The 114,219-nt window shown below is 63.1% G+C and carries 108 protein-coding genes and 1 tRNA gene (1 of these 109 only partly in view); 77 read left to right on the top strand and 32 right to left on the bottom strand.

Going from position 1 to position 114,219, the window contains the following annotated elements; genetic code table 11:
- From treY to ACFVSI_RS07765, 4 genes are all read left to right on the top strand, one after another.
- Nucleotides 1-1,872, top strand: partial view of a malto-oligosyltrehalose synthase gene (treY, locus tag ACFVSI_RS07780; RefSeq protein WP_387821633.1) — the 3' portion only. 441 nt of this gene lie to the left of the window's left edge; the window shows 1,872 of its 2,313 coding nt (coding positions 442-2,313); its start codon lies off the left edge, out of view; the stop codon is at nt 1,870-1,872.
- Between the two features lie 52 nt (nt 1,873-1,924).
- Entirely contained in the window at nt 1,925-3,697 is a 1,773-nt protein-coding gene (gene treZ / locus ACFVSI_RS07775; protein WP_387821629.1) for a malto-oligosyltrehalose trehalohydrolase, read from the top strand.
- Between the two features lie 79 nt (nt 3,698-3,776).
- Entirely contained in the window at nt 3,777-4,814 is a 1,038-nt protein-coding gene (mgrA, locus tag ACFVSI_RS07770) for an L-glyceraldehyde 3-phosphate reductase (RefSeq protein ID WP_387821626.1), read from the top strand.
- A gap of 168 nt (nt 4,815-4,982) precedes the next feature.
- Nucleotides 4,983-6,068: an inositol-3-phosphate synthase gene (locus ACFVSI_RS07765; RefSeq protein ID WP_387821623.1), complete on the top strand. Its 1,086-nt coding sequence runs from the start codon at nt 4,983-4,985 to the stop codon at nt 6,066-6,068.
- Nucleotides 6,069-6,291: 223 nt separating this feature from the next.
- Here the strand turns inward: ACFVSI_RS07765 and ACFVSI_RS07760 are convergent, their stop codons facing one another.
- Both ACFVSI_RS07760 and mshA read right to left on the bottom strand, forming a co-directional pair.
- A complete protein-coding gene (locus tag ACFVSI_RS07760) occupies nt 6,292-7,980 on the bottom strand; it encodes a formate--tetrahydrofolate ligase (RefSeq protein WP_387821620.1) in 1,689 nt (562 codons plus the stop codon).
- Between the two features lie 101 nt (nt 7,981-8,081).
- Entirely contained in the window at nt 8,082-9,326 is a 1,245-nt protein-coding gene (gene mshA / locus ACFVSI_RS07755) for a D-inositol-3-phosphate glycosyltransferase (RefSeq protein WP_387821617.1), read from the bottom strand.
- 152 nt (nt 9,327-9,478) lie between these two features.
- On the opposite strand from mshA, the gene ACFVSI_RS07750 reads away from it, so the two are divergent.
- Complete coding sequence (locus ACFVSI_RS07750) at nt 9,479-9,988, top strand: GNAT family N-acetyltransferase (RefSeq protein WP_387821614.1); 510 nt, start codon at nt 9,479-9,481, stop codon at nt 9,986-9,988.
- A gap of 9 nt (nt 9,989-9,997) precedes the next feature.
- On the opposite strand, the gene ACFVSI_RS07745 is transcribed toward ACFVSI_RS07750, so the two are convergent.
- Nucleotides 9,998-11,371: a 6-phospho-beta-glucosidase gene (locus ACFVSI_RS07745; RefSeq protein ID WP_387821611.1), complete on the bottom strand. Its 1,374-nt coding sequence runs from the start codon at nt 11,369-11,371 to the stop codon at nt 9,998-10,000.
- 47 nt (nt 11,372-11,418) lie between these two features.
- Here ACFVSI_RS07745 and ACFVSI_RS07740 point away from each other — a divergent pair, with 47 nt between their 5' ends.
- The 6 genes from ACFVSI_RS07740 to tsaD are packed head-to-tail and all read left to right on the top strand — an operon-like array spanning nt 11,419 to nt 16,712.
- Nucleotides 11,419-12,513, top strand: a complete 1,095-nt coding sequence (locus ACFVSI_RS07740) for a carbohydrate kinase family protein (RefSeq protein WP_387821608.1) — start codon at nt 11,419-11,421, stop codon at nt 12,511-12,513.
- A gap of 58 nt (nt 12,514-12,571) precedes the next feature.
- A complete protein-coding gene (gene alr / locus ACFVSI_RS07735; RefSeq protein ID WP_387821605.1) occupies nt 12,572-13,825 on the top strand; it encodes an alanine racemase in 1,254 nt (417 codons plus the stop codon).
- The gene (gene tsaE, locus ACFVSI_RS07730; protein ID WP_387821602.1) at nt 13,822-14,391 is read left to right on the top strand and encodes a tRNA (adenosine(37)-N6)-threonylcarbamoyltransferase complex ATPase subunit type 1 TsaE; all 570 of its coding nucleotides are present in this window, start codon (nt 13,822-13,824) and stop codon (nt 14,389-14,391) included. The genes alr and tsaE overlap by 4 nt, the downstream gene beginning before the upstream one ends.
- Nucleotides 14,391-15,062: a tRNA (adenosine(37)-N6)-threonylcarbamoyltransferase complex dimerization subunit type 1 TsaB gene (tsaB, locus tag ACFVSI_RS07725; RefSeq protein WP_387821600.1), complete on the top strand. Its 672-nt coding sequence runs from the start codon at nt 14,391-14,393 to the stop codon at nt 15,060-15,062. Before tsaE ends, tsaB begins: the two co-directional genes overlap by 1 nt.
- A 13-nt stretch (nt 15,063-15,075) precedes the next feature.
- Complete coding sequence (gene rimI, locus ACFVSI_RS07720) at nt 15,076-15,579, top strand: ribosomal protein S18-alanine N-acetyltransferase (protein ID WP_387821597.1); 504 nt, start codon at nt 15,076-15,078, stop codon at nt 15,577-15,579.
- Complete coding sequence (gene tsaD, locus ACFVSI_RS07715) at nt 15,576-16,712, top strand: tRNA (adenosine(37)-N6)-threonylcarbamoyltransferase complex transferase subunit TsaD (protein WP_387821595.1); 1,137 nt, start codon at nt 15,576-15,578, stop codon at nt 16,710-16,712. The genes rimI and tsaD overlap by 4 nt, the downstream gene beginning before the upstream one ends.
- Nucleotides 16,713-16,788: 76 nt before the next feature.
- Here tsaD and ACFVSI_RS07710 read toward each other — a convergent pair whose 3' ends face one another.
- Nucleotides 16,789-17,940, bottom strand: coding sequence for a glutamate--cysteine ligase (locus tag ACFVSI_RS07710; RefSeq protein ID WP_387821593.1), 1,152 nt, complete (start codon nt 17,938-17,940; stop codon nt 16,789-16,791).
- Nucleotides 17,941-18,119: 179 nt separating this feature from the next.
- Here ACFVSI_RS07710 and ACFVSI_RS07705 point away from each other — a divergent pair, with 179 nt between their 5' ends.
- From ACFVSI_RS07705 to ACFVSI_RS07675, 7 genes are all read left to right on the top strand, one after another.
- Nucleotides 18,120-19,247, top strand: coding sequence for a GTP-binding protein (locus tag ACFVSI_RS07705; protein WP_387821591.1), 1,128 nt, complete (start codon nt 18,120-18,122; stop codon nt 19,245-19,247).
- A 42-nt stretch (nt 19,248-19,289) separates the two neighbouring features.
- Entirely contained in the window at nt 19,290-19,412 is a 123-nt protein-coding gene (ykgO, locus tag ACFVSI_RS07700; protein WP_011775528.1) for a type B 50S ribosomal protein L36, read from the top strand.
- Between the two features lie 30 nt (nt 19,413-19,442).
- Entirely contained in the window at nt 19,443-20,255 is an 813-nt protein-coding gene (locus ACFVSI_RS07695; protein ID WP_387821587.1) for a shikimate 5-dehydrogenase, read from the top strand.
- Between the two features lie 184 nt (nt 20,256-20,439).
- Entirely contained in the window at nt 20,440-20,799 is a 360-nt protein-coding gene (locus ACFVSI_RS07690) for a DUF6507 family protein (RefSeq protein ID WP_387821584.1), read from the top strand.
- A 7-nt stretch (nt 20,800-20,806) separates the two neighbouring features.
- Entirely contained in the window at nt 20,807-22,753 is a 1,947-nt protein-coding gene (locus ACFVSI_RS07685) for an alpha/beta hydrolase (RefSeq protein WP_387821582.1), read from the top strand.
- A complete protein-coding gene (locus ACFVSI_RS07680; protein ID WP_387821580.1) occupies nt 22,753-23,286 on the top strand; it encodes a hypothetical protein in 534 nt (177 codons plus the stop codon). Before ACFVSI_RS07685 ends, ACFVSI_RS07680 begins: the two co-directional genes overlap by 1 nt.
- Before the next feature lie 82 nt (nt 23,287-23,368).
- The gene (locus ACFVSI_RS07675; protein WP_387821578.1) at nt 23,369-23,854 is read left to right on the top strand and encodes a hypothetical protein; all 486 of its coding nucleotides are present in this window, start codon (nt 23,369-23,371) and stop codon (nt 23,852-23,854) included.
- A gap of 24 nt (nt 23,855-23,878) precedes the next feature.
- Here ACFVSI_RS07675 and ACFVSI_RS07670 read toward each other — a convergent pair whose 3' ends face one another.
- Entirely contained in the window at nt 23,879-25,108 is a 1,230-nt protein-coding gene (locus ACFVSI_RS07670; protein WP_387821575.1) for an SAM-dependent methyltransferase, read from the bottom strand.
- 67 nt (nt 25,109-25,175) lie between these two features.
- Here ACFVSI_RS07670 and ACFVSI_RS07665 point away from each other — a divergent pair, with 67 nt between their 5' ends.
- The 9 genes from ACFVSI_RS07665 (at nt 25,176) to ACFVSI_RS07625 (ending at nt 38,883) form a co-directional block, all read left to right on the top strand.
- Nucleotides 25,176-25,538, top strand: a complete 363-nt coding sequence (locus tag ACFVSI_RS07665) for a hypothetical protein (RefSeq protein WP_387821572.1) — start codon at nt 25,176-25,178, stop codon at nt 25,536-25,538.
- A gap of 192 nt (nt 25,539-25,730) precedes the next feature.
- A complete protein-coding gene (groES, locus tag ACFVSI_RS07660) occupies nt 25,731-26,027 on the top strand; it encodes a co-chaperone GroES (RefSeq protein ID WP_018776625.1) in 297 nt (98 codons plus the stop codon).
- Nucleotides 26,028-26,111: 84 nt separating this feature from the next.
- Nucleotides 26,112-27,725 (top strand): chaperonin GroEL, encoded by a 1,614-nt coding sequence (gene groL, locus ACFVSI_RS07655; protein ID WP_387821568.1) that lies wholly within the window; start codon nt 26,112-26,114, stop codon nt 27,723-27,725.
- A gap of 167 nt (nt 27,726-27,892) precedes the next feature.
- Entirely contained in the window at nt 27,893-29,527 is a 1,635-nt protein-coding gene (locus tag ACFVSI_RS07650) for a LuxR C-terminal-related transcriptional regulator (RefSeq protein ID WP_387821565.1), read from the top strand.
- A 177-nt stretch (nt 29,528-29,704) separates the two neighbouring features.
- Complete coding sequence (locus ACFVSI_RS07645) at nt 29,705-30,829, top strand: flavin-containing monooxygenase (protein ID WP_387821562.1); 1,125 nt, start codon at nt 29,705-29,707, stop codon at nt 30,827-30,829.
- A gap of 171 nt (nt 30,830-31,000) precedes the next feature.
- Entirely contained in the window at nt 31,001-33,112 is a 2,112-nt protein-coding gene (locus ACFVSI_RS07640) for an acyltransferase family protein (protein WP_387821559.1), read from the top strand.
- Nucleotides 33,112-35,181: an acyltransferase family protein gene (locus tag ACFVSI_RS07635; RefSeq protein WP_387821740.1), complete on the top strand. Its 2,070-nt coding sequence runs from the start codon at nt 33,112-33,114 to the stop codon at nt 35,179-35,181. The genes ACFVSI_RS07640 and ACFVSI_RS07635 overlap by 1 nt, the downstream gene beginning before the upstream one ends.
- Before the next feature lie 202 nt (nt 35,182-35,383).
- Nucleotides 35,384-36,895 (top strand): IMP dehydrogenase, encoded by a 1,512-nt coding sequence (gene guaB / locus ACFVSI_RS07630; protein WP_144659498.1) that lies wholly within the window; start codon nt 35,384-35,386, stop codon nt 36,893-36,895.
- Between the two features lie 89 nt (nt 36,896-36,984).
- Nucleotides 36,985-38,883 (top strand): ABC transporter ATP-binding protein, encoded by a 1,899-nt coding sequence (locus ACFVSI_RS07625; RefSeq protein ID WP_387821555.1) that lies wholly within the window; start codon nt 36,985-36,987, stop codon nt 38,881-38,883.
- Here the strand turns inward: ACFVSI_RS07625 and ACFVSI_RS07620 are convergent.
- Genes ACFVSI_RS07620 through ACFVSI_RS07610 form a run of 3 tightly spaced genes read right to left on the bottom strand, consistent with a single transcriptional unit; the run spans nt 38,880 to nt 41,114 of the window.
- Nucleotides 38,880-39,530, bottom strand: a complete 651-nt coding sequence (locus ACFVSI_RS07620; RefSeq protein ID WP_387821552.1) for a hypothetical protein — start codon at nt 39,528-39,530, stop codon at nt 38,880-38,882. The two genes, ACFVSI_RS07625 and ACFVSI_RS07620, sit on opposite strands and share 4 nt — an antisense overlap.
- A 5-nt stretch (nt 39,531-39,535) precedes the next feature.
- Nucleotides 39,536-40,165, bottom strand: coding sequence for a hypothetical protein (locus ACFVSI_RS07615; RefSeq protein WP_387821549.1), 630 nt, complete (start codon nt 40,163-40,165; stop codon nt 39,536-39,538).
- Between the two features lie 49 nt (nt 40,166-40,214).
- Nucleotides 40,215-41,114 (bottom strand): WXG100 family type VII secretion target, encoded by a 900-nt coding sequence (locus ACFVSI_RS07610; RefSeq protein WP_387821546.1) that lies wholly within the window; start codon nt 41,112-41,114, stop codon nt 40,215-40,217.
- Nucleotides 41,115-41,261: 147 nt separating this feature from the next.
- On the opposite strand from ACFVSI_RS07610, the gene ACFVSI_RS07605 reads away from it, so the two are divergent.
- The 7 genes from ACFVSI_RS07605 (at nt 41,262) to ACFVSI_RS07575 (ending at nt 52,246) form a co-directional block, all read left to right on the top strand.
- On the top strand, nt 41,262-42,395 hold the full coding sequence (locus ACFVSI_RS07605; RefSeq protein ID WP_387821544.1) for a GuaB3 family IMP dehydrogenase-related protein: 1,134 nt from the start codon (nt 41,262-41,264) through the stop codon (nt 42,393-42,395).
- A gap of 90 nt (nt 42,396-42,485) precedes the next feature.
- Complete coding sequence (locus ACFVSI_RS07600; protein ID WP_387821541.1) at nt 42,486-44,237, top strand: glycerol-3-phosphate dehydrogenase/oxidase; 1,752 nt, start codon at nt 42,486-42,488, stop codon at nt 44,235-44,237.
- Between the two features lie 47 nt (nt 44,238-44,284).
- On the top strand, nt 44,285-44,773 hold the full coding sequence (locus ACFVSI_RS07595) for a PTS sugar transporter subunit IIA (RefSeq protein ID WP_144659511.1): 489 nt from the start codon (nt 44,285-44,287) through the stop codon (nt 44,771-44,773).
- 81 nt (nt 44,774-44,854) lie between these two features.
- Entirely contained in the window at nt 44,855-45,730 is an 876-nt protein-coding gene (locus tag ACFVSI_RS07590; RefSeq protein WP_387821538.1) for an SURF1 family protein, read from the top strand.
- Nucleotides 45,727-46,227 carry a DUF3817 domain-containing protein gene (locus ACFVSI_RS07585; protein WP_144659516.1) on the top strand — a complete coding sequence of 167 codons (501 nt, stop codon included), beginning with the start codon at nt 45,727-45,729 and terminating at the stop codon, nt 46,225-46,227. The genes ACFVSI_RS07590 and ACFVSI_RS07585 overlap by 4 nt, the downstream gene beginning before the upstream one ends.
- 109 nt (nt 46,228-46,336) lie before the next feature.
- A complete protein-coding gene (gene guaA / locus ACFVSI_RS07580; RefSeq protein ID WP_144659519.1) occupies nt 46,337-47,926 on the top strand; it encodes a glutamine-hydrolyzing GMP synthase in 1,590 nt (529 codons plus the stop codon).
- 162 nt (nt 47,927-48,088) lie between these two features.
- A complete protein-coding gene (locus ACFVSI_RS07575) occupies nt 48,089-52,246 on the top strand; it encodes an AAA family ATPase (protein WP_387821533.1) in 4,158 nt (1,385 codons plus the stop codon).
- A 14-nt stretch (nt 52,247-52,260) separates the two neighbouring features.
- On the opposite strand, the gene ACFVSI_RS07570 is transcribed toward ACFVSI_RS07575, so the two are convergent.
- From ACFVSI_RS07570 to ACFVSI_RS07560, 3 genes are all read right to left on the bottom strand, one after another.
- Entirely contained in the window at nt 52,261-52,770 is a 510-nt protein-coding gene (locus tag ACFVSI_RS07570) for an RcpC/CpaB family pilus assembly protein (protein ID WP_387821530.1), read from the bottom strand.
- Nucleotides 52,771-53,131: 361 nt separating this feature from the next.
- Nucleotides 53,132-53,407, bottom strand: a complete 276-nt coding sequence (locus ACFVSI_RS07565; RefSeq protein WP_387821527.1) for an FmdB family zinc ribbon protein — start codon at nt 53,405-53,407, stop codon at nt 53,132-53,134.
- Between the two features lie 143 nt (nt 53,408-53,550).
- On the bottom strand, nt 53,551-54,165 hold the full coding sequence (locus tag ACFVSI_RS07560) for a 5-formyltetrahydrofolate cyclo-ligase (RefSeq protein ID WP_387821524.1): 615 nt from the start codon (nt 54,163-54,165) through the stop codon (nt 53,551-53,553).
- Nucleotides 54,166-54,263: 98 nt separating this feature from the next.
- On the opposite strand from ACFVSI_RS07560, the gene galU reads away from it, so the two are divergent.
- From galU to ACFVSI_RS07530, 6 genes are all read left to right on the top strand, one after another.
- Nucleotides 54,264-55,199 (top strand): UTP--glucose-1-phosphate uridylyltransferase GalU, encoded by a 936-nt coding sequence (gene galU, locus ACFVSI_RS07555; RefSeq protein ID WP_186313510.1) that lies wholly within the window; start codon nt 54,264-54,266, stop codon nt 55,197-55,199.
- Between the two features lie 5 nt (nt 55,200-55,204).
- Complete coding sequence (locus ACFVSI_RS07550; RefSeq protein WP_387821520.1) at nt 55,205-55,831, top strand: GNAT family N-acetyltransferase; 627 nt, start codon at nt 55,205-55,207, stop codon at nt 55,829-55,831.
- 130 nt (nt 55,832-55,961) lie between these two features.
- Nucleotides 55,962-56,843, top strand: coding sequence for a hypothetical protein (locus tag ACFVSI_RS07545; protein WP_387821737.1), 882 nt, complete (start codon nt 55,962-55,964; stop codon nt 56,841-56,843).
- Between the two features lie 6 nt (nt 56,844-56,849).
- Nucleotides 56,850-57,650, top strand: a complete 801-nt coding sequence (locus tag ACFVSI_RS07540) for an SDR family oxidoreductase (protein WP_387821517.1) — start codon at nt 56,850-56,852, stop codon at nt 57,648-57,650.
- Between the two features lie 36 nt (nt 57,651-57,686).
- Nucleotides 57,687-57,759 (top strand) — tRNA-Ala (locus ACFVSI_RS07535).
- A gap of 13 nt (nt 57,760-57,772) precedes the next feature.
- Nucleotides 57,773-58,012, top strand: a complete 240-nt coding sequence (locus ACFVSI_RS07530; protein ID WP_387821514.1) for a DUF3806 domain-containing protein — start codon at nt 57,773-57,775, stop codon at nt 58,010-58,012.
- Nucleotides 58,013-58,022: 10 nt separating this feature from the next.
- Here ACFVSI_RS07530 and ACFVSI_RS07525 read toward each other — a convergent pair whose 3' ends face one another.
- On the bottom strand, nt 58,023-58,913 hold the full coding sequence (locus ACFVSI_RS07525; RefSeq protein ID WP_387821511.1) for a helix-turn-helix transcriptional regulator: 891 nt from the start codon (nt 58,911-58,913) through the stop codon (nt 58,023-58,025).
- A gap of 211 nt (nt 58,914-59,124) precedes the next feature.
- On the opposite strand from ACFVSI_RS07525, the gene ACFVSI_RS07520 reads away from it, so the two are divergent.
- The gene (locus ACFVSI_RS07520) at nt 59,125-60,522 is read left to right on the top strand and encodes an MFS transporter (protein ID WP_387821734.1); all 1,398 of its coding nucleotides are present in this window, start codon (nt 59,125-59,127) and stop codon (nt 60,520-60,522) included.
- On the opposite strand, the gene ACFVSI_RS07515 is transcribed toward ACFVSI_RS07520, so the two are convergent.
- The gene (locus ACFVSI_RS07515) at nt 60,505-61,149 is read right to left on the bottom strand and encodes a DedA family protein (protein WP_387821731.1); all 645 of its coding nucleotides are present in this window, start codon (nt 61,147-61,149) and stop codon (nt 60,505-60,507) included. The two genes, ACFVSI_RS07520 and ACFVSI_RS07515, sit on opposite strands and share 18 nt — an antisense overlap.
- A 212-nt stretch (nt 61,150-61,361) precedes the next feature.
- Here ACFVSI_RS07515 and ACFVSI_RS07510 point away from each other — a divergent pair, with 212 nt between their 5' ends.
- From ACFVSI_RS07510 to ACFVSI_RS07485, 6 genes are read left to right on the top strand one after another with little or no spacing between them, the layout of a single operon-like run.
- Nucleotides 61,362-61,895: a PadR family transcriptional regulator gene (locus tag ACFVSI_RS07510; protein ID WP_260842340.1), complete on the top strand. Its 534-nt coding sequence runs from the start codon at nt 61,362-61,364 to the stop codon at nt 61,893-61,895.
- Nucleotides 61,896-61,898: 3 nt separating this feature from the next.
- Nucleotides 61,899-63,611, top strand: a complete 1,713-nt coding sequence (locus ACFVSI_RS07505) for an ABC1 kinase family protein (RefSeq protein ID WP_387821507.1) — start codon at nt 61,899-61,901, stop codon at nt 63,609-63,611.
- 39 nt (nt 63,612-63,650) lie between these two features.
- Complete coding sequence (locus ACFVSI_RS07500; RefSeq protein ID WP_387821504.1) at nt 63,651-64,175, top strand: universal stress protein; 525 nt, start codon at nt 63,651-63,653, stop codon at nt 64,173-64,175.
- The gene (locus tag ACFVSI_RS07495; RefSeq protein WP_387821501.1) at nt 64,162-64,605 is read left to right on the top strand and encodes a fluoride efflux transporter FluC; all 444 of its coding nucleotides are present in this window, start codon (nt 64,162-64,164) and stop codon (nt 64,603-64,605) included. The genes ACFVSI_RS07500 and ACFVSI_RS07495 overlap by 14 nt, the downstream gene beginning before the upstream one ends.
- Nucleotides 64,602-64,973, top strand: a complete 372-nt coding sequence (gene crcB, locus ACFVSI_RS07490) for a fluoride efflux transporter CrcB (RefSeq protein ID WP_387821498.1) — start codon at nt 64,602-64,604, stop codon at nt 64,971-64,973. Before ACFVSI_RS07495 ends, crcB begins: the two co-directional genes overlap by 4 nt.
- Before the next feature lie 54 nt (nt 64,974-65,027).
- Nucleotides 65,028-65,558 (top strand): ferritin, encoded by a 531-nt coding sequence (locus tag ACFVSI_RS07485; protein WP_144659557.1) that lies wholly within the window; start codon nt 65,028-65,030, stop codon nt 65,556-65,558.
- 42 nt (nt 65,559-65,600) lie between these two features.
- Here the strand turns inward: ACFVSI_RS07485 and zapE are convergent, their stop codons facing one another.
- From zapE to ACFVSI_RS07465, 4 genes are read right to left on the bottom strand one after another with little or no spacing between them, the layout of a single operon-like run.
- The gene (zapE, locus tag ACFVSI_RS07480; protein ID WP_387821494.1) at nt 65,601-66,752 is read right to left on the bottom strand and encodes a cell division protein ZapE; all 1,152 of its coding nucleotides are present in this window, start codon (nt 66,750-66,752) and stop codon (nt 65,601-65,603) included.
- Nucleotides 66,749-67,744, bottom strand: a complete 996-nt coding sequence (gene corA / locus ACFVSI_RS07475; protein WP_387821491.1) for a magnesium/cobalt transporter CorA — start codon at nt 67,742-67,744, stop codon at nt 66,749-66,751. Before corA ends, zapE begins: the two co-directional genes overlap by 4 nt.
- A 10-nt stretch (nt 67,745-67,754) precedes the next feature.
- A complete protein-coding gene (locus ACFVSI_RS07470) occupies nt 67,755-68,180 on the bottom strand; it encodes a DUF1761 domain-containing protein (RefSeq protein WP_387821488.1) in 426 nt (141 codons plus the stop codon).
- Nucleotides 68,181-68,199: 19 nt separating this feature from the next.
- Nucleotides 68,200-68,712: an Lrp/AsnC family transcriptional regulator gene (locus tag ACFVSI_RS07465; protein WP_387821485.1), complete on the bottom strand. Its 513-nt coding sequence runs from the start codon at nt 68,710-68,712 to the stop codon at nt 68,200-68,202.
- A 172-nt stretch (nt 68,713-68,884) separates the two neighbouring features.
- Here ACFVSI_RS07465 and ACFVSI_RS07460 point away from each other — a divergent pair, with 172 nt between their 5' ends.
- A complete protein-coding gene (locus ACFVSI_RS07460; RefSeq protein WP_387821729.1) occupies nt 68,885-70,120 on the top strand; it encodes an MFS transporter in 1,236 nt (411 codons plus the stop codon).
- A gap of 21 nt (nt 70,121-70,141) precedes the next feature.
- Here the strand turns inward: ACFVSI_RS07460 and ACFVSI_RS07455 are convergent, their stop codons facing one another.
- Genes ACFVSI_RS07455 through ACFVSI_RS07445 form a run of 3 tightly spaced genes read right to left on the bottom strand, consistent with a single transcriptional unit; the run spans nt 70,142 to nt 72,596 of the window.
- On the bottom strand, nt 70,142-70,648 hold the full coding sequence (locus ACFVSI_RS07455) for an Lrp/AsnC family transcriptional regulator (protein ID WP_387821482.1): 507 nt from the start codon (nt 70,646-70,648) through the stop codon (nt 70,142-70,144).
- A 54-nt stretch (nt 70,649-70,702) separates the two neighbouring features.
- A complete protein-coding gene (locus tag ACFVSI_RS07450) occupies nt 70,703-71,344 on the bottom strand; it encodes a TMEM175 family protein (RefSeq protein ID WP_387821479.1) in 642 nt (213 codons plus the stop codon).
- Between the two features lie 31 nt (nt 71,345-71,375).
- Nucleotides 71,376-72,596, bottom strand: coding sequence for an MFS transporter (locus ACFVSI_RS07445; protein ID WP_387821726.1), 1,221 nt, complete (start codon nt 72,594-72,596; stop codon nt 71,376-71,378).
- A 107-nt stretch (nt 72,597-72,703) separates the two neighbouring features.
- Here ACFVSI_RS07445 and ACFVSI_RS07440 point away from each other — a divergent pair, with 107 nt between their 5' ends.
- Nucleotides 72,704-73,678 carry a LysR substrate-binding domain-containing protein gene (locus tag ACFVSI_RS07440; RefSeq protein ID WP_387821477.1) on the top strand — a complete coding sequence of 325 codons (975 nt, stop codon included), beginning with the start codon at nt 72,704-72,706 and terminating at the stop codon, nt 73,676-73,678.
- Here ACFVSI_RS07440 and ACFVSI_RS07435 read toward each other — a convergent pair.
- A complete protein-coding gene (locus ACFVSI_RS07435) occupies nt 73,653-74,699 on the bottom strand; it encodes a nitronate monooxygenase (protein WP_387821474.1) in 1,047 nt (348 codons plus the stop codon). The two genes, ACFVSI_RS07440 and ACFVSI_RS07435, sit on opposite strands and share 26 nt — an antisense overlap.
- A gap of 41 nt (nt 74,700-74,740) precedes the next feature.
- Here ACFVSI_RS07435 and ACFVSI_RS07430 point away from each other — a divergent pair, with 41 nt between their 5' ends.
- Nucleotides 74,741-75,676: an N-acetylglucosamine kinase gene (locus ACFVSI_RS07430; RefSeq protein WP_387821471.1), complete on the top strand. Its 936-nt coding sequence runs from the start codon at nt 74,741-74,743 to the stop codon at nt 75,674-75,676.
- Nucleotides 75,677-75,739: 63 nt separating this feature from the next.
- On the opposite strand, the gene ACFVSI_RS07425 is transcribed toward ACFVSI_RS07430, so the two are convergent.
- Nucleotides 75,740-76,768, bottom strand: a complete 1,029-nt coding sequence (locus tag ACFVSI_RS07425) for a pirin family protein (RefSeq protein ID WP_387821469.1) — start codon at nt 76,766-76,768, stop codon at nt 75,740-75,742.
- 49 nt (nt 76,769-76,817) lie between these two features.
- On the opposite strand from ACFVSI_RS07425, the gene ACFVSI_RS07420 reads away from it, so the two are divergent.
- From ACFVSI_RS07420 to ACFVSI_RS07380, 9 genes are all read left to right on the top strand, one after another.
- Nucleotides 76,818-78,614 (top strand): beta-galactosidase family protein, encoded by a 1,797-nt coding sequence (locus ACFVSI_RS07420; protein ID WP_387821466.1) that lies wholly within the window; start codon nt 76,818-76,820, stop codon nt 78,612-78,614.
- Nucleotides 78,615-78,644: 30 nt separating this feature from the next.
- Nucleotides 78,645-79,106, top strand: coding sequence for an NUDIX hydrolase (locus ACFVSI_RS07415; protein WP_387821463.1), 462 nt, complete (start codon nt 78,645-78,647; stop codon nt 79,104-79,106).
- A gap of 199 nt (nt 79,107-79,305) precedes the next feature.
- A complete protein-coding gene (gene rsgA, locus ACFVSI_RS07410) occupies nt 79,306-80,475 on the top strand; it encodes a ribosome small subunit-dependent GTPase A (RefSeq protein WP_387821460.1) in 1,170 nt (389 codons plus the stop codon).
- A 155-nt stretch (nt 80,476-80,630) separates the two neighbouring features.
- Nucleotides 80,631-81,725, top strand: a complete 1,095-nt coding sequence (locus ACFVSI_RS07405) for an ABC transporter ATP-binding protein (protein WP_387821457.1) — start codon at nt 80,631-80,633, stop codon at nt 81,723-81,725.
- Nucleotides 81,725-82,465, top strand: a complete 741-nt coding sequence (locus ACFVSI_RS07400; RefSeq protein WP_144659590.1) for an ABC transporter permease — start codon at nt 81,725-81,727, stop codon at nt 82,463-82,465. Before ACFVSI_RS07405 ends, ACFVSI_RS07400 begins: the two co-directional genes overlap by 1 nt.
- Nucleotides 82,462-83,205, top strand: a complete 744-nt coding sequence (locus ACFVSI_RS07395; RefSeq protein ID WP_144659592.1) for an ABC transporter permease — start codon at nt 82,462-82,464, stop codon at nt 83,203-83,205. Before ACFVSI_RS07400 ends, ACFVSI_RS07395 begins: the two co-directional genes overlap by 4 nt.
- On the top strand, nt 83,202-84,158 hold the full coding sequence (locus tag ACFVSI_RS07390) for an ABC transporter substrate-binding protein (RefSeq protein ID WP_387821453.1): 957 nt from the start codon (nt 83,202-83,204) through the stop codon (nt 84,156-84,158). The genes ACFVSI_RS07395 and ACFVSI_RS07390 overlap by 4 nt, the downstream gene beginning before the upstream one ends.
- Before the next feature lie 120 nt (nt 84,159-84,278).
- Nucleotides 84,279-85,499: a pyridoxal phosphate-dependent aminotransferase gene (locus tag ACFVSI_RS07385; RefSeq protein ID WP_387821450.1), complete on the top strand. Its 1,221-nt coding sequence runs from the start codon at nt 84,279-84,281 to the stop codon at nt 85,497-85,499.
- Nucleotides 85,500-85,554: 55 nt separating this feature from the next.
- Nucleotides 85,555-86,409 (top strand): polyphosphate kinase 2 family protein, encoded by an 855-nt coding sequence (locus ACFVSI_RS07380; protein WP_387821447.1) that lies wholly within the window; start codon nt 85,555-85,557, stop codon nt 86,407-86,409.
- Between the two features lie 3 nt (nt 86,410-86,412).
- Here ACFVSI_RS07380 and ACFVSI_RS07375 read toward each other — a convergent pair whose 3' ends face one another.
- Both ACFVSI_RS07375 and xseA read right to left on the bottom strand, forming a co-directional pair.
- On the bottom strand, nt 86,413-86,676 hold the full coding sequence (locus ACFVSI_RS07375) for an exodeoxyribonuclease VII small subunit (protein WP_387821444.1): 264 nt from the start codon (nt 86,674-86,676) through the stop codon (nt 86,413-86,415).
- 28 nt (nt 86,677-86,704) lie between these two features.
- Nucleotides 86,705-87,982: an exodeoxyribonuclease VII large subunit gene (gene xseA, locus ACFVSI_RS07370; RefSeq protein ID WP_387821441.1), complete on the bottom strand. Its 1,278-nt coding sequence runs from the start codon at nt 87,980-87,982 to the stop codon at nt 86,705-86,707.
- A 181-nt stretch (nt 87,983-88,163) separates the two neighbouring features.
- Between xseA and ACFVSI_RS07365 the strand changes: the two genes are divergently transcribed.
- A complete protein-coding gene (locus ACFVSI_RS07365; protein ID WP_387821438.1) occupies nt 88,164-89,027 on the top strand; it encodes a hypothetical protein in 864 nt (287 codons plus the stop codon).
- A gap of 24 nt (nt 89,028-89,051) precedes the next feature.
- Nucleotides 89,052-90,137, top strand: coding sequence for a 4-hydroxy-3-methylbut-2-enyl diphosphate reductase (locus ACFVSI_RS07360; RefSeq protein WP_144659611.1), 1,086 nt, complete (start codon nt 89,052-89,054; stop codon nt 90,135-90,137).
- A gap of 101 nt (nt 90,138-90,238) precedes the next feature.
- On the opposite strand, the gene ACFVSI_RS07355 is transcribed toward ACFVSI_RS07360, so the two are convergent.
- Entirely contained in the window at nt 90,239-91,471 is a 1,233-nt protein-coding gene (locus ACFVSI_RS07355; protein WP_387821434.1) for a DNA recombination protein RmuC, read from the bottom strand.
- Nucleotides 91,472-91,582: 111 nt separating this feature from the next.
- On the opposite strand from ACFVSI_RS07355, the gene ychF reads away from it, so the two are divergent.
- On the top strand, nt 91,583-92,668 hold the full coding sequence (gene ychF, locus ACFVSI_RS07350; protein ID WP_387821431.1) for a redox-regulated ATPase YchF: 1,086 nt from the start codon (nt 91,583-91,585) through the stop codon (nt 92,666-92,668).
- Between the two features lie 118 nt (nt 92,669-92,786).
- Here the strand turns inward: ychF and ACFVSI_RS07345 are convergent, their stop codons facing one another.
- Nucleotides 92,787-92,915, bottom strand: a complete 129-nt coding sequence (locus tag ACFVSI_RS07345) for a hypothetical protein (protein WP_387821429.1) — start codon at nt 92,913-92,915, stop codon at nt 92,787-92,789.
- Between the two features lie 109 nt (nt 92,916-93,024).
- Between ACFVSI_RS07345 and ACFVSI_RS07340 the strand changes: the two genes are divergently transcribed.
- The 7 genes from ACFVSI_RS07340 to ACFVSI_RS07310 all read left to right on the top strand — a co-directional run bounded on the left by ACFVSI_RS07340 (nt 93,025) and on the right by ACFVSI_RS07310 (nt 100,072).
- Nucleotides 93,025-93,537 carry a DUF1877 family protein gene (locus tag ACFVSI_RS07340; RefSeq protein ID WP_387821426.1) on the top strand — a complete coding sequence of 171 codons (513 nt, stop codon included), beginning with the start codon at nt 93,025-93,027 and terminating at the stop codon, nt 93,535-93,537.
- A gap of 56 nt (nt 93,538-93,593) precedes the next feature.
- Nucleotides 93,594-94,037, top strand: coding sequence for a helix-turn-helix domain-containing protein (locus ACFVSI_RS07335; RefSeq protein ID WP_186313513.1), 444 nt, complete (start codon nt 93,594-93,596; stop codon nt 94,035-94,037).
- A complete protein-coding gene (locus ACFVSI_RS07330) occupies nt 94,034-94,366 on the top strand; it encodes a DUF86 domain-containing protein (protein ID WP_387821423.1) in 333 nt (110 codons plus the stop codon). Before ACFVSI_RS07335 ends, ACFVSI_RS07330 begins: the two co-directional genes overlap by 4 nt.
- Nucleotides 94,367-94,681: 315 nt before the next feature.
- Nucleotides 94,682-96,364: an ABC transporter substrate-binding protein gene (locus ACFVSI_RS07325; protein WP_387821420.1), complete on the top strand. Its 1,683-nt coding sequence runs from the start codon at nt 94,682-94,684 to the stop codon at nt 96,362-96,364.
- Between the two features lie 124 nt (nt 96,365-96,488).
- The gene (locus tag ACFVSI_RS07320) at nt 96,489-97,418 is read left to right on the top strand and encodes an ABC transporter permease (RefSeq protein ID WP_211711268.1); all 930 of its coding nucleotides are present in this window, start codon (nt 96,489-96,491) and stop codon (nt 97,416-97,418) included.
- On the top strand, nt 97,408-98,352 hold the full coding sequence (locus ACFVSI_RS07315; RefSeq protein ID WP_211711269.1) for an ABC transporter permease: 945 nt from the start codon (nt 97,408-97,410) through the stop codon (nt 98,350-98,352). The genes ACFVSI_RS07320 and ACFVSI_RS07315 overlap by 11 nt, the downstream gene beginning before the upstream one ends.
- A gap of 10 nt (nt 98,353-98,362) precedes the next feature.
- Entirely contained in the window at nt 98,363-100,072 is a 1,710-nt protein-coding gene (locus ACFVSI_RS07310) for a dipeptide ABC transporter ATP-binding protein (protein ID WP_387821416.1), read from the top strand.
- 82 nt (nt 100,073-100,154) lie between these two features.
- Here the strand turns inward: ACFVSI_RS07310 and ACFVSI_RS07305 are convergent, their stop codons facing one another.
- Nucleotides 100,155-100,991, bottom strand: coding sequence for an SGNH/GDSL hydrolase family protein (locus ACFVSI_RS07305; protein WP_387821413.1), 837 nt, complete (start codon nt 100,989-100,991; stop codon nt 100,155-100,157).
- Nucleotides 100,992-101,274: 283 nt separating this feature from the next.
- Here ACFVSI_RS07305 and typA point away from each other — a divergent pair, with 283 nt between their 5' ends.
- On the top strand, nt 101,275-103,191 hold the full coding sequence (gene typA / locus ACFVSI_RS07300; RefSeq protein WP_387821410.1) for a translational GTPase TypA: 1,917 nt from the start codon (nt 101,275-101,277) through the stop codon (nt 103,189-103,191).
- A 35-nt stretch (nt 103,192-103,226) separates the two neighbouring features.
- Entirely contained in the window at nt 103,227-103,643 is a 417-nt protein-coding gene (locus ACFVSI_RS07295; RefSeq protein ID WP_387821407.1) for a hypothetical protein, read from the top strand.
- Here the strand turns inward: ACFVSI_RS07295 and ACFVSI_RS07290 are convergent.
- Entirely contained in the window at nt 103,591-103,827 is a 237-nt protein-coding gene (locus tag ACFVSI_RS07290; RefSeq protein WP_387821405.1) for a hypothetical protein, read from the bottom strand. The genes ACFVSI_RS07295 and ACFVSI_RS07290 overlap by 53 nt on opposite strands.
- 134 nt (nt 103,828-103,961) lie before the next feature.
- Between ACFVSI_RS07290 and fdxA the strand changes: the two genes are divergently transcribed.
- The 3 genes from fdxA to ACFVSI_RS07275 all read left to right on the top strand — a co-directional run bounded on the left by fdxA (nt 103,962) and on the right by ACFVSI_RS07275 (nt 106,966).
- The gene (fdxA, locus tag ACFVSI_RS07285; RefSeq protein ID WP_018776555.1) at nt 103,962-104,288 is read left to right on the top strand and encodes a ferredoxin; all 327 of its coding nucleotides are present in this window, start codon (nt 103,962-103,964) and stop codon (nt 104,286-104,288) included.
- Between the two features lie 14 nt (nt 104,289-104,302).
- Nucleotides 104,303-105,451 (top strand): succinyldiaminopimelate transaminase, encoded by a 1,149-nt coding sequence (gene dapC / locus ACFVSI_RS07280; protein ID WP_387821402.1) that lies wholly within the window; start codon nt 104,303-104,305, stop codon nt 105,449-105,451.
- A 231-nt stretch (nt 105,452-105,682) separates the two neighbouring features.
- Nucleotides 105,683-106,966, top strand: coding sequence for a citrate synthase (locus ACFVSI_RS07275; protein ID WP_018776553.1), 1,284 nt, complete (start codon nt 105,683-105,685; stop codon nt 106,964-106,966).
- Between the two features lie 85 nt (nt 106,967-107,051).
- Here ACFVSI_RS07275 and ACFVSI_RS07270 read toward each other — a convergent pair whose 3' ends face one another.
- Together ACFVSI_RS07270 and galE are read right to left on the bottom strand one after the other, a co-directional pair.
- The gene (locus ACFVSI_RS07270) at nt 107,052-108,251 is read right to left on the bottom strand and encodes an IS30 family transposase (RefSeq protein ID WP_387821723.1); all 1,200 of its coding nucleotides are present in this window, start codon (nt 108,249-108,251) and stop codon (nt 107,052-107,054) included.
- Between the two features lie 386 nt (nt 108,252-108,637).
- Complete coding sequence (gene galE, locus ACFVSI_RS07265) at nt 108,638-109,654, bottom strand: UDP-glucose 4-epimerase GalE (RefSeq protein WP_387821397.1); 1,017 nt, start codon at nt 109,652-109,654, stop codon at nt 108,638-108,640.
- Between the two features lie 80 nt (nt 109,655-109,734).
- On the opposite strand from galE, the gene ACFVSI_RS07260 reads away from it, so the two are divergent.
- On the top strand, nt 109,735-110,358 hold the full coding sequence (locus tag ACFVSI_RS07260) for a TetR/AcrR family transcriptional regulator (protein ID WP_387821394.1): 624 nt from the start codon (nt 109,735-109,737) through the stop codon (nt 110,356-110,358).
- Between the two features lie 115 nt (nt 110,359-110,473).
- A complete protein-coding gene (locus tag ACFVSI_RS07255; RefSeq protein WP_306842735.1) occupies nt 110,474-111,085 on the top strand; it encodes a hypothetical protein in 612 nt (203 codons plus the stop codon).
- Nucleotide 111,086: 1 nt separating this feature from the next.
- Here the strand turns inward: ACFVSI_RS07255 and ACFVSI_RS07250 are convergent, their stop codons facing one another.
- Nucleotides 111,087-111,929 carry a hypothetical protein gene (locus ACFVSI_RS07250; RefSeq protein WP_387821390.1) on the bottom strand — a complete coding sequence of 281 codons (843 nt, stop codon included), beginning with the start codon at nt 111,927-111,929 and terminating at the stop codon, nt 111,087-111,089.
- A gap of 13 nt (nt 111,930-111,942) precedes the next feature.
- Nucleotides 111,943-112,968: a 2,3,4,5-tetrahydropyridine-2,6-dicarboxylate N-succinyltransferase gene (gene dapD, locus ACFVSI_RS07245; protein WP_387821387.1), complete on the bottom strand. Its 1,026-nt coding sequence runs from the start codon at nt 112,966-112,968 to the stop codon at nt 111,943-111,945.
- 85 nt (nt 112,969-113,053) lie between these two features.
- Between dapD and dapE the strand changes: the two genes are divergently transcribed.
- On the top strand, nt 113,054-114,184 hold the full coding sequence (gene dapE, locus ACFVSI_RS07240) for a succinyl-diaminopimelate desuccinylase (RefSeq protein WP_387821384.1): 1,131 nt from the start codon (nt 113,054-113,056) through the stop codon (nt 114,182-114,184).
- The last annotated feature ends 35 nt before the right edge of the window (nt 114,185-114,219 follow it).

Raw genomic sequence — 114,219 nt, 5'->3', positions numbered from 1 at the left:
GTGGACGGCGAACTGCACTACTACGATCACCGTTTCCCGTTGGCTGATGGAACGTACGGGGCTGGCGACAGCCCCAAGGATGTCCACTCACGCCAGAACTATGAGTTGATCGGTTGGCGCCGCGCAGACGCGGACCTGAACTACCGCCGGTTCTTCGCCGTGAATACTTTGGCGGGCATCCGGGTCGAGATCCCGTGGGTCTTCGACGAGTCCCACGCCGAAATTGTCCGCTGGTTCCGTGAGGGCCTGGTGGACGGCCTGCGCATAGACCACCCGGATGGGCTTGCCGATCCTGAAGGCTACCTTGCCAGGCTTCGCGAGGTCACCGGCGGCGCCTACTTGCTGGTGGAGAAGATCCTCGAACCGGGCGAGCAGCTGCCGGAGACCTTCAATTGCGAAGGCACCACCGGGTACGACGCCCTCGCGGACGTTGACCGCCTGTTTGTGGATCCCACGGCGGAGGAATACCTCAACTCGCTCGATGCGCGGCTGCGGAACTGGGAGAAGCCGGCCGATTACGCCGAGATGATCCATGGGACCAAGCGCCGCATCGCAGACGGCATCCTCCGCTCGGAGATCCTCCGGCTTGCGCGCCTGGTGCCGGCCACCTTGGAGCTGCCGTTTGCCAAGGTAGCCGACTCCCTGGCCGAGATCATCTGTTGGTTCCCCATCTACCGGACCTACCTGCCCCATGGCGCGAAGACGCTGGTGGAGGCGATCGAGAAGGCAGGTCGCCACCGCCCCGAACTCGAACCCGTCCTGGGCAAACTGCAACCACTCCTGTTGGATGCCGGCAACGCTCTGGCGCAACGGTTCCAGCAGACCTCGGGCATGGTGATGGCCAAGGGGGTGGAGGACACCGCGTTCTTCCGCTACACCCGGCTTGGCTCGCTCACCGAGGTCGGTGCGGATCCGACCGAGTTCTCCCTGCCTAACGGGGTCTTCCACGAGCGGATGGCCCGTCGCCAGCAGCTCCTGCCGCACTCCATGACCACCCTGAGCACGCACGACACCAAGCGAAGCGAGGATGCAAGGGCACGGATATCGGTCATTTCCGAGGCCGTGCCGGAGTGGGAACTGTTCCTGGGCACAGTGCAGCAGCTCGCACCGATCCCGGACGGCCCGTTGGCCGCCTTGGTGTGGCAGTCGATTGTGGGTGCTTGGCCTGCAGACCGCGGACGCCTTCAGTCCTATGCACTGAAGGCGGCACGCGAGGCCGGCAATTCGACCAACTGGACCGACCCGAACCCGGAGTTCGAACGGCAGCTGGCGGCCGCCGTCGACGCCGCGTTCGACGCTCCCGAGGTCGCGGCCGCGCTGACCAACTTCGTGGCCGAGCTGGAACCCTATGGAACGTCCAACTCACTGTCCGCCAAACTGATCCAGCTCACCATGCCAGGCGTCCCGGACGTTTACCAAGGCACGGAGTTCAGGGACGGCTCGCTGACTGACCCGGACAACCGGCGGCCGGTGGACTTCAAGGCCCGCCAGGCGGCACTGGCGAAGCTGGACCAGGGTGCCACGCCATCGTTCACGGAGGAATCGGCCAAGCTGCTGGTGGTTTCCCGTGCGCTGAGGCTGCGCAGGACCCGACCCGAACTATTTGAAGGGTACTTGCCTGTTGCAGCCCAGGGGACGGCTGCGGCCCATGTGGTGGCCTTCGACCGCGGTGCCGGTCGACGAGGCGCGTTGACTGTCGCCACGCGTCTTCCCAGGCGTCTCGCCCGGGAAGGCGGTTGGCGGGACACCAGCATCGAACTCACCGTGAACTGCAAGGACGAACTCACCGGAGCAAGCTACGGCCCCGGTCCCGTCCAGGTGGGGAAGTTGCTGGAACGGTACCCCGTGGCGCTGCTGGTACCCACTGACTGACGCCACCTGAAGTCACGGCAACGCACGCTTAAGGAACGTACAGGGGAACATCATGCTCAAGCACGCTGCTGGAAAAAATAGATTTGATGTGTGGGCGCCGAACGCCAAGACCGTTCGGCTGGTGGCCGGAGGCCGCGAATACGGCATGGAGCAATTCGACGACGCCGCCGCGCATGGTTGGTGGCACGCGCCGGCTGACGTTGTGGCACAGGAAGCCGACGGCGTGTCGTACGGCTATCTTGTGGATGGAGAAGGGCCGTTCCCTGACCCACGCTCACGGCGGCAGCCGGAGGGAGTCCATGGACTGTCCGCAACTTTCGACCCCTCCGTCCACGAGTGGAAGGACGGCGGGTGGAACGGGAAGGACCTCAAGGGCTCGGTCATCTACGAGCTGCACCTTGGGACATTCACCCCTGAGGGCACGCTGGATGCTGCCGCTGCGAAATTGGACTACCTGGTGGACCTGGGCATCGATTTCATCGAGCTCCTGCCGGTCAACGGGTTCAACGGTGTCCACAACTGGGGCTACGACGGCGTCCTTTGGTACGCCGTCCACGAGCCCTACGGTGGCCCGGCCGCCTACCAGCGCTTTGTTGATGCTGCGCATGCGGCGGGGCTTGGAGTCATCCAGGACGTTGTCTACAACCACCTCGGTCCCAGCGGGAACTACCTGCCAAAGTTCGGGCCCTACCTGAAATCGGGCGAGGGCAACACCTGGGGCGACTCAGTGAACCTTGACGGCCCAGGCTCCGACGATGTGCGGCGCTACATCCTGGAGAACGCCGCGATGTGGCTCCGGGACTACCACGTTGACGGACTCCGCCTCGATGCCGTGCACGCCCTCCGTGATGAGCGTGCCGTACATATCCTCGAGGACTTCGGGGCGCTGGGGGACCAGATCGAATCCGAAACGGGGATCCCACGGACCCTGATTGCGGAATCGGATCTGAACAACCCGCGCCTGATCTACCCCCGCAAGGACAACGGCTACGGACTGGAAGGCCAGTGGAGCGACGACTTCCACCATGCAGTCCACGTCAACCTCAGCGGGGAGACCACCGGCTATTACGCGGACTTCGACTCGTTGTCCGTGTTGGCCAAGGTCCTCGAGCACGGCTTCTTCCATGATGGTAGCTACTCGAGCTTCCGGGAACGCCACCACGGACGGCCCATCCGGCATGACCTCGCCCACCCCTCGGCTCTGGTGGTGTGCCTCCAAAACCACGACCAGATCGGCAACCGGGCAACCGGCGACAGGCTCACGGCGTCGTTGTCCTACGGGAAATTGGCCGTTGGGGCAGTCCTGACCATGACCTCTCCCTTCACTCCCATGTTGTTCATGGGAGAGGAGTTCGGGGCGTCAACACCATGGCAGTTCTTCACTTCCCACCCGGAACCGGATCTGGGCAAGGCTACAGCCGAGGGGCGGATCAAGGAGTTCGAACGGATGGGGTGGGATCCGGCCGTTGTTCCCGATCCCCAGGATCCGGAGACCTTCCAGCGCTCCAAGCTCAAGTGGGAGGAAGCCGGCGAAGGGGACCACGCACGGCTGCTGCAGCTGTACAAGGATTTAGCACAGTTGCGCCGGAACACGCCTGAACTCGTCGACGGAGGCTTTGGAGATACCTCCGTGGAGTTCGACGACGACGAGCACTGGCTGCAGTTCTCCCGCGGCAGTGTCCGCGTGGTGTGCAACCTGGGTGAGGACGCACTCTCGACCCCGCTCAGTGGATCCTTGTTGCTGGCCACCGACCCTGAAGCAGTCCTCGACGAGGACACGCTGACGCTTCCCGGCGGTAGCGCCGCCGTCGTACGCGTCAGCTGAAGCACCCCGGCCGGGGTGACGGCGCCCACATGGCGGACAACGCCGTCGCCCCGGTTTCTGCAGTGGCAGGATGGTGCGTATGACTTATTCGGCTGCGGAAAACCGCTACGAAACAATGCCCTACCGCCGAGTCGGACGCAGCGGACTCAAGCTGCCCGCCATCTCGTTGGGCCTTTGGCACAACTTCGGCGACGACAAGCGATTCGACGAGCAACGCGCCATCCTGCGACGCGCTTTCGACCTCGGCGTCAACCACTTCGACCTCGCCAACAACTACGGTCCGCCGGACGGATCTGCCGAAACGAACTTCGGGCGCCATTTGAAGGACGACTTCAAGCCCTACCGCGACGAGCTGGTCATCTCCACCAAAGCCGGCTACTACATGTGGCCTGGACCGTACGGAGAATGGGGCTCGCGCAAGTACCTGATTTCCAGCCTTGACCAGTCCCTGGAACGCATGGGCCTGGACTACGTGGACATCTTCTACAGCCACCGGCCCGACCCCGAGACGCCGCTGGAAGAAACCATGGGCGCGTTGGATTATGCGGTCCGTTCAGGCAAGGCGCTGTACGCGGGCATCTCTTCTTACACCCCCGAGCAAACCCTCGAAGCCGCCCGGATCCTCAAGGAACTTGGCACCCCGCTCCTGATCCACCAGCCGAGCTATTCGATGCTGAACCGGTGGACCGAGAACGGCTCACCCAACCTCTACGAAACCCTGGACCAGGTAGGTGCGGGTTCCATCGCCTTCTCCCCGTTGGCGCAAGGGATGCTGACGGACCGCTACCTCAACGGGGTACCGGCGGATTCACGCGCGGCCAAAGAACGGTTCCTGTCCGAGTCGCAGCTGACCGAAGACAAGCTGGACCGCGTGCGTGGGCTGAATGCCATCGCCAAGGAGCGTGGGCAGACCCTCGCCCAGATGGCCGTGGCCTGGATCCTCCGGGACCAGCCGAAGGGATCTCCGGTGACGTCGGCGTTGATCGGCGCCTCCAGCGTGAGGCAGCTCGAAGACACGCTCAGTGCCATCAACAACCTGGAATTCAGCACGGAAGAACTGACGGCAATCGACGAGTTCGCCGTCGAATCCGACATCAATTTGTGGGCGCAGAAGTAGCCGTTCACGAACGACATAAACGGAAGGGACCGGCGGGGAACAAAGCCGGTCCCTTTCCTGTTGGCTACAATGCAAGTGTGCGCCGAATGGCGCCGTGCCAATCAGCCGTGCCCTGGACTCAGTCAGGGTTGCGCCTGGCACCTGAGCTTTAGTTCTCAAAGGAGTTCCGTGTCTTCACATCCGATTCGTGTTGCCATTGTCGGCGTAGGCAACTGCGCCGCATCGCTGGTCCAAGGTGTTCAGTACTACCGCGACGCTGACCCCAAGGCCACGATTCCGGGTCTGATGCACGTCGAGTTCGGCCAGTACCACGTCAACGACGTCCAGTTCGTTGCTGCTTTCGATGTCGATAGCAAGAAGGTTGGACTGGACCTGGCAGACGCCATCGGCGCCAGCGAAAACAACACCATTAAGATCGCCGACGTCCCCGCCACGGGCGTCACTGTCCAGCGCGGCCACACGCTGGACGGCCTGGGTAAGTACTACCGCGAGACCATCGTTGAGGCACCCGAGGAAGCAGTCGACGTCGTTGCCGCCCTCCGCGAAGCCAAGGTCGACGTCATGGTCTGCTACCTGCCCGTTGGTTCGGAGCAGGCTGCAAAGTTCTACGCCCAGTGCGCCATCGACGCAGGTGTCGCCTTTGTGAACGCCCTCCCTGTGTTCATTGCCGGTACCCAGGAATGGGCCGACAAGTTCACCGAAGCCGGCGTCCCGATTGTCGGCGACGACATCAAGAGCCAGATCGGTGCCACCATCACCCACCGCGTCATGGCCAAGCTGTTCGAAGACCGCGGCGTCACCTTGGACCGCACGTACCAGCTCAACGTTGGCGGCAACATGGACTTCAAGAACATGCTTGAGCGCGACCGCCTGGAATCCAAGAAGATCTCCAAGACCCAGGCCGTCACCTCCAACGTCGAGGCCGAACTGCACGCCGACGACGTCCACATCGGCCCGTCCGACTACGTTGCCTGGCTCGATGACCGCAAATGGGCCTTCGTCCGTCTCGAGGGCCGCAACTTCGGTGATGCCCCCGTTTCTCTCGAGTACAAGCTCGAGGTGTGGGATTCCCCGAACTCCGCAGGCGTGATTATTGACGCCATCCGCGCCGCCAAGATTGGCCTGGACCGCGGCATCGGCGGCCCGCTGCTCTCCGCTTCCAGCTACTTCATGAAGTCGCCGCCGGAGCAGTTCAACGACGACCTCGCCCGCGAGAAGGTCGAAGCCTTCATCCGCGGCGACATCCAGCGCTAAACACCGCGTTTACCCTGACGCCCCCGCACTATTGTGCGGGGGCGTCAGTCGTTTCCGGCCCCTCTCTCACGTCCCCGGGGTTTGGGGCGGTCGCTCGCTCACGTACCCCGGGTTTGGGCCGATCGCTCGCTCACGTTCCCGGGGTTTGGGCCGATCGCTCTCTCATGTACCCCGGGGGTTGTGGTGGAGGATTGGGGTGACGGGCGGGGGATGTGAGAGAGGGTCAGAAGAGGCCGGTGGGGTTGCCCTCCGCGTCCACGTCCATGCGCATCGCTGCCGGTTCCTTCGGCAGCCCCGGCATCGTCATGACGGCCCCGGTCAAGGCAACGATGAAGCCGGCACCAGTCTTGGGAATCAGGTCCCGGACATGCACCCTGAACCCCTTGGGCGCGCCGAGCCTGGAGGCGTCGTCGGTGAATGAATACTGTGTTTTTGCCATGCAGACAGGCATGCCGGACCAGCCATTTTTCTCGATCTCCGCCAACCGACGCAACGCAGGCACCGAGAATTCGACGCCGTCGGCCCCGTAGATTTCCTGCACAATTGTCCGGATCTTGTCCTCCACAGGCAGCTCCAGCGGGTAGAGGTGGTGGAAGTCCGACGCCGCGCCCACAGCGGCCGCCACCTTGGCTGCGAGCTCGTCACCGCCGTCGCCACCGCCTCCGCGACCCCAGACGTCCGCGACGGCGGCCTCCACGCCTTCCGCTTTGCACCAGGACAGGAGCCATTCGAGTTCCGCGGGCGTATCAGTGGCGAACTTGTTAATGGACACAACCGGCGTAATCCCGAATTTGGCCACGTTCCGGAGGTGCCTCCTGAGGTTCTCCACCCCAGCCGCCATCGCGTCCAGGTCCGGTTCGCTGAGGCGCTCCTTGGGAACTCCGCCCTGCATTTTGAGCGCACGGATGGTGGCAACAACCACGACGGCGGATGGCGCCACGTCTGCGATGCGCGCCTTGATGTCCATGTACTTTTCCGCGCCAAGGTCCGCGCCGAAACCCGCCTCAGTGACCACGACATCAGCAAGTTGCATGGCCGTCCTGGTGGCGATCAATGAGTTGCATCCATGGGCAATGTTCGCGAACGGACCACCGTGAACCAATGCCGGAGTCCCGGCGATGGTTTGGACAAGGTTTGGCTTGATGGCGTCCTTCAGCAGCATGGTGAGCGCGCCTTCAACGCCGAGGTCAGCCACGGTAACCGGAGCGCGGTCGTAGGTGTATCCAAAGGTGATCCGGCCCAGCCGGGTCCGCAGATCGTCCAGGTCAGTGGCCAGGCAGAACACGGCCATGATTTCCGATGCCACGGTGATGTCGAAGCCGTCCTGGCGCGGTACACCCTGGGCAGGGCCGCCGAGGCCTATGACCACTTCCCGCAAAGCACGGTCATTCATGTCCAGCACGCGTTTGAACGTCATTCGGCGTGGGTCGATGCCAAGCTGGTTTCCTTGGAAAATGTGGTTGTCCACCAAGGCCATGAGTGCATTGTTGGCAGAGGTGATCGCGTGGAAATCCCCGGTGAAGTGCAGATTGATGTCGTCCATTGGCAGGACCTGGGAGTATCCGCCGCCCGTGGCCCCGCCCTTCATTCCAAGAATGGGGCCCAGTGAAGGCTCCCGGAGAGCAATCATCACCCTATGCCCGGCGCGTGCCAGGGAATCGGCAAGGCCCACCGTTGTGGTCGACTTGCCCTCGCCCGCCGGGGTGGGGGACATGGCAGAGACCAGGACCACTTTTCCCGGTGCCTTGTTCCCGGAAACAACCAGCTTGCCTGTGTTGATCTTTGCTTTGTACGGCCCGTACAGCTCCAGGGCGTCACGCGGGATGCCGGCTCTCTGGGCGATCTCCTCGATGGGGAGGATGGCGGCTTGATGGGCAATCTCAAGATCACTCAAGACCTTGTCTTCAGACATCGTTGTCCTTCGGCTGGATGTTCCCGTTTCAGGGCTGACGCTTGTGGCGCACACGCTGTGCGGGCCAATCTACCAGCAGTGGGGCAGGAAGCTGAGGAACCTCAACCCCTGGGGAGCAGCAGTCCTCCGACGGCTTCGCGATAGCTCTCCAAGGTGATTGCGGCTGTGCGTTGCCACCCGAAGGACTCAGCATGGGTGGCAGCGAGCCGGCCCATATCTTCACGGGTCTGCACGTCGTCGTAGAGGTCCTCCAGGGCATCAGCCCAGTCGGAGGGGTCGTGCCCGTTCACGAGGATGCCGGTGCGGCCATCCGAGATGGCCCGGGAGAGCCCTCCGACGTTGGTGGCAACCACCGGTGTGCCGCACGCCTGTGCTTCCAAAGCGACCAGACCGAAGGATTCGCTGAATGAAGGCATCACCACGACGTCGGCCGAGCGGAACCAGCCAGCCAACTCCGTCGCCACCACCGGCGGGCGGTGAGTCACGACGTCGTCCATTCCGGCGTCGCTGATAATCTGCTGGAGATTGAAGTCCTTGGCCCCGCTGAGCGCACCCAGGATTGTCATTTCCAGGTCAATGTCCGGTCGTCGCTTCCGGAGGATGCTGGCTGCCTTGACGAAGACCTGCGGCCCCTTAAGCCGCTGGATCCGGCCGGCGAACAGAATGTGGAAGCTGTTCGGCCTCACGTCCAGACCGGCGCGTGATTTCTTGCGGAAAGCGGGTGTGAAGACGTTCAAGTCCACCCCGGGCGGAGCGACATCGATCCGGTCACGGTCGGCCCCGTAGTGGGACACAAGCTCATCAGCCTCGGCGGGGGTGTTGGCAACCAGGCGGTCGGCGCCGTCGACGATCCGTTGCTCGCCGTTCTCCCGGCGTCGCGGCTCCGGGCGTTCGCCCGGTTGCAGCACCAGGTTCTTCACCTTGGCCATGGTGTGCATGGTGTGCACCAGCGGGACGCCCCACAAAGCAGACAGTTCCAGGCCCGCAACACCGGAAACCCAATAGTGGGAATGGATGGCGTCGTAACGGCCATGCAGCTGCTGGTTCCGGATGTTGTCTATCTCCACCACCATTTGGTGCAGCAGTTCGGGCAGTTCTTCCTTCGGAACCTTGCGGCGGGGTCCGGCGGGAATGTTGTGGACGCATACGCCGGGCCCGGGATGCTCGACGGCGGGCTGGCTGGCTTTGGTGGCCCGGGTGAAAATCTCCACCTCCACGCCGGATTCTGCCAGGGCCATGGCCAAAGCGCGAACGTACACGTTCATTCCGCCGGCATCGCCGGCGCCGGGCTGCTCCATGGGGGAGGTATGCAGCGACAGGAACGCCACACGACGGACCATCGGCATGGCATCCCTCCTGACTTTCACCACTTCACTGCAGAAAACACTACTCCTGCCGGTGCATGCCCCGGGAAAGTGCCCCCGGTATGTGGACAGTCGCTGGACAGTCGCCGCTCCGTGGAAAACCCCCGACGTGCAAGGCTGCTAGCGTGTGGCCTGTGAGCCAAGAACAAACCTTCGACATCCGCAAGGCAAGCGCAGAGGACTGGGCCGGGATCTGGTCCATCCTGGAGCCCGTGATCCGTGAAGGGGAGACCTTCACTTGGGACCGGGACACCACCGAGGAAGCAGCAAGGGCCAAGTGGATCAAGGAAGTCCCCGGTCAGACCTTTGTTGCGGTCGACAGGGAGTCCGGCAAGATCCTGGGCACCGGTGAGTTTCATGCCAATCAGGCTGGCGGTGGAAGCCACGTGGCCAATGCAGGCTATATGGTGGCGGCCAACCATTCGGGCCAAGGCATCGCCCGGGCGCTTTGTGCCTACTCCCTCGAGGAGGCCAAAGCCGCAGGTTTCTATTCAATGCAATACAACGCCGTGGTGGAGAGCAACGTCAGGGCCGTATGGCTGTGGCAGTCGATGGGATTCCGGATCCTCGCCACGGTGCCGGAGGCCTTCAACCACCCTGAGATCGGCTACGTCGGCCTGCACGTGATGTACCGGAAGCTGTAAAAGCCAACCTCATTCCCAGAGCCCGGCCAGCGCGGGAAAGGCGTCCTCGTACCCCGCGAGAAGTTGCCGGCCCAGCAGCTCCGATCCAACCAAAGGATGCGAGGCAAAGGCCTGGACGGCGGCCTCGCGGTCGTGCTCGCGGACCGCGCGGATCGTGAGCCGCTCCACCTCCTTGACGTGCTGCATCAAGGTGAGGAACTGCCCGGGCGGGCGATCCTGCGCAACCGGCACCGCGCCGTCGGGCGTGACCTGGGACGGGACTTCGACGACGGCGTCCGCCGGCAACCCGGGTACGGCCACCTCAGTAGCGGTGGGAGCCGCCAGCACTGGTGCGTTGGGCACGTTGAGGATGAGGTGGGCGGTCCCGCCTCCCGAGAGGGCCCGCATCACCGACAAGGCCACGCGCTCATACCCACCACCAGCGAGATCGGCCTCATCGCGTTGTTCACCGTGAAGGCGGGCTTCAGCGAGGTACCCCTCTTCGCGGGATCGCCGTGCCGCATCCCACAGGGCATAGGCATCATCAGACCGGAGTAGCTCCGGATACAGCGAATGCTGCTGTTGGTGGATGGATGCCCCACGGGTCTGGCGTTGTCCACGGATCGCTGCCGTGGCCTGCGCTGTTTGGTAGTAGTAGTACAGGTACTCATTGGGGACGGCCCTGAGTCTGTTCAGGACGTGTTGCCCGAACAGGCGCCCTTCCTCAAGCGACTCCAGGGCGGCGCGGTCATCCAGCAGCCCGGGCAGCAGATCCGTGCCGCCTGGTGCCAGCCGGTAGAGCCAACCGAGGTGGTTCAGCCCGTAGTAGCCCACGCCGTCGAGAATTCCCTCCTGCAGGGGCGCGCCTGCCGCCCGCGATGCCCGTTGCACCAGTCCTCCGGCGGAGTCGCAGATTCCGATGACACGACTCCCAAGAACCGGCACCAAAGCCTCCGTAACCATGCCGGCAGGATTGGTGAAGTTGATCAGCCAAGCCTCAGGGCAATGACGCAGCATGGCCTCGGCGATTTCCAGCATCCGCGGGATGGATCGAAGGGCATATGAAATTCCCCCGGCGCCGGTGGTCTCCTGACCCAACAATCCGAGCCCCAAGGCGACGCCCTCATCAGCGATCCTGCCGGCCGTTCCGCCCGGCCGGATAGCAGCGAATACGACGTCGGCCCCTGTGAGTGCTTCGTCGAGGTCGGTACTTACCACGACGGCGGGACCGGAACCAGGCGCTGGGGACATATCGCGGAGTACCGCCTGGATGGCCTTGAGCCGTTGACCGTCGACGTCGTAAAGCACCAGTTCGCTGACCAGGCCGGCGAACGGACCCTCACACAACGCCCGGTACACAAGGGGAACCCGGAACCCGCCGCCACCGGCGATCATGAGCCGCATGCTCCGAGTCTATGCAGCCCCGCAAGCTCCGGCGTAGTGTGCCGTTCATGGACGCTATGCCCCAGCGACGATTCGACCCCCTGGCCGCCGTGAGGTCCGACGCCGACGCCGGATGCGATCTTCTCCTGACCGGAACGGTCTTCCAGGACATTATTTTCACGGGCCTTCCCCAAGCGCCTGAACCCGGCACTGAAGTATGGAGCGAAGGCATGGGGAGCTGCCCGGGGGGAGTGGCAAACCAGGCCATCGCCGCAGCCCGGCTTGGATTGCGGACCAACCTTGCTGCCACCTTCGGCGACGACGGCTACGGTGACTACAACTGGCAGATCCTCGAAACACAGGAACACGTGGACCTGTCCTTGTCCCGGAGGGTTCCCGGATGGCACTCACCCGTGACCGTCTCCATGTGCGTGAACCAGGACCGCTCCATGGTCACCCACGGCCACCCCGCCCCGATCACCTCATCCCAGTTGATTGGCCAGCCTCCCCGGGCGCTCGCAGCCGTTGCTGACTTGGAAGAGGAGATGGAGCCGTGGATGGTTGCAGCTAAGGCAGCCGGCACCAGGCTCTTCGGCGTGGTGGGGTGGGATCCTACCGGAGAATGGTCGGAGCGCCGGCTGGACCAGCTCGAAAACTACTATGCCTTCCTGCCCAATGCACCTGAGGCCATGGCCTTCACCGGCAAGTCCGATCCCTGGGCGGCGTTGTACGCCCTGGCGGACCGCGTTCCGGTCGCGGTGGTGACCCTTGGCCCTCAGGGCGCGGTGGCAGTGGACTCCGAAAGTGGTGAGGAAGAGTGGGTTCCTTCCTTGCCGGTTTCTGCCGCGGACCCCACGGGGGCGGGGGACTGCTTCGGGGCGGCCTTCATTGTGGGATGCCTGGCGGGATGGAGGCTGGGGGACCGCCTTCGCTTTGCCAACTTGTGCGCTTCCTTGGCAGTCCAGCAGGTTGGCGGATCGTTGGCGGCACCGGGTTGGGGAGACATCGCGGACTGGTGGCAACGGGCCAACGCACGGAAGGAACGCCAGTCCAGCCAATGGTTGCGGCGCTTCGCGTTCCTGGAACCGATCGTGAAAGACATCCCGGCCGAAGCCCAACGGCGTGCCCGGGCCACCATCGCGCACTTGTCCGATGCCCAGTAGCGGCGGGAGCCTGCCGCGCAGTTAACCCGAATTCACTGGCACCACTAGAATCTCTAGGGTGACTTATGAAGCAGCTGCAGATATCGGGATCGGCTCAAAGGCCGCAATAGCCAAAGCGGCGGTGCTTGAACGGTCCGCTGTGATCGATCTCGAAGCAGTGCGCCACAATGTCCGGCAGTTCGTAGGCATTGCCTCTCCCGCCGCCGTGATGGCCGTGGTGAAAGCCGACGCCTACGGCCACGGCGCCGTCCAGGTTGCCCGTGCCGCCCTCGACGCCGGTGCCGCCTGGTTGGGGGTCGCCCACATCTCCGAGGCGCTCGCCTTGAGGGCCGCCAGCATCGACGCCCCGCTCCTTGCGTGGCTGCACACCCGGGAGAGCAACTTCCAAGCGGCCGTCGCCGCCGGCATCGACGTCGGAATCTCGGGCTGGGAACTTGACGCCGTAGTCGCGGCAGCGCGGGAGCAGGAACGGCCTGCGAGGGTGCACCTCAAAGTGGACACCGGCCTGGGCCGCAACGGCTGCACCATCGCCGACTGGGACCAGCTTCTGGGCCAGGCCATGGACTACCAGGACCAGGGCCTGCTGCGGGTGGTCGGTATCTTCTCGCACCTCGCCGTAGCTGACGAACCCCACCGCCCGGAAACCGATGAGCAACTCGCCGTGTTCCGCGAAGCCATCGCCATGGCCGAGGACGCAGGTGTGGACACTGAGGTCCGGCACATCGCCAACACGCCAGCGACCCTGTCCCGGCCGGACTCGCATTTCGACCTCGTCCGCGTAGGCCTCGGTATCTATGGTTTGTCCCCCTTTGAGGGCGCTACCTCGGCCGAACTTGGCCTGCACCCGGCAATGACGGTCCGCACGCTCCTGTCCAACTGCAAGAAGGTCCCTGAAGGCCAGGGTGTCTCCTACGGACTGAACTACAGGACCAGCGAAGAGAGCACCCTTGGCCTGGTGCCCTTGGGATATGCCGACGGCGTCCCCCGGATTGGTACCGGCGGTCCCGTCCGCGTCAACGGCGTGAACTATCCTGTGGTGGGCAGGATCGCCATGGACCAGATGGTGATCGACCTTGGACCGATGACCCCGGAGACTGCGGCGTCCTACAAGGGCGCGGAGGCCGTCATGTTCGGTAACGGTGCAGACAACGGTCCCACCGCAGATGACTGGGCTGCCGCGGCAGGAACCAACAACTACGAGATCGTCACCCGTATCAGCCCCCGTGTGCCGCGCAGCTACGTCAACGAGGTACCTGCGGCTGCGGAAGAATCCTCGGCTGTTTCCGCCCGCACCGATAAGGCGGCGCTGTGAGCGGAGCCCTTTGGGAGCGCACGTTGACCGTTTCGACGGCGGACCAGACCCACGCACTCGCCGCGGCATTGGGAGGGGTGCTGGAAGCCGGTGACCTTTTGGTCCTGACCGGCGAGCTCGGTGCTGGCAAGACGACCTTCACGCAAGGGCTGGGGGAGGGCCTGGGCGTTCGTGCCGGCATCATCTCGCCCACCTTCGTGTTGGTCAGGATCCACCCCAACCTGCCTGACGGGCCCCGGCCGGGCGGACCGGACCTCGTCCACGTGGACGCTTACAGGCTGGAGTCCGCCGCCGAGATCGACGACATCGATCTTGAGAACACCATGGATACCGCCGTCACCGTGGTGGAGTGGGGCCGGGACCGGGTAGAGCACCTGTCGGAGAGCCGGCTGGAAGTTCAGCTGCACAGGTCCGTCGGCGGCGAAAGGTCCACGGAGGCGCTGGATGTGCTGGACTTCGATACCGATGACGACGACGAGCCCCGCACCATTGTTTTCCGGGGCTTCGGTCCCCGTTGGGCCGAGGCTCCCTCGATTCTTGACAACGCAGAACCGGGAGGCAACTGATGCTGATCCTGGCTATTGATACCTCGGCTGTGGCCAGTGCCGCCCTCATTTCCGATGACGCCATGGAAGGCGTGGTGGATTCGTTCGCCACGGAGGACACCCGCAGCCACGCCGAAGTGCTGGCCCCGGGCATTGAGAAGCTGCTGGCGGGCGCAGGCGTTACGGGCGCTGACATCGATGCCATCGTCACAGGAGTGGGCCCCGGCCCTTTCACCGGCCTCCGATCCGGCATTGCCACCGCCCGGACCCTTTCCTTCGTATGGAACAAGCCTCTGTACGGCCTGATGAGCCTGGATGCGATCGCGTTGGAAGTGGCTGAGTCCACGGCTGCTGTCCCGGAGTTCCTGGTGGCCACGGATGCCAGGCGCAAAGAGGTTTACTGGGCCCGCTACGTCTATGTCCAGGGGCAGCTTCCGGAACTCGTCGATGGCCCGCACGTCGGCTTCGCCTCTGAATTGCCGGACCTGCCTGTTTTCGGAGCGGGTGCGGGTTTGTACGCCGACGTCCTGCGTGCGGACGAAGACTTCGCCACGACACAGCCGGACGCCGCCTCCCTGGGCCAATTTGCTTTGGCCCGCCTGAACGCCGGGCAGCCACTGCTGGATTCCACACCGTTGTACTTGCGGGAGTCGGACGCCCAGGTGCCCGGTCCCCGTAAGCGCGCGCTCTGATCGGACGGAAACTGTGAAATTGTCACCGAAGCTGGAGCTCGCGGGGATTTCCCTGCGGGACATGGGCCACGCGGATATCCGGGAGGTGGAGGCGTTGGAGCGCCGGCTCTTCCCCGTCGACGCTTGGCCGCTCCAGATGTTCATCGATGAATTGGCCCAACCGGGGACCCGCCGTTATGTGGTGGCAGAGGTGGGCAACGAAATCGTGGGTTACGCGGGCCTGATGTGCATCGAGCCCATCGCGGATGTGCAGACGATCGCCGTCGTTCCCGAATATGAAGGCAAGGGGATCGGATCGGCCATGTTGACCGAACTGATCGATGAGGCCCGGCGGCGCGGGGCGGCTGATGTCCTGCTCGAGGTCCGGGCAGACAACCCCCGCGCCCAGCAACTGTACTTGCGCTTTGGCTTTCAACAGATCCACGTTCGGCCGCGCTACTACCGTGATGGCACCGATGCCCTGATTATGCGACTGCAGCTCGGCGACGCCACATCCCCGGAAGGACCCACAGCATGAGCACCCCCGTTCCGCAGCAGCCCTTGGTGCTCGGCATCGAGTCGTCCTGTGATGAGACCGGCGTCGGCATCGTGCGGGGAACCACCTTGCTCACCAACACGGTCTCGTCCTCGATGGATGAGCACGTGCGGTTCGGCGGGGTGATCCCCGAGATTGCCTCCCGGGCACACCTCGACGCGTTTGTCCCCACCTTGCAGGAGTCACTGCATGAGGCCGGTGTGACCCTGGACGACATCGACGCCATTGCCGTGACGTCCGGACCCGGCCTTGCAGGGGCACTGATGGTCGGAGTCTGCGCGGCAAAGGCTCTGGCTGTTGCTACCGGAAAGCCGCTGTACGCGATCAACCATTTGGTGGCCCACGTCGGTGTGGGCCTGCTGGACAAGCGGCCTGGGGCGGACGGAAAGCCCGACGGCGGTGCTGCCGCCGGCCTGGGTGCCGGGACGTTGCCGGAGAACCTGGGGGCACTCCTGGTATCGGGTGGGCACACGGAAATCCTGCGCATCCGCAGCATCACGGACGACGTCGAACTGTTGGGCTCGACCATCGATGACGCCGCCGGGGAAGCCTACGACAAAGTGGCCCGCATCCTGGGCCTTGGCTATCCGGGCGGTCCTGCCATCGACAAACTGGCCCGTCAAGGCAACCCCAAATCGATCCGTTTCCCGCGCGGCCTGACCCAGCCAAAGTACATGGGCACCGCGGAGGAGAAGGGGCCGCACCGTTATGACTGGTCATTCAGCGGTTTGAAAACCGCGGTGGCACGCTGCGTGGAACAATTCGAGGCACGGGGCGAGGAAGTGCCCGTGGCAGACATCGCGGCTGCCTTCCAGGAGGCCGTGGTGGATGTCATCACGTCAAAGGCAATTCTGGCCTGCAAGGAGAACGGCATTACCGACCTCCTGCTCGGAGGTGGCGTCGCCGCCAACTCACGGCTCCGGGAGTTGACCGGGCAGCGCTGCACCTCGGCCGGAATCAAGCTTCACGTACCACCGTTGGACTTGTGCACTGACAACGGAGCCATGGTCGCGGCCCTCGGAGCCCAGCTGATCATGGCAGGTCTGGGACCCAGCGGTGTGGAGTTCGCGCCGGATTCGTCAATGCCGGTTACCACGGTGTCAGTGCCCGCCTAGGCAACAAGCAACGCGGGGTCACTTATGGCCCATCCCGACGGCAATTATGGGCCATAAGTGACCCCGCGTTGGCCTCCTAGGCGTCCGGGCCCTTGCGCATCTGCTGCACCAGGTCCATCACCACGGCCTGGAGGTCGCCGTTGTGTTCGGCTGCGACGCGGCGCTGGCGCTGGTAGCTCGCACCCCGTTCAATGATCTTCGCAACGTCCTTGAGTTCCTCGGAGCAACCGAGTTCAGCTGCGATGGGTTCCAAGCGTTCCAAGGTTTCAGCCAGGTGCTCGGTCACCAGCTTTTCGTTGCCTTCAGCGTCGAGGATGATTATGGCTTCCATGCCGTAGCGGGCAGCGCGCCACTTGTTTTCCTGCACGTGCCACGGAGGCATGGTGGGAATGGTTCCACCGGCGTCGAGGATGCCTGAGAACTCGTGGACCAGGCACTGCGTCAACGCCGCGATCGCTCCCACTTCCTCCAACGTGGCGAGTCCGTCGCAAATCCGCATCTCGATGGTGCCCAAGGCTGCAACAGGCCGGATGTCCCAGCGGATCTCCGAGATCGCGTCAATCACACCAGTGGTGAACATGTCCTGGACGTAGGCTTCGTAGCCTTCCCAGGCGTCGAACTGGAAGGGCAGTCCCGCCGTTGGGAGTTGCTGGAACATGAGCGCGCGCTGGGAAGCGTAGCCCGTTTCTTCACCGGCCCAGTAGGGGCTGGAGGCCGACAACGCCTGGAAATGCGGGAAGTAGTTGACCAAACCGTCAAGGATCGGAAGGACTTTTTCCTTCCGGTCGATGCCCACGTGGACGTGCACACCGTAGATGACCATCTGGCGTCCCCACCATTGGGTCCGTTCGATCAGCTTGGCGTAACGCTCTTTGTCGGTGACCGGCTGGAGCAGGGGAGGGCTGAAGGGATGGCTGCCGGCGCAAAACACTTCGACGCCCATGGGATCGGTGACTTCCCGTACTGCCTCGAGGGAGCGGCTGAGGTCCTCTTTGGCGTCATTGACCGTCTCGCAGATGCCGGTGACGAGTTCCACCGTGTTCAGGAGGAGTTCGCGCTTGATATGGGGGTGTTCGTCGTCCTCGTTGAGGTCCGGGTGGTTTGCCGCCACGCCTTTGAGGACATCGTTTGCCACGGAGACAAGTTCTCCGGTGCGTGCATTGACGAGCGCCAACTCCCATTCCACACCCAGTGTCGATTGCCTGGATGGCGCAAAATCAATCTGCACGTAGTCCCCTCGGTATGTACTTTCCGGCTGGGGGTTGCCCCAGCCGGGCGTGGTTCCCCGCTGCGGGGCCGCCAGCGGTCGGATCAAGTCTAATGCAGGGGAAAGATCCGGCATCACGGAGCGTAACCGTTCCTTGCCCACAACTTGCTATTGATAACCATTCGCATTATTGTCATGCCATGCATTTCACCGTTGTCAGTTCCCTCGACAGTCAGTGCCGCGAAGCCGCCGCAGAACGGCTGGGCCGCACCCACGACAACTCCGTGGTGGTCCTCCACGACCTCTTGGACGGATCGTTGGTCCTTCGTCGCGTATTCCGCGATGGCCGGCTTTTCGAGCGGGAAACGACGCTGTTGGAACACGGTTGCCTTAGCTGCACAGTCCGGTTGGATGTAGTTCCGACGGCGGAACGGCTCGCCGCGTGCGGCTTCGACCACGTGGTCCTGGGCCTGCCGCCAGGAGTTGCCACGGGGATGGCCGTGGACGAACTCCGGCGCGGACTCGACGGCCCCGTGATCATTGACAATGCCGTCCTGGCTTTGGACCCGGCGGAGGTGGACAACCAGATCTGGGACCGCCACACGCTGTTCGAATCCGGCTTCACCTCGATGCCCAGCGACGAGCGCACCAGCGGCGAGTTCCTCGTCGGAGAATTCGGGCAGGTGGATACGGTGCTTATGTCCCCGGGCTTGGGCTCCGTGTTGTCCGGAAATCCGGGCGAAGGATCGGAACCATGGTTGACGGGAGTTGAACTGCTGGGCGAGCTGGCGCCCCATGCCCACCTCGTGGCTCCGGCTAACACGTTCCGGCCGGGGTGCTTCGACCCCGCCGAAGCGGCGGCCCGGAACAAGCCCGGCGTCGTACGTCTTCCTGTCAGCGAATCCCAAGGTGCCTTCACCACCGTGCTGCATAAAGCCGGTCGTCCCTTGCATCCGGGGCGTTTCCGCGACGCCCTGCCACACCTGGCCAGCGGAACGCATTGGATGCGCGGGCGGCTCTGGATTGCCTCGGCCCCTGCAAGCCGGATTGCCGTGCAGGGGATTGGACCCCGGGTGTGGCTCGAAAGCACCGGGACCTGGCTGGCCGACAAGCCTGAATCAGGGCCCGGAACGGACGTCGACGCCGCCCTTGATTGGCACCCAAGCCATGGGGACCGGGGCACCGTCCTGGCCCTCACCGGCTATGCGCAGGACATTGACGCGCAGGAAGTCCGCGATCTCCTGGACAGCTGCCAGCTCACGGAGGCCGAGATGGAAGCGGATTTTGCCGTGTGGGAGGATCCGCTGGATCTGAGCAACTCCTTGTAGAAGCCTCCAATGCCAAATCACCAAAGAAAAAGGAGAAACACCATGAAGGTCAGGAACTCGCTGCGTGCACTGAAGAAGATCCCGGGCGCCCAAATCGTCCGCAGGCGGGGCCGCACGTTCGTCATCAACAAGAACAACCCGCGAATGAAGGCGCGCCAAGGCTAAACGGTCAACGGGCCGTTGTTTAATGGGGGAATGCCCATCCTGAATAAAGACATGTCCCTGTGCATTTCGCTCGCGGCCCGCCCCAGCAATATCGGGACCCGGTTCCACAACTATTTGTACGATCTGCTCGGCTTGAACTTTATCTACAAGGCATTCGCACCCGCGGACATTACGCTTGCAGTAGCTGGCATCCGCGGCCTCCCGATCCGGGGCGCGGCGGTGTCCATGCCCTACAAGGAGGCCGTCATTCCCTTGGTGGATGTGCTGGATCCCTCGGCCAAAGCCATCGATTCGGTAAACACGATCGTGAACGACGACGGCGTCCTGACCGCCTACAACACCGATTACATCGCCATTGCGCGGCTGCTGAAAGACCACGAGGTTCCAGCGAGCCACACGGTCCTGCTGCGCGGTGCCGGGGGTATGGCGAAGGCCGTTGCCGCAGCCCTCCGGGATGCCGGTTTCACCGCCGTCACCATTGTGGCCCGCAATGAAACCACCGGCCGCGCTCTTGCGGAGCTGTACGGTTTCGGCTGGCAGGACGACGTCAACGGAGCAACCGCGGACCTCATCATCAACGTCACACCGCTTGGCATGGCCGGGGCAGATGAAACTGCGCAGTCCTTCGATGACGCCACTATCGCCGCGGCGCAGGTAGTTTTCGACGTCGTTGCACTGCCCTCCGAAACGCCGCTCATCACTGCTGCGCGGGCTGCCGGAAAGCCGGTTATCACCGGGGCCGAAGTGATCGCCATCCAGGCGGAGGAGCAATTCGTCCTGTACACGGGGGTGCGCCCGACTCCCGGGCAAGTGCGCGAAGCCTCTGAATTTTCGCGTCGCTGACGCTTCAGGCGGACACCGGCTCCACCACAACAGCCACCCGCTCCTCACCGATCCTGCTGAGGATCGGGTGCTTTTTTATCTAACGTTGTAATCGAGAGCCTCCTGTCGTATACACTCTTGCTTGGATTAATCATTTCGATTGATTAACCAGAATCCTTATTACTTTGTTTGGGGGAAAGCAGTGGTGTTCGAGATTGACAGTGGCAGGGCTTTGGCGGTGGTGGCTGCATCGAGGCAGCGCATCACTGTGCTTCCTGGCGTCCAATCGCAGCTTCGGCATGCGTTCGATGCCCTGGGTGGTGTTCTTCGGAGCGGACCCGCCTACTCGGCTCTTCAGTACTACGCAGACTCTGTCCTAATTACGGATGTGCGTGCTCTGGTACAGCGAACCGCGAACATCTTTGGCGGGGCCCAAGCCGCGGTAGCGGCCTATGTTGCCTGCGACGAGACGATGGCGGCGACAGCGCTGGCGAACGCACGGAGTACGGGTGCAAAGGGCCCCTGGGATTTCCCGCCCGGAATGTCCTGGAATCCGGCAAGGTAGGGCCGTCATGTACCAGGTCGATGCATCGGCGTTGGATGGGTGGCCGGACCCCGTGGCGTTGGAATTCTCCGCAACCCCGTTGACGGAGAATGCGCAGGGAATCGTCAATGCCGTGCAATCGGCAGCTTCGGAGTGGTCAGCAATGGCCGACGCCTACCGCGCCCCTGAGGCTCCTCAATTGTTGTCGTTGTTCCAGCCGGTTACGCGGAAGAGTGAGGAAATCCGGGCAGGTCTGGTCGTGGTCTACCGAGCGTTGATGGCGTACGCCGACGCTCTTCGGGAGCTGAACCGGCGTCGTGGTTTGCTGCTGGATGACATCGCACGCTTTCATGGCGAGCGGGACGAATACGAGACCCGTGCTGCCTTCATGGAAACCACGGGCGATGTCTCCTTCACGGTTAGTGGAGTGGCTATGGCTTCGCAGGCCGCCGACCTCGAGCACCGTGTGGGGTCGCTGGCCACGGAGCATGAGCACGCTCAGGAGGCCTGTGCCCGACAGATCAAACGGGTGTATTCCGTCGACCCGTCCGTGCCGGTGTATTACGACGGCGGCGCACTGACGGAGTTCAAAACCGAATGGACCCGGTTCCAATTGCAGGGCCTGGAAGCCAAGGGCGGGGGAGGACTTGAGACGCTTCTGTTGCTGACGTCGCTGACGCCCGGGCAGTTGCTGGATTACGGGCTTGCCGAGTCCGACTACCTTCGCTCCGGGCTGGCCTCGCCGCCGGCCGTTTCCCAGGTCAAGGAATGGTGGGCTGGTTTGTCCTCGGAGCAGCAGGCCGCTTTGATAGTGGCCGCTCCTGGGATCATCGGGAACCTCAACGGGATACCCTACGCCGTCCGGGCAAAAGCGAACCGGGTCAACCTTGATGCGGTCTATAACGACACCCGTACCAGCGAAGCGGACAAGGTGGCGCTGCGGGTTATTTACGCTGCACTCGAATCAGCAGACGGTCTCCAGTCGCCGCCCAGAAGTATTGTTTCCTTCACACCGGAGGAAAATGGCAAGCCTCTCGTGGTTATCGCGATAGGGGACTTGGACACAGCGTCGAATGTGACCTGGAACGTCCCGGGCATGAGAACCACGGTGGCGGACGGGCTGCAATCCTGGACTATGTCGGCGCAAGATCTGTACGACGCGCAGATCTTTTCGCTTCAGAAGAGCCAGGACTTCGGAGCGACCGTAGCAGTGGTTTCATGGGTCGGCTACGACACTCCTGAGGCACCGCCGAGTGGCGAAGTATTGTCGACTGCGCTCGCCAAAGCGGGTGGTGAAAAACTCGCAGCTGCGCTGGACGGCTTTAGCGAGACGCGTGCCGTTCAAGCGGGCGACGGCGTCGAACCGCGCCTCAACGTCGTGGCCCACTCATATGGGACAACCACGGCCTCTTATGCCCTGAAAACCATCATGCATGAGGTGACTACGGTTACGTTCTTTGGCTCAGCCGGGATTGAATGGCGCGAAATCGGCTCCGCAGCGGATCTCCATGTGGCAACGGATGAATACGGCAGGCCCGAGCTCTATCTGACTGCAGCGAGTGAAGACCGCGTTGCTCCCTTGGGGATCTTGGGCAGCGGGCTTCGGGGCCGAGAGGGGCGTCTCGATCCAACTGGTGAGTGGTTCGAAGGCAAGCCCTTTTCATCTGAAGGCGGATACGATCCTGACACCAGCGACTTCTATAACCGAACCACCGGCCACGATGCCAAGGGGTGGGCAGTTCAAGGCAGCGGAGATTCAATCTTTGCAGCTACCGGCGATCACGGCTATCTTGACCCCGGCACAGAATCATTGCGGAATATCGGGATGATCTCCATCGGGCGCGGCGACCAGATCAGGCAGCTTTTGCCACTTCAACACCAAACGCGAACGGGGTACGGGGGGATGGACTTTCCCAACGGGTCGTTGATTGAAAGAGACCTAACACCAGAAGAACTCACAGGGGAGCTGGGCTGATGATCACGACAAAATCGAACCGAAACGTGTTTCTTGTATCGACGATGGTGGTGGCCCTAATGGTGTCAGGATGTAATGCGGACCCAACAGGTGGCAACGAAGGCCGGGAACCCGGACCCGGTGAGCGGAGCGCCCAGGAGGTGTTCACAGAGTTCATGGATGCCGTTGATGACACGGTGCAGTATTCGGGCATGGACTGGCCCATCTGGAACCGAAGCCACACAGCAGGTTTCTTTGCTGGCCCGTGTTCAGTAAGAACACGGGATGACGGTCGGGCTTACCAAACCCAGATCGAAGGTGGCCCTGCACTCGACCCGCAGGTTGCTGTGGACCTGATGAAAGCGCATTGGGAAGAGAAGGGGTACACGATTGGCAATGTATTTGACGATGGGAACCCTGCCACGGGAATTCAACTGAATGCGCGTACGTCAACAGGCGTTCGCTTACAGTTCTCGCCCACCCCGCACGTCAGTTTCATTAAGGTTGTCAGTGCTTGCACATTGGACCCGAATGCCAGGAAAAAAACCACCTGAAATGGCGGGTGTTACAAGCGAATCGGCTACGTTTTCTACGCGACTCTGACACGGGGTAAGAGTTCTCTCACTATTAGGCGTCATGGTTTTAGTCGCTTCGGGGTGCGCTGCAAACCAAACGGGTGGTGGTCAGAGCGGCGAGCCGGGGCCGGGCGAACGGAGCGCGCAGGAAGTTTTCACGGACTTCATGGATGCCATGGAGGACACGGTGCAGCAATCGGGCACGTCGTGGCCCGAGTGGGACCGGCAGGATACGGCTGAGTATGTAACGGAGCCCTGCGGCATTCACGAGCGAGCCGACGGTCGGTTGTATCAACGGCAGATCGAAGGCGGTCCCGTTCAGAATCCGCAGGCTTCCGTGGACGCAATGAAGGCCCATTGGGAGTCCAAGGGGTACAAGATCGGGAACACTTTCGACAACATGGGCGGGAACACTACCGGCATCGAGATCGGCGCCTCGACTCCACGGGGGATGGTCCTGATCTTTACGCCGTCGAAGGGGACCTCATTCATTAACGTGCATAGCGAGTGCACTCTCGACCCCGCCGCCAGGAAAAAGACCGCCTGATCGTCGCCGCCCGAAGATGCAGTGCTACGCGGTCACCGGCTCCACCACAACAGCCACCCGCTCCTCGCCGATCCTGGTGAGGACCAGGGTGGCCGTTTTTGCATCCTTGCCCTTGGCAGGCTTGCCGGGCAGCAGTTGCTTGCGGAGCTCTTCGGGGGTCACCGCAGTGCCGCGCTTCTTGATGTCCAGGACCGTGATGCCGTTGCCCTTGACCCAGGCCTTCAGGGCCTTGACGTTGAACGGCATCACCTCCAGCACCTTGTAGGCGCGCGCAAAGGGGGTGTCGTGGAGTTCGGAGGCGCAGATGTAGGCGATGTGCTCGTCCACCAGATGCCCGCCCAGCCGCTCGGCGACGTCGGCCACCAGCCCCGCGCGGATGACCGCACCATCCGGTTCGTAAAGGAAGCCTTCAACAGGCCCGACGGCGGCTACCGGACCGCCGTCGAAATCCTCACCGCTGGTGATTTCCGCGGCGCCCTGGCTGCCAAGGACCAAAGCCGCGCGGCGAACGCCCGGCCTGGCAACGCCGTTGAACCACAGCGTGGCCTCGGTGACGTCGCCGCCGACGGAGACCCACTGGACCTCGCAGCCCGATGGAACGGAGTCGTGGGGGATGCCCGGGCCCATCTTGACGCCTACCGCACGCCCTGTGGCCGCAAGGCTCTCAACAAACGACAAGGGCGGGGAGAAGGCCTCCGGGTCCCAGATCCTCTTGGTTCCCGAGGTGGAGGTGGTGCGTCGGGCGGGATCCAGCCATACGCCGTCGATCCCTTCAAGATCCACCGACTCCGCGTCTGTGTGCACAACGCTCGCATGCGGAAAAGGCATGAGGTTGATCATGGCGCAGGCCGCGGTGGTTTCATCCATTTCCACGGCAGTGACCGCGATGTCCATGGAGGCCATCGCCATGGAGTCGGCACCCAGGCCGCAGCCGAGGTCGGCGACGTGGCTGATGCCGGCCTGGGAGAATCGTTCAGCGTGGCGGGCGGCGACATTCAATCTCGTGGCCTGCTCCAAACCCGCCTGCGTAAAGAGCATCTGGCGGGCGAATTCGCCGAACTTGGCCTCGGCGCGGGTCCGCAGGCGCGATTGCGTCAGGACGGCGGCAACAAGTTCGGGGGAGTGGCCGGCCTTCCGGAGCTCGGCGTTGGTGCTGAACGCATCGGCCTCCCGGTAGGGCCCCAGCGAGGCAAGAAGTTCCCATCCTTCAGTAGTCAGCAAGGGCGCGATCTGTTCCTGCGGTGCGTGAGGCATGCGTACAAGCCTAACCTCGCGCGTCATGGCGGTGTGACTGTGGAATCAGCCGGATAGGGTTGTTTTTATGGAAGACAACGCAGCCCTGCCGCCCTCCCGCCTCATCAAGTACGCCCGTCCTGCCCTGATCGCGGGCGCTGTCATTGCGGTAGTCTGTATCGGCCTGCTGATCGTTATTTTCGCGCTGGACTCCTTCAACGCCGCAGCCTATTCCGTGACCGGCAAGAGCGTCAGCGATGCCACGGATGAGGCGCGGGACATCCGCGATCTTTACAGCGGCGCGCGTTTGGGTGGGGTGATCGCGCTGGTGATCTCCGGCGTCGTGGCAGTGGCCTCCGCGGTGGTCCTGTACTTGAACCGCGGCAGCGGCTCCCTTGATGAGGACGACGACGGCGAAGACTACGATCTGGACGACCTCCGGGACCAGTGACCCCGGTTCACCCATGACGAAATGCTGGCACTCACCTTGACCGAGTGCTAACGCCTTACATAGAGTCTAGTTAGCACTCTCCCTGTGAGGGTGCTAATCCCGCCAGGCGTCCACCGGCACCGCGACGACGGTTGAACGCCACGGCACCCTAGTTCTTAGTCCATGAATCAGCTCATGAAAAGGAGAGTCCGAGTGTCGGTCTCGATTAAGCCTCTTGAGGATCGTATTGTTGTTCGCCCGCTCGAAGCAGAGCAGACCACGGCTTCCGGCCTGGTTATTCCGGACTCCGCACAGGAGAAGCCGCAGGAAGGCGAAGTTGTTGCAATCGGCCCCGGCCGCTTCGATGACAACGGCAACCGCGTACCGGTGGACGTAGCTGTCGGCGACGTCGTCATCTACTCCAAGTACGGTGGAACCGAAGTCAAGACCGGTGGCAGCGAGTACCTCGTTCTGTCCGCCCGCGACGTCCTCGCGATCGTCGTAAAGTAACTTCCTGGAGCCCCGCACCGCCGTCGCGTTGGAATCATTCCGAGCGTCAGCGGTGCGGGTTTTCTGTCTCGAAAGGACACAACCATGGCAAAGCAGCTTGCTTTTAACGATGCTGCCCGCCGGTCGCTTGAGGCCGGTATCGACAAGCTCGCCAACACTGTCAAGGTGACGCTGGGCCCGCGCGGCCGCAACGTCGTCCTGGACAAGAAGTGGGGCGCCCCCACGATCACCAACGATGGCGTCACCATCGCCCGTGAAGTCGAGCTTGACGACCCCTACGAGAACCTTGGCGCACAGCTGGCCAAGGAAGTCGCCACCAAGACCAACGATGTTGCCGGTGACGGCACCACCACCGCCACCGTGCTTGCACAGGCCCTGGTCAAGGAAGGCCTGCGCAACGTTGCAGCCGGCGCCGCACCGGGTGAGATCAAGCGCGGCATCGAAGTTGCCGTTGAGGCTGTCGCTGCACGTCTGCTCGATAACGCCCGCGAAGTCGAAGGCACCCAGGTAGCCAACGTTGCAGCCATCTCCGCGCAGAGCGATGAAGTTGGCGAGCTGCTGGCCGAGGCCTTCGGCAAGGTGGGCAAGGATGGCGTCATCACCATCGAAGAGTCCTCCACCACGCAGACCGAGCTGGTCCTCACCGAAGGCATGCAGTTCGACAAGGGCTACCTGTCCCCGTACTTCGTCACCGACGCAGAGCGCCAGGAAGCTGTCCTCGAGGACGCCCTCATCCTGATCAACCAGGGCAAGATCTCCTCGCTGCAGGACTTCCTGCCCCTGTTGGAGAAGGCCCTGCAGGCCAACAAGCCCCTCTTCATCATTGCCGAGGACATCGAAGGCGAAGCCCTGTCCACGCTGATCGTCAACCGCATCCGCGGCACGCTCAACGTTGTTGCCGTCAAGGCTCCGGGCTTCGGCGACCGCCGCAAGGCCATGCTCCAGGACATCGCTACCCTGACGGGTGCACAGGTTGTATCCCCGGACCTGGGCCTCAGCCTGGACACCGTTGGCCTCGAGGTACTGGGTACGGCACGCCGCATCACGGTTACCAAGGACAACACCACCATTGTGGACGGTGCCGGAACCGAGCAGGACGTCGCAGACCGCGTTGCACAGCTGCGTGCAGAGCTCACCCGCACCGACTCCGACTGGGACCGCGAGAAGCTGCAGGAACGCCTGGCCAAGCTGGCTGGCGGCATCGGTGTCATCAAGGTTGGCGCAGCCACCGAAGTTGAGCTGAAGGAAAAGAAGCACCGCATCGAGGACGCTGTGTCCTCCACGCGTGCTGCCCTCGAAGAAGGCATCGTTTCCGGTGGCGGCTCGGCTCTCATCCACGCACTCAAGGCACTGGATGAGTCCCCGGCCGTCAAGGGCCTCGAAGGCGACGCTGCCGCTGCTGTCGGCATCGTCCGCCGCGCCCTGGTCCAGCCGCTGCGCTGGATCGCCCAGAACGCCGGTTTCGACGGCTTCGTCGTTGCTGCCAAGGTCTCCGAACTCGAAGCCAACCACGGCTTCAACGCCAAGTCCGGTGAGTACGAGGACCTGATCGGCGCCGGCGTGATCGACCCCGTCAAGGTCACCCGTTCGGCACTGCGCAACGCCGCTTCCATCGCTGCCCTGGTTCTCACCACCGAGACCCTGGTTGCCGAGAAGCCGGCTGAGGAAGAAGACGCACACGCAGGCCACCAGCACTAGGCTGCCTGTTCCGGAAAGCCCCGGCCACTACTGAGTGGCCGGGGCTTTTTGCTGCCTGTTGCCGGTGCCGGGCGCGCTATTGCTGGCGTACGACGGCGGCGGTAACCTGACGCTTAGACGGCGGCTTGGGCGGACCATCGGGGCCGCTGCCCGCCACAAGGTGGGTCATGACAATACCTGGAACAGCTTTGGACCTGGGGCGATCGGCCTTCACGGAGCACCGTTGGAGTGAGGCCTTCGAGTGCCTGGTTCGTGCTGACAACAATGGTGGTTTACCGCCACAGGACATCGAGTTACTGGCTTCCGTTGCCATGCTTCTGGGACACGACGAGGCGGGCATTGGATACCTCACCCGCGCACACGACGAGTACCTGACCGTGGGAGATGTGGATAGTGCGCTGCGCTGCGCGGCGTGGCTGATCATGTTCTTGCTGGATACAGGTGAACATGCCCGGGCGAGCGGTTGGCTCGGCAAAGCCAAGCGGCTGGCGGGAAGTCTGGAGGAGGCAACTGCCGGGGCCGGGTTCCTGCTCATTCCTGTTGCCCTGGGCACCCTGCGCGGTGGCGACGCTGAGGCAGGATATGTGATGTTCCGCCGGGCGCTTGAACTGGGGGAGTCTTTCAGAGAAAGGGACTTGCAGGCGATGGGCCGCCTGGGAGTTGGAACGTCGCGGCTGGCCTTGGGGCATCCGGACGAAGGTCTGCGGACCCTTGACGAGCTGATGGTCTCGGTCATGGCGGGCGAGGTTTCTCCCATCCCTACCGGAATCATCTTCTGCGCTGTTCTGGGCAGTTGCCGCCTTGCCCAGGACGTGGCGCGGGCGCGGGAATGGACCGCTGCCTTGGAACGCTGGTGCGGGGAACGCCCTGACATGGTCATGTTCGGGGCACAGTGCCAGGCGTACCGGGCAGAGTTGCTGATCCTTCATGGCGCCTGGGACCAGGCCTTGGAAGTTGCCCGGGCTGCCGAGGGGCGCATCAGGAAGGGTGACCCGGATGCGACGTTCGGCGCGTGGTACCAGGAAGGCGAAGTCTTCCGGCTGAAGGGCCACGCCGTGGAGGCCGAGCGGGCGTTCAGGACAGCAGCAGAGACCGGATTTGAGCCGGAGCCGGGGATGGCCTTGCTTCGCCTGCTGAACGGCCGGATCAGCGAAGCACAGGCCCGCATCAGGCGGGCTGTAGAAGAGGCCGATCCGGGCAACAGGCGAAGGCTTCTTCCGGCGCTGGTGGACATCGAATTGGCTGCCGGTGATACCAGTGCTGCACGGGCCGCCGTCGATGATTTGCTGGCGGGCCTTCATTCCGGCAGCCAGCCGCTGGAGAACGCCGGTGCGCGCCAGGCAGAAGCCGCGGTGCTTCTTGCCGAAGGTGATGCCGGCGCGGCATTGCGGGCAGCGCGGCAGGCGTGGCGGCAGTGGTATGGCCTCGAAGCTCCCTTCAAGGCCGCTTGTGCCCGTGTCATCGCCGCCAGGGCCTGCGCTGCACTGGGCGATCCCGACTCGGCTGCGATGGAATTCGAAGCGGCACTGGAGGAGTTCGCTGATCTTGGGGCAGCACCCTCGATTGCCCAGGTCCAGGCTCTTCGGAACCGTGGGGGAGAGGGCAAGACGACGTTGACGCCTCGCGAGCTGGAAGTTCTGCGCCTGATTGCTGCCGGAGAATCAAACAAATCCATTGCCCGGCAGCTGTATCTCAGCGAAAAGACAGTAGCCCGGCATGCAGGCAACATCTTTGCCAAACTCGGCGTCGGCTCCCGGACTGCGGCCGCTTCCTACGCCTTCGAAAACCACCTCATCCGCTGACGCTCTCTCGCATCCCCGCCTGTTCCCGGCGATCCCTCTCTCACCGCGGTGCCATGGGTATGAATGCCCAGGCCATGCCGTGACAAAGATGGGTAATTCGTCCGACGCGGCGGGAAGGCCCGGAGCCGTACTTTGGCTCTATCAGAACAGGCTGAATAGCGGAGGAGGTCATCAGCCATGGAGTATCAACAGAGCACTGAGTTGGACACGGTTGTTATCGGCGGGGGTCAAGCAGGTCTCGTGATGGGGTTCTACCTTGCCCAGCGAGGCCACGAGTTCGTCATTCTGGACGAAAATGTCCGCACGGGGCAGTCGTGGCGGGACCGGTGGGATTCACTGCGGCTTTTCACCCCGGCGAAATACGATGGCCTCCCAGGAAAACCTTTCCCCGGTGACCGGTTGGCATTTCCAAGCAAGGATGACATGGCGGACTACCTCGAAGGCTATGCGGAAAGCATGGGATTGCCTGTCGTCTTGGGGACGCGGGTGGACGAGGTGAAGAAGGTCGGGGATGGCTTCAGTGTCAGTGCGGGGGACCGTTCATGGCAGGCAAGAAACGTCGTGGTAGCTACAGGCGGTTACAGGAGCCCCAAGCGCCCGGGTTTTGCTGCCGGCCTTGATCCCTCAATTGTCCAACTCCACTCCAACGATTATCGCAATCCCGGCCAGCTCCAACCGGGTCCGGTGCTGGTGGTGGGGCTTGGCAACTCCGGAGCGGAAATCGCACTGGAAGTCAGCCGGACGCACGCTACCTCAGTGTCCGGCAAGCCCGGGGGTGAACTCCCAGTCCGGCACGGACGCGCCGCTGCGCGCTTCGTCCTTCCCGTGATCCGGTTCCTCGGCCTGCACGTGCTGACGCTCAGGACACCAGTTGGCCGAAAGGTTGCTCCACGGTTCAGGGCCACTGCTGCACCCCTGATCCGGACGCGGACCAAGGAACTGCGGGCTGCAGGCGTGGAGCTGCTTTCGAGGGTGTCCGGAGTAGCAGGAGGCTTGCCTGTCCTTGAAGACGGGACCACCACGCCTGTCACCAATGTGGTGTGGTGCACCGGCTACCATGAGGACGCGTACGGTATGGGTTTGCCGGTAGCCGCCGACGCGGGGCACCAAAGAGGAGTAGTGGACGCCATGCCGGGGCTTTATTTCCTGGGACGCGAGTTCCAATTCGCGGCCGCTTCAGCGACGCTTCCCGGCGTGGGCAGGGATGCCCAGTATCTGGCCGAGGTAATGGGCGCTGGAAGCGGTCGTTTCGCTGGCACTTTCCGTGGGATGCGTCACATTCCGGCCAGTAACATTGACTAAGAATACTTAGCATCGTTTTGCCTTGTCACGCCCGTATTGGCTCCGCCAGCCACAGGCCGTGCACAGGTTCGGCACGGTAAATCCATAGCGGAAGGTGGACTAATTGACCTGCGGAAGCCCCCGCAGGGAACCAGATTGACATGAGCTGCGGGACAAAACCGCGTATTATGGATGCTTTGTGCCACCCGCTGTGCCACTTGCTTTAAGGAACTGCCTCACGTGACTACCCCAACGCCGACCACCGCCGCCCACCGTAGTAGGCGGGCTTCGCGTCCCGTTGGAAAGTCCAAGTTCCGCCCTGAAATCCAAGGACTCAGGTCCCTCGCCGTCCTCATGGTGGTGAGTTACCACATCTGGATCGGCAGGGTTTCCGGCGGCGTGGATGTCTTTCTCCTGATCTCGGCGTTCCTGATGACTTTGCAGTTCACGGGGCGTTACAAACAGGGCCGTCCCATGGACCTCCTGCGGCACTGGCTGCACCTGTTCAGGAGGCTGTTGCCCGCCGTCGTGGTTGTCCTCCTGGGAACCTTGGCGGCCACCTTTGTTCTCCTGCCTGCCACCCGATGGGCGGAGATCGTGCAGCAGGCGTGGGCGTCGTTGTTCTACTACGAGAACTGGCTGCTGCAGAAGCTCGCGGTGGACTACTACGCGACGGACCACAGCCTGGCCAGCCCTGTCCAGCACTTCTGGTCGCTGTCCATCCAAGGCCAGGTCTTCATTATCTGGCCGGTCATCTTTGCCGTCGTCGCGCTTCTCTGCCGGCGCTTTGCCCTGAGGTACCGCGCCACGCTGGTGTACGTCTTCGGAATCATCTTCCTGATCTCGTTCGTCTACTCCATCATCTTCACGGCCACCAACCAGGCAGTGGCCTACTTCGATACCTTCGCCCGTCTGTGGGAATTCGCCTTGGGCACCTTGCTTGCCCTGGTCCTGCCTGGTTTGAACTTTTCCAAGCCCGTCCGGGTGCTGATGGGCTGGATCGGCGTCATCGCCATGCTTACCTGCGGCATCGTCCTGCAGGTCCAAACAGCTTTCCCGGGGTTCGTGGCGTTGTGGCCCACCCTTGCGGCCGTCGCGGTGATCGCGGCAGGCCAGACGGGCAGCCGCTTCGGCGTTGACCGGATTCTGAGTTCCAAGTTCCTGGTCCGCCTGGGAGACAACTCCTACGCCCTTTACCTGTGGCACTGGCCCATCCTGGTCATAGCCCTCGCATGGAGCGGCAAGGATCATGCCGGTTGGCTTTCCGGTACGGCGATCATCTCCCTGTCGCTGGTGTTGGCCTTCCTCACTACGAAGTACATCGAGAAGCCCTTCCGCCAGTGGAAATGGCCGGAAATGAAGCGTCGGCGTGCGGTTGTCGCCATTGCAGCGTGCGTGGCAGTGGCCTCCGCGCCTCTGCTTGGCTTCCAGTACAAACTGGACCTGGACGAACAAGCCGCGCAGGCGCGGATGGTCTTTGACAACCCGGGCGCCAAATCCCTCCTGCCTACCTACGTGAACCAGATTGCCCCGAACGCCCTCACGCAGCCTTCTGCGGAACGGATCGGGCGCGACTGGGCCAAGCTTCCGGACGGCTGCTCGGGCGATACCAAGCCGGAGTCGCGGCTTCTCCAGGACAACTGCCAGCAAAACGACGTCGGCTCCGACGCCACCAAGACCGTTCTCGTGGTGGGGAACTCGCATTCCCAGCAGTGGCTTGCGGCACTGGGGCAGATGGCCGAAGAGCACCACTGGAAGTTGTATGCCTTGCTTTACGGTGCCTGTCCTTTCGCTACTGATGATCCTGATGTCGAGCCCGTATGCAACGAGTTCAACCAGGAAGTGCGGCAACATATAGCCGAGCACGCCCCCGATGCCGTCTTCACGGTGGGCACCAAGGCTGAACCGTCAGAGCCTGACGAGAAACTGACCCGCGGGTTCGAGGAACTTGTCTCCGAGATCACCGCGCGCGGAACCCAGGTCATCGCCATCCGGGACAACCCCCGGTTCACCTACAGCCTGACCGACTGCACCCTGAACAAAGGCGTGGACAGCCCGGACTGCCGGCCGCTCAAGGCCGACGTCCTGGCCGAGCCCAGCCCGTTCGAAGAAGTGACGGGCAAGTTCCAGGACCTTTACCTGATCGACATGACTGATGTGATCTGCATTGGGATCTACTGTCCCCCGATCATCGGCAATACTTTCGTCTACCTGGACGACAACCACCTGACCAAGACCTACGTGAAGAGCATGACGGACATGCTTGATGAGAGGTGGTTTGCCGCTACGGGGTGGCAACAATGATGAGCACCAGCACGGCCTCGCAAAGCGTGGATCAAGGAACGACGCCGGAACGCGGCTTCCGTCCGGAAGTCCAGGGCCTGCGTGCCCTGGCGGTGCTCATGGTGGCGGCCTACCATATCTGGCTTGGCAAGGTGTCAGGCGGCGTGGATGTCTTCCTGCTCATCTCGGCCTTCCTGTTGACGTTGTCGTTCACAAGGAAACTTGAAGCCGGTTCGCCGTTGAAGCTGTTGCGGCACTGGCTCCACGTTTTCAAGCGGCTGTTGCCCGCCGTCGTCGTTGTCCTGTTGGGTGTCCTGGCCGCTACCTGGGCCTTCATACCGCAGAGCCGGTGGCCGGATGTCCTCGCCGAAGCCTGGGCGTCCCTGTTCTATCGTCAGAATTGGCAGCTCGCGGACAACGCCGTTGACTACTACGCGCAAAACCATTCCGGGGCCAGCCCGCTCCAACATTTCTGGTCGTTGTCCGTCCAGGGCCAGGTGTTCATCCTGTGGCCCCTGATCTTCGCCGCGGTTGCCCTGCTGCAACCGAGGTTGGCCACGTTCTTCCCGGGGAAGGCGTTGACCCACCGGAACCTGCTCTTCGTCGTGTTTGGCGCTGTGTTCCTTGCATCCTTGGTGTTTTCCATCGACCAGACGGCCAACAACCAGGAGTATGCGTATTTCGATACCCGCGCCCGGCTGTGGGAGTTTGCGCTGGGGTCCCTGCTGGCACTGGCGCTGCCGTACCTGAAACCGGGACGCAGGCTCCGGGTGTTCCTTGGCTGGGCCGGTATCACGGCGATGCTCGCTTGCGGCCTGGTGTTGACAGTGGACCGCTCCTTTCCAGGATTCATCGCGCTCTGGCCTACGCTGGCCGCGGCAGCGGTGATCGTCGCTGGGCAAAGCAACAGCCGATTCGGTGCGGACCGTTTCCTGGCCTCGCGGCCTTTGGTCCTGGTGGGCAACAACTCCTACGCCCTTTACCTGTGGCACTGGCCGGTGCTGGTGTTTTTCCTCCTGGTCACCGGCACCACAGCTCCGGGGCTGTTCCAGGGACTGGGCATCATGGCTGTGTCCATGCTGCTCGCGGTCGGCACCACGAGGTTCGTGGAGGAACCCATGCGCCGCTGGGTATGGCCGGCCGTGCGGTCCTGGCGTGCCGCCGTCGTCATTGCCGCCTGTGGTGCGCTGCTGGCGATGCCCGTTACCGTCTGGCAGGGTGTCATAGCGGCCGAAGACGCCGCTATCGCGGGCCAGCCCAAGGAACTGACGCCCGGTGCCGCAGCGTTGTCGCCCGAGTTCGCGGGGCAACCGGAGCAGGAAGCCATGATCATTCCGGCTCCGGGGGCCATGAAGGACGAATGGGCCGACATTGACGGGCTGTGCACGGGGGACAACGTGCCCAGCGATCCCTTGCTCCAGGGTTGCCTGCAGAACGACGAACCTGAGAACGTCACCAAGGAAATCGTGGTGCTGGGCGATTCGCATGCCCAGCAGTACATGGCGGCCCTGGGCCCCATCGCCAAGCAGCACGGCTGGGAGGTGGTGACGCTGCTCAAAGGCAGCTGCCGTTTCGGGGCCGAATCCCCGGAACGCACGGATGAATGCAATGAATTCAACAAGGCCAGCGCCAACTACGTGATGGAGCACAAGCCTGACGCCGTCTTCACGGTTGCTTCGCTGACTCACGCGGATGCCCCGTTCGAAACGGAGGTGCCCGGTTACCTGGACGGCATCAAGCCGTTCACTGATGCGGGGATCGACGTCGTGGGAATCCGCGACAATCCGCGCTTCAGCATCAACATGCCCGAATGCGTGCAGAAGAAGGGACCGGACTCACCCGATTGCAACGCACCCTTGCAGGAGTCCTTGGCTGAGTCGTCGCCGTTGGATGACTATGTGGGCAAGGTCGATCGCCTGTATCTGATGGATATGAGCGACTTCATCTGTGAGCAAGGAACGTGTCCGGCAGTCGTGGGCAACGTCTACGTCTATAAGGACGACAACCACCTCACCAAGACGTATGTGCAAAGCATGATCCCGATGTTCGAGCAACGCCTTCTGGCAGCCACCGGCTGGACGGCCAGCTAGGTCTGCGTCACCAAGAATCGGACGACGGCGGCCTTCCGCCAGTGCTGTTGCTCACACTCCGGCGTTACGGAATATGGCGATCGGCGCCGAGGTTCTACTATTTATTCAACACTTCTGCACAGGCCAGTCCCGTAATGACGGGCTGGTCATTAGTTGCAACCCCTACCAGTTAAGCCCCGGAACAAAGGTAAGAGGCGCACTCATGACCCAGCCCGAACACAATCCCTTCGGCCTTATTGGCCTGACCTACGACGACGTTCTGTTGCTCCCCGGACACACGGATGTTATTCCGTCTGAAGCGGACACCTCCTCCCGGATTTCCAAGCGCATCAGCGTGCAGACGCCATTGCTTTCGGCTGCCATGGACACCGTCACCGAATCCCGTATGGCCATCGCCATGGCGCGGCAGGGTGGCCTGGGCGTGGTTCACCGCAACCTCGCCATCGACGACCAGGCCGAGCACGTTGACCGCGTCAAGCGCAGTGAGTCCGGCATGATCACCAACCCGCTGACCATCAACCCTGAAGCCACGCTCCAGGAACTCGACGAACTGTGCTCCCGTTACCGCGTTTCCGGCCTTCCGGTCGTGGATCCCGAGGGACGCCTCCTTGGCATCGTCACCAACCGCGACACCCGCTTCATCCCCGAGTCCGAGTTCCCGACCCGCCGCGTCAGCGACACCATGACCAAGATGCCGCTCATCACCGGGCACGTAGGCATCAGCCGGGAAGAAGCTTCGCACAAGCTGGCCACCAACAAGATCGAGAAGCTCCCGCTGGTGGACGAGCAAGGCCGTCTGAAGGGCCTTATTACCACCAAGGACTTCACAAAGGCAGAGCAGTACCCGCTTGCCACCAAGGACGACGAAGGCCGCCTCCGGGTGGGCGCTGCAATCGGCTTCTTCGGTGACGGCTGGGAACGCGCCATGAAGCTCATTGACGCCGGCGTGGACGCGCTGTTCGTGGACACCGCAAACGGCCACTCCCAGGGCGTTCTGGACATGATCCGCCGGCTTAAGTCCGATCCCGTCGCGGCCCACGTGGATGTCATCGGTGGCCAGGCTGCCACCCGCGAAGGCGCCCAGGCGCTGATCGATGCCGGTGCCGACGGCATCAAGGTTGGCGTTGGTCCCGGGTCCATCTGCACCACCCGCGTTGTTGCCGGCGTCGGGGTCCCGCAGATCACCGCCATCTATGAATCCGCCAAGGCCGCCATCCCTGCCGGCGTTCCGCTAATCGCCGACGGCGGCCTGCAGTACTCGGGCGACATCGGCAAGGCACTGGTTGCCGGAGCCGACACCGTCATGCTTGGCTCCCTCCTTGCAGGCTGTGAGGAGTCTCCCGGAGAGCTCATCTTCGTCAACGGCAAGCAGTTCAAGAGCTACCGCGGAATGGGTTCCCTGGGCGCCATGCAGTCCCGTGGCAAGAACACCTCCTACTCAAAGGACCGGTACTTCCAAGCTGACGTCTCCGGTGATGACAAGCTCATCCCGGAAGGCATCGAGGGCCGTGTCGCCTTCCGTGGCCCGCTGGCATCGGTTGCGTACCAGCTGGTTGGCGGCCTCCGCCAGACCATGTTCTACACGGGCGCACCCACCATCGCCGAACTCAAGGCACGCGGAAAGTTCGTCCGCATCACTCCTGCGGGTCTGAAGGAATCGCACCCGCACGACATCCAGATGACCGTCGAAGCGCCGAACTACAACTCCCGCTAAGCACTTACTGATCCCCGCGGATTCTCCGCGGGGATCAGTTGTTTAACCATCCGCCACTCGATGTCCGCCCACAGGAATAGGCTGGGCACATGTCAGAGAAGCCCGCACAACCGCGGCACCCGGAGTCGGTCCCGCTGAACCCGGTCCAACCCGGCAAAACGCCGCCCCGCAAGCTGGCCTTGCGGCCGTACGCACGCGCCGTCGGGCAGGTCCTGAAGGTGAGTTTCAAGGCCTCACCGGCAGCGGTGATCATGAAGGTCCTGGGCTCGGTCATTTCCGCCACGTTGCCGCTGGTCACCACGTACTTCGCATCGTTGACCACCACGGCCCTGGCGGCCGGATACGCAGGAGACCCCGACGCCGGTCCGCGGGCAGTACTGTACGTCGTCATCACCGCCGCCTTGGGCCTGTTCTGGGGATCCTTCAGCAGCGTGGACCGCTACATCCAGCAGTTGATGAGCTTCAGAGTGGGCGCCATCGTGGGTGACCTGATGTACCAGCGGTTCCTCGCATTGGACTTCTGGCGTTATGACGACAAAGAGACGGTGGATCTCTACGACCGCGCCAAGCGCTTCTCCGATTCCTATGCGCGGGTCCTGGACCGGATCGCGGCGATTTTCACCCAGCTCGTCTCGGTGATCCTGGCCGTAGGCGCACTGTTGCTGGTGAGCTGGTGGATCGCGGTGATAGTCCTGGTGGCGATCGTGCCCAGCGTGTACCTGCAGTTCAAGTTGTCCAGGGAGCAGATAGCCCACTGGAACACCCAGGTGGACTCGCGGCGCCAACGCAGGATGATCGAGCAGAACCTGCTCCGGCCACAACATATCGCCGAGATGCGGCTTTACGGCATCGTTGGCTACCTCATGGAGTTGCGGTCCAGGTTGCGTGATGCCGATGAACGCAGGCGACTGGATTTTCAAAAGAGGTACATTCCCAAACAGCTGGCCGCCGACTCGCTGCAGTACGGTGCCGAAGTGGTCTCCTTGGTGTGGGTGGTGGGTCAGATCATTGCCAGAGCGCAGCCTGTGGGCCAATTCCTGTATGTGCAACAGATTGTGAGCCGGGCCCTCTCCACGGCCAACAACCTGGTGTCCTCGCTCAGTTCCATCGACGAGGACCTGGCCAACCTCAAGGATTACGAACTGTTCATGGCCTTGCCCGTACCCAGCGGCAAGGAGGAGCCCTTGGCCGCGTCGCCCACCACCGTCGAACTGAGGGACATCCGCTTCAGCTACACCGGCAGCGACATCGAGGTCATCAAAGGTATATCCATGACCATCAGGGCCGGCCAACACATCGCGATCGTGGGGGAGAACGGTGCCGGAAAGTCCACTTTGATCCGGATACTGGCCGGGCTGTACCGGCCTGATTCAGGCCAGGTCCTATTGGACGGCAAGGATCTGGCTGGCATCGACGTGACCAGCTGGCACCGGCACTTGGCGGTCCTCAGCCAGGAGTTCCTCAAGTATGAGTTCGCCACCGCAGCAGAGAACATCTATCTCGGCGACGTCGACCTGCCGAGGGACGATCCCCGCATCCGAAAGGCTGCCTCCGATGCAGAGGCCATGGAATTCATCAACAAGCTGCCCAATGGTCTGGAGAACCACGTCAGCAACTGGATGGAGGATCCACGCGGGCGCAAGGGGAGCGGGCTGTCCGGCGGGCAGTGGCAGCGGCTGGCCATGGCCCGCAACTTCTACCGGGACGCCTCGTTCATGGTGATGGACGAGCCCACCTCGGCGATCGACGCCTTGGCTGAACACCGGATCTTCACCAGGCTTTTCGCGGACCGCAGCAGCACCATCATCGCCATCAGCCACCGCCTCGCCACTATCGAGAAGGCGGACATCGTCTACATGCTCGAAGACGGGCGCATCGCGGAGCAAGGGACTCACAAGGAACTGGTCGCGCTCCGGGGCCGGTATTTCCGGATGTTCGAATCGCAGCTTTCAGTAGACGAGGCAAGCCGGGCGGCTCCCGAGGCTTAGAGCGGGCCGTATCCGGCTTGTCCGTAGGGATCACGCCAGGTGGCGAGGTCTTGTTCCAGAAGTCCGCGGAACTGTGGATCACTCACAGCCTTGTGGCGGAGGGATTCCCGTGCGCGGCCCATGATGGTGGCCGGGACGATGATCCCAACCACAAGGAGGGAGACCATAAAGGCGAGAATTAAGGCCAGAGTCAGCAGTGCGTCAGGATCCTGCCACGTTGAGGGTTTGGCCGTGAAGGCGAACAGCCCCATGAAGACGAGCAGGACGAACGCAACGAAGGAGAGCGCCCCCCGCAGGCTCCCAGGCCCACGATTGACCAGGGCCCGGCTTGTCCGCGGCAACCGGTTCCGAACCCGCACGAAAAACATTCCGCACAGTGCGCCGATCGCGGCGCCCGGAAGGCCGAGGGCAGGAAGCGTTACGAGCGTGCCGAGCCGGACTGACAGGACTACGCCCAAAAGGACAAGGACGGCGCCGACGCCGGTTCCCGCGGCCCACGCGCCCATATACGCACCCCGGGCGCCGGCGAGCTCACGCAGGCGGGAGCGTGCATTTGCCGGTGTGATGGCGGCAAGCTCGGGGGAAAGCCAATAGTCCAGGGAGCGGTCTGAGTGGTAAAGCGGTGCAGGGCCTGACTGGTAACTCACCCGGGTTATCGCTCCAGGCCTGCGCGGACGCGGGCGTCGATTTCACCACGTGTAAGGGCCGTCGAGTCGAGGTTTTCGCCTTCGCCTGCGGCGATCGACAGTGATCCATCGGCCTCAGCTTTGACGTGCACTGCGCGGGAGGTTCCGTCGTCGAAGTGTCGGCGGGTGGTTGCGGCCGCCGGGAAGCCGTCCGGCGCCTGGTTCAGGTAGTAGTCGGCCATCTGCACTGCAGTGGTGACCATGCCTTCAGCGCCCGTGATGGGGTGCAGCTCGTGAACGCCGTACTTGCTTAGATTGAGCAACAGGGCGCCTTGTTCTGCGCCGAACATGAAGGAAACGTGCTCCGAGGACGGGGTGACAAGCGCTGTTTCCAACCATGCTGTGGCATCGGCAAGGACTGCTGTCACCGTGGCGGCCGGCCCAACCGGAAGGAGGGCGTCGTTTTCTATCTTCATCAACCCGCGTTCCAACAGCGTCGCAACACCGGCCTGTTCCAGCGGCGACCCGGCTGCGTGGTCGAGGCGGAACAGGGTCCGGCACCTCAGGGCGCCGTCGGTGCCAGCCAGCGCGATGAGTGCAATGAGCTCATGTTCGGTGATGAGCAGTGCCTGGTTTTCTTCGGTCTGGGTGGTCATTTCTGCCTTCTTTTGTGCGGTTCTCTGTCCAGTCTATGAAGCGGCGCGGTCAGGTGAGCCATCCCCAGACCTTCTTGGCGCCGTCGGCTATTGCTCCGGCGGTGTCCTGCGCTCCTTCCCAGACGTGTTTTGCGCCGTCAGCGATCATGGAGGACGCGGAGTCGTAGCCCATGTTGGTCGCCAGCAGGCCCAGGCCGCCCCAAGCAATGCCGGCGATGGCGCAGGCAGGGCCAATCACCGGAACGAAACTGCCCACGGCCAGCGCTGCGGAAATCCCGCCGTCCACCGCCATACCGGGATGTCCCGTCTGGATTCCTTGGTAGACCTGAATTCCGCCGGTGACGAAGCCCAAGGCCCCCGAGAGCCGCCCGAGCATCGAAGTGCCGTTCAGAAGTTGGGTGCCCTTGACATACCCGGCGCCGGCGGCCTGGCCGTACTGTGCGCTGAGCCAGGGCCACTTGGTCAGTTCCGTGACCAACCCGCCTTTGGCCATCTGGGCCAGGATCGAGTCCGCAGCCAAACCGTTGGCAGTTACGAGGGCGTTGCCTGCCCACCATCCCTGGCTACCGGTGACGCCTAACAGTCCCTCCCAACCAGTGGTCGGAGTGTCGTCGCTGACGGTGCCGCCGGGAGTCTGCGGGCTATTGGCCCCTGCAGAACCTCCACCGGAGGACCCACCTTGGGTGCTGGCCTGCTGCTGTTCGTCAGCCTGGGTGCGCAGTGTCTTGGAAACGTCCTCCAGGGAGCGGGAGGCCTTGTGCAACAGGGGCCGCAGGGTGCTGCTCCATTCGCGGCGGAAACGCTCTCCGTCGGTTCCCTTCCACGCAACGGAGGAAATCAGGCCGTTGATCTGGAGTTCCTGGTTCTGGAGCCGGCTTCCGGCCTGTCCCATTTGTTTGGATAACGACCGGAGCTGTTCAATGTCGGCTCCGTAGAGTCCGGGCGCCATGGGTCCCCCTTGCATGGTGTACGTGTGTTTTCCGCAGGCTATCCGTTTGGTCCACGATTCTGCCATGGGCACCACTGCCCATGTGGATAGCTGCCCGGCCTGCGGGGCGGTGCCAGGTTGCGCGAGGGGTCCAGTAAAGTTAGAGCCGTGACTTATGAGATTGAGATTGGCCGTGGCAAGCGTGGGCGTCGTGCCTACTCCCTGGATGACATCGCGATCGTTCCGAACCGACGGACGCGTGACCCGAAGGACGTCTCGGTTTCGTGGCAGATTGACGCCTACAAATTCGACATGCCGGTGATCGGTGCGCCGATGGACTCGGTGATGTCTCCGGAGTCTGTCATCGCTCTTGGTCGCCTGGGTGGCCTCGGCGTCCTGGACCTTGAAGGACTGTGGACCCGGTACGAGGACCCGCAGAAGGTCCTTGACGAGATCGCCGGCTTGGCCGACGAGACCAGCAGCCCGGCCGTGACGCGGCGCATGCAGGATCTCTACCAGGCTCCGGTGCAGCCGGAACTCATCAGCTCCCGCCTGGCCGAGATCCGCGCCGCAGGCGTGACCGTGGCAGGTTCCCTCACCCCGCAGCGCACCCAGGAACATTACAAGACCGTGGTGGCTGCCGGCGTCGATATCTTTGTCATCCGCGGCACAACCGTCTCCGCCGAGCACGTCTCCAAGAACCACGAGCCACTCAACCTCAAGCAGTTCATCTACGAACTCGATGTTCCCGTCATCGTCGGTGGCGCGGCCGGATACACCCCCGCCCTGCACCTGATGCGGACCGGCGCGGCCGGCGTCCTTGTCGGCTTCGGCGGCGGCGCCACGACCACAACCCGCCGCGCGTTGGGCATCCACTCGCCGATGGCCTCGGCCATCTCCGATGTCGCCGCAGCGCGCCGTGACTACATGGATGAGTCCGGCGGACGTTACGTCCATGTCATTGCCGACGGCGGCATGGGCCGCTCAGGCGACATCGTCAAGGCCATCGCCATGGGCGCTGACGCCGTCATGCTCGGCAGTGCCCTGGCCCGCGCTGAAGAAGCACCTGGCCGCGGCTGGCACTGGGGTCCGGAAGCCCACCACCTGGATTCCCCGCGCGGTGACCGTGTCAACGTCGGCACCGTTGGACCGCTTGAGGAAGTCCTGTTCGGACCGGGCCACCACACCGACGGAACGTCCAATCTGATTGGCGCCCTTCGCCGCTCGATGGCGACCACCGGCTACTCGGATCTGAAGGAATTCCAGCGCGTCGACGTCGTCGTCTCGCCGTACCTCGGCTAAACCTTCGGGACGAAACAGCAGCCCTGCCCAACTCGACGGGCAGCAAGTAGGGTAGGGGATTACCAGCTGTTGCGTTTGAGGAGGGGTCCGATGAGCAATGTCGCAGGCGGTCCGCAGGCATCTCCGGGAGCATTGAGCCCGGAATCCCGTGCCGCATCCATTGATGTCCTGAAATCCACTGCCGAGCCCGGCAAGGAGCTGGACATCCTGATCGTTGGTGGTGGCGTGGTGGGCGCCGGGGCTGCATTGGATGCAGTTACGCGGGGACTCACCGTTGGGATCGTCGAAGCCAGGGACTGGGCCTCCGGTACGTCATCGAGGTCCTCCAAGCTCATTCATGGTGGCCTCCGCTATCTGGAGATGCTGGATTTCGGCCTGGTCCAGGAAGCCCTTCAGGAACGCGGACTGTTGATCCAGCAGATCGCTCCGCACCTGGTCCGCCCGGTGCCGTTCCTTTACCCGCTGACCCACCGCTTCTGGGAGCGCCCCTACGTGGGTGCGGGCATCATGCTGTACGACACCCTGGGATTGACGTCCGGCCACAGCCGCGGCGTACCGATGCACAAGCACCTCTTCCGTCGTGGCACACTGCGTGCGGCTCCCAGCCTCAAGGACGACGCCTTCGTGGGATCCATCCGCTACTACGACGCCCAGGTTGACGATGCCCGGCTGGTGGTCAACCTGGTCCGGACCGCTGTTCACTACGGCGCGCACGCTGCCAACCGGGTGCGCGTGGTGGACTTCCTCCGCGAAGGTGAACGCGTGGTGGGCGCCAAGGTGGAAAACCAGGAAGACGGCAGCGTCTTTGAGGTGCGGGCCAAGCAGGTGGTCAATGCCACTGGCGTGTGGACGGACGAAACACAGGCCATGGTCACCGACCGCGGCCAGCTGAAGGTTCGTGCGTCCAAGGGCATCCACCTGGTGGTGCCACGCGACCGCTTCCAGTCCACGGTGGGTTTGATTCTTCGGACCGAAAAGTCCGTGCTCTTTGTGATCCCCTGGGGCAGGCACTGGATCATCGGGACGACGGACACCGACTGGACGCTGGATAAGGCCCATCCTGCTGCCTCCAGCAAGGACATCGACTACGTGCTGGAGCACGTCAACAAAGTACTCAAGAGGCCGCTGACCCGTGAGGATGTCGAGGGCGTCTACGCCGGTCTCCGCCCGCTCCTGGCGGGAGACAACGACTCCACCGCCAAGTTGTCGCGCGAGCACGTCGTTGCGCATCCCGTTCCCGGTCTTGTTGTGGTGGCGGGAGGCAAATACACCACCTACCGCGTCATGGCCAAGGATGCTGTGGACGAGGCGACCAGGGCCATGGATGAACGCGTCCCGTCCAGTTGCACGGACACCATTCCCTTGCTGGGTGCCGAAGGATTCAAGGCTGCCTGGAACCGGCGTGGCAGGTCCGCCGAGCAAGCCGGGGTGCATGTGGCGCGGGTCGAACACCTGCTCAACCGCTTCGGATCCATGGCATCGGAAGTGTTGTCCGTGATCTCCGAACGGCCCGAGTTGGGGGAGCCGCTGCCGGGGGCCGATGATTATCTCGCCGCGGAAGTCGTCTATGCAACCACCCATGAGGGTGCCCGGCATGTCGACGACGTCTTGACCCGCCGCACGCGCATCTCCATTGAAGCCTGGGACCGGGGTGTGTCTGCGGCGCCCGTAGTGGCTAAGCTGATGGGAGAAATCCTTGGCTGGAGCGATGCCCAGCGTGAAAGCGAGATCAAACACTACCTGGCACGGGTGGAGGCTGAGCGACTCAGTCAACAGCAACCCGATGACGAATCGGCCGATGCCGCGCGTCTGGGAGTGGATGACATCGTTCCTCTCCGCTGACCGGCCCAGGGAATTGAGGCCGGCAGGCCACATGGAGGGAACACGACTTGGCTGAACCACTGGACCGATACGATGCGGAACTGACCACCCCGGACACGGTCATTCTTGAGCTTGTTGCCGAGGACAAGATCGATGCCGCGGCACAGTTGGCCCATAAACTCCATCAGGCCGGAAGGATTTCGAACCTCGAGGGCTTCCTGGAACAGGTGCATTCACGCGAACACCAGCTGGCTACCGGCCTTCCCGGGGGAATCGGCCTTCCGCATGCCCGCAGTGAGTTCGTGGACAGGATTTCCATCGCGGTAGGGGTCACCAAGTTTGGCCACGCGTTGGACTTCGGGGCTGCCGACGGCCCCGCGACGCTCATCCTGCTCATCGCCACGCCGGCCAGTTCCTTCTCGGACCACCTTGAGGTCCTGGCCACTCTGGCTCGCTCCCTTTCGAAGGAGTCCTTCAGGGAATCCCTGCGCCGTGCGCATGACCCTGAGGTCATTTCCGAACTCATCAATTCCAGCCTGGTGTTCTTCGACCACTAGGGGTCAACCCGGCCCTGCCTTCAGGCCTCCTTGCAAAGGCTCGTTTCGTTGTTCTACAGCCGGACGAAGTACGGTTAAGGGGTGTTGAAAACTGCCCTGAAACCCCGCTGGATCGCAGGATTGGTCTTTGCGCTTCTGCTGTCCGCGGTGTTTGTGCTGCTCAGCCAATGGCAGCTCAGCCGCTCAACCCAGCACGAGGCCCCTGCTCCGTCCAGCGTCGAAGAAGTGAAGCCCCTGGTTGACGTGCTCAAGCCGGGTCAGTTCTTCCCCGGCTCGGTTTCAGACCAGATGGTCACTGCTACGGGCAGCTATGACCCCGGCAAGCAGGTATTGGTGGAAGGGCGCCTGTACAACAACCAGAAGGGTTTTTGGATTGTCTCGGCCTTTGCGGTGAACGACGCTCCCGTGCTCAAGGGTGTCGCAGCCTCGCCGCAAACCTGGATTCCAGTAGCCCGCGGCTGGGTGGCTGACGCCGCCCAAGCCGGGCCGCCGCCGTCGGGCACTGTGACGCTGACCGGTCGCCTGATCCCTTCCGAAGCTCCCGTACCAAACGTCGACGCCGGCCCGGGCCGGGCATCAGCGGTCTCCACCGCGGAACTGATCAATACCTGGAAAGTTTCCAGCTACCCCGGCTTCATCGCAGCGACGTCCGAAGTCAGCGGTGGCGCCACCATACCGCTGGACGGAAACGTCAAGGCACTCAATATCCCGGCACAGCCACCGGCGGAGCAGGTCAACTGGTTGAACCTCTTCTACGCTGTGGAATGGGTGGTTTTTGCCGGTTTTTCGGTCTTCATCTGGTGGCGCCTGGTGCGTGACGATTACCGTCGGGACCTTGAGGACGACGAAGACGACGAAGACCACGAGTACTCCGACGAGTTTCCAGACGAACCCCACGCCGTCCCGGCGGCAACCGAACCTGCAAGTCAAGACCCAGAACCTAAGGTGCAGCAATGATTGAGCCCAAACCGGCCATCCAGCCTGAGCAGTCAGGACCGAAGCCCAAGAAGCGGCGTTTCGGAGGGACGGAAGCCCAAATCCGTTCGGCCCTGAAGTTTTACAAGGTCATGGCGTACCTCACCGGCGCCATGCTGCTTCTTCTGTGTGCCGAACTGATCGCACGCTACGGTTTCGGCGTTTCACTCTTCGCTGGCGGTACCAACGCGGTCACTGGCCAGCCGTTTGGGTTCGGTTTCGCCGAATCCGAGCCCAAGGGTGTCATTGGCGGTTTCAACATTTCCACCACTGTGCTGATCGTGCACGGCTGGATGTATGTTGTTTACCTCGTTTCCAACTTCCGCCTGTGGTCCCTGATGCGGTGGCCGTTTTCCAAGATGGTTCTGCTGGCGCTGGGCGGTGTTGTTCCCCTCTTGTCCTTCATCGTGGAGAAGAAGTTCCACGCTGAGGTGGAGGCGGAACTGGCCGCCAACCCACAAGCGTCCAAGCGCTATTAGGAGCCTGCGGGCATCCTGGATGTGAGATGCCTAACGGGAGGGCCTGTTTTGCTCGCTGACCGCCCTTGTCAACGTGCGCGGGGGCGGTCCGGCAAAGTAGTCTTGACTGGTGACTACTCCCACCGCACCCCAGACTTCACAGAAGCCGGTGCTGGTTGTTGACTACGGTGCCCAGTACGCGCAGCTGATTGCCCGCCGCGTCCGTGAAGCAAATGTGTATTCGGAAATCGTTCCGCACACCTTCACCACCGAGCAGCTTCTGGCCAAAGACCCGGCAGCCATCATCCTCTCCGGCGGACCCTCCAGCGTTTACGCCGAAGGTGCCCCGTTCGTGGAGGCCGACCTCTTCGAAGCCGGCGTGCCCGTGTTCGGTATCTGCTACGGATTCCAGGCCATGGCCAACGCCCTGGGCGGCAAGGTGGCCCAGACGGGCCTGCGGGAGTACGGCGCGACCGAAGCACTGCTCGTCGGGGACGCACGTTCCATCCTCGACGGCGTCCCGGCCTCCCAAAACACCTGGATGAGCCACGGCGACTCCGTCCATGAGGCACCTGAAGGCTTTGAGGTGCTGGCGACGACGGCCGGAGCGCCGGTCGCTGCCTTCGCCAACGACGAGAAGCGCCTTTACGGTGTGCAGTGGCACCCGGAAGTGAAGCACTCCGTCCTTGGACAGCATGTCCTGGAAAACTTCCTGTTCAAGGGCGCCGGACTGAGCCCGAACTGGACCACCGGCAACATCCTCGAAGAGCAGGTGGAGCGCATCCGCGAGCAAATCGGGGACTCCAAGGTCATCTGTGGCCTTTCCGGTGGCGTGGACTCGGCTGTTGCGGCTGCCCTTGTCCAGCGTGCTGTCGGCGACCAGCTCACCTGCGTTTTCGTTGATCACGGCCTGCTTCGCGAAGGCGAGGCCGAACAGGTCGAACGCGACTTCGTGGCCGCTACGGGTGTCAACCTGTATGTCGCCAATGAGCAGGAACGCTTCCTGTCTGCCCTTGCCGGTGTCAGTGATCCCGAAACCAAGCGCAAGATCATTGGCCGCGAATTCATCCGCGCCTTCGAAGAAGCCGAGCGGGCCATCATCGCCCAGGCGGCCGCTGAGGGCGAAAAGATCAAGTTCCTGGTCCAGGGCACGCTCTACCCGGACGTCGTCGAGTCCGGTGGCGGCGAGGGTGCTGCGAACATCAAGAGCCACCACAACGTTGGCGGTCTTCCGGAGGACCTGCAATTTGAGCTCGTTGAGCCGCTGCGCGCCCTCTTCAAGGACGAAGTCCGCGCCGTTGGCGCCCAGCTCGGCCTGCCCCAGGAAATCGTAGGCCGCCAGCCGTTCCCCGGCCCCGGTCTTGGTATCCGCATCGTCGGTGAAGTGACCAAGGAGCGTCTTGACCTGCTCCGTAAGGCCGACGCCATTGCCCGCGCCGAACTGACGGCCGCAGGCCTGGATAACGACGTCTGGCAGATGCCGGTGGTCCTCCTTGCTGACGTCCGCAGCGTCGGCGTCCAGGGTGACGGACGTACCTACGGGCACCCCATCGTCCTGCGCCCGGTATCTTCGGAAGATGCCATGACGGCGGACTGGTCGCGTTTGCCGTATGACCTTCTGGCCCGCATTTCCAACCGCATTACCAACGAGGTGGACGGCGTGAACCGCGTGGTGCTGGATGTCACCAGCAAGCCACCGGGAACCATCGAGTGGGAATAGCATTCTGAGTGGCCGGCTTCCTTCGGGAGGCCGGCCACTTTGTATTTGGCGCAGTTCCCCCGTGGTATGAGAAAAGGCAGCAAGCTGTGAAAACCGGTGAATTTCGCGTCGGAACAGCGTTGCGGAGCGGGCTGGCCGTGGATTCCCGCTACCCTCGAAAGTATGCCGGTATGGTCCAAGGCGTCTAAAGCTAGTACAGAAAAGAAGGCAGAAGTTGTGTCAGTAGGTCAAGGCCAGGAAGAGGGCTCTGAAGAGCTCCGTAAATGGCTGTCTGGTCTCAAACCCGTCACTGGGGCAGACACTATGCTGCGTTTCGTCAAGACGCCCGAAGGCGCCATTGATCTCAGCAACGCACACCCTTCAGGGCTGGCGCAGTTGTTGGCAGGCCGCAGGACACGCCTGTCCACCCTGATCAGGGACCGCCAGCAATATCTCGTGGCGGCTCGGGCAGCCCGCAACATCAGGTCGAAGATTTTCGAGCTCAGCAACGACCGCGGCATCGAAGCCGGGTACTTGTCCGCCGGTACCGTGGTGTGGACATCAGCCGTCGGTGGCAAACCGCAGCGTGTCTCCGCGCCTGTCATGCTCACCTCCATCGTTCTCACGGTCCGGCCGGGGGAGGACGATTTCGAACTTCAGCTCACCGAGCAAGCGCGCATGAACCCCGCCTTGGTGCGCCACCTGAAGACCGTCCATGGAATCGTCTTTGACGTCAACGCCGTGGCCCGCATGGCATACAACACCGCGCGATTGGATCCGCAACCTGTCCTGGACCGGTTGTCCACGCTGGTTCAGCCCATCCATGGCGCCGAGGTGGAATTCAACCTCCTGGTGACAACCCTTGCCGACCTGTCGGGCAACCTGGACGATCCGTGGATCAACCTGAACAATCCCACGGTGGCCGCACTGGCCACGGCAGCCAACGGCGGCGACATCGAGCCGGAACCCATCAAGGCAGGCAGGTTCCCCAGCCTGGACGTCCGCGATCCGGCCGATGAACTCCTTTTGCTTGATGCCGACACGGACCAGCAATACGTGGTTGACGCCGTCCGCGCCGGAGACTCCCTGGTGGTCAGTACGCCTCCGGGCAGTGGGCAAACCCAGACTGCCATCAACGCCATCGGTGCGCTGGTCTGCGAAGGAAAGTCGGTCCTGGTGGTGGGGGACCGGCAGTCCAGCCTCGCCGGATTGTCAGCGCACTTGGAATCACTGGGACTTGATTCGCTGCTCTTCCGCCCCGGCAACGGAACAACGCCGCAGCAGCTAAAAGCCCAGCTGGTGCGGGCAATTATGCGCAACGAGAAGGCGCTCGAGCCACAGCTGGGCAATCTTCACCAGACGTTGACCGGACATCGTCACGCGCTCATGGACCACGTGGCATCCCTGCACAACGTCCGTGAACGCTGGGGTTGCTCGCCGTACCAGGCCATGCAGTCCCTTGCGGAACTGACATCCATCCACCCGGCTCCCTCCACGACGGTGCGTCTGAAGCGCAGCGTCCTGGACAACATCAAGGACCGCGAGGAACTTGCTGCCCGGCTCCGGCGTGCCGCAGAACTTGGCAGTTTCAGCCGGGCTTCGACCAGCAGCCCTTGGTACGGCGCCCGTTTGGTCACCCGCAAAGAAACCGAGGAAGCGCAGCAGCTTGCCCGCCTGGCCGCGGAGAAACTCCCCGTCCTGCGCGACCGCATGAAGCAGGTGTCCGATCACGCCGAGATCCGTCTTGGTGACACCTTCACCGAGTGGGGTGCCCAGCTCGAATTGCTTATCGCCGTGCGCGAGAGCCTGGACAAGTTCACGCCGGACATTTTTGACCGCCCGGTACACGACCTCATCTCGGCCACTGCCAGTTCAGCGTGGCGGCGTGAGCGGAACATCGAGATGCCATCCATGCAGCGCTCCAGGCTGCGGCGCGTGGCCAAGGAATATGTACGGCCCGGTGTTCACATTGCCGACCTCCACAGTTCGTTGGTTCTTGTCCAGGAGCAACGCGCTCTCTGGGCAGGGTACGCCACAACGCAACGTCACCCGGCAGTTCCCTCCGGACTGGCCGACCTCGGTACGCTCTACCGCGAGCTCGATACCGAACTTCGGAGGCTCGGAGACGCCCTCAAACACACCTCTGCTGGCGGCTCGCTGCACGGTACGCCCTACCCGGAGCTCATGGAGCGCCTTGAGAGGCTCGTGGCAGACACAGAAACCCTCGAGTCGTTGCCGGAGCGCACCCTCCTGATCGAGGAGATGCGCGAGCACGGCCTTGGAGAGCTGCTGGCGGATCTGGCGGAACGGGAAGTTCCCGCGTCCTCGGTGGCTGCCGAACTGGATCTGGCCTGGTGGCAGTCCGCCCTGGAAGCGATGATCAGCGGCGACGACTACCTCGCCATGTCTGACGGCGACTCCCTGCGCCGCCTTGAAGCTGAATTCCGGCTGGCCGACCAAGCCCACATAGCCAGCGGCGCTGCCCGGCTCCGGTGGCAGCTGGCGCAGAGATGGCGCCAAGGGCTGGTTGACCATCCCCGCCAGGCGGAGCTGTTGCGTGCCTTGCTGAAGGATGGCCGGGTAACTCTGCCTGCACTGAGCGCCCAAGCTCCGGACCTCGTGCCGATGCTGGTCCCGGTGTGGTCGGTCAGCCCGTATCTGCTCACGGGGGTCCTCCCCGCGGAGCAGAAGTTCGACGCCGTAGTGGTCATCGACGCTGAGTCGACGTCCCTGCAGGCGGTCCTTCCCGCGATCGCACGTGCACAGCAGGTGGTCGCATTCGGCGACGCAAAGATCGCCAACGCCCGGACCTTCAGCGTGGCTGTTGAACCGCCGGTGGCTGGCGTCGCCGGCCACGAAACAGTGGAGAGTGCCTTCAAGGCCCTGTCCCGGGTCCTGCCCTCGTGGCAACTGAACTGGGTTTACCGGGCAGTTGACGAGGATTTGATTCTGCAGTTGAGCAAGAACTACTACGACGGCGGCCTGAAGCGGCTGCCCGACGGCAACTCGGTCACAGGCTTGGACCGGTCGATCCTTGTCGAGTACATTCCCGACGGCACCGGACTCCCCGGAGTCGATCACGAGGGGGTGGAGTCGGTCACGGCCGAAGTGAACCGTGTGGTTGATCTTGTCTTCGAGCATGCCACATTGCGTCCACGTACCAGTTTGGCCGTGGTGACGGCAAGCCTGCGCCACGCTGCCAGGATCGGTGAGGCCATCAGGCTTCAACTGCCGAATCATCCCTTGCTGTCGTCCTTCTTCGCTGCCGGCCCTGAGTCGTTCCGTGTGGTGGATCTTGAACGCGCGCAAGGCCTGGTCCGGGACCACGTGATCTTCTCCCTCGGTTACGGGCGCACACCCCACGGCCGGGCACTTCACTCCTTTGGCCCCCTGTCGGCTGAAGGCGGCCGTAACCGCTTCGCCTTGGCCATGACCAGGGCTCGGCGCTCCATGCACGTGCTGAGCTGCTTCCGGCCTGAGGATCTTGACCTGGACCGTTTGTCGCACGGTGCCGTGGACTTCTATGAGTTGTTGGACCGGGAACTCTCCGGCAACAGCAATCTCGGAACCCCGGCATCCCGGGCAGTTGCCAGTGAGCAGGCCCTCGGCGAAGACCCGTTGGTTGCCGACCTCGGAGAACGCCTGCGTGCCAGGGGTGCCCGCGTGTGGCACCTCTACGACGGCGTCCTGGACATTGCCGCCGCTGCTGATCCGGTGCACACCATTGGCCGTGAGGGCGCTGAGATCCCAACGCCCGTGGCCATTGAATCCGATGGCACAGAACGGTACCGACGCATGAGTGTCCGTGAACGCAGCAGGTTGCGGCCGCAGCTTCTGGAGCGCATGGGCTGGCGGTATATGTCGCTGTGGACGATCGAGGTCTTCACCGACCCGTCCTCCTGCGCAGACCGGATCGGCTCCTACCTCGGCTTGGAGAATCACATCATGACCTCCACGGAATCTCCTCAGCATGGTTTCCTGGACATGGATGTTGAACAATTGAATCTGGACAAGGCAAAGCCGGCGTTCACCCGCTCTTCGGCCACCGCCCCGGGGATGCAGCCCGAGGAAGATGGCAGCGAGCGGGACCAGGCAGCGGACAGGAAAGCAGCAATGACGGAACAGGACAGCGGCACGACCAACGGCGGTGCCGAAGGCGACGCCAGCGGCGAAGAGGAGACCAGCGCTGAAAAAGCCACGGAACCGACGCCTGCCAAGCACAGCTCCGGCGGAATACTGCCGACAAAGGCCGCAGAGGACGACCCCCGCGCCTGGGGCGATGAGGCCGGCTACGACCATGAGCAGTGGTTGAAGGAGCAGAAGCCCCCGCACTGGGGATGATCGCTTGAAAAGCCTCAGGGGCTGACCAGAACAAAGAAGAGCTTGCCTTGCGTTGACGCGCCGGCAAGCTTTTCTGCTTGTTGGGGGTTGGCTGCAACCACCACCAGCCCGTCGGTGTCACTCGTCCCCAGCCACTCTCCCGCCTTACCACCCTGAGCCGAGGTCCAAAGTACGGGAACGGGTCCCGCAAGAACCTGGCTTTGGCGCGATTCATCGTGGGAGCCGGACGCGGTAAGGACCACCGTCACCAGCTGCCCTGGCGAAAGGAGCTGAATCGAGGATGGATCGGCCATGCGGAGTGGAACGGCAGCGGAACCTGCGGGAGTGCCGGTGAGCAGGCCAGGGCCCAGGAGAACTGAATCCGTTGGGATTTGCCCCTTGCCCAGCGGAGAAGCCAGTTGGCGCCCGACGAGCCTCTCGGGATTCGTAACTTGCGCGGGTACAGCGAGTTCGGGTGCGACGTCCACTGTGGTGAAGTCGGATTCCCTCAGACTGGAACCAGCCGGTAGATCCCGTGCTGCCACGAGGACAGTGATGTGCACCGCCGACGCCGGAGTCAGCTGCTGGACGGCCAATCCTGCGGCAAGGGATAGAAGCAGGGCAATACAGAGCCTGCGGTTACGCGAAATCCAGGCTCTGGGCGTGCGTCGTGGCCGTTGACGTGGGGTTGGAGGCCCATCGCGTCTGAATGTTGGGCGGGCGCCACGACGGGAGGGCGGTCGGTATTGCACTCGCGGCCGAAACGGTTCGTTGTCAGCTGTTCCTGCTGAACGCTCGGCATGGGCAAGTAGGGCGCTTCGGGAAGTTGGTGGCATGCCGCCACGCTAACGGGCTTGGCCGGCACCCTTACAGGGGCCGGCTTCCCTATGTGGAAAAGACGGGGACCTAGTTTGCTGCGGCCGCTGCTGCGGGAGCCGGCGTCGCAGCCGCAGCCGGTGCGGCTGGAGCTGAGGGCGCCGCGGAAACGGTGCTGCTGCCTTTGGCGTCACGAGAGTCGGTGCGGTAGAAACCGGAGCCCTTGAAGACGACGCCTACGCTGTTGAACTTCTTGCGCAGCGTGCCATTGCATTCCGGGCACTCTGTCAGGGAGCTGTCTGAGAAGGACTGGACGATGTCGAAGGCATGGTCACAGTCTTTGCAGGCGTATGCGTATGTGGGCACTGAGTTCCTCCTTTAGGACAAAGTTCAGGTCCTGTGGCGCCGTAGCGAAGAGTTTCCGCATTAGCAGTCCCAGGGCCTGAGTGCCAATTCTATCATCCGCCCCCGGCACGTGTGCCAGCACCTGTGCCGGAACTCACCACGCTTCACGCGTCTTCGCCGGCATCATCCAGCGCAACGACGCCGGAAGGCGTCAGTACTTCCCGCACGGGGCGATCAAAAGCCTCGGCGGGTATGGAGCCGGAAGGCAACAAATCGTCGTCGTACACCACCGCGATGGTGGGCGACCGCTGACCGGAGGCATCGAGGCCCTGCAGCAGCCGGTCGTAGTATCCGCCGCCTTGGCCGATCCTGTTTCCATCACGATCCACGGCGGTTGCCGGCATGAAGATCCCAGCGGCCGTGGCAACTATTGAACTATCCAGTCGCTCGCCCAGGGGTTCGTCAATAGGGGCGTAGGTAGACCGCTCGAAGACCGTAGACGGTGTCCAGTACACCCAGCTCAACTGGCGCTCCGGTTCGCAAACAGGAAGCAGGACCTCGTGGCCGGCGTCATGAAGGGCCTCGAGGAGCGGCATGGTGGGCGGTTCGAACGCGACCCCTACATACACGGCGAACCTTGCCGGTTCGCCTGATGTGATGGTCTTGGCCCAGGCCGTTCCATGCTGGGCCAGGGCTTCGCCTGCCGCCGCGATCTGCTCCGGGGACAGGGCCCTTCTGTAGAGTCGCCGGCTGCGGCGGATGTCTTCCTTTGTTGCCATCTCTGTCCAATCCTCGGGTATGTCAGGTGCGATTGAATTGTTGCGCGGTGTTGAGCAGCCAGGAAAATGTGCACCCCGCTCGGCGGGGGGTTTAGCCGATGATCTGTTCCTTCCGTTACATTAGTCCGGTGACTCTCGATAACAACGCTGTCCGTAAGGCTGTCATCCCCGCAGCGGGTCTTGGTACCCGGTTCCTTCCCGCCACCAAGGCGATGCCGAAGGAAATGCTGCCTGTGGTCGACAAGCCCGCCATCCAGTACGTCGTCGAAGAAGCGGTCAAGGTGGGCCTGCACGACGTCCTCATGATTACAGGACGCAGCAAGCGCGCCCTGGAAGACCACTTTGACCGGGTACCGGCCCTTGAAGCGACGTTGGCTGAAAAGGGCGACACCGCCAAGCTCGAAGCCATCCAGTCCGCCACCAACCTCGGCGACATCCACTACGTCCGTCAGGGCGATCCCAACGGCCTGGGCCACGCTGTCCTTCGTGCAAAGCAGCACGTCGGTTACGAGCCTTTCGCCGTCCTGCTCGGTGACGACCTGATTGACGCCCGCGACGATCTCCTGAGCGAAATGATCGCTGTCCAGCAGAAGACCGGCGGTTCCGTCGTGGCCCTGATCGAAGTGGAGCCGTCCAAGATCAGCGCTTACGGCTGCGCCGACGTTGAGGACATCGACGAGGACGGTTACGTCCGCATCAAGCAACTGGTGGAAAAGCCGTCCCCCGAAGAGGCGCCTTCGAATCTGGCCGTGATTGGCCGCTATGTGCTGCACCCGGCTGTCTTCGAGGTCCTGGAGAAGACCGGCCCGGGCCGCGGCGGAGAAATCCAGCTGACCGATGCCCTTGAGGTGCTGGCTGCCGGCGAAGGAGAGGGCTACGGCGTGTACGGCGTGGTCTTCCGTGGCCGACGCTACGACACCGGCGACAAGCTCAGCTACCTCAAAGCCTGCATCGAGCTGGCAGCCGAGCGTGAGGACCTCGGTCCGGAGCTGCGCGAGTGGCTGCCGAACTTCACGGCCACACTTCCCCAGTAACCAGGATGTACGGTTCTGCGATCTGGCCGGTGACGCTGGAGTGCGGAGACCTGGCACTGCGGCCTATCCGGTACCGCGACAAGCGGGAATGGTCCGAGGTCCGTTCGCGGAACAGTGATTGGCTGGCGCCGTGGGAGGCGTCCAACCCGGCTCCGGGCGGCCGCCTCCCCAGCTATCGCCAAATGGTTGCGTCCTTGAACGAGCAAGCACGCCACTCAACGGCTTTGCCATTCGTCATCGTTGAACGCACAGCTGGTGTCCGCGAAGCCGCAATCGTTGGTCAGTTGACGGTTTCCTCCATTGTTTGGGGATCGGCCATGATGGCCACGCTCGGCTATTGGGTGGACAAGGACCGGGCCGGCCGTGGCATCGCCCCCACGGCGGTGGCGATGGCTACCGACCACTGCTTCACTGTGCTCGGGCTGCATCGGATGGAAATCAACATCCGGCCCGAAAACGGGCCCAGCCTGCGGGTAGTGGAGAAGCTTGGATTCCGCGATGAGGGGTATCGGGAAAGGTATCTGCACATCAATGGACAGTGGGCCGACCACCGCTCCTTCGCCTTGACGTCCGAGGAAGTTCCGGAAGGTCTCTTGCGCAGGTGGCTCAAAGGACAAACGGGCAGGTCATAGCCCGTTTCGGTCTTATCTCCAGTCATTTGCGGACTCGACCACGACACACCGGCCGCAATGCCGCCACCCCCGGTGATTTGCTTCTACGGTTTTGAATGTGGACTTCCCTCTCAGCAGCTCAGTGATACTCGTGGTCACTGTCGCGTTGTGGATGGTCTGGGTGGCGCCGTACGTTCTGCGGAACAGACGCCAGCAAGTCCAAGCGGCCGCTGTTCCAGCAGAGGCTTTCGACGACGAACCAGACGAACCGCAGGCAGGGGTGGTACTGACTTTGGCACCTCAGCAGGAGAAACCGATGGAGACCATGCACAGCAAAGCACAGGCGTCGCCCCAGGAATCCCGTGTGTCCGAGTCCTCGGCGAGCAAGCCGGCCCCCACTCCCTTTACCATCCGCTATGCGCGGCTCACTCTGGCCTTGTCAGGGCTTGTCCTGCTGCTGACGGCTATCGTTTCCGGCATTGTGCGCCTTTTCGGCACGGGCTCTGTGTGGCTGCCAGTGGTCTCCTTCATCGGTGCGGTGGTCGCCGTCGTCGTTTTGCGTAAGCTTGCCCTCCGCGACCTTCGCGAACGGCGCGCGCGCCGGGCTGCGCAGGCATCGACCATCCCGACTCCCGCACGCTACCTGCCGAAAGAACCGGCGGTTGAGGTTAAGGAAACTGCAGTTTTCGACGCCGAGGCCAAGAACCGCGAGAGCGCCCGTTTGTCGGCCGTGGAACTGCGCCAAGCGGCGTTGGCCGTTGCTGTCGCGGCTGGAGATGAGTCGGCGCAGGCCGCTGCAGACACGAAGGGTGCCAGCTGGCAGCCCGTCGAGGTTCCGAAGCCCACCTACGTTGACGCGGCGAAGGCCCAGCGCCCAGCGCCTGAACCGCTGGATCTGCCGGAAGCGCCGAAGCCCGTGGGCAAGCCGGTCCTGAAGCAGTCGGCTGGACAAGCTGAAGCAGCGGCAGTTTCCCCTAAGGGCCAAAGCGCCCTGAGCAACCTGGACGATGTCCTGCAGCGACGCCGCGCCTGAGACGGCATGAGTTCCATCTGCGTTGCCGGTGGTACTGGCCAGGTGGGCCGAGAGGTCGTCCGGCTTGCTGTGGATGCCGGGCACCAGGTTTCGGTTCTTAGCCGCCATGTCCCGGACGCCGGTTCTGCAGGCCGTCACGACGGCGTCACCTACTTCGCCGGCGATGTCACCACGGGCGTTGGCCTGGCGGCCGCGGTGGCAGGTGCCGACGTCGTTATTGACTGCCTTGAAGGCCAGTTCGGGAAGGCGCAAAAGCAATTCGCCGACGGCGGTGGGCGGCTTCTCGCTGCCGCCGTGGCGCAGGGTGTCCGGAGGGCCGTGCTGCTGTCCATCATCAACTGCGATCTGAGTACATTCCCGTATTACGTTTCCAAGGCTGCCAAGGAACGCAAGTATGCGGAGGCGGCCCTGGAGACGTCGGTGGTGCGTGCGACCCAGTTCTACGGCCTCGTCGCCGGGATCTTTGCCGCCGGGGCTCGGGTGGGATTGATCCCTGTGTTCAAGGGTGTTGCGTTCCAGTCGATCTCGCCGGCCGACGTCGCAGGGGAGTTGCTGGCGGTGGCGTTGGCGGATTCGCCTGCGACTGGGGATCGGGTGCGGACGGTGGGTGGGCCTGACGTGCTGCCAATGCGTTCAATGGCCGAGCAGTGGAAGGCCACTACTGGGACGCGGGGAAGGATTATCAGCGTACCTTTGCCGGGTTCCATGGGTGCTTTTCTTCGCGCCGGCCACAATCTCGTTCCGGAGCATGCGGTTGGCACGGAGACGTTCGTGTCGTGGTTGGAAAAGCGCCGGGAAAGTTTGTAGCCTAGGGACACTGGTCGGGCGGAGATGCCTGGTCCGGGGGCTATAGCTCAGTTGGTAGAGCGCTTCGTTCGCATCGAAGAGGTCAGGAGTTCGAATCTCCTTAGCTCCACACTTTTGTTCAGTTGCCTCACCCTGGTGCCGCTGGTGTCGCCTATGGTGAGCTGTTGGCGCGGAACACGCCGATGCGTTGGGTGATTGCCGAGGACTCCCTCGGGCGGGAGTTGGCGCTTCATGCCCAGCAAAACAACACGCTGGTCTACCCCCTGAAGGCCGTGCAAAAGCGTTGGGTGCGGGGCGAGGACGGCGATTTCATTCCTGTAATGGCCTCCGCGGTGTACAAGCAGTTGGGCCGGCTCAGCTGAACCCCGCGGACTAACGGGGCTTGGATCCCAAGGGGCGGTCCGCCTCAAGATTGGCGACTGGCTGTGCGGATGCCAGCAGTTGAAGCGCCTCAGCTGCGGGTGATCCCGGATCGGCTGAGTACATAAGAATCCGGTGACCTGATTCGTCCGGCGGGCCGAGGACTTCGAAATGGAGCTCGAGGTCGCCAACCTCGGGGTGATGCATGTGCTTCAGTCCCGACATGCAGTTTTCGACCGGATGCCGGGCCCACAGTTTCGCAAACTCTTCACTGTTCATGGTCAGCTCACCAACAAGGGAGGCCAGTTCAGGGTCTTCGGTTGAGCGCCCGGCGAGCAAGCGCAGTGACGATACAGCCCGGGCGGCTTCCTCACGCCACCGGGTATACAACTCACGGGTGTGGGGGTCCAGAAACAGCATTCGCGTCATGTTCGGCCTCGTCGCGGGCCGGGAGGGTGCTTCGAGATCCAGATGCCCGGCAACCAAGCGGTGACCGAGCCGGTTCCAGGCCAGCACTTCACTGCGACGGCCCATGACGACAGCCGGAGTGTTGGGCATGGACTGGATGAGTCGCAACGTGCCGGACCTGGCTTTGTCCGGCCGGGCCGATGGACGCCGCTTGATCGCTGACGGCCGGGCCAGGTTGAACAGATGCGCACGCTCGTCGCTGTTCAGATTGAGTGCTCTGGCGATGGCGTCAATAACGGCCTCGGAAGCGTTGGTGCTCTGGCCCTGTTCCAAGCGCGTGTAGTAGGTATTGCTCACCCCGGCAAGCATCGCCAGTTCTTCCCGGCGGAGCCCGGGAACGCGGCGGATTCCGTAGTTGATGAGGCCGACATCCTCCGGCTGCAAAGCAGCCCTTCGGACGCGAAGGAACTCCCCAAGTTCGCTGTAGTTGCTCATGAACCCCATTCTGCCGGTCTTCCTGGGTGCTGTCCTGTCCCTGTCAGGGGTAGGCACGAGGGGGTGTGGTTGAGTCACCGGGGTTCAGTGACAGTGGAGTTTCCAGGTGCTGCCAGATTGCAGCCCACCTACCGGAAGGACTCCTATGACCTCGCACGTTGCGGCAGAAGCCGAAGATCGACCCTCAAGTGCAGCCGCTCCGCCTGGGCGGATGACGGGCCGGCAAAGGCTTGCGCTCGTCGTCTTGCTTGCGGCCAGTTTCACCCTGGCCGTTGACTTCTCCATCCTCAACGTCGCACTCCCGGTCATAGGTGCCGACGTCGGCTTCGGCTTGGAGAACCTCCAATGGATCGCGACGGCGTTCGCCTTATGCGCCGCCGGTCTGACTCTGCTGTTCGGGCGTGCCGCCGATATAGCAGGCCGCCGCCGTATGTTCCTCCTCGGCATGGCCCTGCTTGGCGTGGCCTCACTGGCCGGTGGCTTGGCCACGGTCCCGGCGGTGCTGCTCATCGCCCGTGTGGGCCAGGGCATCGCCACTGCCATGGTGGTCCCTGCAGCCCTGGCACTCCTCCTTGCCTCGTTCCCGGAAGGTTCGTTGAGGGATAAGGCGCTGGGCCTTAACGGTTCCCTCATGGCTGCTGGATTCACTACGGGTGCCATTCTTGGCGGGCTGCTGACCGATCTGCTCAGTTGGCGCTGGGCATTCCTCATCAACATCCCCGTAGCCCTCGCGGTGCTGATTATTGGCCCTATGGTCCTGTCCGAAAGCAAGCCGGCTACCAGGCTGCGCTTGGATGTGCCGGGCGCCATCACGGTCACGCTGGGTCTCCTCGCGTTGGTCTTCGGCCTCACGAACGCGGCCGAGCACTCATGGAGCGATCCGCTGACGCTGGGTTCCCTTGGGGCCGCCGTCGTGCTTTTTATCGCTTTCGTCGCCGTCGAGCGTCGGGCCGCATCGCCGCTGGTACCGTTGGACATCCTGAAGCGGTCCACTGTGGCGTGGGGGAACACGGCGGGCATCCTGGCCTTCGTCACCGAGACGTCCTTGGTTTTCCTCCTGACCCTGTACTTGCAGCAGGTCCTCGGCTACACCCCGCTCGGCGCCGGTCTGGCCTTTGCTGTGCTGGGTCTTGGCACGGTCCTTGGCGGAGTCCTTGGCCCCAAGGTCATCGGCAGGCTCGGGAACAAGAAGGCGATCGTTTATGCTTTCATCGTTCAAGCCGTTGCCACCGGCGCGCTGGTGCTTCTGAGCTCCAACCCTGCCTCCATTTGGCTGCTGCTGGTGGCGACCTTCATCGGCGGAGTGGCGAACCTAGTGGTCATCGTGGGCTTTATGGTCACTGCGACGTCCGGGGTGACGGATACCGAGCAGGGGTTGGCCACTGGGCTGGCAACCATGAGCCAGCAAATCGGAATCACCCTGGGCATACCGGTGATGAGCGCCATTTTTACTGCGAGGATTGTGGCCATCGGCAACCATGCTGCCCCGGCCGTGCTCGGCGGGGTGACCACTGCCATCTGGGTCAACGCAGGCCTGTGCTTGGTAACGGCTCTGTTGGTTGCCGTGTTTCTGCGGAAACCGTCGTCCGTGCTACCGGCGTTCCGCTGACTTCCGGCGCCTGACACTCCGGAGAATTAGCCAACCCAGAAACACCGCCAGTGCTGCGTACACCGCGTAATTGAGGAATCGGGAGTACTGATCGATCAAGTGATACTGAGTGCCCAACAAGGAGCCCAGGCCGATCAGCAAGGCATTCCACAGGCCGGCACCGGCGATAGTGAAAATGGAGAACGTCAGGAGGTTCATCCGTTCGGCACCCGCGGGCAGGGAGATGAGACTTCTCACGCCAGGCAGGAGTCTGCCAAAGAAGATGGCGGATTTGCCGTGGCGTTCAAACCACGCGGACGCTTTTTCGAAGTCCTCCCTGTCCACCAGGGGCAGTTTCGAGAGCAAAGTAATCGCCCGTTCCAAGCCGACCTTGTAGCCCAGCCAGTACAGGAACAATGCCCCCGCGTAAGCGCCAAGTGTGCTGGTGACGAAGACCAAAATGATGCTCATGCTGCCCTGCTGGGCCAGGAAGCCTGCGAGGGGGAGTATCACCTCGCTGGGGATCGGCGGAAAGACCGTCTCAAGGAACGTCATCAGGCCGACGCCCCACTCACCCAAGGCGTCAATCACTTGAGCTGAGACGCCCACTATTCCGGTCAAGTTTTCGATCGAACCTGGGGCTCGCAGTACGCTGATCAACCCGTCGCCCTTTCATCGTCTCCGCCATGGTCAACGCTATTGCCATGTGTCCCATCGGGCAAAGCGGCCCCTTCCAATCGGGTGGAGTAACCACCGTTCGTACGATCCAGCGAGCTGGTTTCCATTGTTTTGGTGTGCCCCCGGAGTATATCGTTAGCTATATCGTTCAGTATCGTTCGCGATGTCATGAGGTGGGCTCAATGCACAATTCAAGCGGCTTTATGGGAAACAACTTCGACGGAATGTGGCAGGCCGTGGAGGAGTTCCGGTCGAGATTCGAGAAGCGCTCCGGAGGGCGGGCCGGCCGGGGTGAGCTAAGGACGGCAATTCTGGCCCTGCTGGCCGAACGGCCGATGCATGGTTATCAGATCATCCGGGAAATCGAAGAGCGCAGCGGTGGCAACTGGAAACCAAGTGCAGGTTCGGTCTACCCCACCCTTCAGCTCCTCTCGGACGAGGGTTTTGTCACTTCGGAGGAATCCAGCGGACGCAAGATCTATTCCTTGACTGAAGCAGGCCGGGAGGACGTTGCCGGTTCGGGGACGTCCGCCCCCTGGAGCTCAGAGGGTGCCTCCTCGGGCCCGGGTTTTGCCGCACTGCCCAAAGCCGGGATGGAACTTGCCCAGGCTGCAGCACAAGTGGGCCGGACAGGCACACCGCAACAGGTTCGGGAAGCGGTGACGGTGCTTGAAGAAGCACGCCGCCGGCTGTACTCGATCCTCGCGCAGGACTGAGGGGTGGGGTCAGGTCGACGTGATCAGGCAGGAGATGTGGCGGGCGGAGTGAGTGCAAGTGCCCGCTACCGTCGCATCCTCCGCTTCGCCGCCTGGCATCTTGCGGTGACATGGTGGTTCGAGCTTTTCCTGCCTCGGTTGGGCCTGCGCCGGCTGACTGAACGCAATCGTGCCCGGAGAATGACGCGCTTCGCCCAACGCTTCCATCAACTTGCGGTGGAACTTGGCGGCCTCATGATCAAGGTAGGCCAGTTCATGTCGTCGCGTCTGGATGTCCTGCCTCCGGAGATCACCGCCGAACTGGAGGGGCTCCAGGACGAGGTGCCACCGGTGCCGTTCCCGGCCATTCGCCAACTTGCCGAGGCTGAACTGGGGGCACCTCTGGAATCGGTGTTCGCCTCGATTGAGCAGACGCCCATCGCGGCCGCTTCCCTCGGGCAAGCGCACAGGGCCAAGCTCCTCCCCGGCAACGCCGAGGACACAGGGCTGAGCAGTGTGGTCTTCAAGGTCCAGCGGCCCGGTATCCACACCATCGTCGATATCGACCTGGCGGCGCTGCGAAAAGTGGGTGGATGGCTTAGTCGGATCCGCATCATATCCGACCGCGCCGACGTCCCGGCGCTCATCAAGGAGTTTGCCCAAACCAGCCTGGAGGAGATCGACTACCTGAATGAGGCGGCCAACTCAGAACGCTTTGCCGCGGACTTCGCCCATGATGCCAGGGTGACTGTGCCCGCAGTGGTGTGGGAGAGAACGACGCGTCGGGTACTCACCCTCGAGGACGTGACAGCCATCAAGATCACCGACGCCGGGGCTCTGCGGTTTGCCGGCATTGACCCCTCAGCCGTCGCACCCGTCTTCGCGTCCGTGATGTTTGATCAGCTCTTCACCAATGGCTTCTTCCACGCCGATCCCCATCCGGGCAACATATTCGTGACCCCCAACGGAGGCAACGCAGAGCATCCCTGGAAGCTGACCTTTATTGATTTCGGCATGATGGGCGAGGTTCCTGCGAAGACGCGTGCCGGGCTTCGCAAGCTTCTGATCGCTGCCGCTTCCCGCGACGGCAAGGGGTTGGTGGCTGCGATCAGTTATGTCGGAGTGCTGATGCCCTCGGCTGACACCAGGGAGCTCGAACGCGCCATGACGCAGTTGTTCGCCCGCTTTGGCGGTATGGGCTTCGCGGAACTTCGTGATGTGGACCCACGGGAGTTTCGCGATTTCGGGACCGAATTCGGAAGCGTCATCCGCTCACTCCCTTTCCAACTGCCGGAGAACTTCCTGCTGATCATCCGCGCGATGTCCCTGACGTCGGGTGTTTGCAGTTCCTTGGACTCACGCTTCAACCTGTGGGATTCGGTGGAGCCCTATGCGGCCCAACTGTTGCGCGATGAACGCGGCAACCTGGTCAATGACATCGCCTCCCAGGCTGTCGACGCCGCTACGCTGGCCTTCCGTCTGCCCAAACGGCTGGACGGACTGATCACCCGCGTTGAAGACGGCTCCCTGCAGGTGTCCAACCGCCGGTTGGAGCGCCAGGTGGCGCGGCTGATCCGGTTGGCACGCGCAGGTGTCGCTGCCCTGATGTTCGGTGGGTTGTTGATTGCCGGATCAGTGGTCCGGGGAGGGGACGTGGTGCTGGGTAATGTGCTGATGGTGTCCTCGGTGGTCCCCTTGCTTATCGCCGCTGTGACGGGGCGCCGACACAACCGCTGACGAAACAACAGCTGACCTGCCGCGCCGTAGACTTGCCCTGTGACTGAGACTCCTGCCCGCCGTCGTGAGTTGTCCGCTGGTATGGACGGACCTGTCCTGGTGGGCGTCATGCCTGGACAGCATCCGGTGGTGGTGGAGCAGGCGGCCCGCGTAGCCGTCAGCGCGAACCTTCCCCTGGTGTTCGGCTACGTCGATGTCACCGTGTATCCGGTGGACGGTACCACCGGCGGTCCTGCGGCTCCGATTGATCCCGACGGTCTGGAAGGCGATGCTCCCGACGCCGTTGACGCGTTGAAGAAGACCATCGCCGGACAACTCTCTGGGACAGAAATCCAGTGGTCAATCATTCCACTGGCAGGAGAACCGGCGAAGGCCCTCGCCCGAGAGGCGGAGGACCTCGGGGCGTCCATGATCGTGGTGGGCACGCGCGAGCACAGCCTGACGGCGACTCTCAAGGACTTGACAGCCGGTTCCGTCGCCCGCCATTTGTTGCACCGACAGGCCCGCCCCGTGCTGGTGATACCCGTGAACCCGCGGGTTCCGGAGGACCATGACGACGACTAAGTCCAAACGTCCCGTCCACCTGCACTGGGGATTCATGGGCATCGTTGCCGGCGGAGGGGTGTTGGGGGCGCTCGCACGCTATGGCCTGGGACTGGTGATCCCTGCGCCCGGATCCTGGCCCCTGCCCACTTTGATCATCAACTTGTCAGGGGCTTTGGCGCTTGGCGCCCTTCTTGAGGGACTCGCCCGCAGAGGGCCCGACGTCGGACGTCGCCGGGTCGTTCGGCTCGCCTTGGGTACGGGGTTCCTGGGCGCCTACACCACCTACAGCACCCTTGCGGTGGATGCGGTCCACTTGCTGGGCGCCGGCGCCGTCCCTGCCGCTGCTGGTTACTTGGCCGCCAGTCTCCTGGGTGGGGCCGCAGCCACGACCACCGGAATCTGGCTCGGCGCCTGGCATCATCGGCTGAGAACAGGAGCCGGAGCGTGACGGTCCTGCTTCTTGGCTTGGCCGGGGGAGTGGGTGCCGCTGCCAGGTTCCTGGTGGACGGCCTCATCCGCGCAAAGGTGAAGACCGCCCTGCCATGGGCCACCATCGTTATCAACGTTTCGGGCTCACTGGTACTCGGATTCCTCGCAGGGCTGATGATGCGCGGTGAAACACCCGAGTCCTTGTACTTGGTCCTGGGCACCGGCTTCCTGGGCGGCTACACCACCTTCAGCACGGCCAGCCTGGAAACGATCCGCCTCGTTCAAAGTGGCAGGACCGGACTTGCCCTCCTCAACGGTTTAGGGTCAATGGTCGCCAGTGTCGTGGCCGCGGCGGCAGGTGTGGGCGGCAGTTTCCTCTTGCCGTAAACCGGGCAGAATTTCACCCAGCGGGGCGAAGTTGCGCGGTTGTAGGATCGAGCCATGGCTAACAAGACCTTCAATGAACTGTTGTCCGCCCAGGTTGCCAACGAGTTTGCAGCCTCCCAGCAGTACATCGCCGTGGCGGTGTACTTTGACGGTGAAGACTTGCCGCAGCTTGCCCGGCACTTCTACCGCCAATCCCTGGAGGAACGCAACCACGCCATGATGATGGTCCAGTACATGCTGGACCGTAATGTCCACGTGGAAATTCCGGGCATTGCCCCTGTGCGCAACAACTTCAGCAACGCCAAGGAACCCATCGCTTTGGCCTTGGAGCAGGAAAAGGAAGTTACCCGGAACATCGAGGAGATGTTCCGCGCTGCCCGTGCCGAAGGCGATGCCCTGGGCGAGCAGTTCATGCTGTGGTTCCTGAAGGAGCAGGTCGAAGAAGTGGCATCGATGACCACGTTGCTCAACATCACCGAGCGTGCCGAGAACCTCTTCGACATTGAAAACTACGTGGCCCGCGAAGCCGTGGGCGATGGCGGCCACGACGCCGGTGCGCCCTCTGCTGCCGGGGGAGCCTTGTAAAGGAACCAAAGCACAACACGCAGTCTTGAGGCCGCCGGAGGCTCAGCTTCCGGCGGCCTCTTCACGTGCCCCGTCATCCTCGGGGTGGGAACGGCCGAGCAAGGACAAGCGGCTTGCGATGCGGGCGAGGTCCACGGGCAGGCCGTTGCCCTCGGCCTTGATGTCCCAGTCCAGGGGCCCGCGGCCTATGAGGAACAGCGTGATGTCCAGATCGTGCAACACATCCACCACGTTGCTGAAGCGCTGCCAGGCCGGGGCTGATGCTGCGTCCGCCTCCGCCGGCGAAGGGACGTCGTCGATCACCCAGGTGGTGAATGTTTCCGCCAGGACCAGATAATCGGACGTGGAGGTCAGCCCGCCACACAATTCCTCGAATCCCACCCAAAGAACATCAGGATCGGAGTTCTTGAGGACGATCGGTTGGGTGGTGGGCGTGAGCACCCGGCTTTGCGACGCGGATGGGGTGAACAGGCCGAGCCTTCCCAGTTGGCGGGGCGTCCCAGGTGTGATGATCTGCCCCGCCCGGAAGGATTCGAAGCCAAGGGGACCGTTTGACCCGGTTGCGGGGAAGCGCCGGAAGTCCGAGGAACCATCAATCTTCACAACGTCCATCATTTCCTTAATGGCGGCAATGGTGGGCAGGAAATGGTCGTGCCAGAGCGGATTCGGCAGGAGATCATCCGGTGCGTAGTTCGAGGTGACCGCCAAAGGGATACGGCGCTCCGCCGCGGTGCGGAGGAGACGGGCAATGAACATGCCGTCACCAACATCATGGACGTGGAACTCGTCAAAGCAGAGCAGATCGATGCCATCAAGGAGGGCGTCCACCGAGTGCTGAATGGCCGTTGAGCTGCCAGCACTGGATTCATGGGTTCCAGCATGGAGCTTGCGGAAGAAGTCGTGGAAGTGGACCCGCCGTTTTCGCGCGTTCAAGTGGTCAAAGAAGCTGTCCATCAACCACGTCTTGCCGCGTCCCACCGGGCCGTGGAGGTAGAGGCTTCGTGGCGCTTTCCGGGAAAGAGTACGACGCCGGACCGTCACCTCCGCGCCCAAAGCCGCCAGCCGCCCGGCTGCTTGCCGCTGGCTTTCTTCAAGCGCAAAGCCCGAGCGTCCGGCGTCGAGGGCTATCTCCTCCAGCAGCCTCTTGGCGGTGTCCCGCGCAGCGCGCGGAGCCGGCCTCACAAGGGGCGTCACAGCCACCCTTTGCGTTTGAAGATGAGGTACATGAGCATTGCCGCGCCCACCATGAGGCCAATGGCCATAGGGTAGCCGAAGGTCCAGTGGAGCTCGGGCATGTAGTCGAAGTTCATCCCGTAGACGCCGGCCACGAACGATGGCGCGAAGAGGATGGCCGCCCAGGAGGAGATCTTCTTGACCTGCTCGTTTTGGGCGGCGCTGGCCTCGTTTTGCCGGTTGGCCGTCAGTGTGCCATCCAGGGTCAGGGCGTTCTGGAGCAGGTCCCGGAAGGAGTTCACCCGCGAAATGACCCGCTGCACGTGATCTTCGACGTCGCGGAGGGAGCGCTGCAGTTCAATGTCCACGCCATACTTCTCAAAGCCTTTCTCCAGCAAGGACATGATGTCCGGCAGCGGCTGGATGGCGCGCTGGAACTGGATGACTTCGCGGGCGAGTTCGTAGATCCTCCGGGACACGGCGCTGTCGCCGCTGAAGAGCTGGTCTTCGATCTCGTCGATGTCGTTTTCCAGGCCCGCAACCACCGGTGCGTAGTCATCCACTACCTGGTCCAGGAGAGCGTACAGGACCGCTTCGGGGCCGTGGCACAACAGGTCCGGCCTGGCTTCCAACCTGTGGCGGACACGGGCGACGCCGCCGGTTTCAGCATGGCGGATGGTCACCACGAAGTTGGAGCCGGTGAAGATGTGCAGCTCGCCGAACTCCACGGATTCCGTGTCGTCCAGGTACCTCGCCGGCCGCAGGACCGTGAACAAGCTGCTGTCATAGCGTTCAATCTTGGGCCGCTGATGAGCAGAGACGGCATCCTCTACAGCAAGCCTGTGCAGGCCGAACTCCCGGGCTACCGCAGCCATCTCTTCCTGGGTGGGGCGATAGAGGCCGATCCAGGCCATGCCACCGTGTTGGGCCAGGGTCTCGAAGGTTTGCTCGAGGCTGCGCGGGGTGGCTGTGCGGACGCCGTCCACGTAAACGGCGTTGTCGATAATGGTCACAAGGTGAACGCTACTGCATGGCTCCGATGATGACGCCCGCAACAGTCATTGCCGCGATGTCGTGGCCCGAATCGATCACTGTCACGGACGACGGGCGGCCAGCAAAGCCGTTGTGGATCACGTGGCCCCCGGCGCGGAAGACCACCGCAACAATGAGGGCAAACAAGCCACCCGCCCAGAAGGTGTTCAGGTCCAGTGCGCTGATGAGGATGGCAAGGAGGATGCTGGTCACTGCGGCTGCGAGCATCATGGGCACCCAGATTCCTGCCCCGCCTTCAATGTTCTTGAGATCGTCCTCGGTTTTGCCGATCGCCTCCATCCACCGGCGTCCAAGAACGGCCGGCATGTACCAGACGAAGCCGATCACCATGCTTGAAACGAAGGCCAGGAGAACGGCGAGCCAGTTGATCTGGGAAATGTGTGAAAGCCAATCCATGCCTACGATCCTAGTTTCCTCAGGCCTCTGCCCCCGGGCTCTGCTCGTTTCTGCTGCGTGTTGTGGCTGCGGCCATCCGTCCTATGAGCGGTTCCGTGCGGTACGGGATATGCGTGTGAAGGGCCAGCACTGTTTCGGTCCGGATCACCCCTTTGGTGCGCAGGACCGAGCGTAGTGCGGACTGCAGGTTGTGGGTGTCGGTGGCCACCACACGGCACCACAGATCTCCGCGGCCGGAAATCTCGTGCACTTCGAGGACCTGGGGGATGAGGCGCAAGGCGCCAATGACGCCGTCGAGTTCGCGGTGGGTGACCTCGATCGTTACGAAAGCGACGACGTCGTACCCCACCTTTTCGAGGTCCACCTCACGTCCGGCGGCCTGCAGGACGCCGGTGCGGAGCAGGCGCTTCAGGCGGCTTTGGGCGGTATTGCGGGCAATGCCGAGTCCTTCACTGAGTTCAGCTATCTGAATGCGGGGGTCCTTGATGAGTTCGAGGAGGATCTTCAGGTCCAGGGGGTCGAGGGTGTTCAAATGGTCACTCCGGATCACTCGGCGGTTGCCTCTTTGAGTATTTTGATCAATCTTTGCACCTTCCGACGCTTGGAAGGGTCAGCGCTCCTGCATTCTATTGCCATAAATACTTGGCCGGGCAGTAACTCCCACAAGGAATCCATTGCAGGCCACCGAGTCCGAGGGCATGGAAATGACTGTCTTGAGCGAACTCCGCATGCGCCCGGCTACCGCCGGACGCTGGGGATGGGATGCCTCCACCACCGCCAGGCTGGTCCTGGCAGGGGTTGTGATCTTTACATTGCTGGTTGGCGCAAACCTGGCCACACCGCTCTACCCATTGCTGCAAGCCAGGATCGGCTTGTCATCGCTTGATGTGACTGTGGCCTTTTCCAGCTACGTCCTGGCCTTGGTGGCGGTGCTCATGCTCGCGGGCCACTGGTCGGACCACATCGGGCGCCGGGCTGCATTGGTGCTCGCAGTCCTGGTGGGCCTGGTGGGTGGGGTGATCTTCGCCAATGCCGATTCGCTGTTGTCGTTGTCCGCAGGCAGGGCCCTTCAAGGGGTCGCGGTGGGACTCGCTACCGGAGCCAGTTCTGCAGCCCTTCGGGAGTTGCTGCCCCAACGCCCCGACTGGGCTTCCCGTTTCACCCTGCTGTCCTCTGCTGGCGGCGTGGCCGCAGGTCCTGCCATCGGAGGGATTTTGTCGCTCTTTCCGGAGCCCACACGTACGCCCTACTACCTACATTCGGCAGTGCTGTTGGCGGCACTTGTTCCGCTGTGGCTGCTCAAGGCCAGGCCCGCGATCGCTCCTGCGGACGGTCCCCGGGCCCACAGGGTCCTGGCTCCGCGGAAGCCGTCGATCTCCCGTAACGCCAGGGGCGCTTTCTGGATGGCGGCTGCCACCGGATTCCTGAGCTTCGCGGTCTTCGGGTTCTGTTTGTCACTGGCACCGGGCTACTTCGCCACGGTGGTCCACGCGGACTCCCGGCCGCTGATCGGTCTACTGGCCGGAGTCACCCTGGGCGCTTCAGCGCTCAGCCAATTGCTGGGCGTCCGTGGGCGTTTTACGGTGCCCGTGGCTCTGGCAGTGCTGGGCGTCTCCGTGGTCATGGTGGGAGCTGCAGCTGCGTGGTCGAGTCCTTGGCTGCTGGTCGCGGCGAGCATCACCGCCGGCATGGGCCAAGGCATCGCCTTCAGGCAGGTGTTCAATGAGGTCGCCGGAAAAGTGGAGGCTGCCCGTCATGCGCAGGTGATCAGCACGGTGTACGTCATCACGTACCTCGGCAGCGCCGTTCCGGTGATTGGGCTGGGAGTCGCTGTTACGGCGTGGGGCCTGCAGGCCGCCGTCGTGGGTTTCACCGTCCTCTGCGGTGCGGCGGCGCTGGCACTGGCCGCTGTGTCGCTGACGAATGCCCTGCGGGACTGACGGGCTCAGTCCGTCTGCAGGTCACTCGGGCAGGGGTCCCCGGTTGCCGGGAATGTGTTGGAACACCATGGTGGTTTCGGTGTGGCCGACCACAGGGTCGGTGGCGAGGTTGTCCAGGAGCCAGTTGCGGAGGTCGTCCGTATTGGCGACGGCGATGTGCAGCAGGTAGTCGACGGAGCCAGTGGTGTGGAACGTTGAAATGACGGCCGGAAGCTTGGGCACGCGGGCGGTGAAGCGATCGATCTGGTCGCGGTCGTGGGCCCGGAGGCGGACGGCGATCAATGCTTGAACCGAGCGTCCAATGGCCGGCAGGCTCAGTACGGCTTCGAAGCCTTCAATGATGCCGCGCTCGGACAGGGCGCGTGTGCGCATCAGGGCCGTCGATGGGGCGATGCCCACGAGTTCGGCCAACTGCTTGTTGGAAATGCGGGCGTCGTCCACCAAGGCTGCGAGGATCCGCTCATCGATGGCGTCCAACGGCTCTGCGTTGCCCGTGCTTGACCGAACATTCTTCGTGGGGGTGCTCACGGATCCTCCTGAAATTGCCTTTCACCTATCCTAATCGGTGAATTCTTCAGGTGCCTATCGTTTTGCGGGTTTGCTGGGCTCCCTGCGCCGGTCCAGTCGCTGGAGCGGCTCGCTGAGCAACATGAGCAGCAGGGGCAGGTTTCCCGCGGACGGAATAACAAGGGCCAAAAGAAGCGCAGCGAGGAAAAGGCCGGCCACAATCGTCCCGGCGCGGATTCCGGAGCGCATCTCCTCCGGGTCCATGGTGTGGAGCGCGGGATGTGCCCTGAGATAGATGCGCGCCAGGAGGAGCATCAAACTGGTTGCGAACAACGTTCCGATGTACACCAGCGGCTGGGCCCAGTCGGCATCCATCTGGGTGGAGAGCGACGTTGCCACAGGCATCACCACGATGAAGAACATCCAGGCGACGGTCAGCCACAGCAAACCCGAATCGACCTGCCGCACCTGGCGGAACAAGCGGTGGTGGTGCGTCCAGAACACGGCAATCAGGATGAAGCTGAGGGCAAAACCCAACAGCGCGTACTGCTCCTCCACAAGCCATTGGGCCGTGGTTCCGTTATGGTCCGCCAACTCCCCAACGCTCTCCATGAGGGGCAGGATCAGCAGGGTCAAGGCAATCGCCACCACGGCATCGGTAAACGCCTGCAAACGTTCCGGCGACGACAGGTCCCGTGAGCTCGCGAGCTGTGTCATGCCTCGATTGTAGGACCAGACCGGCCGGGAATCAGGGGGACGGGCGCGGGGTGCGGTGAACCACCAAGGTGACTGCCGCCGTCGTGCATGAGAGGGCGATGACGCCGAGCACTAAAGCAGTCCAACCGAATCCTTGGAAGGCGAGGCCGCCGGCCCAGCCAATAACACTGGAGCCAAGGTAATAGGACAGGTTGTACAGCGATGCCGCCTGTGCCCGGCCGGTGGTGGCGATGGCACCCGTCCAGCCGGAACCTACGCTGTGGGCGGCGAAGAAGCCACCCGTGAAGATGACCAGCCCGACCAATATGGCGGCGAGGTTCTCCATCAGGGTCAAGGCCAGCCCCGCCGACAAAATGACGATGCCCGCCACCAGAACGTTCCGCCGTCCAAACCTGGTGGTGAGACCTGCCGCCCATCGGGAGCTCACGGTGCCTGAAAGGTAGGCCAGGAAAATGAGGCTGACTACCGTGGCGGGAAGGGCAAAGGGCTCGGCGTGCAACCGGAAGCCCAGATAGTTATAGACCGCCACGAAGCCACCCATGAGCAGGAACGCCTGCAGGTAGAGCGAAACGAGTTTAGGATTGCCGGCATGTCCGCCCAAGGTGCGGATAGCGCCTCGGAATCCCGTGGCCGGAGAGGGCGTAAAGCGCCGTTGTTTGGGAACAAGCACCAGGAACAGGACCGCGGATATGGTGGCGAGCAGGGAGACGGCGAGGGCCGCTGTCCGCCAGCCCCAGACTTCTCCCACAGGGCCGGCTACCAAGCGGCCGGCTAGACCCCCCAGTGTTGTACCGGCGACGTAGCTTCCTGCCGCCAGCGCGGTGTGGATTTTGGCGACTTCTTCATTGAGGTAGGCAATGGCGATGGCGGGAATGCCGCCCAGGGCCATGCCCTCAAGCGTGCGGAGCCCCAAGAGGACGGGAACCGTTGGAGCCAGCGGAACCAGCAACCCCAGCAGCGTTGCGGCGGCAATGCCGATCGCCATGGCCCGGACCCTGCCGATCCTGTCGGCAACAAAGGACCATGGCAGTACCGTGACGGCGAGTCCTACCGTGGCGAGCGAAATGCTGAGCGCGGCCTCCGCCGCGGTGATGTGCAGATCGGCAGCCATGAGCGGCAGCACGGCCTGCGTCGAGTAGAGCTGGGCGAAGGTCGCGACGCCGGCAAGCGCCAAGGCCGCCAGCACGCGGCTATAGCCACGCGTCCCTTTGGCATGGCCCTGCCAACTATCGGTTTGCGGCTCGACGGTCATGTTGTTCACCGGCCAACAGTAAGACGACGGCAACTACCCTTTCCAATGCATGGATTACATAGAATTGATGCAGCATTGCATAAGTCGGGCTCATCGGGAGGGATGTCGTGGAACCGGATCACCAGCAACTCGTCCAACTGCTCCCACTGCTGCCGGTACTGGCCGAGCTGGGGCGCACGGAGCACATGACCGAAACGGCGGAGATACTCGGGGTCCCGCAATCCACAGTCAGCAGGGCAGTAGCCCGGGCCAGCGCCATCGTGGGCATGGACCTCTTGGTCCGTGACGGTCGCGGCATCCGGCTCACCGCCGCTGCCAAGGCGTTGCTTCCGTACATCGACGCAGCGCTGGAGGACTTCCAAGCCGGGCTGGACCGCGTGCGCCACGAATCCGATGTTGTTCGGGGCCGGATCGGTGTGTCGTTCCAGCACACCTTCGGCGAAGCAACCCTTCCTCTGCTGATCAGCGCCTTCCGTGGACGGCATCCCCACACGGCCTTCGAGCTGTGGCAGGGGCCTCGCGATGATTGCCTGCAGCAGTTGGCGAGCGGGGAGATGGATTTCGCGCTCACGGCCCCAATAGCGCCGGAGGGACGGGGGATCCGCTCCCACCCCCTGTACCGCGAGCCTCTCCGGGCGGTACTGCATTACCGGCACCCCTTGGCCGCCCGGCCCAGTGTGCACCTTTCGGAGCTGCGGCATGATCCCTATGTGACACTCCCGTCAGGAGTCGGGCTACGGGCGTTGGGGGAGGCGCTGCTCCGCGAAGCCGGCTTCCGGCCACGCATTGCCTTCGAGGTCCAGGAGTCCACGTCGGCACGCGGACTGGTCTCCGCCGGTTTGGGATTCAGCATCCTGCCTCCCGCCGGGCCGGGCTCAGGGACGGGCCAGTTCCTGCCCGAGGCCGAACTTGGGCTCGTCGAGGTGCCTATCGAATCGGACCTGGCATTCCGCCAGATTGGCATTGCCTGGCGGGAGCGGAATTTTGAGCCCGAAGCCGTCCGTTTGTTCCGGGAACTGGTGGTGACCGACGGCGGGGATCTGCTGGCCGAACTCGTCAGAGCCCGCTCAGGAACTCCCTGACCACGTCCCGCGCCGACCCCGTCCGTGCCTGCCGCCAGCCCGTTCCGGCCCACAGGTTGAGGCGATGCGGGTCGCCTGCCGCCGATGCTGCAGCGCGGATCGGGGCCGTGAGGTGGTGGATGGCGGGGTAGCCTTCGGGTGCGTCCTGATGGTTGCGCACGAAGTCATTGACCAAGGAACGTGCCGCACGCCCGGTGAAGGCGCGGGTTATGGCGGTGCTGGTGAACGCCGGGTCTCCCAAGGCGTCCTTGTGAGTCTGCCGGGCACCGCTTTCTTCGGTGCGGAGCAATGCCGTACCGATCTGGGCGGCTACTGCTCCTGCAGCCAAGACGCCGCGCAGCGCGGTGCCGTCCACGACCGCGCCGGCTGCTATCAGCGGAAGGCCGACGGCGGAGCGCACCTGGGTGACCAGCTCCGCCGTCGTACTGGCCGTCGTTGGACTGGCCGCCGTTCCCGGGCTGTCCGCCAGGAACGCCGTGCTGTGTGCCCCTGCGGAGTCGTGCTGGACGACCAAAGCGTCAGGCCCTTCTTCTGCGGCCGCCAAGGCCTCCTGAACGCTGGTGACACTGGTGATGACCACGGTTCCGGCCTTCCGCAGGGACTTGACTACCGCGGGTCCGGGGAGGCCGAAGGCGAAACTGACCACTTCCACGGGATCGTTGACGAGGGCGTCGATCTTTTGCTGCCACGCGTCGTCGTCATCCAGTCGAAGGGGAGGAACGGAAACACCGTAGCGGGCAGCTTCCGGCTCCAGTTCGGCCCGGTAGGCCGCCAACCGGGACCGCGCTTCGGGTCCTGGTGAGAGGGCATCGCGGTCCGGAACGAAGACGTTCATGCCGAACCTGATCCCCAGTGCCCTGGCGACGGAGATTTCCGCCGTCATGGCCTCGGGAGTCTTGTAGCCGGCAGCCAGGAAGCCCAAACCGCCGGCCTCATGCACCGCCTGGACCAATGACGGCGTAGATGTTCCGCCCGCCATGGGGGCCGCAACAAATGGGGTGCCAAACAGGGATTCAGGCATGGTCGGTTCCTCCTCCGGACGCTCCAAGCTAGTCTTTCACGGTGAACAATCGTGACTCCGCCCAGCATTCCCCTGCCTCCGCCCCGGCCGCGAGCGGCACCGTCATTGGGCTCGACATCGGCGGGACCAAGACGCGCGGCGTGAGGTTCCACGACGGCGAGCCCGTACGGGACGAAACGGCCGGCAGCTCCAACGTCCAGAATGTCACCAAGGAGCAGGCAGCGGCGAACCTGGCTGAGCTGTTCGGAAAAATTGGCGGCGGGGTCATCGACCAGGTGTACGCCGGTGCCGGCGGCATTGATACGGAGCAGGACGCCCAGGCGCTCGCCGACCTGATCGCACCCCATGTGCCGGGCGCGCGAATCACGGTGGTGCACGATTCCCGGCTGCTGCTTGCCGCAGGGGGAGCGAGCACGGGCGTGGCCGTCATCGCCGGTACGGGTTCGGCAGCGTGGGGAAAGAACGACGCCGGCGAGGAAGCCCGGGCGGGTGGCTGGGGCTACCTCCTGGGGGATGAAGGAAGTGGTTATTGGCTGGGGAGGGAAGCCGTGCGCCATAGCTTGCGGCGGATGAACCAAGGCCTGGAACCTGACCGGCTGAGCCGTGACCTGCTCGAATCCTGTGGCGTGGATGAGCCGGGCAAGCTCATCGCGCTCTTCCATTCACCCGACACCGGACGCCGTTATTGGGCCCAGCAAGCCCGGCTGGTGGTCGAGGCAGCGGATGCCGGCGACCACGTCAGCCAGGCTTTGGTGGTGCAGGCCGGCCGTGACCTGGCCGAACTTGCCGGCCAGGCCGTCCGCCAGCTGGGTTTGAACGGTCCGGTGATCCTGGGGAGCGGATTGGGCATGAACGTTCCCCGTCTGCAGGACGCGTTCAAGGCTGCCCTGGCCGAGGCCGGCATTGTGGATGTCCGAATCCTCCAGCAGGATCCCGTGTTCGGCGTTCCCCGACTGGTGGCTGAGCAAACCCCCTGATCGAGTTTTTGTACGCCTAATGACCTTAAGAAGCCCCTTTAGGCGCGTTAGCTGTACAAAAACTCAGCCGCGGGTGCGGGGGCGGAGCTTGACGCCGGGCAGCGGGGGAGCCGGGATGCGTCCGGCTTCCGGGCCGGCGTCGGGTCCGTGTCCGTGGACGAAACCGAAGCGTGAGCGTGCGGCAGCGTCGTCGTCGAGCAGTCCTTCCGCTTCCCATTCTTCGCGGGCCTGCTCCACTTCCTCATGGGTCCGCCCGACGAAGTTCCACCACATGAGGAGGTCTTCGCCGAAGGGCTCACCGCCGAGCAGCATGAACCGTGTATCGGGCCGGGCTTCCACGGCGAGGCTTGTCCGTCCCGCGCCGAGGTAGGCCAGCGGCCCGGCCTCAACGTCCTGGCCGTCAATAACGAGGTGCCCATCCAGGACCAGCACAGCGTGCTCAAAGTCCGGGCGCAACGGAAGCTCCAAGCGGCCCGATCCCACGATGTCGGCGCCCACGATCGGGCTGAACATGGTGGCCGGGGAGCGTTGGCCGGCAAACTCTCCCACCATGACCGTGGCGGTGAAGCCTTCACCAACAGCCACGGGCAGGTCCCGGATCTGCTCGAACGACGGCGCACGGTGGCGGTGCGCATCCGGTAGGGCAACCCAGAGCTGGAGTCCCCGCGACACCGGCAGTTCCCCCACCAGTGGGCTTGACCCGTCTGCGGCGGCGGGAAGGACGGAGAACTCCGAGTGGGAGATACCGTTGCCGGCAGTCATGATGTTCAGCTCGCCGGGCCGCACAACAACATCGCTGCCCACGCTGTCACGGTGCCGGACCGCGCCTTCCATCGGCCACGTGACTGTTTGCAGCCCGCAGTGCGGATGGGGGAGGACGCTCATCGCCACGCGGTCCGGTCCGAAGCTGTCCAGGAAACACCACGCTCCGACGGTGGGGAGTCCTCGCTGCGGCAGTGTCCTCATCACGTTCATGGCGCGGACGCCGCCCAGCGGAACTTCGCGCTCAGGCCACAGCTGGACACAAGGACCTTGGCCTTCGGTGGCCGCGGGGCAGACTTCCTGTGCGGGGGAAGTATCAAGATTGGTCATGTGTCATCACCTGTGCATAAATGTTGGAAATTGAGCTAATCTGTTCCGTGTGAACAACGCCCTTTTGAGCTACCACGACGCCGTCCTTTACCGTTCGGGTGAACCGTATCGCATCCTCGCTGGAGCCATCCACTACTTCCGGGTCCACCCCGAACTGTGGCGGGACAGGTTGCGTCGGCTCAAGGCCATGGGGGCCAATACCGTTGACACCTACGTTGCCTGGAACTTCCACCAGCCCAAGCGCGATGAAGCGCCGGACTTCAGCGGCTGGCGGGACGTGGGACACTTCATCGACCTCGCGGCAGAGGAAGGGCTGGACGTCATCGTTCGCCCCGGGCCGTACATTTGCGCCGAGTGGGACAACGGCGGTTTCCCCTCGTGGCTGACTGGTATTCCAGGCATTGGACTGCGCTGCATGGACCCTGTTTTCACGTCCGCCATCGAAGACTGGTTCGACCACCTGCTGCCCATCATCGCTTCACGGCAGGCCTCCGCCGGTGGCCCTGTGGTGGCCGTGCAGATCGAGAACGAGTACGGCAGCTACGGCGATGACCACGAATACATCCGCTGGAACCGGCGGGCGCTGGAAGAGCGCGGTATCACCGAGCTGCTGTTCACGGCCGACGGCGGCACGGACTACTTCCTCGACGGCGGCTCCGTGGACGGCACCTGGGCGACGGCGACGTTGGGAAGCCGCGGCGACGAAGCGGTGGAGACATGGAAGCGACGCCGGCCGGACGAGCCGTTCTTCAACGTCGAGTTCTGGGGTGGCTGGTTCGACCATTGGGGCGAACACCACCACCGCCGCGAGGCCGCGGATGCGGCTATGGAAGCCCGCAAGATGCTGGACCTTGGCGGCTCGGTCTGTGTGTACATGGCGCACGGCGGAACCAACTTCGGCCTCGGATCCGGCAGCAACCATGATGGCAGCCAACTCCAGCCAACGGTCACCAGTTACGACTCCGATGCTCCCATTGCTGAGAACGGTGCCCTGACGCCGAAGTTCCATGCGTTCCGGGAGGAATTTCTCCGGGCACAGGGCATCGAAGACGCCCCAGAGCTCCCGGTCGAATTGCTGGCAGCCCCTTCCGTTGTTCCGGCACAGTCGCTGCCGCTGAGCGCGGGCTCGGAGCTGCTGGAGCTTGTCCGCAAAGCCGGCAAGCCCGTCAGCAGTGTCATGCCCCTCAGTTTCGAACAATTGGGCCTCGACGCCGGTATGGTCCTCTACTCGGCCGACGCCATCCTGCCCGGCCGCGCTGATGCTCCGACTGAAAGCCGGGTGAAGGTTGCCGGTCTGAATGACCGTGCGTACCTCTGGGTGGACGGCGAATTTGCAGGGGTGCTCGATGACGTCACAGGAGCCGAGGGATTGCTGGTCACAGGCACAGGAGTTCCGGCCAAGCTCGAGATTCTGGTGGAAAACCTTGGCCGCATCAACTACGGGCCCTTGACCGGACACGGCAAGGGGATCCTGGGCGGCGTCCTCATCAACCAGCGCTACACCTTCCACTGGACACAGACTCCGGTGGCCCTGACCGAATGGGCGGCCGAAGAGCTGGAAGAGCTTGCCGGGGCCGATTTTGAGCTGGGCGAGCCGGCCGATACGTACATTGCCCTGCCCGGCTGCGGGAAGGGCTTCGTGTGGCTCAATGGCTTCCTGCTGGGACGGTACTGGGACAAGGGCCCGCAGGTGACGCTCTACGCACCGGCACCGTTGTTGAAAGCCGGCCGCAACCACATCAAGGTGCTGGAGCTGCTCAAGCCCGGTACCGTCGTCGAGCTCCGTGAAGAACCGGACCTGGGTCCGGAAGAGGCCGGGCCCATCGCAGCTGCCGAACTGCCGTAGGGATCACTGCAAGGGAATTATGCTGGCACGATGAGTCCCCAGTTCGATACCCGTCCCGCTGCCTACGCCGTCATCGTCAAGGAAGGGCGGATCCTGCTGGCCTACTGGAAACAGGACGACAAGGAAGGCTGGACACTTCCCGGCGGCGGCCTGGACTTCGGCGAACACCCCGTGGACGGGTGCAAACGGGAGGTCATGGAAGAAACCGGCTATGAGGCCAGGGTCGATGGGATGTTGGGCGTCGACGTCGGACACTGGCGGGGGGAGAAGCGGCCGGATGGGTCCGTGCGTGACTTCCAGGCCCTTCGTATCGTGTACGAGGCTACTGTGGTGGGCGGCGAACTGACATACGAAGTGGATGGAACCACCACGCATGCTGCCTGGGTCCCCTTGGGCGACGTCGACAAGCTCAACCGGGTGTCCTTGGTTGATACGGCATTGCGCCTTCACCGTGAGCGGCCGGCAGACGGAAAGCCCAGCACCCAGGGGTAGCCAAGCTGCCGACGGTTGGCTAGGCTGGGCATCGTTGCCGGCGGACCTTGCCGGCCTGGATGCCTAAGGGGGTGGATTCTGATGATTGCCGAAACCTCGCGCGCCCCGCACACGGCAGCGCACCGTCATCACACCACCCACCCTGTCCCGGCATCCGCCTGCCAGTAGCAGGCAACCGGGCCTCAGCAGAGGCATCCCATTGAATATTTACGCTTCATCAAGCGACCCTTCATCCAGCACCACCATGCAACTTCGCGGACCTGCGGAGTATGGTTTCACCGACAAAACAGCAGAACTCTTCGGCGCCAATAGGCCTCCCGCCAACCAGGACAACGCGACTCCAGGCAGGGTGGTCCGACTGGACCGCAACCGGGTACTGGTGGCTTGCGCCGATGGACTGCTGCATCTGCCCTACCCTGCCCAAGGACAGGTTCCGGCAACAGGTGACTGGGTGTGGCTCGGCCACAACAGCGCCGGCGAACCCGCCGTCGTCGACGTCCTGCCCCGCTATTCGGCGCTAAGCCGCAAGCGTGCCTTCGAAGCCTCGTCCGAGGAGCAGATCCTTGGCAGCAACATCGATATCGTCGCCGTCGTAGTCCCCGTGGACCGCCCCCTGACCCACAACCGGCTGGAGCGGACCCTCGTGGCTGCATGGGATTCGGGGGCTACTCCGTTGGTGGTCATCACCAAAGCCGACCTGGCCTACGTGGCCGATGACGTTGTAGGAGAAGTGATCAAGCAAGCCGCCGGCGTGGAGGTGGTCACCACCTCGGCCGAACACGGAGATGGACTCGACGAACTTATGCGGCACGTTCCCGACGGCGCCACGCTGGTACTTCTTGGCCCTTCCGGAGCCGGCAAATCGACACTCATCAACGCGCTCGCAGGCCACGATGTCCAGCAAACGGGTGCGGTTCGCGCCGGGGACGGCAAAGGCAAGCACACCACCACGTCAAGGGAGTTGGTGCCCCTTCCTGGTGGAGCCGTGCTGATGGACACGCCCGGGGTCCGCGGATTTGGGCTCTTCGATGCGGAAGACGGGATGGAAGAGATGTTCGGCGACCTCGAGGAGCTCTTCGGCCAATGCCGTTTCGCCGACTGTGCCCACCAGGCGGAACCGGGCTGCGCCGTGCAACAGGCGCTCGCCGAGGAGACCCTGGAACCGCGGCGTTGGGCCAGCTACCTTAAGCTGCAACGCGAACTGGCTGCACTCAACCGGAAGCACGACGCTGCGGCCCGCCGCGCCTACCAGCGCGAGTGGCACCAGAAGGTGATGTCGGCGGACAGGGGCCAGCGCGCCGTCGAGCGTTACAAACATGACCAGGCCGCAGAGCGGTCGGGCAGGGGAGGGAAGCGCCGGAAACGATGAAACATTGCCGATTGATTACGGAATTCGTGCCGCCGCTGACATCGCCGGTGGTGCTGGCTACTCTGGGTGAAGATTGCTTTGCAGCCAAGTAATAAGAGTGCATATGATCATCAGGCTCTACCGATGTTCTCGACCACAGATAGGTAAGCCCGGGTATGGCCGAAGCCATGATTGAGTTCCAGAGCGTGACCAAGCAATACCAGGGCGGGCAACCTGCGGTGGACGCTCTCACCATGTCCATCGACAAGGGTGCCATCACTGTGTTCGTGGGGCCCTCAGGCTGCGGCAAAACCACCTCCCTGCGCATGATCAACCGCATGGTGGAGCCCACCAGCGGAACCATCACCGTGGCCGGCGACGACGTGTCCCAGGTTCCGGCGGCCAAGCTCCGCCGATCCATGGGCTACGTCATGCAGTCATCGGGCCTCTTGCCGCACCGCTCCGTGCTGGACAACATCGCCACCGTGCCGCGCCTAAACGGTATCCCCAAGGCGGCGGCGCGCAAACGTGCGGCCGAACTGCTCGACGTCGTCGGGCTGGCTTCTGTTCTCGGCAAGCGGTACCCGAGCCAACTCTCGGGTGGCCAGCAGCAGCGCGTCGGGGTTGCCCGCGCGCTCGCTGCCGACCCGCCTGTCCTCTTGATGGACGAGCCTTTCAGTGCCGTGGATCCCGTGGTGCGCGATGAACTGCAGCAGGAGTTGCTGCGCCTGCAACGCGAACTTGCCAAGACCATCGTCTTCGTCACGCACGACATCGATGAGGCCACTGTCCTGGGCGACAAAGTGGCCGTGTTTGCCGTGGGCGGCAAGCTGGCCCAGTATGCCGCCCCGGAGGAAATCCTCAGGGCGCCGGCGAACGACTTCGTCGCCTCCTTCGTGGGACGGGACCGCGGCTTCCGTCACCTCGCTTTCAACGGAGCCGATGCCGTCACCTTGCACCCGGTGACCATGGTCAATCACGGCGATGGCCACAGCGCCGGACGTCGCTCCGGGGAGTGGGCCTTGGTAGTGGACGATGAATCGCGCCCCCTCGGATGGTCCTCACCCCGCGACGGCGCCGGGCTGATCCCGGGTGGTTCGCTCTTCCGCAAGGGGGATACGCTGCGCCGTGCTTTGGACGCGGCGTTGTCGTCGCCGTCGGGCCTTGGGGTCGCAGTGGACGACGACGGCCGGGTCGCCGGAGTTTTGAAGGCGCCGGAAGTCCTGGCCTTGATTGAAGAAGCGCGGCACCACAGGGAGGACGCCACCTGATGGAGTGGTTCCTTGCCAACATTGGAATGGTCCTGGGACTGGCCGGCCAGCACCTTGTGCTCGCGGTCATTCCCATGGTTCTGGGATTGGTGATCTCTGTTCCCCTGGCGCAGCTTGCCCGGCGGAACAGCACGCTCCGCTCAGTGGTGGCTACGGCTTCGTCGCTGCTCTACACCATTCCCTCGCTGGCACTGTTCATCATTCTTCCCACCATTCTCGGTACCCGGATCCTCGACCCCCTGAATGTGGTGGTGGCGCTGACCATCTACGCCGTTGCCTTGCTGGTCCGGGCGGCGATGGACGCGTTCGACTCCGTGGACGATGACCTCCGTAACGCTGCCGTGGCCATGGGCTTCAAACCGGCGGCCCGGTTCTTCCAGGTGGACCTGCCATTGTCCTTGCCGGTGATGTTCGCCGGCCTCCGCGTAGTGTCCGTCAGCAATATTTCCCTGGTCAGTGTCGCGGCCTTGTTGGGGGTGGGCAACCTGGGCGTTCTCTTCACCGACGGACTGCAGCGGACTTTCATCACCGAAGTGGTGGTGGGGATCCTCGCCATCCTGGTTTTGGCATTGCTGATGGATGCTGTCCTTGTAGTGCTGGAGCGGCTCCTGACGCCATGGACCCGTGCGGCGGGCGGTAAACCGTCCGGGCCTGATGCCACCACCTTGGCCACTGAGCCCAAGACCGGACCCGCCGTGCCACAGGCAGGCCTGCGCCCCGATCCTGGAGTGTCGGCATGAACATCTTTGCCGAAACCCTCGCGTGGCTCGCCGATCCCAAGCACTGGACCGGAAGCGGCGGCATTCCCACCCGTTTGCTTGAACACTTGCAGTACAGCGGCCTGGTGCTGCTCATCGCCGCCGTGATCGCCATTCCCGTGGGTCTGTTTATTGGTCACACCGGGCGGGGGCGAGTGGTGGCAGTGGCTGTGGCCGGCGCACTCCGTGCCCTTCCCACCCTCGGCTTGCTGGTCCTTTTTGCCCTGTTGGCCGGAAGCGGCCTCATGCCGCCGGTCTGGGCCTTGGTGATCCTCACGGTTCCGCCGCTTCTGGCCGGTACCTACGCCGGCATCTCCAGCGTTGATGCCAATGTGGTCGATGCTGCCAGGGCCGTGGGCATGACCGAACTGCAGATCCTCTTCCGGGTGGAACTGCCCAACGGACTGCAAGTGATGTTCGGTGGGATCCGCACCGCAGTGCTGCAGGTCATCGCTACTGTTTCCGTCGTCGCCTATCTGCCGCTCGGAGGGCTGGGCCGTTATCTCTTTGACGGCCTCGTCCTGCAGGATTTTCCCCGGATGCTCGGTGGTTCCTTGCTCATCGCCGGCCTGGCCATTGCCGTGGACCTGATCCTCGCCGCGGTACAACGGCTGGTCCTTTCACCAGGTCTTACCCTCGACTCAAAAGGCGGCCATAAGGCAGCCGAAGATCTCACAGCCGCGGCTCCAGCCGGGGCTGCCGTTCAAGGAGGTACACCATGAAGAACCCCGTCCCCATGACCCTTACACGCCGTGGCCTCGGCGGCCTCGCAGCTGGTGTGGGTGTGGCCCTCGCCTTGAGCGCGTGCGGCGGCAGCCCCCTGGCCAATCCCTCCTCCGCGGCGCCCAGCGGCTCCTCCGGTGGCGGTTCCCTGGTAGTTGGCTCTGCCGATTTCCCCGAGAGCCAGGTGATCGCCGAAATCTACGTTGGTGCACTCAACGCAGCAGGACTCACCGCAACGTCAAAGCCGAACATCGGTTCGCGTGAGATCTACTTCAAGGCTGTCCAGGACGGCTCGATCGACCTCGTTCCGGACTATTCCGGCAACCTCCTTTCCTACGTGGACACTGAGGCCACCGAAGTATCGGCCGATGATGTGTACAAGGCCCTGCCCGGCAAGCTGCCTGAAGGACTGGGTGTCCTGGAGGCCTCCAAGGCCGAGGACAAGGACGCCATGGTGGTCACCAAGGCCACGGCCGAGAAGTACCAGTTGAAGTCCATTGAGGACCTGGCCAAGGTTTGCAAGGACTTCACCATGGCGGCGCCGGCCACCTTCGAGACCCGCTCGTACGGCTTCCCCGGCCTTAAGAAGAACTACAACTGCGAGCTCAAGGGCCTGCAGCCGTTCAGCGACGGCGGTGGCAACCTGACGTTGCAGGCGTTGCTGGAGGACAAGGTCCAGGTGGCTGACATTTACACCACCACGCCCTCCATCGTCGACAACGATCTCGTGGTCCTTGAGGACCCCAAGAACAACTTCAAGGCCCAGCAGGTCCTGCCGCTCTACAACAAGTCCAAGATGACGGACAAGGCCAAGGACGCGCTCAACAACGTGTCCAAGATCCTTACCACCGATGACCTCATCAACCTGAACAGGGCCGTCAGCGGCGACCAGAAGCAGTCGCCCAAGGACGCCGCAGCCGCCTGGCTGAAGGACAAGGGCATCGTCAAGTAGTCCCACAACAAAACCGCGTACGACGGCGGTGACGGACCCGCGCGGGACCGTCACCGCCGTCGTCGTATATGTGAGTCAAGTCTCAACTGAACTACATCACCCATGTGGCATATTTGAGGAATGGCGAATTTCAAGCAGTCCACCAAGCTTCATAATGTCCTCTACGACATCCGTGGACCGATTCTTCAGGCCGCCCAGCAGATGGAGGCGGAGGGGCACAGGATCCTCAAACTGAACATCGGAAACCCGGCACCTTTCGGCTTTGAAGCGCCTGACGCCATTTTGGTGGACATGATCCGCCACCTGCCCAATGCCCAGGGTTACAGCGATTCGCGCGGGATTTTCTCGGCAAGGACCGCCGTTTCCCAGTACTACCAGACCCGCGGCATCCAGAACATCCACGTCGATGACATCTACCTCGGAAATGGTGTCAGCGAACTCATCACCATGTCCCTCATGGCCCTGCTGGAGGATGGGGACGAGGTCCTGATTCCCACCCCGGACTACCCGCTGTGGACTGCGTCCGTCGCGCTGGCCGGCGGCCGTCCCGTGCACTACCTCTGCGATGAAGATTCAGGCTGGCAGCCTGACCTTGAAGACCTGGAATCGAAGATCACCCCCCGGACCAAGGGCATCGTCGTGATCAACCCCAACAACCCCACGGGTGCCGTCTACCCGGAGGAGACCCTGAAGCGGATTGTGGCGCTGGCTGAAAAGCACGGCCTGGTGCTGTTCGCCGATGAGATCTACGAGAAAATCCTGTACGAAGACGCAGTCCACACCAACCTCGCCGGGCTGACCGGGGACGACGTCCTCTGCCTGACCTTCAGCGGCCTGTCCAAGGCCTACCGGGTCTGCGGTTACCGTGCCGGGTGGATGGCCATTTCCGGGCCAAAGAAGGACGCCGCGGATTACCTGGAAGGTATCAACCTCCTGGCCAACATGCGCCTGTGCGCCAACGTCCCTGCCCAGCACGCCATCCAGACGGCGCTCGGTGGCTACCAGAGCATCAACGATCTCATCCTTCCCGGTGGCAGGCTCCTGGAACAGCGCAACAAGGCTTACGACCTCCTCAACGCCATCCCCGGCGTCAGCACCCAGCAGGCGAGGGGTGCGCTGTACTTGTTCCCGAAGCTGGACCCCGAGGTTTACCACATCAGGGATGACGAGAAGTTTGTCCTTGACCTGCTGAAGGAGCAGAAGATCCTCGTCTCCCACGGACGCGCGTTCAACTGGGTTCGCCCCGACCACTTCCGCATGGTGACCTTGCCCAACGTCAAGGACATTGAAGAGGCGATTGGCCGCATGGCGGACTTCCTGTCGAGGTACCCGGGCAACTAGCCTGAGGTTCACAGCCGCGTCACCGGGGCGCGGTAGGGGAAGAAGGGTGCGCCACATGGCTGCTGTAGTTGAGTTCGCCAAGAGTCCAGCCGAAGTTCTGAAGGTCGGGCCCGGATTTTCGCTCGCAGGCGTCGACCCTCAGTCCACCCCCGGCTATACGGGGACCAAGGCGGACGGCAAGGCTTTGCTCGAGGCCCAGGACGACCGGCTGGCAGAACTGCAGGAGCAGCTCTTCGCCGAGGGCAAGTTCGGCAGCTCCAAGAGGCTCTTGCTGATCCTGCAGGCCATGGACACTGCGGGCAAGGGCGGAATCGTGAGCCATGTAGTGGGCGCCATGGACCCGCAGGGTGTGCACCTGGCCGCCTTCAAGGCTCCCACGGACGAGGAAAAGTCGCATGACTTCCTGTGGCGGATCGAGAAGGAAGTCCCGGCAGTCGGCATGGTCGGGGTGTTCGATCGGTCGCACTACGAGGACGTCTTGATCCACCGTGTCCATGGCTGGGCCGACGCGAAGGAACTCGAACGCCGCTATGCGGCCATCAACGACTTCGAGGCACGCCTTGCTGACCAAGGCACCACCATTGTCAAAGTCATGCTGAACATCAGCAAGGACGAACAAAAAGAGCGCCTGATTGCCCGCTTGGACGATCCCGCCAAGCACTGGAAGTACAGCCGGGGCGATCTCGCCGAACGCGCCTACTGGGACGACTACATGGCCGCCTACAGCATCGCCTTTGAGAAGACCTCAACGGATGTCGCGCCTTGGCACGTCGTACCGGCCAACAAGAAGTGGTACGCCCGGATCGCCGTTCAGCAGCTGCTGCTGGAGGCCCTGGAAGGCCTGGATTTGGACTGGCCCAAGGCCGATTTCGACGTCTCGGCGGAGCGGGCGCTCGTCGAGAAGTCCTAGGGACTACTGCTGGTCGGCGCCCGCTGACGTACCGCCGTCGTTCCCTGCGTCCCGGGCCGTCGCCAGGCGCTTCCGGGCGCCTTCCAGCCAGTCCTCGCAGCGCTTGGCGAGGGCTTCGCCCCGCTCCCAGAGGGCGAGGGATTCCTCAAGGCTGGCGCCACCTGCCTCAAGGCGGCTGACGACGGCCACAAGTTGTTCGCGTGCTTCTTCGTAGCTCAGGCTGTCCAGGGACCCGGCCCCAGGGGATGCTGCGTTGTTCTCGGTCATGATGTCCTTACGTGGGTGTTCAGTGGCTTTAGGGGTCCAGGCGTTCAGCATGGCCTGTGGAGACGGCCTTGAACCGGCCGTGGGCCACTCGGACGGCCAGTGCTGTCCCGTCCGGTGCCTCTTCGGGACTGCTGACTACGTGGTGTCCGGCCTCGTCTTCCCCGATGAGTTGGACGACGGCGTAACCGCGGTCCAGGGTTTTTTGCGGCGACAGTGCGCGGACCTGGGCCCGCAAGTGGTGCACTTGGTCCAGGGCCCGCACAACGGCTGTGCTGACGGCCGAATGTGTCCTGCGCTGCAGGCGGTGGACATCCTCCGCCCGGGCGTCCACCATGGAGGCCGGTGATGCCAGGACCGGCCTGGACTTCAGGGATTGGAGCCTGTCCGTCTCCCGGTCCACCAAGCGGCTGATTCCACGACGAAGGTGATCCCGTGCTTGGCGGACCATGGCCAATTCTTCTGCCACGTCCGGAACAATCCGCTTGGCGGCGTCCGTGGGCGTGGAGGCGCGCAGATCCGCTACGTCATCCAGGATGGGTCGGTCCGCCTCGTGCCCGATGGCACTGACCACCGGCGTGGTGGCAGCTGAGACTGCCCGGATGAGGTCCTCGTTGCTGAACGGCAGGAGGTCCTCCAAGGCGCCTCCGCCGCGGGCGAGCACGATGACATCAACGTGCGGATCGGCATCGAGTTTCTTCAATGCACCGATGATCTGGGATACCGCAGTGTTGCCTTGAACGGCCACCTCCCGGACATCGAACTCAACCGCCGGCCACCTCAGGGCGGCATTGCGCATGACGTCCTTCTTCGCGTCCGAATCCCTGCCCGTGATCAGCCCGATGCGGTGGGGGAGCAGCGGCAGCTTGCGCTTCCGGGAATCGGCAAAGAGGCCTTCGGCGGCCAATGCTTGGCGAAGCCTTTCGATCCTGACCAGCAGGTCACCAAGGCCTACCGGACGGATGTCCTTGACGGACATGTTCAGGCGACCGGTTTTCACCCAGAAGTCCGCCTTGACCAATGCCACCACCCGGGAACCGCGCTCCAGGGGTATCTTCTGCCGGTCCAAGACTGTGGACCACACAGATGCGGGCAGCGAAATCTCCGCATCCACATCCCTCAGGGTGAGAAAAGCGTTGCCGCCCCGGCGGTTCATTTCAATGACCTGGCCCTCGATCCACGCCGCCGGCGCACGTTCGATGTGGGCCTTGAGCTTGCGCGAGAGCAGCTGCAGTGGCCAGGGGTTGTCCGGGCTTGTTTCGGCAGCAGTTCCGGGGAGGGTTGATTCCGGCATGGCTTCAGCGGACATGGCTGGTCCGTGCCTGTCCAGGTCGCTGCGTTCGTGGCTGCATGTTCATGGTCCTCGTTCAGGGGTGCGCCCTTGGATCGCGGCCGCCTTCCAACTCTATCCATAGCTTGATCCCAGACCCCGACATTTTTCCTATCATGTGGACAGACCTAGGATGGTGGCACTGCCCCCGACTCCGAGGATGATCTTGCGTACTTTTGTCTCAGCAGTGGGAGTGGTCCTCGCCGTGCTCCTCACGGCCGTCGCCGTTCCGACAGCATGGGTAGACCAGAACATCGTCAAGGAAGAAGGATTCGTTCACCTTGCCGGTTCCCTGGGCAACGACCCCGGGTTCCAGAGCCGACTGGCCGCGGCGGCTGTAGGAACCTTTGAGTCCTCAGTGGACCTGCCGGAGCCGATTCAGTCCCTGGCTGCTGACGCTCTGCGAAAAGCTGCCTCCGGCATGCAGTCGTGGAGCGATTATCCGCAGGCATGGCAGGACACGGTCAGAAACAGCCACAGGCTCAATTTCGGCACGGTGGACCAGCCAGAGGAAAACCGCGCCAGCACGGCACTGGTTCTCGATATCGGTCCCATGGTCAGGCTGATCCGGGACCACTTCGCCGAGGCCACAACTATCCGTATTGACGTTCCGACCGAGAGCCTGGTGTCCCTGGGGCAGCCTTCCCACCGCCAACTCGTGGAGCGCGTCGCTGCCTTTGCGCCATTGTGGTGGGTGGCGGCTCTCGGCGCCGCTGTTTCAGCTCTCTTGGCGATCGTGGCCTCACGACGGCGGTCGCTGGTGTTGGTGTTCCTTGGCCTCGGTGGTCTGGCGCTTGCGGCCCTTTGGACTGCAGGAGCGGATCTCGCCGGATCAGTGGTGGGGAACCTCGATAGCGCCAACAGTGTGGCGGAGTTGTTCAAGGATGAATTCCTCACGGCCGCGCGGGCGGGATTCGGCCAATGGGTGGGTACCTCGGTGGTCGTCTCCGGCGCACTTGTTGTGGTGGGTGTCATAGCTGCTGTGGTGTCAGGGCGACGACGGTCACGTTCTGCCCGCAGCTAAAGGCCGTGCCGGTAGCATGGAGGCATGACCAGCACAGCAGTTTCCATTCCAATGCCAACGGTGCCCCGCAGACGGCGATCTCCGGAAGAGGTACAGGCGGCGGCCCCGGTTGTGGGTCCCAAGAAGGTCTTGCTGGCTGCTCCGCGCGGCTACTGTGCCGGTGTCGACCGGGCTGTCATCGCCGTTGAAAAGGCGCTGGAGCACTATGGGCCGCCCGTTTACGTGCGGAAGCAGATCGTCCACAACGTCCATGTGGTCAGCTCCCTTGAAGAACAGGGCGCCATCTTCGTTGAGGAAACCGACGAGGTTCCCGAGGGCGCCCTGGTAATTTTTTCGGCGCACGGCGTCTCGCCCGCCGTCGTCCAATCTGCCGAGGACCGCGGCTTGCGCACCATTGATGCCACGTGCCCCTTGGTCACCAAGGTCCACCGTGAAGCTGTCCGGTTTGCCAAGGACGACTACGACATCCTGCTGATCGGCCACGAAGGCCATGAAGAGGTCGAGGGGACCGCAGGTGAGGCCCCTGAACACATCCAGATCATCAACGGCCCCCACGAGGTCGACAAGGTCACCGTTCGGGATCCTGAGAAGACCATCTGGCTTTCGCAGACGACACTGAGTGTCGACGAGACAATGGAGACTGTGCGCCTGCTCAAGGAGCGTTTTCCCACGCTGCAGGATCCGCCCAGCGACGACATCTGCTATGCCACCACCAACCGCCAAGTGGCCATCAAGAAGATTGCTCCGCAGGCTGACCTGGTGATCGTGGTTGGCTCGGCAAACTCCTCCAACTCGGTCCGCTTGGTCGAAGTTGCCCTTGAATACGGGGCCAAGAGCTCCTACCGGGTGGACTTCGCCAACGAGGTGGACGAGGCCTGGTTCGAGGGCGTGGCCACTGTGGGCGTGACGTCCGGGGCATCTGTACCGGAGGTGCTGGTGCAGGACGTTCTGCGACTGCTCGCCGAGTACGGATACGGCGAGGTCCAAGAGGTTGTGACGGCAGAGGAAGATCTTCTCTTCTCGCTGCCCAAGGAGTTGCGCGCCACCTTGAAGAAGGCCGGCGATGTCTCCCGTGCACTCGGCGGACGTGGGAACCGGCCGACGTCGTAGAGCTTGAACCCGGGAGCGACCGAAGTTTAAAAAGGAACCCGCAGCGGGCCTGCCATCATGGCGGGAACGCTGCGGGTTTCCTGGCATTAAGGCGGCGGCGTTCAGGCAGCCGACTCGTGGTCTTCCCGGTCTTCAAGGAGTTCCGGTGCTGCAAGGGCCCGGGGGACAGCTTCGACAGACGGAGGGGCTGTCAGACCGGCGTCGTCCATGGTGTTGAGCTTGCGGGCCGTCGGGAGGACGCGAGCCTCCAAAGTGCCCACCATGGCGTTGTAGCGGTCCACGGAGGTCTTGAGGGAGCTTCCCAGCTTGCTGACATTCTCTCCGAGCGTGCCCATGCGTTCGTAGAGCTGTTTGGCGAGTTCGAAGAGTTCGTGGGCGCTGTCCGTGAGCACATCCTGCCGCCAGGTGAAAGCAACTGATTTCAGGACCGCCAACAGTGTTCCGGGCGAGGCCAGGACCACGTTCCTGGACAGGGCGTGCTCCAGCAACGCAGGGTCGGCTTCAAGCGCAGAGGCCAGGATGGACTCGGCGGGCAGGAAACAGATCACGAGTTCGGGGGAGTTGCCGGGGATGTCCCAGTACTTTTTGGAAGCCAAGGCGTCGATGTGGGCCTTCAGCGCCTTGGCGTGTTGGGCCAGGAGGGTTTTCGAATCCTGACCGCTGGCAGCCGTAACGGATTCTCCCAAGGAGCCAGCTCCATGCAACTGCTCCTGGGCAGCGAGGTAGGAGGCCAAAGGCACTTTGGCATCCACCACCAGCTGCTTGCCGCCGGGAAGCTGAACCACGAGGTCGGGCCTCAAGGTGTTTTCGGTTTTGCCGGAATGGACCTGTTCGTGGAAGTCCACATGCCGCAGCATTCCAGATGCCTCCACCACCCGGCGCAGTTGGACTTCGCCCCACTGACCGCGCGCGCTGTTGGAGCGCAGGGCCGAAGCCAGGGCATGCGTTGACCTCAATAGCTGTTCATCGGAAAGGCGGGCATCCTGGAGCTGTTGGGCAAGCTGGCCGTATTGCTCCACGCGGTCGCGCTCCAGCAGTGAGACCTGCTGTTGGACCGCTGTCAGTTTCTCAGCGACCGGGGCCAGCGCCCGCAACACACTGCCGTCGGAGTTCCTGGCCGCGCTCAACTCGCGGTTCTGCGTAAACAAAAGCCGCCGCTCGGCGTCGGCCGCTGCCAACTGTGCCGTCACCTCGGAAAGCCGCGACGAAACGGCGTCGAAGTCTTCTTCCAAACCTGCGCCCCGGCGTCGGAAAACAACGTAACCGGCAGCGAGACCGACCGCGGCGCCGATCAGCAGCATCAGCAGGGCCAAAACCAATCCAAATCCATCCATGAGCCAACCCTGTCACAGGGGTACGACAGTTTTAGCGAGGCGCCCGCTGAGAGGGCCGCTGGCAGGCATCGACAAGCGGAGGCGCGGCTCCAGCGGGTAGAATCAATGCTCGTGGCTCTTACTATAGGCATCGTCGGACTGCCCAACGTCGGCAAATCAACCCTTTTCAACGCACTGACCCGAAACCAGGTGCTCGCTGCGAACTATCCGTTCGCAACGATCGAACCGAACGTCGGCGTCGTGAACCTGCCTGACCCGCGCCTGGCGAAGCTGGCCGAGATCTTCGGTTCGCAGAAGCTGCTGCCTGCGCCTGTGTCCTTCGTGGACATCGCGGGCATCGTCAAGGGCGCCTCCGAGGGCGAAGGCCTGGGCAACAAGTTCCTGGCCAACATTCGCGAGGCTGAAGCCATCGCGCAGGTTGTCCGTGTCTTTGACGACCCCGATGTCATTCACGTGGATGGCAAAGTGGACCCGCGCTCCGACATGGAGACCATCAACACCGAGCTCATCCTCGCTGACCTTCAGACCATCGAAAACGCGATCCCGCGCATCGAAAAAGAAGTCAAGATCAAGAAGCGCGATGCCGCAGAGCTGGCCGCCATCAAGGCTGCCCAGGTTGTGCTTGAACGTGGCGACACCATCTTCTCCTCCGTCAAGAGCGACAAGCTCGAGATGGGTCACCTCAAGGAGCTCGGTCTCCTGACGGCCAAGCCGTTCATCTACGTCTTCAACGCCGACGAGGGCATCCTTGGAGATCCCGCCAAGCAGGAGGAACTGCGTGCCCTGGTGGCTCCGGCGGATGCGGTCTTCCTTGACGCCAAGCTCGAGTCCGACCTCGTTGAGCTCGACGAAGAAGAAGCCCGCGAGATGCTGGAAATGAACGGCCAGTCCGAGTCCGGCCTGGACCAGTTGGCGCGCGTCGGCTTCCATACGCTCGGCCTGCAGACCTACCTCACAGCTGGCCCCAAGGAAACCCGTGCCTGGACCATCCGGCAGGGCGATACGGCGCCCCAGGCGGCCGGCGTGATCCACTCCGACTTCCAGCGCGGCTTCATCAAGGCCGAAGTTGTCTCCTTCGATGACCTTATCGAGGCCGGTTCCATGGCCGAGGCGAAGTCCCGCGGCAAGGTCCGGATCGAAGGCAAAGAGTATGTGATGGCCGACGGCGACGTGGTGGAGTTCCGCTTCAACGTCTAGTCAGGACCCCAGCCAGTCAGCCCTGGCGCCTCAGCAGGCCGCAGGCCATGGAGTTCACCTCTTCATGGCCTGCGGCCTTTGCTGTTGGGTCGGGAGCCGACGCCCACGGACGTGACTCCTAGGACTTTTCGCGCTTTTCCTCGGCGGTTGTTTTCGCGTCAGGCTCGGGGACGTCGTGGACCTTTTTAGGGATCTTTCCCTCGACGTCCGCAGGAACCGGGGGATCTTTTTCTTCGTCTGTGGACATGGGCCAAGCATAGTGGCGTCGGGTGCACCAGAGGCCGCCCGAGTGAGGGTTATGCACATACGCCTTTTGGCCTGTCCCTTTCCACCATCCGGCTGAGCACACTAGGCGTATGGGAATCAGATACTACGCATATGCCTTCGACGGCGATGTCACCGACCTTGCGCTTGCCGATCCGAGACGTTTTGTATCGTCGGATCCATTAGCCGACGCTTGGGGCCTTGAATGTGCGGATGGGGTCACTATCGCCACTTTCAAACAGTCCGTGCCTGAGTGCGACATGCTCTATCTGGATAAGGCGTGGCGGCAGCTACAGGCATGCACCGCGCCTCTCGCACCTGGGATGGAGGCGAGACCTGCATTTCGCATGTTTGAAGGCCAAGTAACAATGCATTACGACGGATGGGACTCATGGTTGCGCGTTCTCACGCCGGGGGAAATGGCGGCGGTGTCCCAGGACCTGAATCGCATCTCTGAGAACGATCTGAGGCAGCGGCTACCCGCTGTACCACGCGCCGACCAAGAATCTGAGGTGAGCTATGCAGCTCATTACCTGGAGCAGGCGAAGAGCTTTGTCTCGAACCTTGTGACAACTGGCCGCGGAATGGTGTATCTGATCGGATGAGCGAGAACTTGGCTTCCGTCATGCCGGTTGTACATATCACGCGATATCATTTTGGAGTGACCAATGTCGTGCGGGAACTTCGGGAAGCGGCCGGACTCAGCCAGGCAGAGCTGGCATCCCGGTCCGGCGTGGCTCAGCCCAACATTGCAGCCTACGAAGCTGGTCGGCGTAGGGCATCTGCGCAGATGGTTGAGCGTCTGCGTGCCGCCGCCCGCCCCCTCCCGCATGAAGCCCTCGAAGTCCACCGCCGGGAATTGGCAAGCCTGGCCGGTCGCTTCGGTCTCAGCAATCCGCGTGTCTTCGGCTCAGTCATTCGGGGCACCGACCGCCCAGGCAGCGACCTTGACATCCTGGTCACACGATCGCCCGGGGTCGGATTGTTGACTGTCGCGGCGTTTGCCGCGGAAGCAAGTGACTTGCTGGGGGTGGAAGTTGACGTCGTCACCGATGGCGGATTGCGCGAAGATCACGAAATCCTGACTACCGCCGTCGCACTATGAATCAAAGGGATGCAGCCGCTCTCAGGGAAATCGTACGTTTGTGTGAAGTCGCAGCTGCCCTCGTCATGCGTGGCCGCGCCTGGTACATCGGCGATGCTGACAATGTGCCGGGACTGGCGGCTGAATCGTTGATTATCAAAATCGGCGAAAACGTCGCACGTTTGAGTGTTCACACGACCAATTCGTACCCCGAGGTTCCATGGTCGCTGATCAAGCGGATGCGGGATCGCCTCGCGCATCACTATGAGGGCACGGACTATGACGCGGTCTGGGACACCCTTGTCGCCGACCTGCCAACGATCCAGAATCTCATCCGCTCGATTACCTAGTTCCTGTTCCCGAGCTCCGGGCCTGTCTATCCTCGTGGGTACGAAACCGGGTCCTTTTCTGCCCAAAATCCCTCCTGTCCTGCTGTCAGACAGCGAATGCTACCACCGAGTAACGTTTGACTTGAAATTCCCGGCGTTTTAGGCATGTAGAGGTTGCGGAACGGTTACAGTTTGGCCAGCATGTTCCAACATCCGGACGCAATGTGGGTAGGCTTACACTCACATGTAGGCAACGTCACAGTAGGAAGCTGTGCCGTGCCTCGGGGGAAATCACGAAACTTCCCCTGCTCAACTCCCTGACTCATAGGAGGCGGAATGCGTTTCTCGCGCACTTCCAAAGCTCTAGGCGTAGCGGCGATCATCGCCCTCGCAGTGACCGGTTGCGGCGGCGGCGGCGGCAGCAACAACAACAGCTCAGCCGCAGCTGACCCGAATAAGGTCATCTCCGCATATAGCAACGAACCGCAGAACCCGCTGCTGCCGGCCAACACCAACGAGGTGTACGGTGGCCGCGTCGTCGAATTGCTGTTCGAAGGCCTTCGCGCCTACGACTCCGACGGCAAGCCGGTCAACGCCCTGGCGGATTCGATCGAGACAACCGACTCGCAGAACTGGACCATCAAGGTCAAGTCCGGTGCCAAGTTCACCAACGGTGAGGCCATCACGGCCAAGACCTTCGTTGATTCCTGGAACTTCGCCGCTCTGAGCACCAACCTCCAGAACAACGGCTTCTTCTTCGAGTCCATCGAAGGCTACGCCGACGTCAGCGCGGTCAACCAGACCACGGGCGCCGACGGCAAGAAGACCTCCACCCCGGCGCCGACGGCACAGACCATGTCCGGTCTCGCTGCCAAGGACGACCAGACCATCACGGTCAAGCTCTCCCAGCCGGAGGCTGACTGGTCCCTGCGTCTTGGTTACTCCGCCTTCTACCCGCTTCCCTCCGAGGCCCTGAAGGACCCGAAGAAGTTCGGCGAGAACCCCATCGGCAACGGCCCGTACAAGTTTGAAAAGGAAGGTGCCTGGGTACACGACCAGTCCATCTCCCTGGTCAAGAACCCGGACTACAGCGGCCCGCGGGCTGCCAAGAACGGTGGCGTGACCTTCAAGTTCTACACCGATCCCGGCCCCGCATACACGGATCTCCAGGCTGACAACCTCGACGTCACCGACGTCGTTCCGTCAAACGCACTGAAGACCTACACCACGGACTTCCCGGACCGGAACTCCACCCGTCCGAACGCCAACAACTCCACCCTGAACATCCCGGGCTACAACCCGAACTTCCAGGGTGAAGCTGGAACGCTGCGACGCCAGGCCCTGTCCCACGCCATCAACCGTGAAGAGATCACCAAGGTGATCTTCAACGGCACGCGTACCCCGGCCACCGAGTACACCGCACCGGTCCTCGACGGTTACAACGATTCCATCCCCGGAAGCGACGTCCTGAAGTTCGATGTCCAGAAGGCCAAGGATCTGTGGGCCCAGGCTGAGAAGATCAAGCCTTACGACGGTTCCAAGCCGCTCCTCATCGCCTCCAACACTGATGGTGGCAACAAGGAATGGATCGATGCCGTTGCAAACGGCTTCAAGAACAACCTCGGCATCCAGGCTGAAATCCAGCCGTTCGCCAAGTTTGCTGAAGTTCTTGACCTGCGCAAGTCGCAGTCCCTCCCTGGCCTGACCCGCGCTGGCTGGCAGGGTGACTACCCGTCCCTGTACAACTTCCTGGGACCGGTTTGGGCCACGAACGCATCGTCCAACTACGAGAAGTACTCGAACCCTGAGTTCGACAAGCTGCTCAAGGAAGGCCTTGCAGCCAAGACGCCCGAGGACGCCAACAAGAAGTTCAACCAGGCGCAGGAGATCCTCTTCAAGGATCTCCCCGGCCTGCCGTTGTGGTACCGCGCAACCCCGATCGTCTGGAGCAACAATGTCGTCTCAGCTGAAACCGGCTGGAACGGCGGCATCCGTTACTTCGACATTGAGGCCAAGTAGTCCTCAGGATCTGAACTTGCCGTAAGGCAAAGGGGGTCCGGCCAACGCGCCGGGCCCCCCTTGCTTGCTTGGCAGGAAGGCACACATGAAATTCCAACGCCCAACCAACGGAGAGGGGTGACCGGTGGTTCGCTTCATATTCCGCAGGCTGCTCCAGGTCATCCCGGTATTCCTGGGAACCACGCTCCTCGTGTATTACATGGTCTTCGCACTTCCCGGCGACCCCATAGCCGCGCTCTTCGGTGACCGCCAGCCTCCGCAGAGCGTCATCGACGCCTTGCGGGCCCAGTACAACCTGGACCAGCCGTTCTGGGTTCAGTACGGACTCTTCCTCAAGAACCTGTTCACCTTCAACCTTGGCGTCGACTTCACCCAGCAGCCCATTGCTGCCGCTCTAGGCAGGGCGTTCCCCGTTACTGCCATGCTGGCGATCGAGGCATTGATCATCCAGGCAGTCTTTGGCATCGCTTTCGGTGTTTTCGCTGGTCTTAAAAAGGGCAAGCTGTTCGATTCCACGGTCCTGGTCGTCTCGCTTCTGGTGATCGCCGTTCCGACGTTCGTTCTCGGCTTCGTCTTCCAGCTCATCTTCGGCGTCCAACTTGGATGGGCAAAGCCCACAGTGGGTGCCAATGCGGACTGGGGCAACCTGATTCTTCCCGCAGTTGTCCTGGGTCTTGTCTCCTTCGCCTATGTCCTTCGCCTCACGCGTGCATCAGTGAGTGAAAACATGAACGCGGACTACGTCCGTACAGCCACCGCCAAAGGGCTTTCCCGTCCGCGCGTCGTGATCGCCCACATCCTGAGGAACTCGTTGATTCCGGTGGTGACCTATCTGGGCGCGAACCTTGGTGGCCTCATGGGCGGCGCCATTGTCACGGAAGGCATCTTCAACGTGCCCGGAGTGGGAAACAAGCTGTTCCAGGCCATCCAACGCAGCGAGGGGCCAACCATCGTTGCCATCGTCAGCGTCTTGGTCCTGGTCTTCGTTATCACCAACCTCCTGGTTGACCTCCTGTACGCCTGGCTTGACCCGAGGATCCGCTATGACCAGTAATACCGAACACTTTGTGGCTCCTGTCGAGGAGACACCGCTTCTGGCCACTGATGCTGTCAAGACAGATCAGGCGCCCCTGAGCCTCTGGGCTGATGCATGGCGTAAGCTGCGCCGCCGCCCCCTCTTTATCGTTTCCTCGCTTCTGATCCTGCTCCTGGTGACGGTTGCGCTGTTCCCTGGGCTCTTCACAAGTGTTGAGCCCAACAACGACTGCCAGCTGTCCAACTCCGAAGGTGCGCCCACGGCCGGGCACCCGCTTGGCTTTACCTTGCAAGGCTGCGACGTCTACTCCAGGGTCATCCATGGGACCCAGGCGTCTCTGTCCGTAGGTGTCCTGTCCGTACTCGCCGTCGTAATCATCGGCGTCACTCTGGGTGCGCTGGCCGGCTACTACGGTGGATGGCTTGACGCCGTCCTGGCTCGCCTCGGCGACATCTTCTTTGCCCTGCCGATCATCCTCGGTGCTTTGGTCATCACGCAGCTTCCTTTGTTCCGTGAGAACAGGAGCGTCTGGACGGTGGTCCTGACCATATCCCTGCTGGCGTGGCCGCAAATGGCGCGTATCACCCGAGGTGCGGTCATTGAAGTGCGCAATGCAGACTTTGTCACCGCCGCCCGGTCCCTGGGTGTGTCCAAGTTCGGTGCCCTGGTGAAGCATGCTTTGCCGAACGCACTTGCACCGGTGATCGTGCTGGCAACGCTGGAGCTGGGCGTTTTCATCGTGCTCGAAGCCACGCTGTCATTCCTGGGTGTTGGCCTGCCCGGCAGCGTGATGTCGTGGGGCAACGACATCTCCGCAGCCAATGCGTCCATCCGTACCAACCCCGGAATTTTGCTCTACCCGGCAGCCGCCCTGTCCATCACCGTCCTGAGCTTCATCATGCTTGGCGACGCCGTTCGCGATGCTCTTGATCCCAAGAGCCGTCAGCGCTAAGGAGGCGAACATGACTTCTGCCAACATCAGAATTGATGAAGCCACTGCACCAGTACGGCCAATCCTGGAAATCAAGGACCTGGCCATCACCTTCAAGACCAGTTCCGGTGAGGTCAAGGCGGTTAAGAACGCCCATCTGACCATCATGCCGGGTGAGACGGTTGCCATCGTGGGTGAGTCGGGTTCCGGAAAATCGACGACGGCGCTGGCCGCCATCGGCTTGTTGCCGAACAACGGCCGCGTCTCCGGTGGGCAGATCCTGCTCGACGGCGAAGACATCGCCCATGCGCCCGAGAAGCGCATGATCGAACTGCGTGGCAGCCACATCGGCATGGTCCCCCAGGACCCCATGTCCAACCTGAACCCGGTGTGGAAGATCGGTTACCAGGTGCGGGAAACCCTGAAGGCCAACGGCCGTCCGGATGGTCCCGAGGATGTTGCCCGCGTCCTTGCCGAGGCCGGTCTTCCTGATGCTGCGCGACGTGCCAAGCAGTACCCGCACGAATTTTCCGGCGGTATGCGCCAGCGTGCGCTCATCGCCATTGGCCTGAGCTGCCAGCCCAAGCTCCTGATCGCCGACGAACCTACATCGGCTTTGGATGTCACCGTTCAGCGCAGGATCCTGGACCACTTGGACAAGATGACAACCGAGCTTGGTACTTCGGTGCTGCTCATCACCCACGACCTCGGACTCGCTGCAGAGCGTGCGGACAAAGTCATCGTGATGTACCAGGGCAACGTGGTGGAGGCAGGGCCTTCCTTGGAATTGCTCCGTAATCCGCAGCACCCCTACACCCGACGTCTTGTTGAGTCGGCGCCGTCACTGGCCTCGCGCCGGATCCAGGTTGCCAAGGAACAGGGAGTGGAAGCCGGAGACCTGCTTGCTCCTGTGGCCGTCGCCGAGGAACGGGCTACAGATGATGTCCTCCAGATCAAGAACCTGCGCAAGATCTACAAACTGCGCCAGGGGCTGGGGCAGGCGACCGACTTCGCAGCGGTGGACGATGTCAGCTTCGCTGTGAAGCGCGGAACCACAACGGCAATTGTGGGGGAGTCCGGTTCGGGCAAGTCCACTGTGGCCAAGATGGTGCTCCAGCTCGAAAAGCCCACAGAGGGCCAGATCATCTTCGATGGTGTGGACACTGCAGGGCTGAAGGGCAAGGAGCTCTTCAAGTTCCGTCGCCGTGTGCAGCCGATCTTCCAAGACCCTTACGGGTCCCTGGACCCGATGTACAACATCTTCAGGACCATTGAAGAGCCGTTGCGCGTTCACAAGATCGGGAATGCCGCCAGCCGCGAAAAGAAGGTACGCGAGCTGCTGGACCAGGTGGCTTTGCCGCAGTCCATGATGCAGAGGTACCCGAACGAGCTCTCCGGTGGCCAGCGGCAGCGTATCGCGATCGCACGTGCCTTGGCGTTGGACCCGGAAGTCATCATCTGTGACGAGGCCGTGTCCGCGCTCGACGTCCTGGTCCAGGCGCAGGTACTGAACCTGCTGGCCGACCTTCAGGACAACCTCGGGTTGACCTATCTGTTCATCACCCACGACCTCGCTGTGGTCCGGCAGATTGCAGACCACGTGTGCGTCATGGAAAAGGGCCAGCTCGTGGAAACGGGCAGCACGGATGATGTCTTCGAGAATCCCCGCGAGGCGTACACCCAGGCCCTCCTGGACGCGATTCCCGGTGGTTCGTTGCTCCTGCCGCCCGCGGTAGCCTGACCGGCGTCGTAGTTTCAAGAGCAAGAGCCGGTGGTTCCCTAAAATCGGAACCACCGGCTCTTGCCTGTTAAGCGAGGTCAGCCTACTTGGCCGCTGGAGCACTGTCGGGGCGCGCCGTGAGACCCAAAGCGGTGAGCTCGCGTGCCAGTGCTACGCCGAGCTTCGCGTGCCCGGTCGGCCGCAGGTGGACCCCGTCCTGGAGGTCGCCGATGGCGTCGTAGCGGGTCAACCAATCGCCTGCACTGACGAACGGGATACCGTGCTTGAGGGCGATCCGGCCCAGGAGGGCGTCCACTTCAGTCCTGCGTCCGCCTCCGTTGCTGACCCCGCGTGCCAGGGTACCGATCATGGCCAGACGCGAGCCCGGGTAGCGGGTTTTCAACGCAGCCAGCAAACGCTCGGCGTTGCTCGTGATTTGCGCATCCGTGGCGCGCTGCGTGGCATCGTTCCCGCCGCCTTCCACCACAATCAGAGGTGGCTCGCCGTAAGGGAGGACCCAGTCGCCGCGCTGCAGGGCGTCGATATAGTTGCCGGTCTTGCCGTTGGTTGCGACGTATCCGGTGCCGCCCATTCCCACTACGTGCAGTTTGTACCCCAGGGCTGCGATGCCTTGCTGGGGCCAGGACCCCGCGGGCATGGCCTGTGAATCGCCGATCAGCACCGCTGTGTGGCGGACATCAGCCAGCACGAGTTCGTTGCGGTTGTTCGCTGGATTCTTGTAAAGAGAACCGGCGGGGAGGTTCAGGGCGCTGGGTTCCGGGGCAACCCTCAGCGGTTTATCGGAGGCCGCCGTCCGGGCAGGTGCGGGCGCAACGGATGGAGCGGGGGCACTGGTTGGCGCTGGTCCGCAGCCGACCGCGAGGACGCCGACGGCGATCAACGGTGCGATCATGCGGAACACGGCCGAAGATTGACGCATTGATTGGTCTCCGTGGGGCACTGGTTCTGCTGCAATCATGGGGCACCAGAACAGGAAAATCCAGCATCTTGACTTGTGTTTACGAACACGTGACCTCCTGTGACTGATGCCACAATCCAGCGACCAATAGCTTGCTTTTTAGGCTCATAAATGCATCTGCGTTTAGACTGGATGCAGGTGCCCTGTGTCCCGGGGTCTTTTCGCTGTGTGTTCCGATCAAGTCGATCAGGTATGCGCGCGGATACAAACAGCTGACTTCACCACTGAAACGAGTCATAAACGCATGTCTGAAACCATCACCAACACTGCGTCGCGGAGCGATCTGCGCAACGTCGCGATCGTCGCACACGTTGACCACGGTAAGACCACCCTGGTCGACGCCATGCTCAAGCAGACCAACTCCTTCGCTTCCCACGGTGAGGTTGAGGACCGCGTCATGGACTCCGGTGACCTGGAGCGCGAAAAGGGCATCACCATCCTCGCGAAGAACACCACGGTTGCCTACAACGGCCCGTCGTCCAACGGCGAGACCATCACCATCAACGTGATCGACACTCCCGGCCACGCCGACTTCGGTGGCGAGGTGGAGCGCGGGCTGTCCATGGTTGACGGCGTTGTGCTGCTGGTTGACTCTTCCGAGGGTCCCCTGCCGCAGACCCGCTTCGTGCTGCGCAAGGCCCTTGCTGCGCACCTGCCGGTCATTCTCCTGGTTAACAAGACCGACCGTCCCGATGCCCGCATCGACGAGGTCGTCCACGAGTCCATGGACCTCCTCCTGGGCCTTGCCTCTGACCTCGCGGACGAAGTTCCGGACCTGGACCTGGACAAGGTCCTCGAAGTTCCCGTGGTCTACGCCGCCGCCAAGGTTGGCCGCGCGTCTCTGGAGCAGCCGGCCAACGGCTCGGCCCCGGAGAACGAGGACCTCGAGCCCCTCTTCAAGACCATCATCGAGCACATCCCTGCTCCCACCTACAACCCGGACGGCGTGCTGCAGGCACACGTGACCAACCTTGACGCATCGCCGTTCCTTGGCCGCCTCGCCCTGCTCCGCATCTACAACGGCACCCTCCGCAAGGGCCAGACCGTTGCCTGGGCACGCGCCAACGGCGAACTCAAGAACGTCAAGATCACCGAACTGCTGGCCACCAAGGCGCTGACTCGCGTTCCCGCCGACGAAGCCGGTCCCGGTGAAATCGTCGCAGTCGCCGGCATCGAGGACATCACCATTGGTGAAACCCTCACGGATGCCGAGAACCCGCAGCCGCTGCCGCTCATCACGGTTGACGATCCCGCGATCTCCATGACCATCGGTATCAACACCTCCCCGCTGGCCGGCAAGGTCAAGGGCGCCAAGGTCACCGCCCGCCAGGTGAAGGACCGCCTGGACAAGGAACTGATCGGTAACGTCTCCATCAAGGTGCTCCCCACCGAGCGTCCTGACGCCTGGGAAGTCCAGGGTCGTGGCGAGCTCGCCCTGGCCATCCTTGTTGAGCAGATGCGTCGCGAAGGCTTCGAACTGACCGTCGGCAAGCCGCAGGTTGTTACCAAGACCATCGACGGCAAGCTCCACGAGCCGATGGAACACATGACCATCGACGTTCCGGAAGAGTACCTCGGCGCCGTCACCCAGCTCATGGCAGCCCGCAAGGGCCGCATGACCAACATGGCCAACCACGGTACCGGCTGGTGCCGCATGGAATTCATCGTTCCTGCCCGTGGCCTGATCGGTTTCCGCACCCGCTTCCTCACGGACACCCGTGGTGCCGGTATCGCAGCCTCCATCTCCGAAGGCTACGAGCCGTGGGCCGGTCCCATCGAATACCGCACCAACGGTTCGATGGTTGCCGACCGCGCCGGTGTTGTGACCCCGTTCGCCATGATCAACCTCCAGGAGCGCGGTTCCTTCTTCGTGAAGCCCACGTCCGAGGTTTACGAGGGCATGATCGTTGGCGAGAACTCACGCGCCGACGACATGGACGTCAACATCACCAAGGAAAAGAAGCTCACCAACATGCGTGCTGCTTCCTCCGACTCCTTCGAGAACCTGACGCCGCCGCGCGAGCTTACCCTCGAAGAGTCCCTCGAATTCGCCCGCGAAGACGAGTGCGTTGAGGTGACCCCGGAAGACATCCGTATCCGCAAGGTCATCCTCGATTCCAACGAGCGCGCCAAGGCCAACCGCGCCCGCGCCAAGGCCTAGTCCTTACTGGTTCTCAACCAGTCGGGAACAGTTGCATGAAGAGGGGAGTCGCCGGTACGTTCCGTAGCATTGCTGCGGCCGTACCGGCGGCTCTTTTCGTTGCTGCGGCAGGTACGGCACTGCACCGGCAGTCGGGCGTCTGGTTCGGCGTCGAAATTTTCTGGGGAGTTGCTGCCGCGCTGCTGCTGCTCGCCTCAGTGCAGTTGTGGCTGGCGGCGTGGTCCCGCTCCATCGTCCCGACTGCGGTGGCAGGCGTGGTGGCCTATGCCGCCGTCGGCGTTTTGTCGTCCGCCGGGCCTGGGAAGCAACTGGTGCTCGGCGATACGCCGCGAACGGTGTGGATTTACGGTATCGGCGCAGTGACGCTGGTCATGCTCGTGGTCGCCAGCCGGCTCCGGTCTACCGGGCCGGTCGCCGCGGCGGTGGCGGCGGTACCTCCTTCGCGGCGATGACCATCGCCAAGGGAATTTCGACGTCGCTGGTGCGGGTCCGCACGGTGCATGCGGTGTCGTTGCTGTCCAGCAGGTAGCCCAGCGCGTCGGTGAGCCCGTCGTCGACCCTGTACCGCACCACCACCCGTATGCCCGGTGTTGCGTTGAGCAGGAATTGTCGTGGAGGCAAATGTGGCGGATTCACCGTTTCATACTAAGACGCGGGCTAGGTTGGCGTGATCGCACTGTTGGATAATAGGCTCGGAAGTTGAGTGCCCGGCAGGAAGCCGGCAGTATTACCCGGCCATCGCCGGGACAAACCGTGGAGAGGTCTGGGACGTGACGTACGTAATCGCGCAGCCGTGTGTGGATGTCAAGGACAAGGCATGTATTGAAGAATGCCCTGTCGACTGCATTTACGAAGGTGAGCGTTCCCTCTACATCCACCCCGACGAGTGCGTCGACTGTGGTGCCTGCGAACCTGTGTGCCCTGTGGAGGCCATCTACTACGAAGATGACACCCCGGAAGAATGGGCCGACTACTACAAGGCCAACGTCGAATTCTTTGACGACCTCGGTTCCCCCGGTGGCGCAGCGAAGATCGGCAACACCGGCAAGGACCACCCGTTCATTGCCGCCCTGCCGCCGCAGAACCAAGACCACTAAGGACGGCTGCATCCTTGATTTCCGCGGCCCCCGCCTTTGGCCTCAACCTGCCCGACTACCCGTGGGAGGCCATGGCACCGTACGTTGCGACGGCGTCCAAGCACCCGGGCGGGGCAGTGAACCTCTCCATCGGAACTCCTGTGGACCCGACGCCAGGACTCATCCGTGACGCCCTGGCGGCAGCATCGGACGCCCACGGCTACCCGACGGTCCATGGCACTGAGCCATTGCGCCAAGCCGTCGTGGACTGGTTTGCCAGCCGGCGCGGGGTGCCGGGCCTCGATCCCAAGGATGTGCTGCCCACGGTCGGCTCCAAGGAATTGGTGGCCTGGCTGCCGTTCCTGCTCGGGCTGAGCGAAGGCGATGTGGTGGTCCGTCCCACCGTTGCCTACCCGACGTATGACATTGGTGCCTCCCTCGCCGGGGCTACGGCGGCTGCCGCCGATGACCTGGATGAGCTTGATCCGGCCACCCGCGCGAAGGTCCGCTTGATCTGGATCAACTCGCCGGGCAACCCCACCGGCAGTGTCCGCGACGTCGAATCTCTGCGCCGGATCGTGGGCCAGGCCCGCGAACTGGGTGCAGTGGTCGCTTCGGACGAATGCTACGCGGAACTGGGCTGGGGCGAATGGGATGCCCAGCGCGGAGGAGAAGCTGTGCCCAGCATCCTGGATCCCCGGGTCACGGGTGGTTCCACCGATGGCCTGCTCAGTGTCTACTCCCTGAGCAAGCAATCCAACCTTGCCGGCTACCGCGCTGCCTTCGTTGCCGGCGATTCGGCGATCATCGCCAACATGGTCAACAGCCGCAAGCACGCCGGCATGATCGTTCCCTTCCCGATCCAGGAGGCCATGCGCGTCGCTCTGGGCGATGCCGGCCACGTCCTGGCGCAGAAGGATCTCTACAGAGCGCGACGCGAGCGTCTTGTTCCGGCGCTTCAGCAGTTCGGGCTGAAAATCCACGAGTCGAAGGCCGGGCTTTACCTGTGGTCCACGGCCGGCGAAGCGACGTGGGACACCGTAGCCCGGTTCGCTGACCTTGGCATTGTGGTTGGCCCCGGTGTCTTCTACGGAGACGCCGGCAACGGGTTCATCCGGGTCGCGTTGACCGGCACCGACGAGCGTATCGATGCCGCTGTCGAAAGGCTTGTCGCCAACGCATAACAATGCTGTGACTTGCGCCACTTATAGCGTCATTCCGCCAGTAACCGGAGGCTACGGATTAGTTCCGCAGGGTTACTGGCGGTAGCTTTTAACTGACTATCAATGGTGGCCTTCTCTAAGAATGCACTCCGGCCGTTGGAGGCCTGCAACAGCAGGCCTTGCAACGGCGGCACCAGAAGGTGGTCGGATAAGCGTTCGATAGAGGCCCAAAGGCCTCATGAAGGGGACTCCATGACTGAGACCACCAGCGCGACACTGCGCCATGCCGGCGGCGAACTCGAACTGCCGCGCATCAAGGTTGTAGAAGGAAACGAAGGTTACGACGTTTCCAAGCTGCTGAAGCAGACGGGCGCCGTTGCCTATGACCCCGGCTTCATGAACACAGCGGCCACCACCTCGGCCATTACCTACATCGACGGCGACGCAGGCATCCTGCGCTACCGCGGTTACCCCATCGAGCAGCTCGCGCAGCACTCGAGCTTCCTCGAAGTTTCCTACCTGCTGATCTACGGCAACCTCCCTACTCCCACGGAGCTGGAAGAGTTCGATCAGCGCATCCGCCGCCACACACTCCTGCACGAGGAACTCAAGGGCTTCTTCGGAGGCTTCCCGCGCGACGCCCACCCGATGCCGGTACTTTCTTCTGCTGTCTCGGCACTGTCCACGTTCTACCAGGACTCGCTGGATCCCTTCAATGCCGAGCACGTGGAAGTTTCCACCATCCGCCTGATGGCCAAGCTGCCCGTCATCGCGGCGTACGCGCACAAGAAGTCCATCGGCCAGCCCATGCTGTACCCGGACAACTCCATGAACCTGGTGGAGAACTTCCTGCGCCTGAGCTTTGGCCTTCCGGCCGAGCAGTACGAAATGGATCCCGTAGTCGTCAAGGCACTGGACCTCCTGCTCATCCTGCACGCAGACCACGAGCAGAACTGTTCGACGTCCACCGTTCGCCTGGTCGGCTCGTCCAACGCGAACCTCTTCGCTTCAGTTTCGGCAGGCATCAATGCCCTGTTTGGTCCCGCCCACGGTGGCGCCAACGAGGCCGTCCTGAAAATGCTCCGCCAGATCCAGGCCGACGGCATCAAGCCCGAGGACTACATGGAGAAGGTCAAGAACAAGGAAGACGGCGTCCGCCTCATGGGCTTCGGACACCGCGTCTACAAGAACTACGATCCCCGTGCCAAGATCATCAAGGCAACGGCACACGAGGTCCTGGGCAAGCTCGGCGGCAACGACGAACTGCTGGACATCGCCATGCGCCTTGAAGAGAAGGCTCTCGCGGACGACTACTTCATCCAGCGCAAGCTGTACCCGAACGTCGACTTCTACACCGGTCTCATCTACAAGGCCATGGGCTTCCCGGAGAAGATGTTCACCGTCCTCTTCGCCATTGGCCGCCTCCCGGGCTGGATTGCCCAATGGCGCGAGATGATCAACGACCCCCAGACCAAGATCGGCCGCCCGCGGCAGCTCTACACAGGGGAGCCGGAGCGCAACTACCCGGCCAACTAGTACGGCTAGTACGGCGATAACGACGGCGGCCGCCCACCTCGCGCGAGGTGGGCAGTTTCTACCGGTCGTTGCAACACTGTTGGTGTTAGGTGGTCATTAGTAGATCACGCAGGCGCTCGGCTGGGGTATCCCAGTCGAGCGTTTTGCGTGGTCGGCCGTTGAGTTCCTGGGCGACGTGCTCGAGGTCTTCGGGCCCGTACACGGAAAGGTCAGTGCCTTTTTCGAAGTATTGGCGCAGGAGCCCGTTGGTGTTCTCGTTGGACCCGCGTTGCCAGGGGCTGGCTGGGTCGCAGAAGTAGACCTGCATGTCGGTGGCCATGGTGAAGGCCTTATGGCCGGCCATTTCGGAACCTTGGTCCCAGGTCAGTGAACCGCGTAGGTGCTCGGGCAGTGTGGACATCGTGGTGATCAAGGCGTCACGGACTGTCTCGGCGGTGTGGTCTCCGGGCAGGTGGACGAGCATCACGTACCGGGTGGTGCGTTCGACGAGGGTGCCGATGGCGGATTGGTTATTCGCCCCGGTGATGAGGTCCCCTTCCCAGTGCCCAGGCACGGCACGGTCTTCGACTTCGGGTGGCCGGTCGGAGATCATCACCATCGGATCGACGAAACGCGGCTGCCGTTGCTGGGGATCCTTGTGGGGCTTACGGCGGGTCCGGCCGGTTCGCAGGGCTGCTTGGACTTCACGTTTGAGCCCGCCGCGGGCCTGAAAATAGAGGGCCTGGTAGATCGTTTCTGGGCTCACTCGCATCTCCGCATCGTGGGGAAACTTCTTGATCAGCTTGTGACTGATCTGTTCCGGTGACCACCGGCGAAGCAGTTTCTTCTTCACATACTTCCGCAGCCGCTTATGGGAGACCAACTTGCTGTCCTTGGGGCGGGGCCGGCGCGTTGTTGCGGCGCGTTGGGCAGCGTAAGCGTAGTACTTCCCATCATCGAGACTGTTCCGGGCCAGTTCCCTGCTGATCGTGGAGGGAGAACGGCCCAGTTCCCGGGCGATGCTCCGGACCGGGGCGCCTCCGCTGCGCAGGTCGGCGATGCGTTCCCTGTCCTGCAGGGATAAGAACCGCGGGTTCAGTGACTTTTCCAAAGCCGCCAGCCGGGGAATCGTGAAAGCAGCGGCCACAGCTGCGGGCGGAGTCAGGGTCATCACACCACTTGTGTAATCGATCCTCCGCCCATCCGGATAGATTCGTCCGTTTTTTGTGCGGCGGACACCGCTGTCCCATTCCTTGGCCGTGGTTTCGTGGATACCCAATTCATGGGCAGCCTCACGACGGGACAAACCCTGATCGCGCAACCGGCGGAATCCCTCCCGTGTTGGACCTTCGGCACGATTCCTGGCCAGTCCGGCCTTTCGAACCCACTGGTAGCAGGTGTTCCGGTTCAACCCGAGCTCAGCGGCGGCCTCCGTCACACTCGCTAGCCGATCAAAAGCCCTGAAGAAAGCTTCCCGCTGCTCGGCAGTAGATCTCGCAAACTTCCGAAACTCCCCAGGAACATCGCTTAAATGCGGCACGGTCGTTGCAACTCCCAAAAATATCGGGTGTTGCAACGACCGCTAGAACCCAAGGTGGGCGGCCGCCGTCGTTAATCACCAGAACAACAACGCGGGGTCACTTACGGCCGATGGGAGGCCCCATCATGGGCCGTAAGTGACCCCGCGTTGCATTAGGAAGCGTTGTAGCCGTAGGGGTTGTTCTTCTGCCAACGCCAGTGGTCCTCGCACATCTGGTCCACTGTTTTGGTGGTCGACCAGCCAAGGTCGGCCAAAGCTGAAGAAGCGTCGGCCCAGAAAGCGGGGAGGTCGCCGGCGCGGCGGCCGGTGATCTCGTAGGGAATCGGCTGGCCCACAGCCTTCTCGAAGGACCGGAGTACCTCCAGCACGGAAGAGCCACGGCCTGAGCCCAGGTTCCACCGGCGGACGCCAGCACGGTTGGCGATGTAGCTCAGGGCTGCTACATGGCCCTCGGCAAGGTCCACCACGTGGATGTAGTCGCGTTGTGCCGTGCCGTCCGGGGTGTCGTAGTCACCGCCGAAGACCATCAGCTTTTCGCGGCGTCCAACGGCTACCTGGGCGATGAACGGAACGAGGTTGTTCGGAATGCCCTGGGGGTCTTCGCCGATAAGGCCGGACGGGTGGGCGCCCACGGGGTTGAAGTAGCGCAGCAGTGCTATGTGCCAGCGGTCGTCCGCGTTGCCCAGGTCGGAGAGGATGTCCTCGATCTGTTCCTTGGTGCGGCCGTAGGGGTTGTTGGCGCCGATTTCCATCTTCTCGATGTAGGGAATCGGGTTGTGCTCGCCGTACACCGTTGCCGAGGAGCTGAAGACGATGGAGCGCACATTGTGCTTGTCCATGGCCCGGAGCAGGTTGAGGGTGCCCACGATGTTGTTGTAGTAGTACGCGAGGGGTTCCTGGACGGACTCGCCAACGGCCTTCAAACCCGCGAAGTGGATGACGGCGTCGATCTGGTGCTGGTCGAACACGGCCTCAACAGCGGGCTCGTCCACCAGGTCGACCTTATGGAAGGCGGCGGTCTTGCCGGTCAGCTCGGACACGCGGCGGAGTGACTCCTCGCTGGAGTTCACCAAGTTGTCCAGCACGACGACGTCGTGGCCGGCTTCCTGAAGGGACAAGACGGTGTGGGAGCCGATGTAGCCGGTGCCACCCGTGACAAGAATTTTCATGGTCCCTACGCTATCGGAAATCCAGGGCACGCCGCTCTGTGTTGAGCGGTGTGGAAGCACGTTCGTGCTAAAAACGATTAGTGCCCAAAATTGTTGATGCCGAAGCCCGGCGCCAGGAAGTCGTCCACGCCGTATTCAGGATCATCGCCAGTGATGGCTTGGAGCGGGCCTCCCTCAGGGAGGTAGCGGACGAGGCCGGGTTGGCTGTGGGCTCGGTGCGTCACTATTTTGCCAGCAGCGATGAACTTCTCGTCTTCTCTTTCGGGGCAGTGATAGACCGTATCGCCGGACGGCTCGAATCTGCCCTGACGGAGGTAGAGCAGGAAGTCCTCGGCACCCCTGAACAAGACGCTGCCGTCCTGAACCTCCTGGGCCAGCTCTTGCCCCTGGACGAGGAACTCGCCGTCGACGCCTGTGTGTGGATGGCTTTCCGGCACGCTGCCCGCATCAAGCCGGTCCTGGCCCCGGAAGCAGAGCGGAGCCACAGGGCGGTGGCTGCGATCGTGGGCCGCCTGATCCTTCTCCTGAACCCGGCCCAGGCTGACCACCAGCAGAATCTTGTCACCGAGGCTGAACGGCTTCTGGCCACTACGGATGGGCTCTGCATGCACGCGCTGCTGCAACCAGAGTGGATGACTGCCGAAGTGTGCAGCGATGTCCTCACGGCCCACCTGAGGTCGCTGCGGGAGCTGGCGGCCCCGTAGCCCCCGCAACCCCCCCTCTGGCTCCGGTAAGGGCGCCCCAGCACCGGCAAGGGACAGGGCCGCTGATCAGGAATAGACTGGGTGGTGTCGGTATCCTGCTGCGGGAGGTCTTGGGATGCACGTATCAGACGGCCAGGGGTGGCGTATCACCATGGACACGTCCGGACCGATGCTCATTGCACTGTACTTGCGCGACGTCGCTGGCTTGGATGGTGCGGGAAGGCCCAGCCTCTCCCACGCCGATCCCAAAGTCCGGCACGCCGACCACAGCCACCTCACTTCGGATGTTGGCGGCATCAGTGCCCTCAAGACGGAGTGGGAAGCATGGTGGGAGAGGCTGTTGAAGTCCTACCCCAACCCTGTGACGGAGCTGGCGCCGCCGAGCTTCAAGGCGTTCGGTAATTCGCCTGCCTTGCAGAGGGTCCTGCAGGCCCACTTTGGCTCCGCCTTGGGATGGGCTACGGACAGGATCGACGAATATGCCCGTCTTGAAGCCGAACGGGCGGCGAGCGGCATGACCGAGCTATTGAGCGAGATGGTGGAGGACAGGCTCCTGGAGGTTGGGCGCAGCTCGCGGGATTTTGATCTCACCATTATCGAATTGCCGCTCAAAGAACCCCGCGCCTGGTACTTGGAGCCCAACACGATGATCATGAGCCACCGGTTGATGTCCCAACCGGATGCCTTCCGCAGCTACGTCCAACCCGTGGTGGAGCTCCTCGCCTGACTCAGGTGGGGGGAGCGGAGACCGTGATCGTGACCGTCTCTGAAGGAGCAGCGGCGGCGTGCCAGCCGTCGCGCTTCTCCCGGTTCCACGTCTGCCCCGCGACATCCACCTGGGTAATGGCCAAGGCCTTGGCATTTGCCACCGCCCAATGTGCCACGGCCCACGCCTGGGTTCCGGTCACCTCCAACTGCACCGAGCGACCCTGGACCGAGGCAGGCTGGGTGCCGAACGCCGTCGTGAGTTCATTGACGACGACGGCAGGGTCACCTGCCGCTTCAGGCATGCGCAGTTCGCAGTTCAGCGAAGATTCCGAGTGCCCGGTCAGTGCTGAGGCGAAGGCCCGGCCCATCGGCTCATGTTGGGCGTAGGCGCGGGGAAAGGCCGAGCGTTGGACTGCCTGCGCCGCCTGCGTGATTTCCATGGTCTCGTAGCCCGGGATTTTGACCAGTCCGTCGTAGAACGCGTTGGTGGCGTAGACGGGGTCCATGACCTGCGCCTCGGTGCCCCAGCCCTGCGACGGCCTCTGTTGGAACAGCCCCCGGGAATCGGGGCCGGCTTCGTCACCGTAGTTGATGTTGCGCAGCCGGGATTCCTGCATGGCTGTGGCCAAGGCGATGCTGGCGGCCCTGGGCGGCAGCCCACGCTTGACGGAGATTGCCGTGATGAGCGATGCGTTCGCGGCCTGGTCCGTGGCCAACTCGTGGCTTTCAGAACCGACGACGGCGGTGCAACGCTCCGTGACAAGGGTCTCGGAGCGCTGCAGTACAGCCACGATCGCGTAGATGGCACCTGCTACAAGGGCCAAGGCCAGCACCGCTACGATGGCGCGGCGGAACCGGCGCACGGATGTCCTCCTGCTAGTTGGCGTGAAGTGCCTCGTTCAACTCCACGGTCTGGCCCTTGCGCGGAAGGACTTCCACGCCACCAGTGGTGGAGTTGCGGCGGAACAGCAGGTTGGGAACGCCGGAGAGTTCCACGGCCTTGATGATCTGGCTGGTGTCTTCGCCGTTCTCGTCCTTGGGGCCCGGCACGCGGACGCGTGTACCGGCGGTGACGTAGAGGCCGGCTTCGACCACGGAGTCGTCACCGATGCTGATGCCCACACCGGAGTTCGCGCCGAGCAGTACACGCTCACCCAGGGCGATCTTTTCCTTGCCGCCACCGGAGAGCGTGCCCATGATGGACGCGCCGCCACCGACGTCGGTACCGTCACCGGCTACGACACCGGCCGAGATGCGGCCCTCAACCATGGAGGTGCCCAGGGTTCCGGCGTTGAAGTTGACGAAGCCTTCGTGCATCACAGTGGTGCCTTCGGCGAGGTGCGCACCCAGGCGGACGCGGTCGGCGTCGGCGATTCGCACACCGGTGGGAACCACGTAGTCAACCATGCGCGGGAACTTGTCCACACCGTACACAACCACGTTGCCGCGCTTGCGCAGGCGGGCACGGGTCAGTTCGAAGCCCTCAACCGCGGCGGGGCCAAAGTTGGTCCAGACCACGTTGGGAAGCTTTCCGAAAACGCCGTCAAGGTTGATGCTGTTCGGCTTGACCAAGCGGTGGGAGAGCAGGTGCAGACGAAGGTAGGCGTCGGCAGTGTCGGCTGGGGCGGCGTCGAGGTCGATCTGTGCGAAGACCACCTTCTGCTCGGTGCCGCGGTCGGCATCCTTGCTTTCTTCCGCCAGGGCACTGAGTGCGGGATCGGCGTTTTCGACGTCGCGCAGGGTTTCGGCCGCCACGCCGAGCGAGGGTGCCGGGAACCACACGTCCAGAACGGTTGCTTCCCCTGAGGCCGAAGTGGCTATGGTGGCGAGGCCGAATCCGTAAGCTGATCGATCATTGGTGGGCGCGGTTGCGGGCGCAGCGGCGGAAGCAGTTTCAGTCATGGCCCAAGTCTATCCAGCAGGCAGAGGTGGGCTAAAACCGGTCTCACGCCGCAGAAGTCGCATTTGTTGGCATTAAGCTGAACGTGTGACCCTGAACCCTGCCCCCGCCCTCCTTGACCTGCGCCAGGACGTTGCCCTCCTGACGGCCGCGATCATCGACTTCAACAGTGTCTCCGGCAACGAGACCGAACTGGCCGACGCCGTCGAGGCCGCCTTGCGGGCCATTCCGGCGTACAGGGTGGTCCGTGACGGGGACGCCATCATTGCCCGGACGGAACTTGGGCTGCCTGAGCGCGTCATCCTGGCCGGCCATCTGGACACCGTCCCACTGCCGACGGTCGAGGGATCGTTGGGCACCGTCCCGGCAACCTGGGAATCGGGAACCCCGGGGGAGGGCGTGCTCTACGGACGCGGCACCACGGACATGAAGGGCGGCGTTGCCGTTCAGCTCGCGCTGGCGGCAACACTGTTCGACGGCGGACGGCAGCCGGACAAGGACGTCACCTTCGTGTTTTACGACCACGAAGAAGTGGAAGCGGTCAAGAGCGGATTGGGCCGGCTGGTCCGCAACCACGGGGAGCTGCTGACTGGCGACTTCGCGATTTTGCTGGAACCGACGCACGGCACTGTTGAAGGCGGGTGCAACGGAACCAGCCGCTTTGAGGCCACGACTTTCGGCGAAACAGCCCACTCGGCGCGTGCATGGATGGGCGTCAACGCGATCCACGCCGCTGCCCCGATCCTTGAGCGCTTGGCTGCCTATGAGCCCAAGACCATCAACGTCGATGGCCTGGACTACCGTGAAAGCCTCAATGCCGTGAAGATCAACGGCGGCACCGCGGGCAATGTCATTCCGGACCGTTGCGTCGTGGAGATCAACTACCGCTTCGCCCCGGACAAGACTCCCGACCAAGCCGAAGCCCACGTCCGCGAACTCCTTGAGGGCTTCGACGTCGTCCGGACAGATGCCGCTGCAGGCGCGCGGCCGGGACTCAACCACCCCGCTGCTGCGTCCTTTGTTGCCGCCGTCGGTGCTGAGCCCAAGCCCAAATACGGTTGGACCGACGTCGCGCGTTTCAGTGAGCTGGGCATCCCGGCGGTGAACTTCGGCCCCGGCGATCCGCTGCTGGCGCACAAGGACAACGAACACGTCGACGCCGATGCCATCCGGGAGTGCCTGCGTGCACTGCGGACGTGGCTGGCGCCGTCGGCCTGACCCTGACAAAAAGAAGGCCCGCAGCCAATTTTGGC

Origin of the sequence: Paenarthrobacter sp. NPDC057981 (assembly GCF_042886835.1) — a bacterium.
Lineage (GTDB): Bacteria > Actinomycetota > Actinomycetes > Actinomycetales > Micrococcaceae > Arthrobacter.
Note: the sequence above shows the minus strand (reverse complement) of the source record. Positions and strands in the feature narration are given on the sequence as shown.

Excerpts from the sequence above, each read along its gene's own strand:
- treZ (WP_387821629.1), top strand. The coding sequence starts at position 1,925 with ATGCTCAAGCACGCTGCTGGAAAAAATAGATTTGATGTGTGGGCGCCG.
- mgrA (WP_387821626.1), top strand. The coding sequence starts at position 3,777 with ATGACTTATTCGGCTGCGGAAAACCGCTACGAAACAATGCCCTACCGC.
- ACFVSI_RS07760 (WP_387821620.1), bottom strand. The coding sequence starts at position 7,980 with ATGTCTGAAGACAAGGTCTTGAGTGATCTTGAGATTGCCCATCAAGCC.
- mshA (WP_387821617.1), bottom strand. The coding sequence starts at position 9,326 with ATGCCGATGGTCCGTCGTGTGGCGTTCCTGTCGCTGCATACCTCCCCC.
- ACFVSI_RS07745 (WP_387821611.1), bottom strand. The coding sequence starts at position 11,371 with ATGCGGCTCATGATCGCCGGTGGCGGCGGGTTCCGGGTTCCCCTTGTG.
- ACFVSI_RS07740 (WP_387821608.1), top strand. The coding sequence starts at position 11,419 with ATGGACGCTATGCCCCAGCGACGATTCGACCCCCTGGCCGCCGTGAGG.
- tsaB (WP_387821600.1), top strand. The coding sequence starts at position 14,391 with ATGCTGATCCTGGCTATTGATACCTCGGCTGTGGCCAGTGCCGCCCTC.
- tsaD (WP_387821595.1), top strand. The coding sequence starts at position 15,576 with ATGAGCACCCCCGTTCCGCAGCAGCCCTTGGTGCTCGGCATCGAGTCG.
- ACFVSI_RS07705 (WP_387821591.1), top strand. The coding sequence starts at position 18,120 with ATGCATTTCACCGTTGTCAGTTCCCTCGACAGTCAGTGCCGCGAAGCC.
- ykgO (WP_011775528.1), top strand. The coding sequence starts at position 19,290 with ATGAAGGTCAGGAACTCGCTGCGTGCACTGAAGAAGATCCCGGGCGCC.
- ACFVSI_RS07695 (WP_387821587.1), top strand. The coding sequence starts at position 19,443 with ATGCCCATCCTGAATAAAGACATGTCCCTGTGCATTTCGCTCGCGGCC.
- ACFVSI_RS07685 (WP_387821582.1), top strand. The coding sequence starts at position 20,807 with ATGTACCAGGTCGATGCATCGGCGTTGGATGGGTGGCCGGACCCCGTG.
- ACFVSI_RS07680 (WP_387821580.1), top strand. The coding sequence starts at position 22,753 with ATGATCACGACAAAATCGAACCGAAACGTGTTTCTTGTATCGACGATG.
- ACFVSI_RS07675 (WP_387821578.1), top strand. The coding sequence starts at position 23,369 with ATGGTTTTAGTCGCTTCGGGGTGCGCTGCAAACCAAACGGGTGGTGGT.
- ACFVSI_RS07670 (WP_387821575.1), bottom strand. The coding sequence starts at position 25,108 with ATGCCTCACGCACCGCAGGAACAGATCGCGCCCTTGCTGACTACTGAA.
- ACFVSI_RS07665 (WP_387821572.1), top strand. The coding sequence starts at position 25,176 with ATGGAAGACAACGCAGCCCTGCCGCCCTCCCGCCTCATCAAGTACGCC.
- groL (WP_387821568.1), top strand. The coding sequence starts at position 26,112 with ATGGCAAAGCAGCTTGCTTTTAACGATGCTGCCCGCCGGTCGCTTGAG.
- ACFVSI_RS07650 (WP_387821565.1), top strand. The coding sequence starts at position 27,893 with ATGACAATACCTGGAACAGCTTTGGACCTGGGGCGATCGGCCTTCACG.
- ACFVSI_RS07645 (WP_387821562.1), top strand. The coding sequence starts at position 29,705 with ATGGAGTATCAACAGAGCACTGAGTTGGACACGGTTGTTATCGGCGGG.
- ACFVSI_RS07640 (WP_387821559.1), top strand. The coding sequence starts at position 31,001 with ATGCTTTGTGCCACCCGCTGTGCCACTTGCTTTAAGGAACTGCCTCAC.
- ACFVSI_RS07635 (WP_387821740.1), top strand. The coding sequence starts at position 33,112 with ATGAGCACCAGCACGGCCTCGCAAAGCGTGGATCAAGGAACGACGCCG.
- guaB (WP_144659498.1), top strand. The coding sequence starts at position 35,384 with ATGACCCAGCCCGAACACAATCCCTTCGGCCTTATTGGCCTGACCTAC.
- ACFVSI_RS07625 (WP_387821555.1), top strand. The coding sequence starts at position 36,985 with ATGTCAGAGAAGCCCGCACAACCGCGGCACCCGGAGTCGGTCCCGCTG.
- ACFVSI_RS07615 (WP_387821549.1), bottom strand. The coding sequence starts at position 40,165 with ATGACCACCCAGACCGAAGAAAACCAGGCACTGCTCATCACCGAACAT.
- ACFVSI_RS07610 (WP_387821546.1), bottom strand. The coding sequence starts at position 41,114 with ATGGCGCCCGGACTCTACGGAGCCGACATTGAACAGCTCCGGTCGTTA.
- ACFVSI_RS07600 (WP_387821541.1), top strand. The coding sequence starts at position 42,486 with ATGAGCAATGTCGCAGGCGGTCCGCAGGCATCTCCGGGAGCATTGAGC.
- ACFVSI_RS07585 (WP_144659516.1), top strand. The coding sequence starts at position 45,727 with ATGATTGAGCCCAAACCGGCCATCCAGCCTGAGCAGTCAGGACCGAAG.
- ACFVSI_RS07575 (WP_387821533.1), top strand. The coding sequence starts at position 48,089 with ATGCCGGTATGGTCCAAGGCGTCTAAAGCTAGTACAGAAAAGAAGGCA.
- ACFVSI_RS07560 (WP_387821524.1), bottom strand. The coding sequence starts at position 54,165 with ATGGCAACAAAGGAAGACATCCGCCGCAGCCGGCGACTCTACAGAAGG.
- galU (WP_186313510.1), top strand. The coding sequence starts at position 54,264 with ATGATCTGTTCCTTCCGTTACATTAGTCCGGTGACTCTCGATAACAAC.
- ACFVSI_RS07550 (WP_387821520.1), top strand. The coding sequence starts at position 55,205 with ATGTACGGTTCTGCGATCTGGCCGGTGACGCTGGAGTGCGGAGACCTG.
- ACFVSI_RS07540 (WP_387821517.1), top strand. The coding sequence starts at position 56,850 with ATGAGTTCCATCTGCGTTGCCGGTGGTACTGGCCAGGTGGGCCGAGAG.
- ACFVSI_RS07525 (WP_387821511.1), bottom strand. The coding sequence starts at position 58,913 with ATGAGCAACTACAGCGAACTTGGGGAGTTCCTTCGCGTCCGAAGGGCT.
- ACFVSI_RS07520 (WP_387821734.1), top strand. The coding sequence starts at position 59,125 with ATGACGGGCCGGCAAAGGCTTGCGCTCGTCGTCTTGCTTGCGGCCAGT.
- ACFVSI_RS07510 (WP_260842340.1), top strand. The coding sequence starts at position 61,362 with ATGCACAATTCAAGCGGCTTTATGGGAAACAACTTCGACGGAATGTGG.
- ACFVSI_RS07495 (WP_387821501.1), top strand. The coding sequence starts at position 64,162 with ATGACGACGACTAAGTCCAAACGTCCCGTCCACCTGCACTGGGGATTC.
- ACFVSI_RS07485 (WP_144659557.1), top strand. The coding sequence starts at position 65,028 with ATGGCTAACAAGACCTTCAATGAACTGTTGTCCGCCCAGGTTGCCAAC.
- ACFVSI_RS07470 (WP_387821488.1), bottom strand. The coding sequence starts at position 68,180 with ATGGATTGGCTTTCACACATTTCCCAGATCAACTGGCTCGCCGTTCTC.
- ACFVSI_RS07460 (WP_387821729.1), top strand. The coding sequence starts at position 68,885 with ATGACTGTCTTGAGCGAACTCCGCATGCGCCCGGCTACCGCCGGACGC.
- ACFVSI_RS07450 (WP_387821479.1), bottom strand. The coding sequence starts at position 71,344 with ATGACACAGCTCGCGAGCTCACGGGACCTGTCGTCGCCGGAACGTTTG.
- ACFVSI_RS07445 (WP_387821726.1), bottom strand. The coding sequence starts at position 72,596 with ATGACCGTCGAGCCGCAAACCGATAGTTGGCAGGGCCATGCCAAAGGG.
- ACFVSI_RS07435 (WP_387821474.1), bottom strand. The coding sequence starts at position 74,699 with ATGCCTGAATCCCTGTTTGGCACCCCATTTGTTGCGGCCCCCATGGCG.
- ACFVSI_RS07425 (WP_387821469.1), bottom strand. The coding sequence starts at position 76,768 with ATGACCAATCTTGATACTTCCCCCGCACAGGAAGTCTGCCCCGCGGCC.
- ACFVSI_RS07415 (WP_387821463.1), top strand. The coding sequence starts at position 78,645 with ATGAGTCCCCAGTTCGATACCCGTCCCGCTGCCTACGCCGTCATCGTC.
- ACFVSI_RS07405 (WP_387821457.1), top strand. The coding sequence starts at position 80,631 with ATGGCCGAAGCCATGATTGAGTTCCAGAGCGTGACCAAGCAATACCAG.
- ACFVSI_RS07400 (WP_144659590.1), top strand. The coding sequence starts at position 81,725 with ATGGAGTGGTTCCTTGCCAACATTGGAATGGTCCTGGGACTGGCCGGC.
- ACFVSI_RS07395 (WP_144659592.1), top strand. The coding sequence starts at position 82,462 with ATGAACATCTTTGCCGAAACCCTCGCGTGGCTCGCCGATCCCAAGCAC.
- ACFVSI_RS07390 (WP_387821453.1), top strand. The coding sequence starts at position 83,202 with ATGAAGAACCCCGTCCCCATGACCCTTACACGCCGTGGCCTCGGCGGC.
- ACFVSI_RS07385 (WP_387821450.1), top strand. The coding sequence starts at position 84,279 with ATGGCGAATTTCAAGCAGTCCACCAAGCTTCATAATGTCCTCTACGAC.
- ACFVSI_RS07380 (WP_387821447.1), top strand. The coding sequence starts at position 85,555 with ATGGCTGCTGTAGTTGAGTTCGCCAAGAGTCCAGCCGAAGTTCTGAAG.
- ACFVSI_RS07375 (WP_387821444.1), bottom strand. The coding sequence starts at position 86,676 with ATGACCGAGAACAACGCAGCATCCCCTGGGGCCGGGTCCCTGGACAGC.
- xseA (WP_387821441.1), bottom strand. The coding sequence starts at position 87,982 with ATGTCCGCTGAAGCCATGCCGGAATCAACCCTCCCCGGAACTGCTGCC.
- ACFVSI_RS07365 (WP_387821438.1), top strand. The coding sequence starts at position 88,164 with ATGATCTTGCGTACTTTTGTCTCAGCAGTGGGAGTGGTCCTCGCCGTG.
- ACFVSI_RS07360 (WP_144659611.1), top strand. The coding sequence starts at position 89,052 with ATGACCAGCACAGCAGTTTCCATTCCAATGCCAACGGTGCCCCGCAGA.
- ACFVSI_RS07355 (WP_387821434.1), bottom strand. The coding sequence starts at position 91,471 with ATGGATGGATTTGGATTGGTTTTGGCCCTGCTGATGCTGCTGATCGGC.
- ACFVSI_RS07345 (WP_387821429.1), bottom strand. The coding sequence starts at position 92,915 with ATGTCCACAGACGAAGAAAAAGATCCCCCGGTTCCTGCGGACGTCGAG.
- ACFVSI_RS07340 (WP_387821426.1), top strand. The coding sequence starts at position 93,025 with ATGGGAATCAGATACTACGCATATGCCTTCGACGGCGATGTCACCGAC.
- ACFVSI_RS07330 (WP_387821423.1), top strand. The coding sequence starts at position 94,034 with ATGAATCAAAGGGATGCAGCCGCTCTCAGGGAAATCGTACGTTTGTGT.
- ACFVSI_RS07325 (WP_387821420.1), top strand. The coding sequence starts at position 94,682 with ATGCGTTTCTCGCGCACTTCCAAAGCTCTAGGCGTAGCGGCGATCATC.
- ACFVSI_RS07315 (WP_211711269.1), top strand. The coding sequence starts at position 97,408 with ATGACCAGTAATACCGAACACTTTGTGGCTCCTGTCGAGGAGACACCG.
- ACFVSI_RS07310 (WP_387821416.1), top strand. The coding sequence starts at position 98,363 with ATGACTTCTGCCAACATCAGAATTGATGAAGCCACTGCACCAGTACGG.
- ACFVSI_RS07305 (WP_387821413.1), bottom strand. The coding sequence starts at position 100,991 with ATGCGTCAATCTTCGGCCGTGTTCCGCATGATCGCACCGTTGATCGCC.
- typA (WP_387821410.1), top strand. The coding sequence starts at position 101,275 with ATGTCTGAAACCATCACCAACACTGCGTCGCGGAGCGATCTGCGCAAC.
- ACFVSI_RS07295 (WP_387821407.1), top strand. The coding sequence starts at position 103,227 with ATGAAGAGGGGAGTCGCCGGTACGTTCCGTAGCATTGCTGCGGCCGTA.
- ACFVSI_RS07275 (WP_018776553.1), top strand. The coding sequence starts at position 105,683 with ATGACTGAGACCACCAGCGCGACACTGCGCCATGCCGGCGGCGAACTC.
- galE (WP_387821397.1), bottom strand. The coding sequence starts at position 109,654 with ATGAAAATTCTTGTCACGGGTGGCACCGGCTACATCGGCTCCCACACC.
- ACFVSI_RS07255 (WP_306842735.1), top strand. The coding sequence starts at position 110,474 with ATGCACGTATCAGACGGCCAGGGGTGGCGTATCACCATGGACACGTCC.
- dapD (WP_387821387.1), bottom strand. The coding sequence starts at position 112,968 with ATGACTGAAACTGCTTCCGCCGCTGCGCCCGCAACCGCGCCCACCAAT.